Below are 110,457 nucleotides of genomic sequence, written 5' to 3' on the forward strand. Positions count from 1 at the left end.
TCAACCGGGGGGTATGAGAGGCCGGAACCAATAATAATATTGGCACTGACATTCATCGACACACTATTGAGTTCTCAAAGAACACACGCACAAGCTTCTACCCACAACATTTTGCAGGGGCTTCAGCGAGGCAGGGTTCAAACTTAGCCCACGCAAGTGCCCGGACGCAAATCCGGGCTAAGTGAGCTGTCTTACTTGTTGTTGTCGGCGCTCATCGTCCAACCTCGTTTCCCTGGTACTCGGTACCGGGTCGGTGTCCGTGTCGCTCTGACTTGAATAAAGTTACGTGTCGACAATTGCAATGTCAAATTCCCTAGTCAGGGGTTGTTTCGCGTGTTCGCACCGGCGCGACATAGGCGGATCGGGCGAAACACGGGGTGTACGGCGGCGTGTGTCCGTGGCGAATCCGATTGCCGCGCCGTTAGGTCGACGGCCGGTACCGTGGCGCGGACAAGCCGAGGGCACGGGAGGGTCTGCGATGGCGGAGCGGAACGCGAGGCGACGGTGGGTTCGGCGGGTGGTGGGCGTCGGTGCCGTCGTCGCCAGTGGCGTGGCGGTGGTGACGGCCGCGGCGAATATGGCTACCTGGGCGCTGTCGTCGGGGCATCGCAGTGATGTGGCGGGAGCGCCGATCGTTCCCGTGGTGATCGTGCCCGGGGCGAAGGTCGCGGAAGACGGGACGCCGATGGCCTATCTCCGGGGTCGGCTCGATGTGGCCATCGAGTTGGTGGCAGCGGGGAAAGCTGGGGACATCCTGTTGTCGGGTGACGCCGGTGGAGCGTCGGGGGACGAGATCGCCTCGATGACGCGGTATCTGCTCGAGCGCGGGATCGATCCGTCGATCGTGCAGGCCGATGGGGAGGGACTGTCGACGCGGGAGACGTGTGAGCGGGCGCGGTCGATGTTCGGGGTCGAGCGGGCGATCATCGTCAGTCAGTTTCAGCATCTGCCGCGGGCGGTGGCGTTGTGCCGGGCGGCGGGGATCGAGGCCGACGGGGTGGTCGCGTATTGCGATTGCCGGCGGAGTACCGAGGTGCGTAACAACGTCAGGGAGTGGCTGGCCGCGCCCAAGGCTGTCGCGGAGATGGTGCTGCGCTGAGGGTTCTCGATCGGACCCGATAGGTCCCCGGAGTAGCAGCCGAGGTGTTCGGAAGGGCGGCAGACTCCTACCTACCCATGCGGGCATCGTGGCGGAGGCTTCGACGACGCCCCCGGAACCACACCCGCCACCACGTCGGCTTGGTCGGCGTGGGTGTGGCAGCGACCGGCCGAACCCAAGGCTGGCCTGCCGACAGAGTCCGGCACCTCGCGTGAATGTCGTCGAGAAGCAGGTCCTGGTCGATGGTGTCGTCGTCGAGGTGCCAGCGGAATCCATCGAAATCGGCAGCCAGATCAGCCAGCTCAGGACTCCCGACTTCGGGCGTAACCGAGAGGTAGTCGAGGTCGGACGCAATCCGGTTCACGTGCTCGACGAGGATTCCCTCGCCCGCGAGTAGGGCGTTCGCGGCCTTTTCGGCCCGACGCATCCGTACATCGACATCGCGCGCGGACCAGGCCGCCTCGGTGTCCGCGACGAGCCCCAGCTCTGCCAGCGCGGTCCGGAACAGGGCAGGCGCCTCGCCGGTCTCGGACCGGTGGAGGCAGGCGAGTTCCACCAGCGCGGGAGTGTCGTGGCCCTGGGCCAGTGCCTCGGCAGCGGCCATCGGCAGATCCTCGGGGTAGAGCTCGCCCACTGCGAAGCGGTCGGCGGAGCTGTCGAGGTCGTTCATCTGGTCAGCGTGCGGTAGGTGAGGAAGGGGTGGCAATGGAATTTCGGGGGCGACGTTTCCTCGGCGAAAGATCGGTCAACCCTGTCGGTCGGTCCGGGAGGTGTGCGGACCGATTCCGATCATCGCGCTGATCAGCGCTTTTCAGGAGGACATTGTGCGAATCGTCAAGGCGGTAGCGGTCGGGTTGGCTGTTGCGGCCGCCACAGTCGTGGGGGTGGGTTCGGCTGCCGCGGAGCCGGAGCAGAAGGAGAACATCTATATCGATGTGTCGGTGCTGGGGTGTTCGGTGGGTGCCGGGCTGGGTGGGGATGTGCTCGTCGCGCTGGGTGGCGGGAGTGGGTCGAGTGCGCTGGTGAACTCGTCGCTGGCGGCGCGGCTGCGGGCCGCGGGGTGCCTGCCGCGGCTGTAGGACCTGCGCCGATGGTCTCGCCACGCGCGGCGGGACCATCGGGGTGCCGTGCTCGGGGAATCGCGATCGCGTACCGTGATCGGGGTTGTCATGATGGCCGACGGAATGGGGTGCATCGTGGGCGGATCCGAGCACGCCGCGCGGCTCGTACGTTTCTGGCAGACCGTGGAGTTGTTCGGTCCGCAGCGCGTTCCGGAGGTCGGGGCGCTGGCCGAGGACGGACTCGTGGTCGAGCCGGCGGCCGACGATCTCGCGCCGTGGGAAGACCTGGCCGCGCTTCCGCCGCTGCGGGCGGGGCGGGTGTGGCAGTTCGTGGTGTACGGCGGGCTGTTCGGGATCGGGCGTGCGCGAGAAGCGCTGGTCCGGGCGTTCGGGGAGGACCGGCTCGAAGCCGATGCCCGGCGTGCCGGGACCACGGCCGCTTTCGCGGTGACGTTGACCGAGGACGGGGTGGTCGTCGGTGGTTCGGCGAGCCTGTCTGGGTTGGCCTGGGCGGTGAATCGGTTGCGGTCGCCCGGGCCGACGGACAGTGGGTGGGCCGAGGGGTTCGATCATGATTCGGCCGCGTTCACGGCGGCCTTCGATACGTTGACGCGCGAAGCCGCGGCCGCCGATCCCGAAGAGATTCAGCACTCGCCCCGGTGGCGGGCGCTGGATGTGGCGGGGCGGGGTGTCGGCGCTTCGCTGATCGCGGCGGGCGCGGACGGGGTCATCTCCCCCGGGCTCGCCGGGATGTCCGCGCTGGCCTTCGCCGAGCGGCTCCTACCCCAGGACCCGGAGGAGCCGGCCGAAGCGCCGCACCTCAGCGGGCGGGACCTCCAGACGTTCACCGGCGAACTGTGTGGGGCGCTGGGGATTCGGTCGGAATTGCGCGCGGGTGGAGTGCGTGTCGCGTGTGTGCAGGTCGCGGCGCGCGACACGGTCGCCGGCGAGGATCGGCTGAACAGTGGTCTGCGCGCGGACCTCGCCACGCTGGCGGCGGCGATCGAGCGCGGCGATGTCGGCGCGGCGTTGCAGGACTACCTCGCGGCCACCGAGACACTGCCGGTGCACGAGCGCATCGATGTGCGGGAGCGCCAGGACGTGGTCGTCGAAGGGCTGCTCCCCCATCTCGTTCCGGACGGACGCTGGCCGGGCGACCCGCTGGTGTCGGGTCAGCAGTTCGCGGTCGACAGCGCGATGGCCGGATTGCGGGACGGCGCGGGGATTTTCGCGGTGCACGGCGCGCCGGGGACCGGCACGACGACGATGCTGCGCGATCTGCTGGCGGGGATCGTGGTGGAGCGGGCCGCGCAGCTGGCCTCGTTCGACAATCCCCTAGAAGTGTTCACCGGGGTCACCGAGCAGGTGCAGGTCGCGAAGAACTACACGGTGGGCGCGCATCGGCTGGCATCGAATGTCACGGGGTTCGAGGTGGTGCTGACGACGGGGAGCGAGGAGGCCGCGGCCGACGTCGTCACCGAGATCCAGCGACGAGACGCCATCGATCGCGAATTCGACCATTTCACCGAGCTGGCCGACCTCGTCGGCGACGAGCCCGCGTGGGGTTTGGTCGCCGCGGCGCTCGGCGCGGAGCGGCGAACCTTCGGGGAGCGGTTCTGGTTCGGCGACCGATTCGCCACCGAACGGTTCTCCGGCTCGACCGCGGGCGGCATGCTCGACATTCTCAAACAGGCCGAGGCCGATCCGGATTCGATCCCGGACTGGTCGACGGCGGTGCAGGATTTCGCGAGTCGGCGCGCCGAGGTGCGCAGGCTCGCGCAGGAGCGACAGGACGTCGCCGACGCGGTGGCCGAGCTGCCCGGGATGCACGAGCAGCTGCGGTCGATCGCCGCGGATATCGCCAATGCTGATACCGCGCACGCGCATTGGCGGGAACGGCATCAGCTGGCGACCGAGCATCTGCGGGCGGCGCAGGCCACCCAGCATCGGGTCGGCAAGTTGCTCGGGGAGCACGGTGGGCAGAAGCCGGGGTTCGCGGCGTCGGCGTCGACCGGGTTCAGCGCGGGTCGGCGCTGGAGTACCCGGAGCAACGAGTTGCTGCGCGAGCGGCATATCGCCGAGTCGGAGATGCGGCGGCGGCAGACCGAGGTCGAGTACACGCGGGGGCAGTGGGCGGAGGCGGCCGAGCACGGGCGCGCGCTGATCCAAGCGCATCGGGAACTGACCGCGCGGCGCGAGGCGGCGCTGGAGATCATCGAGCGGGCGCGGGAGAACTGGGCCGACACCATCCCGTTCGGTGATGCGTCCGGGGACGACGAGCGGTTCCAGCTGTGCAATCCGTGGGCCGACGAGCAGTATTCGACCGCGCGGCGGGAGCTGTTCCTGTCGGCATTGCGGCTGCACCGGGCGTTCCTGCTCGACGCGGCGCCGCGGGTGCGCGACAACCTGATCGTGGCGATCGCGCTGATCCGAGGTGAGCTGGCCGAGGAGCCGAAGCCGGAAACCGTGGCCGCGGCGTGGCAGACGCTGTTCCTGGCGGTGCCGCTGGTGGTCACGACGTTCACGGCCGCGCCGCGATTGTTCGAGGGGCTCGGGCGGGAGGCGCTGGGCTGGTTGTTCGTCGACGATGCCGGGCAGGCCGCGCCGCAGTCGGTGGCCGGTGGGCTGTGGCGGGCGCGGCGGGCGGTGATCGTGGGTGATCATCGTCAGCTGGGGCCGATGGAGACGTTGCCGACCTCGGCGCAGGAGGCGCTGGTGCGGCAGTTCGGGCTCGACGCGGAGTGGATGCCGGACCTGGCGTCGGCGCGGCGGGCGGCCGATCGCGGCGTGCGGCACGGGACATGGCTGACGCCGGCCGATGCCGCCGAACCGGTGTGGGTCGGTGCGCCGTTGCGGGTGCATCGGCGCAGTGATCTGCCGATTTTCGAGCTGACGCATCGAATCGCCTACGACGACGATCTGCTGATCTTCGGTACGCCGGAGCGGGCGGAGTTCCCCGGTCAGGATCGGTGGATCGATGTGCGATCGGCGCGGGCGGAAGGGAATTGGATTCCCGGTGAGGGTGAGGCGCTGGCCGAGTTGCTGGCTCAGCTGACCGAGGACGGTGTGTCGCCCGGGGATATTCGGGTGGTCAGTCCGTTCCGGGATGTCGCGCGCGGGGCGCGGGAGATCGCGCGGGAGGTGCTCGGGGCGGAGTTCGCGGCGCACCAGGTGGGGACTGTTCATGCGATGCACGGGAATTCGGCCGAGGTCGTGGTGCTGATCCTCGGGACCTCGCCCGCCGCCGGTGGGTCGCGGCGGTGGGCGGCGACGAATCCGAATGTGCTCAATGCCGCGGTGTCGCGGGCGCGGCGGCGGGTGTATGTGATCGGCAACTACCGGTTGTGGAGCAGCCAGCGGTATTTCGAGGAGCTGGCCGCGCAGTGGGCGGTGCAGGACGAGCCGGCACGTCAGACGGTCAGCCGGTAGAAACGCCAGAAACCGAAGTCCTCGATCGGGAGGACGTCGACGGCGGAGAAGCCCGCGTCCACGGCGTACTCGGCCAGTTTCGCGGTGCGCATGACGGTGCCGGTGCCCGCCGAGCCGGGGTGGGCCATGCCGTCGGGCAGGCAGATCAGCAGGCTGAAGCCGTACATCAGGCGGTCGACATCGCTTGCCGGTGCGGTGAATTCGGCGTCGACGGCTTCGTCCATGACGATCACGACGCCGCCGGGGCGCAGTGCCTTGCGCATGGCGGTGAGGATCTCGACGGGGTGGGGCATGTCGTGCAGGCATTCGAAGGCGAACACCGCGTCGAAGGTGGCTTCGGGCAGGTCGGTGGCGGCGTCGCCGTGGTGGAAGCGGACGCGGTCGCCGAGGTCGGCGGCATTGTCACGGGCCATCGCGACCGAGGGTTCGTCGATGTCGTAGCCGTCGACCCGCAGTTCCGGGTAGGCGCGGGCCAGCGCGATGGACGACCAGCCGCCGCCGGAGCCGACATCGGCGGCGCGGGCGTCCTGGCCCGCGAGTTTCGCGTGTATGTCGGGCACGCTGGCCAGGTCGACGGCGAGACGGTGTTCGAACCAGGGGCGATTCATGTCGGACTGTGATTCGCGCATGTCCACGCCGTATTCGGACCAGCCGACGCCGCCGCCGTCGCGATAGGCGCGAACCAGGCCGGGCAGCTGGACCGCGGCGCCCGCCAGCATCCTGGCCAGGGGCGCGAGGTAGTTCAGGCTGGTGGGGTCGGTGAGGACTTCCGCGGGACCGGCCGGGAGGGTGAACCGGCCGTCGTCGACGGTCAGCACACCGGTCGCGGCCTGCTGCTCGAGCCATTCCCTGGCGTAGCGCAGGTCGCCGCCGGCGCGCGCGGTCAGTTCGACGGCGTCGGCGGGGCCGTGCTCGGCCAACGCGCGATACCAGCCGAGCCGGTCGCCGAGGTGCACCGCGAGGATGTCGACGGCGCCGAGTGCCGCGCCGAACAGCCGGTCGGCGAACTGCTCACTGGTCTGCTCTGCTGCGGTCACGTCGATCCTCCCTGGCTCGATCGCGGACCGGTCGGCCCGCTGTAGCGAAGTACGTGGTCGCGCGCCACGCGGTTCATTCGGAGTCGTACCCGGGACGGGTTCGGGTGATCGGGCCGGACGAATACGGGCTCGACAGTGACAACGACGGGATCGGCTGCGAGACCAGCTGACGCGCGGGCGGTCCGGTGCGGTTGCTGCGCGTCAGCCGGGTCGGTTACGGCGAATCGAACAGCAGGGTGCCGGGGGCGACGTCGGTGCCGATGGCGGCGCTGGTGATCGAGTCCTTCGGGGAGTCCATGACGACGATCGGGCAGATCGGGGAGTTGCCGGTGGCGGCGATCTCGGTGGGGTCGAAGGTGACGATCGGGGCGCCTGCCTCGACGTCGTCGCCTTCGGCGGCCAGGAGGCCGAAGCCTTCGCCTTTGAGTTTCACGGTGTCGATGCCCAGGTGGACCAGGACGCCGACGCCGCTGCCCAGGATGACGAAGGCGTGCGGGTGGAGTTTGAGGATCTTGCCCGCGAGGGGGGCGGTGACCGTGAGGGTGCCGCGGGTGCGGTCGGGGTCGATGGCGACGCCCGAGCCGACGATCTGACCGGCGAAGACCGGGTCGGGGACGTCGGCGAGGGGGATGACCTTGCCAGCGAGCGGAGCGAGGATGGGCACGCTCACAGGATGTCCTCGATGTCCTCGGCGAGGGTGTCGGCTTCGGGCCCGACGACGACCTGGACGACCGTGCCCGCCTTGAGGACGCCGTGCGCGCCAGCGGCCTTGAGGGCGGCTTCGTCGACCTTGCTGCCGTCCTTCACCTCGGTGCGCAACCGGGTGATGCAGGCCTCGATCTCGACGATGTTGTCCGCGCCACCCAGACCCTTGACGATCGCTTCCGCTTTGGACATGTGTTCTCCCTTTCCGCGGTGGTTGCCGGTTCCAGTATGGGAGCCTCGAATGTGCGCCACGTCATATTTCGCGGTTGACATCCGGCATCCACCTGGTCAAACTTACAACTGGTTATGACCGGACAGTACCCGTCAGGGTCACCGGTTCACAACAGTTAACCCGGACAGACTCGCAAGTCCGTTCGGCTCGCCGAGACCGCCGGGAACCCGGCACGAAGAAGGTCGACATGTCTGCCGTTACCGACAGTCCCAAGCAAGAATCGAAGGTGTTCGCGGGTTTGCAGCGCCTGGGTCGCAGCCTCATGCTGCCGATCGCGGTGCTCCCCGCGGCGGGCATCCTGTTGCGCCTCGGGCAGGACGATCTGCTCGGCCGGTTCTCCGCGCTGGAGAGCACGGCGGCGGTCATCTCGGCGGCCGGTCAAGCGGTCTTCACGTGGTTGCCGCTGATCTTCGCCGTCGGCATCGCGATCGGCTGGGCGAAGAAGGCCGACGGGTCGACCGCGCTGGCCGCTGTGGTCGGCTACATGGTGATCGACGGCGTGTTCAAGGCGATGTCACCGATCGTGCTGGAAGGCAAGACCGATCCGAAGGGCGCGCAGGCGCTGATCAACTACGGCGTGCTCGGCGGCATCGTGATGGGCCTGCTGTCGGCGATCCTGTGGCAGCGGTTCTATCGCACGAAACTGCCGGACTTCCTCGGCTTCTTCAACGGTCGGCGGCTGGTGCCGATCCTCACCGCGATCACCGGCCTGGTGGTCGGCGTCGGCATGGCGTTCATCTATCCGGCCTTCAACTCCGCGCTCACCTGGGTGGGTGAGACGGTCGCCGACAACACCGTCGTCGGCGGCGGTATCTACGGCGCGGCCAACCGCCTGCTCATCCCGACCGGCCTGCACCACATCCTGAACTCGACCGTGTGGTTCCTCGTCGGCGACTACACCGACGCCTCCGGCCAGCTCGTGCGCGGCGACCTCAACCGGTTCTTCGCCGGCGACCCGACCGCGGGCACCTTCATGACCGGCTTCTTCCCGATCATGATGTTCGCGCTGCCCGCCGCGGCGCTGGCGATCTGGCACAACGCGCGGCCCTCGCAGAAGAAGCTGGTCGGCGGCATCATGCTCTCCACCGGTCTGACCGCGTTCGTCACCGGCATCACCGAGCCGCTGGAGTTCTCGTTCATGTTCGTGGCGTGGCCGCTGTACGTGGTGCACGCGATCCTGACCGGCACCTCGATGGCGCTGGTGAACGCGCTGGGCATCCACGACGGATTCACGTTCTCGGCGGGCGCGATCGACTATCTGCTGAACTTCGGCAAGGCCACCGACGCGTGGCTGCTGATCCCGATCGGCCTGGGCTACGCGGTGATCTACTACGTGCTCTTCAGTTTCGTGATCAAGAAGTGGAACCTGCGCACGCCCGGTCGCGAGGAGGAGACCGATGTCGAGGCCGGCGTGCCCGATGTCGCCGCGGTCGAAGCCGAGGCTGCGCTCGAGGCGACCGGCGATACTCGGACCGACGCGCCGCTGGTCGCCGAAGTCGAATCGAAGCTGGACAAGAAATTGGAAGGTGAGTGAGGACATGACCACCCGCACAGTCGTCGTCGGATCCCAGGTGGGGCTGCATGCCCGGCCCGCAGCGAAATTCACCCAGGCCGTGCAGGCCACCGGCGTGCCGGTCCGGATCTCCATCGGAGACGGCGAACCGGTCGACGCGGCCAGCGTCCTCGCGGTGATGACCCTGGGCGCGGGCCACGGCACCGAGGTGACCCTGCACGCCGACGACGACGCCGTGCTGGACAGCCTGGCCGCGCTGGTGGCCTCGGATCTGGACGCCGCCTGATGGGCGAACAGGTGATCCGCGGCCTCGGCGTGAGTCCCGGTGTGGTCGTCGCGCCGTGGTTGCGGTTCGGTTCGCAGCTGGCGACTTCGGCGCAGGACGCGGTCGGCGGCTCGGTCGAGGACGAGATGGTCCGGGTCAAGGCGGCGCTCGGCGGGGTGGCCGACGAGATGCAGGCCAGGGCCGGTCGGGTGAGCGGCGTCGCGGCGGAGATCCTGTCGATGTCGGCGACGATGGCCCGCGACCCGGGCATCGTCGCCGCCACCGAGAAGCAGCTGGCCGACGGGATGCCGACCGCGCACGCGGTGCACCTGGCGTTCGAGGGATTCTGCGCCAAGCTCGAGGCGCTCGGCGGGTACATGGCCGAGCGCGCGACCGACCTGCGCGATATCGGCGGGCGCACCGTCGCGGTGCTGCTCGGCGAACCGATGCCGGGCATTCCCGAGCCGGGGTATCCGTTCGTCCTGGTCGCCCGTGATCTCGCGCCCGCCGATACCGCGATGCTCGGTGACAGCGATGTGGTCGGGCTGCTGACCACCGAGGGTGGGCCGACCAGTCACACCGCGATTCTCGCGAAGTCGCTGGGGCTGCCCGCGGTGGTGAACTGTCCCGACACCGATCGGCTGGTCGAGGACGCGCCGGTCCTATTGGACGGCAGCACCGGTGATGTCGTGATCGATCCGAGTCCGCTGCGGCAGCAGGCCGCGATCGAGCAGGCCGCCGCCGACGCGGCACGGCTGGCGGCGGCCAGTGGACCGGGGCACACCGCCGACGGGACGCCGGTGCAGATCCTGGTGAACATCGGCACCGTCGACGATGCCGAGAAGGCGGGACCGGTCGACAGCGAAGGTGTCGGGCTGTTCCGCACCGAGTTCATGTATCTCGGCAAGGCGACCGCGCCGAGTCTGGACGAGCAGATCGCTTCGTACACCACGGTTCTCGAACAGTTCGCCGGGCGCAAGGTCGTGGTCCGCACGCTCGATGCCGGTTCGGACAAGCCGCTGCCGTTCCTCGATCTCGGGACCGAGGAGAACCCGGCGCTGGGTGTGCGCGGGCTGCGGATCGGGACGGTGTTCCCTGATACCCTGGCCGCCCAGCTCACCGCGCTGGCCAGGGCGGGCGAGGCCACCGGGGCGGATCTGTGGGTGATGGCGCCGATGGTCGCCACCGCCGACGAGGCCGCCGGATTCGCCGCGCTCGCACGGGAATCGGGGCTGCGCAAGGTCGGGGCGATGATCGAGATCCCGGCGGCGGCATTGCGGGCGGCCGATCTGCTGGCGCATCTGGACTTCGTCAGCATCGGGACCAACGATCTGAGCCAGTACACGTGCGCGGTCGATCGGATGGCGGGTGGGCTCGCGCATCTGCTCGATCCGTGGCAGCCCGCGGTGCTCGATCTGATCGCGATGGTCGGTGCGGCGGGGACGGCGGCCGGGAAGCCGGTCGGGGTGTGTGGTGAGGCGGCGTCGGATCCGACGTTGGCGCCGGTGCTGGTCGGACTCGGGGTGACGAGTCTGTCGATGTCGGTGCCCGCGTTGCCCGGGGTGCGGGCGGCGTTGTCGGCGGTGGATATCGAGACGTGCCGGGACGCTGCCGATGCGGCGTGTGCGGCGAGGAATCCGCAGGTGGCGCGTGAGGCGGTCGCGGCGATCGTCGGGCGGGCATGAGTCGGAGGAGGGTGTGGGCGGTCCGGCGGGTGGTCGGGCCGTTGCACGGTGGGTGCGTGCTGGGTTCGTTCGTGGGTGACACTGCTGCCACCGCGCGGCGTGCGACCGACCCCGGGCAACAGCCGACGCGCGCAACCGGCCTCAGACAAGGGGCGACGTGGTGACCGCACGGGGTGTCGTGCGTGGGCGGCTCGTGGGAACGCCCACCGATGAGATCGCCGATGGGGTGGTCGAATTCACGGACGGGCGCATCTCCTGGGTGGGTGCGGCAGCGGGTTATCCTGCGGCTGAGCAGCTTCCGTCGGCGAGTGACGAGCTGGTGCTGCCGGGGCTGATCGACATGCACTGCCACGGTGGTGGTGGGTTCGGATTCCCCAATGCCGATGGGGCGGGTGCGCGGGTCGCGGCGGCAAATCATCGTGCTCAGGGCACGACCGGGTTGCTCGGGAGTCTCGTGTCCGCGCAGCCGGAGGTGTTGATTCGGCAGGCGGAGCTGCTCGCCGATCTCGTGGATGACGGCGTGCTGCTCGGGGTCCATTTGGAAGGGCCGTTCATCAACGCATGCCGGTGTGGTGCACAGGATCCCGCAGCGATCATCCCCGGTGATCCCGCGCTGTTCGAGCAGATCTACGCGGCGTCGCGGGGCACGGTCCGGTCCATGACCCTGGCGCCGGAGACCGCGCACTTCCCGGAGCTGCTCGCCGCCATGCGCCACCACGGTGTGCTGCCGAGTCTCGGACACACCGATGCCGACGCCGCCACCACGGCGGCGCGGATCGCGGACGCGGCCGGTGGGCCGATCACCGCGACGCACCTGTTCAACGGTATGCCCGCCCTGCACCACCGCTCCCCCGGGCCGGTCGGCGCCTGCCTGGCCGCCGCCGGTCGAGGGGACATGGTGCTCGAATTGATCGCCGACGGTGTACATCTGGCGCCCGAGACCGTGGCGATGGTGTTCGACACCGTGGGGCCCGAGCAGATCGCGCTGGTGTCCGATGCGATGGCGGCGGCCGGTCTCGGTGACGGTGACTATCAACTGGGCGCGCTCGATGTGCGCGTGCGCGATGGGGTCGCCCGGCTCGCCACCGAGGACGGCACGCCGGGGGCGATCGCGGGTGGGACCGCGCGATTGCTCGAGGTGTTGCGCTGGACCGTGCGGAACGCGGGGGTCCCGCTGGTCAACGCCGTCACCGCCGCCACCCGCACGCCCGCACGGGTTCTCGGTCTCGACGACCGCGGCGTTCTCGCCGTCGGCCTGCGGGCCGACCTGCTCGTCACCGACCAGTCATTGCAGCCGCGGCGGGTGTTCCTCGCCGGAACGGAAGGAATCTGATGGAAATCGTGATCCGGGCGGACGAGCACGAGGTGGCCACCACGGTCGCCGATATCGTCGGCGGCTATGTGGAGCGCGGCAACGCGATCCTCGGTCTGGCCACCGGGTCGTCGCCGCTGGGCAGCTACCAGGAGCTGGCGCGGCGGTATCGCGACGGCGCGATCGACTTCTCGACGGCGAGCGCGTTCCTGCTCGACGAGTACGTCGGGCTGCCGAAAGAGCATCCGCAGTCGTACTTCTCGGTGATCCGCTCCGAGTTCGTCGACCACGTGAATCTCGATCCGGCGCGGGTGCTGAGCCCCAACGGTGAAGCGGGTGACATCGCGGGCGAGGGCAGGCGCTACGACGCCGCCATCGCCGCGGCCGGCGGGGTCGACGTGCAGTTGCTCGGCATCGGCACCGACGGGCACATCGGCTTCAACGAGCCCGGCTCGGCGCTCACCTCGCGTACCAGGGTGAAGACGCTCACCGAGCAGACCCGGCAAGACAACGCCCGCTTCTTCGACGGACCGCAGGACGTGCCGCACCACGTGCTCACCCAGGGGCTCGGCACCATCGGCGAGGCCGGTCATCTGGTGATGATCGCCCTCGGCGCGGGCAAGGCCGACGCCATCGCCGCCGCGGCGGAAGGCCCGCTCTCCGCGTTCTGCCCGGCCTCGGTCATGCAGTGGCATCGGCACGTCACCGTGGTGATCGACGAAGCCGCCGCGAGCAAGCTGAAACTGGCCGACTACTACCGGTACGCGCTGGCGAACAAGCCCTCCTGGCAGTCGTTCTGAGATGACCGCGCTCGAGTTCGCGGTACAGGATGTGGCGGGCGCGATCGGCGCCCGCCGGGTCGGCGCGGATCGGGTGGAACTGTGTGCGGCGCTGGGCAGTACGGGTGGGCTGACCCCGAGTATCGGGATGATCGAGGCGGTGGTGTCAACCGGGATGCCGGTACACGCGCTCATTCGTTGTCGCGCGGGCGGTTTCGTGTATGCCGACGCCGACGAGATCGCGGTGATGAACGCCGATGCGAAAGCGGCGGTGTCGGCCGGGGTTGCCGGGCTCGTCGTCGGCGCGCTCACCCCGGACCATCGGGTCGACGTCGACGCGCTGGTGCGGGTACTCGACGGGGTTCCGGTCGACGACATCGAACTCACCTTTCATCGAGCCATCGATCAGATCGCCGACCGGGCGGCGGCGATCGAGACATTGATCGACCAGGGCATGACCAGAGTCCTCACTTCCGGCGGCGCGGCTCGCTGCTCGGACGGCCTCGACGAACTGGCCTCCATGGTCGACCAGGCAGCGGGCCGACTCCAGATCATGGCCGGTGGTGGCGTTACCCCGGCCGACATCCCCGCGCTGCACCACCTCGGCGTCGACGCGATCCACCTCTCCGCTCGCCGCATGGTCGCCGATGACGGCGGGCCGGGCGGCGGCACCGCCCACCACGAGCAACTGGACGATGAACTCGCCGCAGCGGTCGCGGCACAGCTTCGCGCCGCGACGACCAGCTGATCAGCGGCGGGATCGGCCACGATGAAGACGGTGACGGTGGCGGCCACAGCACGGATCTCGCTCGCCGATCCGGTGATAGTGAGCGGCACTCGGGAGTCGACAGCCGATCAACGGTCGAGGCGGCCGTTGGATCAGCCGCCAGCGACGCCGCGACTACGGCGGACCCGGTGGTGACGGGCTTGATCACGAGCGCTGGACGACGCGCTCGCAACCCTCATCTCCGCGAGAGATACGTTCAAGAACGTTCGGCGAGAATGAGTTCCGCTTCGCCGGGGTTGCAGTCGAACGCCGCCTGGACCGCTGAGAGCGCTTGGGCGTGCTCCCCCGCCGCGACCAGGCGATCGATCTCGGCCCACTGATCGGTGGGAGCGGCGACCGACAGGTCGAGTCGGCGTTCGAGGCGTTCCCACATGCGGGCCACTGTCGGGTCGCCCGCGAGCAGGGCACCCAGGTGGGCTTTGAAGGTGGGGTGTTCGGTGCGGTACATGCCCATCCAGCTGCTGTCGGGTGGGCTGGCCTCGGCGTTGGCGGTGCGGTCGGCGAGCTTGAGGATGACGGCGGGCGGGTGGGCGGCGATCTTGGTGTAGGCATCGAGGTTGCGGGCCTTGCGGTTCGGGCCGACGCCGGTGACGGCCCAGACCAGGTCGAGAACCTCACGGCCGAAACGGGATTCGACGTCCTCGGCGGTGACCGGGGTGTCCTCGATGACGTCGTGCAGCCAGGCGGCGGTGCCGACCGCGCCGTCGTAGCCGAAGTCGTCTAGCACGGCCCGGACCGCCGCCAGGTGCTTCACGTAGGGATGGTCGCCGTAGCGTTGGTCGCCGTGGGACTCGAGGGCGAACGCCCGCGCCTCGGATTCCCGCTGATCGAACTCCATACCGCACCCCCGTGCTCGATTCGGATCGTGACGAGATCGACCCTAGCCGAGGCCACCGACAATCAGCGCGGCTTCCGGGCGGTAAGGATGCCGGTCTGGTACTTGCTCTGGGTGAAGTCGAGCTCGGTGAAACCGGTCGCGCGCAGCTGATCGGTGTAGTGGCGGATGTCGGCGTCGGCGAAGGGGTTGCCGCCGCCGAAGAAGGGCGCGAGCAGTCGGCGCGCTCGCGGGGTGAGCGACGCGTCGGCCAGCAGCAACCGGCCGCCGGGGCGCAGGACCCGCCACATCTCGGCGATGGCGGCCGTGCGGTGCTGCTCGGGAATGTGGTGCATGACGAAAGTGCAGGTGACGACGTCGAATTCGCCGTCATCGAAGGGGAGTTCCTGGGCGGGTGCCTGCTCGTAGCGGTGGTGCGCCGCGCGATCACGGCGGCGATTGTCGTCGACGGCGATCGCGGACGGGTCGACCCCGACGGCCGCGCCGGAAGGTCCGGTCGCGACGCCCGAGGCGCGCACGAGTTTGCCCGGCCCGCAGCCGATATCGAGCGTGCGCTGTCCTGGTGCGATCCCGGCGGCCGCGACGAACTCGGCGAGCAGCCGGCGCTGCCTGCCGAGGAAGAACACCGTGGTGAACAGGTTGTAGCGGCGCAGGCCCGCGATGACGATGCCGGTGTCGCTGTCCTCGACGAACATGGGGGTGAGAAGCTGATTCCTTGACATAGGTCCATGGTCGGGCGCGGCCACGGCGGCGACCAGGACCAGAACCGCCGGATCTGTCCGTTTCCGGACACATCCGGCGAAACCGTCCCGTGGAGGAACGATGGCCGAGCACACCGATCGACGGGTCCGCCGGACCAGGGACAACCTGCACCGCGCGCTGATCGAGCTGATGATCGAGCGCGGCTACGACCGGGTGACGGTCAGCGACGTCATCGAGCGCGCCGATGTCGGGCGCTCCACCTTCTACGCGCACTATCGCGACAAGGACGACCTGCTGCTGGTCAGCTGCACCGAGTACCTGCGCCGCGAGATCACCCGCACCACCGTGCCCGGCTCCCCGCTCGCGCCGCTGCGGGTGATGTTCGCGCTCGCCGCGCAATATCCGGAGGTCTACAAGCCGCTGATCGGGCCGAAGGCGACCACGACCGTGCTGCACGCCTATCGGCAGTGCGTGGCCGAGCTGATCGGCGAACTCGTCGCGGAGCTGCCTGGCGACACCGTCGCGTTCCTGTCCTGGGGACTGCTCGGCTTCCTCGGCTCCGTGATCGACCCGGGCGACCCGGTGCCGCCCGCGACCGCGTGGCAGCGCTTCGAAACGCTGGCGCTGTACGGGCTCAGCGGCGACGCAGGTCGGGCCACGGCGGCCGGCGCAGCAGCGCCAGCGCCGCGATCACGCCCGTGAGCAGGCCGACCCATTCGCCGAGCTGAGCGATCCGGTTGGTGTCGACGGCGGGTGTCCAGTGCGCGCGGCCGTCGTGGATGACGAACACGCCGACCGGCCGCGCGGGCCTGCCGAACCCGCCACCGCGCGCGACGGTGATCACGGTCGCGCCGTCGGCGGCGGGCACCGGGTCGCCGAAGATGGTCGGCGGCGTGGTGACCGCCTGCTCGAGCCGTTCCCTGATCGTCATCCGAATCCCCGTCGGTCGTCGCGGCACTGCTGTCGAACATACGCGCCGGGAGGTGGGCTGCCCCGCCGTTCGCGAGCAGATCGCCCGAGACCGTGGGTGGGCTTGGCATGATGGGTGGGCCCAGCCACGACGAGAGGTGTTGCGCCCATGACCACCGCACCTGAGCTCGACATCCTGGCGACACCGTGGTCGCGTTCGCTCGGCCTGCGCGTGCCGGTGGTGAACGCGCCGATGGGCGGGGCGGCGGGCGGGCGGCTCGCGGCGGCGGTGACCGCGGCGGGCGGGCTCGGCATGATCGGGATGGGCAGCGCCGGATCCGTGGCCGCGCTGGAGCGCGAGCTCGCGCTCGCCGGGGACGCGGTGTTCGGGATCGGGCTGGTCGACTGGGTGCGACAGCGCGAGAGCGGACTCCTCGACGCCGCGATCGCCGCCGGGCCGCGGGCCCTGTCGATCAGCTTCGGTTCCGATTTCTCGTGGGTGCCGGTGGTGCAGGACGCGGGAATTCTCGCTATCACGCAGGTCTACGACGTGCCGGGGGCGCATCGCGCGCAGGAGGCCGGGATCGATGTGCTGGTCGCGCGCGGGTGCGAAGGCGGCGGTCACGGGGCCGACCGGCTCGCGCTGCTGCCGCTGCTCGACGCGGTCCTGGATACCGCGACGGTGCCGGTACTCGCGGCGGGCGGGATCGGTTCCGGGCGCACGCTGGCCGCGGTGCTGGCGGCGGGCGCTTCCGGAGCCTGGCTGGGGACATCGCTGGCCGCAGCGGAGGAATCCCTGCTGCCCGAGAACGCGCGCCGGGCGATGCTCGCGGCCGATTCGACGCACACGGTGGTAACGACGGCGTTCGACGAAACCCTCGACCTGCCGTGGCCGCCGATCTATCCCGCGCGCGTGCTGCGCAACGACTTCACCGATCCGTGGTCGGGCCCGGAACCCGACGAAGCGCGGCCCGACGCCGACCTGCTGCGCACGGCCATCGCCGCCGACGACGCGACCATCGCCCCGGTCGACGCGGGACAGGGCGTCGGGCTGATCACCCACATCGAGCCCGCGGCCGCGATCGTCGACAGGCTGTGCCGGGACGCGGCGACGTTATTGCGCCGCTGAGGCGCGGCTCAGCGGACAGGATTGCGTAGGTCGACGGCGCGGGCGGGGTCGGTCAGCAGGCTCTGATCGAGCTGGATCGTCTCCTCGGTGCGCCAGCGGGCGTGCCAGATCGGTACGCCGCCGGGCAGATTCGTTGCGCGGGCGGTGGTGAGCAGCGGGAGTTCCAGGCGGGCCGAGGTCACCGTGACCGCCGCGTTGGCCGGGGTGTGTGACCAGACGTCGTCGACCACGTCGGTGATCCGGATGCCGAGGCGATGGCCGGCGGCCAGGCGAGCGTCCTGCCAGAGCAGGCGGATCGCGGCTTCCGGGCGGACCGGGGCGATGCCGCGGGTGAGCACGGTGGCGCGGCCGTCGGGGGCGATGTCGTAGAGCTCCAGGGCGACGGTCGCTTCCGGCGGTCCGGACAGGTTCACGGTCGCTGTCGCCCGGCCCGCCAGGTGCAGTGCGTCGGTGACGGGTGCCGAGATCGACCAGATCTCGCGGTCGGGGCCGGGGAGCAGGCCGCGATCAGTGAAGGTGCCGGTGCGCAGGTCGACGGTCACGCGCTCGGAATCGACCGGCGGCCAGACGGTCTCGCCGCGCCAGCCGCCGTCGAACTGGCCGACTGTGACCGGCGGGCCGGGTACCTCGACGGCGGCCCCGGCGACGTGCCGGTCCAGGAACGCGGCCAGTTCGTCGGTGAAATGCGGGGTACCGCAGCGGCTGCGGCAGTCGGAGTGTCCCCACTGGCCGAACCAGGCCCGGTGCTCGCCGGGGCCCATCGCCTGCCAGGCGTCCAGGACGCGGTCGGCGCGGGTGTTGGAGTCGAGGAAGCTCTGGCCGAGGAACAGCGGGGTGGTGTTGCCGCGCAGGTCGTCGACGAGGTCGCGGTCGCGCCAGCCCGGGTTGGCGGCGTTGTGGTCGGTGGTGAGGGCGAGGTAGTTGTCCGTGCATTCCTTGGTCAATGCGACGGCGTTGGCCTGGTATTCGGGTGAGTCGTCCCAGCGGCCGGGGGTGTGGGCGATGGCGAGGTGTTCGGGGCCGGCGAGGTCGGCGGGGCGAAGTCCGTCCTCGGTCAGCGGTTTTCCGCCGAACTTCCACGAGATGCCCTGCATGTACAGGTAGGTGTACGGATCGACGACCGGTTCGAACGCCGCGACGGCGGCCAGGCCCTTCGGTTTCGCGGCCAGCGCGAGCATGCCGGTCCAGCCCTCGTAGGAGGTGCCGACGACGCCGACGCGGCCCGTCGACCACGGCTTGCTCGCCGCCCATTCGACGGCGGCGGCCACGTCGGACTGCTCCCCCGGGCCACCGAAATCCGGGCAGCCGTTGGAGCCGCCGTAGCCGCGCAGATCCACGATCACATAGGTGTAGCCGGCCTTCAGCGCCCATTCGACCGGCAGATTGTCGGTCGACGGGCCGCCCTCGGGGCGCGGTTGGGTGAGGTAGGCGAGGTGCGCGCGGTATGGGCTGACCGTCAGCAGCACCGGGGTGCGCACGTCGTCGGCCAGGCCCTGCGGCCGCAGGATATCGGCGTGCAGGCGGGTGCCGTCGGGGGCGGTCAGGTACTCCTGCGTCCACTGGAACGCCACATTCACCGACTCGGCCGACACCGGCGCCGCCATTCCCAGCACCAACGCCACACCGGCGGCGACCCGCGCCACCATCACACCCCATCGCACGGATGGACTATGGCCGGTCGCGTCGTGCGAGTCCAGCCCCGAGATCCGGGGGCCGCGGACTAGGGCTGGGGTTGCGGGCGGACGGTGAGGATCTGCTGGGCCACGCCGACCGGTCCGCGGACGTCGTGCAGCACGGTGCTGGTCAGGCCCTGACCGGTGTGGCCGAAGGTGACGCTGGTGTCGAGGCCGGTCCACTCGCCCTCGGGCTGCCGATACAGGTGGATCGTCAGGTCGACATTGGGGAACATCCACTTGGTCGGCTCCTGGCGGACCGCGATGCCGTTGGCAGTGTCGACCAGCGCGATGAACGACGCCAGAGGCTCGCTCGATTCGCCGGACACCAGTTCCACCGCCGAATGGATCCACGCGGCGGTGCGCCCCGGCTGCGGGAGCCCGACGGGGCGGGTGTCGACGGTGGCGATGTAACCGCCGGGCCAGACCGAGCTCAGCGGCCACGAGGACAGCGTGTCCGGGGCGGGCAGCCGATCGGGTTCGCCACCGGCGACGCTGTCGGTGTCCTGATCGCTCAGCAGCCAGGCGCGGGCGCTCACGACATCGCGACCGGCGATGACGACCGTGGCCTCGACCAGTTCGATCGTGCGGCCGGGCCGGACCGTGCGGACCTCGATGTCGAACTCCTCGAAGCCGATGCGGCCGAGAATGTCGAAGCTGATCCGGCTCAGCGCCAGCGCGGGGCGTTGTTCGCGCGCTCGCGTGCGCAGGATCTCGTGCACGATCAGCCCGCCGACGGGGCTGAAGTGCTGTTCGTCGCGGGCCCAGGCGCCACCCGCGTTGGCGGTGGGCACGAAGCGGTGCGTGCCGACGCGCTGGAAGTAGCTGGGGGCGATCGTCTCCGTCACAAAACTCAACCTACGGGTCGAATTTTCATCTTGCCAGTCGATTTGCCATCCTTGTGGTCGACTTCACAGCGTCACGGGCCCGCCGACGGCGCCCGATATGATCGGCCGATGACTTCGATGGCGGACGAGAGCGTCGCGCCCGCCGGGCGCGCGGCCAGACGCCGCGATCGCCGCAAGGCGGAGATGATCGATGCCGCGTTGCAGATCCTGTCGAGCAGCGGCTATCAGGGGATGCGGTTCGAGGACGTCGCCGAGCGCTCCGATATCGCGAAAGCGACCCTCTACCACTACTTTCCGAGCAAGGACGCGCTGGTCTCCGCCGCACTGGAGAAGCTGACCTCCGATGTCCTGACCCACCTGGGCGCCGCGCTCGACGCGGCGGCGGATCGACCCGCCGCCGATCGACTGCGCGCGCTCGTCGCCGAGCAGCTGCGGGTCCTCACGGCGCTGTATCCCGAAGTGGGGAAACTCTTCTCGTTCCCGGCGCCGTGGCCCGCCGAGCACACCGAGTCGATCAAGACCATGCGCAGGCGGCACGACCGGATCTTCCGCGAGGTCGTCGACGCGGGCATCGCGTCTGGTGAATTCGATTGCCCCGACCCGTCGGTCGCGCTGCACTGCCTGCACGGCATCCTCAACCACGCCTCGATCTGGCTCCGCCCCGAGGCCGACCCGGACGGGCGGACCCGCGATGCCGTGGTCGAGGAGTCGCTGCGCCTGTTCGTCCGGGCCTGAAACCTCGCAGATCGGGCACTGCACGGACCCGCGGGTCAGGTGTCGGAGCGAAGGGGTAGTTTCTCGGGCACGAGCGGGGAATTCTCGCTCGGCACGGGAGGGACCCACTGTGGCTGAGCCGAGAACCCATCACTATCAATTCGCCCATCGGGTCCTGCCCGATCTAGCGCAGCGGCTCGGCGCGCGCATGGTCACCGACGAACCGCCGTTCGGCTACACCGAACAGCTGAAGTACCTGTGGGACACCGTCGGTGAGCAGCTCGCCCCCGACGATCGGCTGCCCTGCGACGACATCAGCGGCCGCCGCCTCGACGGCGAAGGGTTCCGGCTCCTGCTGGTCCAGCTCCCGACACCGGCAGCCCCCGCGGAAGCGCATTTCGTCGCCGTCGTCCTGCCCGACGAGTCCGAGAACGTGCGGATCTTCACCCTCGAACGCGCCGCCCTCCAACCCCCGGACCGCTCCGACGCCACCATGCTCGGCTCCTGGGCCGACCACAGCCATTTCAACCTGGGGCCCGGCCCCCACCCCGACGCGACCGCCTTCGTCGCCGCCATCCACTCGAAGCTCGCCGCGCCCTAGTTCCCAACAGGCGGTGTCGAACGGCTCAGCGCGCTGAGCGTGCGTGAGTCAGGCCGTCCTGGCGTCCAACTCGTCGAGTAGCTCGATGCTGTCGCGGTACAGGGCCGCCTGTAGCTCCTCGTCGTAGGACACCTTCGACGACCGAACCGGCCTGCGACCCACCAGATATTCGCCGGTGTCGCCCGCGCGCTCGGGCGCCGCGACCAACCACGCGAGATCGGCACCGGACCCGCGCGGGGTTCGCACACCGGGTAGCACGAGCAGCGTTCGAGCGATGGTTCGCCAGGCCGCGCGCTGGAAAACGCCTGCGTCTCTGGCCAATCCGGTGCCCGGCATGAGGCCAGGGTCGTAGGCGTTGACAGTGATGCCACGCGGCGCGAGTTCGCGGGCGAGGTAGTAGGCCGTTTGCAGGTTCGCCAGCTTCGATGTCGAATACCGACGCCGGGCATCACGCTGGGGCGATTCGGCGGACTCGGGCGGGTAGGCGAGTTCGCGGGCGGTCGCGTGGAGCGGGTGCGGCATGCCGGTGAACTGATCGGGATCGTGCGTCCCCGACGACACCAGGACGATCCGCGCCGGGGCGACCAAGTAGTCGACCAGTTCGCGAATGAGGCCGACGTGGCCGAGGTGGTTGATGGCGAAGGTCGCTTCCATGCCGTCGGCGGTGAGCACGCGGCTGGTGAATTGCAGGCCGGCATTGCAGACGAGGCCGCGCAGCGGCGGCAGGTCGGCCGCCACGAGGTCGGTCGCGAACGCGAGAACCGATGCACGCGAGGATAAATCGAGCGGCCGCCCGTGCGCGTTGATGGCCGCTGCCGATGCGCGCGTGCGGGCGCCGTCGCGGCCGGTGATCACGACGTGATTGCGCGGGTCCAGCGCGAGCGTGCGGGCGCATTCGTAGCCGAGGCCGCTGGTGCCACCGGTCACCACGATCGTTCTGTCACCTGATGCCATATGGCACAGTCTGCCACATGGCACTGTCGTGCGACACTGTTCCGATGTCGCTGCGGGATCTCAAACGGGAACGGACCAGGCAATCCATCGTCGACACGGCGTTCACGCTCTTCGCCGAACGGGGATTCGACGATGTCACCGTCGCCGAGATCGCGGCCGCCGCCGAAGTCGGTACCAGGACCCTGCATCGCTACTTCACCAGCAAGGAAGAGCTGGTCTTTCCCGAGGACGAGGAACTGCGCGCCGACCTGACCCGGCTGCTCGCCGAACGCCCCGCGGGCGAACGCCCCGAGACCACGCTCGCCGTTGTCATCGCCCCCCTGGTCGGCCGATTCGGCAGCGAAAATCTTGTCAAGGCCCGTACCCGCGACGCGCTGATCGCGAGCTCTCCGGCCCTACGGGCCCGCGATCTCGCCAAACAGGCCGCCGTCGAGCACCTCGTCGAACACCACCTGGCCCGCCAGCTCGGCGTCGCGGTCGGCACCGATGTCCGCCCATCGCTGTGGGCGAAGATCGGCATGGCCTGTTTCTTCTCCGCCTATCGGGTGTGGCTCAGCAAGGGCGGCGACCTCGCCGATCACGTCGCCGCCGCCCGCGCGGCCCTGTCCGAGACGCTGCCGTCGCTCGGCACCTAGTGAACGCGAATCGCCCGCCCACGGAATCCGTGGACGGGCGATTCAGGCACTGCTACCGACGAATCGGCTGGTACGACTTACACGTCGTAGTACAGCTCGAACTCGTACGGGTGCGGGCGCAGGTTGACCGGCGCGATTTCGCTCTCGCGCTTGATCTGGATCCAGGTCTCGATCAGGTCCTCGGTGAAGACGTTGCCCTCGGTGAGGTAGTCGTGATCCTGCTCGAGGCGGTCGATGACCGTGGCCAGGCTGGTGGGGGCCTGCGGGATGTTCTTGGCCTCCTCGGGCGGCAGCTCGTAGAGGTCCTTGTCGACCGGAGCCAGCGGCTCGATCTTGTTCTTGATGCCGTCCAGGCCGGCCATCATCATGGCGGCGAAGGCCAGGTACGGGTTGCCCGAGGAGTCCGGCGCGCGGAACTCGATGCGCTTGGCCTTCGGGTTGTTGCCCGTCACCGGGATACGCACGGCAGCCGAGCGGTTGCGCTGCGAGTACACCAGGTTGATGGGGGCCTCGTAGCCCGGCACCAGACGGTGGTAGGAGTTGACGGTCGGGTTGGTGAACGCCAGCAGCGACGGGGCGTGGTGCAGGATGCCGCCGATGTAGTGACGCGCCAGATCCGAGAGGCCACCGTAGCCGGCCTCGTCGTGGAACAGCGGCTTGCCGTCCTTCCACAGCGACTGGTGCACGTGCATGCCCGAGCCGTTGTCACCGAAGAGGGGCTTCGGCATGAAGGTGACAGACTTGCCTTCCTGCCACGCGGTGTTCTTCACGATGTACTTGAACAGCTGCAGGTCGTCCGCGGCGGAGAGCAGCGTGCCGAACTTGTAGTTGATCTCGGCCTGACCGGCGGTGCCGACCTCGTGGTGGCCGCGCTCCAGCTCGAAGCCCGCGTTCTGCAGGTTGGTCGAGATCTTGTCGCGCAGGTCGACGTAGTGGTCGTACGGGGCGACGGGGAAGTAGCCACCCTTGTTGCGGACCTTGTAGCCCAGGTTGCGGCTGCCGTCCGGGTTGAACTCGTTGCCGGTGTTCCACGAGCCCGAGACCGACTCGATCTCGTAGAACGAGCCGTTCATGCCCGAGCCGTAGCGGATGCCGTCGAAGATGTAGAACTCGGCCTCGGCACCGAAGTAGGCGGTGTCGGCGATGCCGGTCGAACGCAGGTACTCCTCCGCCTTGCGCGCGATGTTGCGCGGGTCGCGGGAGTAGGCCTCACGGGTGAACGGGTCGTGCACGAAGAAGTTCAGGTTCAGGGTCTTCGCGGCACGGAAGGGGTCGATCCGCGCGGTGCTGAAGTCGGGGAGCAGGAGCATGTCCGACTCGTCGATCGACTGGAAGCCACGCACCGAGGAGCCGTCGAACGCCAGACCCTCTTCGGCCAGGTCGGCGGTGAACGCCTTGGCCGGGATCGAGAAGTGCTGCTGGACGCCGGGAAGGTCGGAGAAGCGGATATCGACGTATTCGATGTCCTCTTCCTTGATGTACTGGATGACCTCTTCGGCCGTGCTGAACGTCACTTGTTCTCCTTACGGATCGGTTCCCAGCCAGTCGCGATGCATGGGTTCGTCGCCAGCTGACGCTATGGACGCGGTGTTTCCCTACAGTCAAGGCTGTGTTTCGCCAGTGTTACGCGTGCCGGATATCTGGTGATGTCTGCCATCCGGGCGCGACCTGCATCGTAATCCTGCCATCCGCTCCGCCGCGCGGTGACGTGACCTCCACTAATGCGGTCGTGAGCGGGCGATAGCCGGCCACTATCCTGGGACCCATGGCGCGTATCACCGGCACATGGCTTTCCGGCAATCCGGCGGAACCGGGCGACCCGGAAACATCCGGCTACCCCGGCGAGCTGTACGGGCTGCCACGCGCGGGCGCCGGCTCGCTCGCCCCGACCTGGCGCCGGGTCGTCGCGCTGTTCGTCGACTGGTTCATCGCGGTCGGCATCGCCGCCGTGATCACCCGCAGCTTCGCCTCCTCCTCGATGCCGCTGCTGGTGTGGTTCGTGATCGGCGTCGCCGCGGTGACGCTGTTCGGGTTCACCCCCGGCCAGTACTTCCTGAAGCTGCGCGTGCTGCGGATCGACGCCCCGGTGGCGGTCGGGTTCGTGCGGGCGCTGGCACGGCAGGTGCTGCTGGTGTTCGTCATCCCGGCGCTGTTCACCGACGCCGACGGGCGCGGCATGCACGATCGCGCCACGGGCACGGCCCTGGTCAACGCGCGCTGACCCGTCGCGGCGGGCCGGGGGCGGCCTTTACGCTGTGGCCGTGTCACTGAATCCGGCCCTGCTGGCCGTGCGTTTCCTGCTCGAGCTCGTCGCCATCACCTCGTTCGGGGTGTTCGGCTGGCGGGCCTTCGACTCGCCCTGGCGATATCTGCTCGTCGTCGTGCTGCCGATCGCGGCCGCGCTGCTGTGGGGCACGTTCGCCGTCGCCGATGATCCGAGCCGCAGTGGCGGCGCGCCGGTGCCCGTCTCGGGCCCGGTCCGGTTGCTGGTCGAGGTCGCCGTGCTCTTCGGTGGCGCCGCGGCGCTGTGGGGCGCTGGACTGCCCCGGCTCGCGCTGATCTCGACGGCGGTGCTGGTCGGCTACCACCTGCTGGCCTACGACCGGATCCTGTGGCTGCTCACCGGACGGGCGCCGAACTCCTGACATGACACGAGCCCGGCACCTGCGATCAGGTGCCGGGCTCGTGGTGGTAGGCGGGCTCAGCGACGACGGATCGCGCGCTGCATGCCCTTCATCTTGGCGCCGGGGGGCATCGGGCCCTTCGGCATCGCCGGGCCGCTGCGCGAACTCAGCGCGGTCAGCCTGCCCTCGATCTGGTCGATCCGCTTGACGTCGATATTGCGCGGCAGCTTGGTGAGGAACTTCTGCAGATCCTTGAGCGGGGTCTGGCCCTCGTCGTTGCCGACGATCACTTCGTAGATGGGGGTGTCACCGATGAGGCGGGCGGTGCGCTTCTTCTCCTGCGCGATGAGCGACTTCACCCGCTGCGGGGAGCCCTCGGCGACGAAGACCACGCCCGGCAGACCGATGACGCGGTGCACCGCGTCGAGCTGGGTGGTGGCCGCGACGCCGTTGGCGACCCGCCACTTGCCCTGCAGGTTCTCCAGCACCCACGCCGCCGCGCCCGCCTGGCCCTCGGCCTTGCGGTAGACGTTCTTCTGCACGCGACGTCCGAAGATGATGAACGCGAACAGCACACCGAGCAGCAGACCCAGCGGCAGCAGGAACCACTGCATGTCGAAGATCAGACCGACGAGGAAGAAGACCACCGCGGTGCCGACGAGTGCGCCGATCATCAGCGGCAGCAGCGCCTTGTCTTCCTTGCGCTGCATGTTGAACGCCTGCCACAACTGCTGACGCCGTTCGCGTGATGCCTGCTTACGGGCCGCTTTAGCCGCGGCCTTGGCTTCCTTCGACGGCTTGCCGCCCTTGCCTCCTGCCATGGTCTCAGCTTAGATGGCCCCCCGCGGGGCCGTCGGACCGCATGACGCAGCGACCTCGAACACGGCGATTCGGACGTCTTTCACGGCGAATCCGCCGGGCACGGGCAACAATGGCGAGGGTGCGCCCGATGATCGAGAAACCGACCGGATCCCCCGTCACCACCGGGGTCGACGACGCGGTCGCCGAGCGGCTGGCCGCGGCGCTGCGGTGCGCGACGGTGTCGACCGAGGACCCCACTCAGACCGCCGACGCGGAGTTCGCCCGGCTCGCCGAACACCTCGAGACGTCGTTCCCGCGCGTGCACGCCGAGCTGACCGTGACCACCTTCGGCCGCAGCAGGCTCTACCGCTGGGACGGCGCCGAGCCGGGACCGGTCGCCGCGATCCTGCTGGCCCACCAGGACGTCGTCCCGGTCGACGATCCGCGGCGCTGGACCCATCCCCCGTTCGCCGGCGTCGTCGACGCGGAGTTCATCTGGGGCCGGGGCGCGATCGACGACAAGAGCCGGGTGCTGGCCGTGCTCGAGGCCGTCGAGCAGTCACTGACGGCCGGTGTGCGTCCCCGGCACACCGTCTACCTCGCCTTCGGCCACGACGAAGAGGTCTTCGGCGACGGCGGCGCGGTCCGGATGGCCGAGCACCTGCGGGACGAGAAGGTCAGGGCCGAGCTGTTGCTCGACGAGGGCGGGGTGATCACCGAGGGCGTCGCCGACGGGGTCGAGCGGCCGGTCGCGAGCATCATGCTGGGTGAGAAGGGGTACGCGACGGTGCGGCTGTCGGTCAGCGAGACCGGCGGGCACTCGTCCATGCCCGGCAAGCAGACCGCGGTCGGTCGCCTGGCCCGCGCCGTCGCCCGGGTGCAGGACCATCCGATGCCGCTGCGGTTGACGCCGGTGATCACCGACATGCTCGCCCGGATGCGGGTGGCGCTGCCGGAACCGCGCCGCAAGCTGCTCGAGCTCGCCGATACCCGCGGGCTGGCCACGCTGGCGGGGCCGCTGGTCACCCGGATCCTGGCGGCGGGCCCCACCACCGAGGCGCTGGTCCGCACGACCACGGCGCCGACGGTGATCCATGGTGGGGTGAAGGCCAATGTGCTGCCGCAGAGCGCCGAGGCGCTGGTGAATTTCCGTATCCTGCCCGGTGATTCGGTGTCGACCGTGCTCGCGCACTGTCGCCGGGTGATCCGCGACATCGGGGTGGCGATCGAGCTGGTCGGGCCCGCGTCGGAGCCCTCGCGCGTCACCGGGCCCGGCCCGTCCTACGCGCTGATCGCCGAGCTCGCCGCCGAGATCGTCCCCGGCATCGTGACCACCACCGGACTGGTGCCCGGCGCCACCGATTCCCGGCACTACGACGGGCTCGCCGCCACCCGCTGCAACTTCGCGCCGATCGTGCTGACCGCGGCGGACCTGGAACGGATCCACGGAACCGACGAGCGGATCTCCCGGCTCAACTACGCTCGACTGATCGAGTTCAATCGGCGCCTGATCGAGCGGCTCGCGGTGGCGCCCGGCGACGAAGGAGCAGCGCAGCGATGACGACGGACACGGGCGAATTCGCCGGCAACGGCGGCCGGATCGCCTGGCGCGCTTGGCAACCCACCTCCGACCCGCGTGCGGTGGTGGTGCTGGTGCACGGTGTCGCCGAGCATTCGGGACGCTACGAGTACGTGGGCGACGCGCTGGCCGCGCAGGGCTTCGCGGTGTACGCGCTCGATCACATCGGGCACGGGTTGTCGGAGGGCGCGGCGGCCAATATCGGCTCGATGCACGCCGCCGCCGACAATGTGGCCGCACTGCTCGACCTGGCGGGCAAGGCCCATCCCGGCGTCCCCCGCTTCCTGCTCGGGCATTCGATGGGCAGCCTGGTGGTGCTGCACCTGGCGACCCGCGGCCCGGTCGACGTGGCCGGGGTCGTGGTGTCGGCGCCGCCGCTGGACATCCCGCTGGGCAATCCGGTGCAGCGCCTGGCCGCTCCCCTGCTCACCCGGATCGCGCCGAATCTCGGTGTGCTGACCCTGGATTCGTCGACGATCAGCCGCGATCCCGCGGTGGTGCGCGCCTACGACGACGACCCGCTGGTGTTCCGCGGCAAGCTGCCCGCCCGCACCGCGGTGGAGATCCTGCAGCACACCGCGCTGGTGAAGCAGCGCCTCGACGCGCTCACCCCGCCGCTGCTGGTGGTGCACGGCACCGCCGACACCATCGCCGCGCCGTCGAGCGCCGACCTGCTCGAACGCGACGCCGGATCGTCCGACGTGACGGTGCTGCGCTACCCGGGGCTGTTCCACGAGGTGTTCAACGAACCCGAGCGCGACCAGGTGATCGCGGACGTCGTCGACTGGCTCTCGCGACATATTACCGACGAGTAACTTAGAACCTAGTAGACTCCGCGCATGGGAACCACGTCTACCGGCGCCGTCGCCTTCATCCGCGCCAGCTGGCACAGCTCCATCGTCACCAAGGCCCACGAGGGCTTCGTCGCCGAATACGCCGGCCTGGGCTTCGACCCGGCCGCCGTCGAGGTGTTCGACGTCCCCGGCGCCTTCGAGATCCCGCTGCACGCGCAGCGCCTGGCCCGCACCGGCCGCTACGAGGCGATCGTCGCCGCCGCGCTGGTCGTCGACGGCGGCATCTACCGCCACGACTTCGTCGCCACCGCGGTGATCGACGGCCTGATGCGCGTGCAACTCGACAACGACGTCCCGGTGTTCTCGGTGGTGCTCACGCCGCACCACTTCCACGAGCACAGCGAGCACGTCGACTACTACACCAACCATTTCGTGACGAAGGGAGCCGAGGCCGCCCGCGCGGTGGCGAACACCCTCAGCTCCCTGCGATCACTGCCTGCGGCCCGCTGACTACTTGAACTGGGTCAGGCAGGCCTGTTCGCCGTCGAGGACGCCGGTGCGGAACGCCTCGAGGCGCTGATAGCCGCTCGGCACCACCTTGCCGTTGACGTCGGCGGCCGCGAGGCCGTCGGCGAGCAGGCCCGACACCGCCTCGTCGAGGTCGCCGGCCGACAGGCGCGGATCACTGCCCGGCTCACTGAGTTTCGTGGTCAGCGCCCCGGACAGGCACGCGGTGCGCAGGCCCGCCGACTCGGCGCCGGTGAGTGACAGCTTGCGATCCTGCTGCACCGCCAGGGCGTAGCGGGACACGAAGACCACCGCGGCGTTGTAGTCGCCGGTGACCATCGCCGAGAGCGGTTCCTCCTTGCCGGTGGTTCCCTCCCCCGCGCGCTTGGCCATGGCGGGCAGGTCGGTGCCGATGGTGTTGCTGCCCGGGCAGTACGACACCGGCTCGGTAGTGGTGGTCGAGGCGCAGTTGCGGGTGACACCCGCGTAGTCGAACTTCGGCGCGTTCTTCACCGGCATCGACTTGCCCAGCTGGGTGGCCAGCGAGCTCAGGTTCTCCTTGTTCACCGGCAGCTGCTTCTCGCGCTCGCCGTCCTCGAAGGTGACCGGCAGGCCCGCGCGGCGCTTCTCGATCTCGTCCTTGTTGATCCCCTTGCAGGACCCGGCGCCCTCGGTGTAGCCCATCTGCACCGCGGTGACCCGCTCGAAGGCCGAACCGTGCACGGCGTCGGGATCATTGGGGTCGCGGTCGCGCACGGCGACGGTCGCGCCGAGCACACCGTTGAGGCCGTCGGTGGTGTTGAGGGTGAAGTGCTTGGACCTGCCCTCGGCGACGTGGCGCAGGAAGACCCCGGCCAGGCAGTCGGCCTGCTGCTCCTTCACCAGCGCGTCGGTGAGGAAGCCGCGCAGCAGGTCGGCCTGGGACTGGATGGCGTGGCCGTACTCGTGGGCCAGCACCATCACCACCGACATCTCCTTGTACTTGTCGACCAGCAGCGGCAGCAGGACCGAGCGGTCCCAGCCGATGGTGTGGTCGAGCGGGCAGTACGCGGCGTTGACCAGCTTGTAGGTGCTGCTCTTGCAGAACTGCACCGATTCCGCTTCCGGCGCCTTCGCCGACCACGAGATGTACTTCGAAGCGGGCTTGAAGTTGCCCCGGAACGTCTTGGAATACTCGGTCTGCCAATACTCTTCGATATCGGCGATGGCGTTGAGCGCGAGCTTGTCGATCTTGCCGTTGTCGCCGTTCTCCGCCTTCTTGTCGGTGTCGGGCACCCCCGGACGGGTGCCGCTGGGCCCGGTGTTCGACGTCGCGCCCGCCACCTCCCACGGGTTGTCCATCGCAGGCATCGCCTGGTCACTGGCGACGGTCGTCGCCGAGCAACCGGTGGCGAGCAGGCCGACGCTCACCAGTGCCGCCACAGCCATGGCGAACCGATGTTTGATCATCCGCTGTTTCCTCCCCGGGGAATGACACGGACGCCGAGCGGTCCGATGTCGAGCGCTCACATGGTAATCGACGCCGTCAATCCCGCATCCGGACCGTGGCGAGCAGTGCGCGGTGATCGGACCCCGGAATGGTCAGCGTGTGGACCTCTTCGGCCACGCCACCTGCGACGAGGATGTGATCGATGCCGATCACCGGCCCCCACCGGCGATCGGCGGGATAGGTCAGCAGGACGCCGTCGCCGGTCTGGTCCGCGGCGGCCGCGAACGGACCGTCCAGCAGCGCGCGGTAGGCCGAATGGTTCTGCGTCGCATTGAAATCCGCGCCGACGATCGCGGGCGTCGGGGCCGTCGCGAGGATCTCGTCGACGCGGCGCAGCTCGGCCGTCCACGCGGCGAAGTCGATATTGGGCGGGATCGGGTGGAAGGCGAACACCGAGATCGGGCCGCGCTGTGGATGATCCATCGTCGCGGAGATATTGCTCATGATGAAGCCGTCGTACTTCGTGTTCTTGCGCAACGGGTATCGGCTGTAGATGCCGGTACCGCCACCGCCGGACTGCGCGGGTTCCAGGTAGAAGTAGGGCAGCCGCTCTTCCAGTCCGGCCGCGCGCAGCCGGGTGATCGAGTCGGTGGTCAGTTCGTCGGCGGTGAGCACGTCGACGTCGTTGTCGCGCACCGCCGCGACCACGGCGGCCGGATCCGCCTGTCCGAAGAGCAGATTCGATTGCAGCACCCGCAGCTGCGGTCCGTCGGCCGCACCGGCCGCCGGAATGTAGCCCGGCACGATCAGCCAGGCCGCGCCCGCCAGCACCACGCCCCCGGCGATCGCGCTGCGCCAGCCGCGCGCGAGGAGAACGAGGACCAGCCCGAGCACCGCGCCCAGCATCAGCCACATCGCCCCCGACGCCAGCAGCACCAGCGACTGCTGCCGCCAGCTGCCCAGATGCAACACGATCCCGGCCACCGCCGCGATCAGCGCGCCCCACCCCAGGACCAGCAACGCCCGGTCCAACCATTTCCGCATCATGAGGCCCGAGCCTAGGCTGGCGTCCTTGTCGCGCCCTTATGGCGGCGCTAAAGGTTCTCTGAGGTGCCGGTGGCGGCCTACACTGGCGCCGCAGAAGGAGGTGGCCGGTTGTACATCGAGGACTTCCCCGCCGCGGGCCCGCTCACCGAGGACGCCGTCGACGCGCTGATGACCGTCGCGGGCCGCTACACCTCGGCGCTGACCCTCACCGTGGCCGATCGCACCGTCCAGCTCCCGGTCCTGCCGGTCTGCTGGACCGAGCTCCCCATCCGCGCGGGCACCCCGATCACCGTCGAAGCGGCCCGTGGCTACCGCCCCGCCGACACCGAGGACCGCACCGCCCTGCGCGACTTCGTCGCGACCTTCCAGCGCGCCACCGGAGCGTCCCGTTGAGGCGCGCCCGCCCGGCGGGTCTTCGCCCATGACCGTGCGCGCCAAGATCTGCGGAATCCGCTCGGAAGCCGACCTGCGGATCGCGCTCGCGGCCGGCGCGGACGCGGTCGGCTTCATCAGCGGCATCACCCATGTCAGCGAGGACGCGCTCGACGCCGCGACGGCGCGACGACTGGCCGCGCTGGTCCCGCCGTTCGTCAACCGGGTGCTGGTGACCCATCTCGAGGCGGAGGACGAGATCATCGAGCTGGCGGATCAGCTCGGTGTGGACACGATCCAGGTGCACGGGCTCGTCTCGGCGGAGACACTGCGGCAGGTCAAGGCCGCCGCCCGGGGCCGGATGATCCTGCGCGCCGTCCATGTCGCCGGCGCGGACGCCATCCTGGACGCGAAGGCCGCTGCCGCCGATTGTGACGGCGTGCTGCTGGATTCCCGCACCGCCGATCGGCTGGGCGGCACCGGCCGCACCCACGACTGGACGGTCAGCGCGCGCATCGTCACGGAACTGGCCGCGCTCGGCTGCCCGGTCGTGCTCGCGGGCGGACTGACCGCGGCCAATGTCGGCGCGGCGATCAGCGCGGTGAAGCCGTTCGGGGTCGACGTCAACAGCGGTGTCGAGGACGCCTCGGGCGACAAGTCGCAGCAGGCGTGCGACAGCTTCGTCGCCGCCGCGCACGGTGCGCGGCACGGCTGAGCCGCGCCCCGTCGGTCAGAGCGGCAGGCCCGCCTCGATCCAGTTGTAGGCCTGGATCTTCCGGGACGCCGGGTCGTTGACGACCTGGTTGATGAGGTCGTTGATCTGGTCGGTGGACAGCGGGTAGCCGTAGTGTTCGGCGGCGCCCGCCGACGCCCACAGCGAGGCGAACAGGCCGGGGCCGCCGAGCAGGTGGGACAGGGCGGTGGCGACGTCCTCGACCACCTCGAGGACACCGTGCACCATGGCGATGGCGATGTCCTCGTCGCCGGGGGTGGCGCCGGGGGCAAGGGCACCGGAGGCGACGGCGCGGCGGGCCAGCCAGTCGCGTGGGACCAGCGGATTCGGGCCGATCGCGTCGCCCAGGTAGTACCGCCACTCCCCAGGATTGCCCTGGTCGAAGGCGTGGATGTAGAAGGTGCGGGTCAGCGCCCACAGGGCGATGTAGCGCAGCGCGACCTGTTCGGGTTCGAGGGCCGCGTCGGGGCCGTCGGCGCGGTCGCGCTCGAGCTGGTTCCAGGCGAAGCGGAACCAGACCTGCTCGGAGTTGCCGACCCAGGTCGCGGGCAGGCGATCGGCCAGCGTCGCCACGTCGGCGGCGGGGCCGTAGAGGCCGGTGTCGCCGGACACCTCGACGCGCAGGTTGTCGACATAACCGCGCAGCGCGTCGACGGAGGTGAACACGGCGTAGCCGAGCTGGGCCAGCCGGGTGAGGTCGGCGCTGGCCGGCGCGAGCACCAGCACCACCGGCATGCCGACGCCGGGTTGCAGGCCCTCGGGCCAGAACGCCTCGGCGACAGCGAGTTCGCGGCCGGTCACCGGATCGGAGACCTCGCTGTCGAGCAGCGGGAAGCCGAAACCGTCGGCGACGAGGTCGTCCACCAGCGCGTTGACCAGGTCGACCGCCGGGTCACCGAGGCTCACCCCGGCCACACCGACGGACAGCAGCGTCGGCCGGTGCAGCGTGCCGGTGCGCAGCTGCTCGAGGAACGCGTCGGCCGCCGCGGACAGCAGTTTGCGGCGCGCGCGCAGGAATTCGCGGTAGTTCTCGACCCGCCACAGCGCCGGGTCGGTCGGAATCCACTGCGAGGCGAGCACACCCGGGTGCCGCCGCTCCACCTCGGCGAGGTAGTCGGCCGGTTCGCGTTCGCCCAGTTCGGCTTCCGAGCCGGGGCTGAGGAAGCAGAAGTTGGCGATGGCGTTGATCTCGTTGCGCTCGTAGCCCGCGTCACGCAGCGTGGTCTTCGGGAACAGGTAGTGCACCTGCACCGGGGTGCGCTCGCCGAACTGCTCGATGCCGAGTTCGTCGCCGGTGCCCAGGTCGCGCGAACCGTCGACGCGGGTCAGCAGGTAGAGCAGCGGATAGAACCGCGAGCCCCGGGTCGCGCCGCCGAAGTCGTCGGCGCACAGGTCGAGGGAGCCGCCGCGCAGCCGCTCCAGCGAGCCGATGAGGCCGTTGATGCCGCCGCGTTCGAGCGTCTCGTAGTCCTGCTGCAGGAAGGTCTCGGTGGACCCGCTGAACCGGCCCCACAGCGCCGAGTGGATGTACCAGTACAGCACCCGGTCGCGGTGCAGGTCGTCGTCGAAGCGGCCGCCGTTGAGGAACAGCAGCCGGGTGACCACCGGAATCGCGTAGCGCCCCATCAGAACTCGGTCGTGATCGAGGCCCAGGCGGCCCGCCACGGTGTCGAGGAAGGTGTCGACCTGGGTCGAGGTGTCGCTGAGCGCCTGCTCGAACTCCGCGGGCGAGAGATCACCCAGCGCGTCGAAGTGCGCGCGCCCGTTGCCGACGGCGATCACATTGCGCAGCAACCAGTCCAGGGTGAAGGTGTAGCCGTCCTTGTCCCAGCGGATCAGGTGATCGCGCAGGTTGCCGCGGGCCTGCGGCCACTGCGCGCACAGCGTCGCCAGCGCCAGGTCGCCCTTGGACAGTTTGGTGCCACCGGAGTTGACGCGGTTGAAGATGTCGACGACCTCGTCGACGGTGCGGTCCGAGCCGGTGATGGTCTCGACGTTGAACTCGCGATGGGTGATCTCGCGCAGCTTGTTGAGCCGGTCGAGGTAGACCGCCAGCGTCTCCGGCGGCACCTCGGTGAACCGGGGCAGGTAGTGCACCGGTCCCAGGGCGAACAGTTCGGTGACATCGATCCAGGTCGGGGCGGTCTCACGACCGGGCACCTGGAACTCGAAAACCTCACGGTCGACATCGAAGTGGAGCCCGGTGAACGCGACGGCGTCGCCCTCGAAGAACGACGGCGCGGTGCCGCGCAGGATGCCGTAGAGCGTGGTGATGCGCTGCTGGCCGTCGAGCAGCAGCTGGCGCAGCCCCGAGCCGCCGCCCTGGCCGCGCACGGCGATGTCCTCGGATCCGGTCTCCCACACCAGGAGCCCGCCGACCGGATAACCGAGGTACAGCGACCGCATCAGTCCGCGCACCTGATCCCGGTTCCAGACGTAACCGCGCTGGAATTCGGGCAGCAGCACCGCTCCGGAGTCGATCTGGTCGAGCAGGGAGGACAGACGTGTCACGGCAGCCTTTCATCGCGATCCGGTAGCGCAAGCGCTCCATCGTTGCACGGATCGTACCGACAAACACCGACGCGCCAGCGGCCGAACAGAACTCGCGGTCCGCGGGCTCGCGGGTCCTAGGTTCCGGCCACCGCCGCGCGGAACGCCTCGGAGGCGTAGAACGGCGCCAGCCTGCGCCGGACCACGGTGTCGAGATAGCCGCGCTCGTCCAGTTCGGCGAGCACCGAGGGGCCGAACCGCAGCGCCTCCTCGATCATGTCCGCGCGCCCGATGCCCAGCTCGGTGAGCAATTCGGCCAGCGGGGTGTCGCCGTATTTGTCGAAGACGTGATCGATGCCCTCGTCGAGCAGCGCGTGGAAGTAGTCGGTGTCGCGGAAGGTGCGCCAGAACTCGAAGGTGAGCACGACCGCGTCTTCCACGTCGTTGGCCGAGACCAGTTCCCGGAACGAGCCGATCGAATCGCCGGTGTGCTTGCGCCAGGTCTCGCGGGCGGCGTCGAGCAGCACGTCGTCGGCGTCGTCGCGGTTGCCGCGCAGGACGAATCGCGCGCCGGTGCGGGTGATCCGGCCGACGCCGTTCTCGATCACCGGCAGCGCCGGCTCGGCCAGCCGGGCCAGCGCGCCGCGCAGCGACCGCGCCAGGCCGCCGCCGTCGGCGTGCTTGCCCTCGTCGACGGCGGTGACGACCGCGCGCTGCACCGCTTCGACACAGGCGTCGACGGTGACCGGGCTGTTGAGCACCAGCCGCACCAGCCGGTGCGCGACCTCCATATCGGCCACGGCCGAGACCAGTTCGTCGAAGCGGCGGTTGTCGACCACCGCGCCGACCGGGATCTCGTCCTGGGCGCGGTGGTTGTACAGCCGGGCGGCAATCTCGCCGACGAGTTCGGGAATGGCGCCCTCGACCGGGATCTGCACCGCGTACTTGTGCGCGACGCCCTTGATCTGCTCGCGGGTGACGGCCTCGGCCAGGGTCAGCACGGCACATTCGGCGAGCAGGCCGTCGACCTCCTCGGTGACCAGTTCGAGGAACCCGGTGGGCGTGCGCAGCTGCTCCTTGGTGAAGGCCACGTGCGCGTCGAGCACCCGCAGTGCCAGGTCGACGTGTCCGGAGTGCGCATCGTTGGTCTCACCCATGTCGCCCAGATTGGCACATCGCGCCCGCCGGTGTGACCTCGGCGCACCCGGGGATGATCTTCGGCGCCGACACGCCGAGCGCGGCACGCAGACTCCGCCCAGATCGCGGTGCGGCAGGCCCGTACGCGCAGTTTGTCGGCGAGTATGGCATACTTGGCTGCTGAGACTGGGCTGATCACAGAGATCGCCATGGCTCACCGACTGAAAAGACTTGTAAAACACATGACTCAAGGCACTGTTAAGTGGTTCAACGGCGAGAAGGGCTTCGGCTTCATCGCCCAAGACGGAGGCGGCCCCGACGTCTTCGTGCATTACTCGGCCATCAGCGGCTCCGGCTTCAAGTCCCTCGAAGAGGGCCAGCGGGTCGAGTTCGAGGTCGGCCAGGGCCAGAAGGGCCCCCAGGCTCAGGACGTCCGCGCCATCTGATTCCGGCGTGAACGAGAAAGGCCCCGCACCCTCGGTGCGGGGCCTTTCTCGTCTCCGCTACCCCCCGAACACCCGCTCCACGACTGCCTTGGCGCGGCGGGTGATGCGCATGTAGTTGTCGAGGAACTCGCTGCCGTCGTCGGTGGGCCAGCCCGCCACCCGCGCGACCGCCGATAGTAGGCGGCCCGGGCCGGGCAGCTGATCGGTCGGCTTGCCCTTGACCAGCACGAGCGCGTTGCGGGCCGCCGTCGCGGTGATCCACGATTCCCGCAGCAGCGCGACGTCGTCGGGTTCCAGGATGCCCTCGGCCTCGATGACGTCGAGCGATTCCAGCGTCGAGGTGTTGTGCAGCGCGGGCACCTCGTGGGCGTGCCGCAGTTGCAGCAGCTGGACGGTCCATTCGATGTCGGCCAGCCCGCCGCGCCCCAGCTTGGTGTGGGTCGCGGGGTTGGCCCCGCGCGGCAGGCGCTCGGCGTCGACGCGGGCCTTGATCCGGCGGATCTCGCGCACCGACTCGGCGGACACGCCGCCCGCCGGGTAGCGGATCGGGTCGATGACGTGCAGGAACCGCACGCCCAGCTGCTGATCGCCCGCCACCTGGTGCGCGCGCAGCAGTGCCTGCACCTCCCACGGCTGGGCCCACTGGTCGTAGTAGGCCTGATAGGCGGCCAGGGTGCGCACCAGCGCGCCGTTGCGGCCCTCCGGGCGCAAGCCCGCGTCGACCTGCAGCGGCGGATCGGTGCTCGGGGCGCCGAGCAGGCGCTGGACCTTCTCCGCGACGCCGATCGCCCACTTCACCGCGGTGGTCTCGTCCTCGCCGGGGCGCGGATCGCAGACGAACAGCACGTCGGCGTCGGAACCGTAGCCCAGTTCCATCCCGCCGAGCCTGCCCATGCCGATCACCGCGAAGTCGGCGGGCGCAGGCGCGCCCCGCTCGGCCTCGGAGGCCCGGATGACCGCGGCGAGCGCGGCCTCGAGCACCGCGACCCAGACCGAGGACAGCGCCGCGCACACCTGCGGGACGTCGAGCATGCCCAGCAGATCGGCCGAGGCCACCCGGGCGAGCTCGTGCCTGCGCAGCGACCGGGCCGCGGCGACGGCACGCGCTGGGTCGTCGTAGCGGGCCGCGGCGGTCTGGATGCCGCGCGCGACGTCCTCGGGCTGCGGGCCGAGCAGCTGCGGGCCCGCCGGTCCGTCGGCGTACATGCGGATGGTCTCGGGGGCGTTGATCAGCAGATCGGGCAGGTACTCCGAGGAGCCGAGCACGATCATCAGCCGCTGGGCGATGGCACCCTCGTCGCGCAGTTCGCGCAGGAACCAGATCTGATCGTCGAGACCTTCCGAGACCCGGCGATACGCGAGCAGGCCCGCATCGGGATTCGGTGTGTCACCGAGCCATTCGAGCAGGGTCGGCAGCAGCAGCGCCTGGATGCGGCCCTTGCGCGAGACGCCGCCGGTGAGCGCCTTGAGGTGGCCGAGCGCGTTGGCGGGCGCGCCGTAACCGAGCGCGGCGAGCTGACGGACAGCGGCGTCGGGGCTCAGCCGCAGCGCGTCGGAGTCGAGCCGGGCGACCGACTCGAGCAGCGGCCGGTAGAACAGCTTGGCGTGCAGCCTGCGCACCCGCATGGAGTTGCGCCGGATGTCGGTCTCGAGCACCCCGACCGCGTCCTGACGGCCGTCGGGCCGGATGTGGGCCGCGCGGGCGAGCCAGCGCATGCCCTCCTCGTCGTCGGCGGCGGGCAGGGTGTGGGTGCGCTTGAGCCGCTGCAGTTGCAGCCGGTGCTCGAGCAGGCGCAGGAACTCGTAGGAGGCGGTGAGGTTGGCCGCGTCGTCACGGCCGACGTACCCGCCCGCGGCCAGCGCGGTGAGCGCCTCGACGGTGTTGGTGACGTGTAGGGCGTCGTCGACCCGGCCGTGCACCAATTGCAGCAGCTGCACGGCGAATTCGACATCGCGCAGGCTGCCCGCGCCGAGCTTGAGCTCACGTTCGCGCAGGTCGGCGGGGACCAGGTCCTCCACCCGGCGGCGCATGGCCTGCACGTCGGCGACGAAGTCGGGGCGTTCGGAGGCGGCCCACACCATCGGCATGAGCGCGTCGCGGTACTGCTGTCCGAGTTCGAGATCACCGGTCATCGGCCGGTTCTTCAGCAGCGCCTGGAACTCCCAGGTGCGGGCCCAGCGCTTGTAGTAGGCGAGGTGGGAGTCGAGCGTGCGCACCAGCGCGCCCGCCTTGCCCTCGGGCCGCAGCGCCGCGTCGACCTCGAAGAACGCCGAACTGGCGACGCTCATCATCTCCGCGGCCAGCCTGGTCGCGGTGGCGTCAGCCGGTTCGGCGACGAACACCACGTCGACATCGCTGACGTAGTTCAGTTCGCGCGCACCGCATTTGCCCATCGCGATGACCGCCAGCCGCACCGGCACCGGGCCGTTCTTGCACACCCGCGCGACGGCCACCGACAGCGCGGCGGTGAGCGCGGCGTCGGCCAGATCCGAGAGGTGCCTGCCGACCACGAGATACGGCGGCACCGGCTCGTTCTCGACGGTGGAGGCCAGGTCGAACGCGGCCAGCAGCATCAGCTGATCGCGATACCGGCTGCGCAGCAACGCGATCGCCTCCGGACCGGCGATCTCGGCCCGGAACAGCATCGGCCCCGCGTTGGGTCCGTCCTCGGGTTTCGCCTGGACCGCGTCGAGCAGGTCGGCGAGCAGTTCCTCGCGCTCGGGAAGCCGGTTCGCGCGCAGCAGCTTCCACGCGGCGGGCGCGGCCACCAGATGATCACCGAAGGCGGTGGACGAACCGAGCAGCCCGAACAACCTGCCGCGCAACGTGCTATCGGTGCGCAGTGCCGAATCCAGTTCGGCCCAATCGGTTCCGAGCGACTCGTGCAACCGGATCAGCGTGGACAACGCCAGATCGGCGTCGGGCGCGCGCGACAACGCCCAGAGCACGGGCACCCCGTCGACGTTGTCCCAGCCGAGCTGGTGCAGGGAATCCGCTGCGGTGGGCTCGAGCAAGCCGAGCCGGCCGACGCCGGGGACAGCGGAGCGGGCAGTCGGTGGCCGGACCATGCCCTCAAAGTACATGGTCCGCGCATCGACCGTGTCACGCCCGGTATGCCGGGCGCGGTGTCACAGGCTGAGGTATTCCTCGAGCTCCCACGGGGTCACCTGGCTGCGGTAGGCGGCCCACTCCCGGCGCTTGTTGCGCAGGAAGAAGTCGAACACGTGCTCGCCGAGGGTCTCGGCGACGAGCTCGGAGCGCTCCATCACCTGCAGGGCCTCGTCGAGGGTGCCGGGCAGCGAGCGGAAGCCCATGGCCCGACGCTCGGCGTCGGTCAGCGACCACACGTCGTCCTCGGCCTCCGGCGGCAGCGTGTAGCCCTTCTCGATGCCGCGCAGACCGGCCGCGAGCAGCACCGCGAAGGTCAGGTACGGGTTGCAGGCCGAATCTGGGCTGCGGATCTCGACGCGCCGCGAGGACGACTTGTTCGGCGTGTACATCGGCACGCGGACCAGCGCGGAGCGGTTGGACCGGCCCCACGACGCCGCCGTCGGCGCCTCGCCGCCGTGGATCAGGCGCTTGTAGGAGTTCACCCACTGATTGGTGATCGCGCTGATCTCGGGGGCGTGCTCGAGGATGCCCGCGATGAACGAGCGCGCCGTCGCGGACAGGTTCTCCGGATCGTCGGGGTCGGCGAAGGCGTTGGACTCGCCCTCGAACAGGCTCATGTGGGTGTGCATGGCCGAGCCCGGGTACTGGGCGAACGGCTTGGGCATGAACGTCGCACGCACGCCCTCGTCGATCGCGACCTCCTTGATGAGGTAGCGGAAGGTCATCACGTTGTCGGCCATCGAGAGCGCGTCGGCGTAGCGCAGGTCGATCTCCTGCTGGCCGGGGGCGCCCTCGTGGTGGCTGAACTCCACCGAGATGCCCATCGACTCGAGCGCGTCGATGGCGTGGCGGCGGAAGTTCGGGGCCGAGTCGTGCACGGCCTGGTCGAAGAAGCCGCCGTTGTCGGCGGGCACCGGCGCGCCGTTCTTCAGGCCGTTCTCCAGCAGGAAGAACTCGATCTCGGGGTGCACGTAGCAGCTGAAGCCCACGTCGGCGGCCTTGTTGAGCTGACGCCGCAGCACGTGGCGCGGGTCGGCCCAGGACGGCGAGCCGTCGGGCATGGTGATGTCGCAGAACATGCGGGCGGAGTGCTGGTGGCCCTTGGAGGTGGCCCAGGGCAGCACCTGGAAGGTCGACGGATCGGGCCGCGCGACCATGTCCGCCTCGGACACGCGCGCGAAGCCCTCGATGGCCGAGCCGTCGAACCCGATGCCCTCCTCGAAGGCGCCCTCGAGCTCGGCGGGTGCGATGGCGACGGACTTCAGGTAACCCAGCACGTCGGTGAACCAGAGACGCACGAAGCGGATGTCCCGCTCTTCGAGCGTCCGCAGCACGAATTCCTTCTGGCGATCCATACCGGCGAGCGTAAGCACCCGGCGTTAAATCCGTGTTACATACGCGCTCGCGTTTGCTATCTCGTCACCTCGTCCGCACATCTCACCCGCCGTGACGGGGCGCGGTGCGCGCCGATCCGGTTCAGCAGGTGAGACCGGCGCCGGGCGCGGCGAGGTCGACCAGGTAGTCGATGACGGCCTCGTCGAGGCAGCGGTCGCCCGCCACCAGGGCGGCGGTGTGCCGGTTGCCGCGGAAGGTGATCAGGTCGGCGCCCAGCTGCGCGGCCAGGTCGACCCCGGCCTGGTACGGCGTCGCCGGGTCGTCGGTGGTCGAGACCACGACGGTCTTCGGCACGCCGGGCGCGGATACCCGGTGCGGGGTGCTGGTGTTGGGCACCGGCCAGGAGGCGCACAGTTCCAGCGGGGCGGCGCCGGTGCCCTTGCCGTCGTCGAGGAAGGGCGCGGCCTTGCGGTACTCGCTGTCCTGGCGGCCGGTGATCGCCGGATCGGTGACGCGCGGATCGTCGACGCAGCGGATGGCGTTGAACGCGTCCTGGGTGTTGGCGTAGGTGCCGTCCTCGCGGCGGCCGTCGTACATGTCGGCCAGTTGCAGCAGGGTGTCGCCCCGGCCGTCGCGCAGTTCGGTCAGGCCCTGGGTGAGCACGTTCCACAGGTCGTCGGTGTAGAGCGCCTGCTGGACGCCGGTGATGGCGTCGCCGTAGCTGAGCCCGCGCGGGTCGGCGGTGGCGGCGGGCTTGCTCTCCAGCGGGCCGACCAGCGCGCGGAACCGGGCCACGGACTGGGCCGGATCGGTGCCGAGCGGGCAGTCGGCGTTCTTCGCGCAGTCGGCGGCGTAGGCGTTGAACACGCCCTGGAAGCCCGCGGCCTGGCGCAGCGACTCCTGGACGGGGTCCTGGGAGGAGTCCACCGCGCCGTCGAGGACGAGGGCGCGCACGTTCTGCGGGTACTTCTCGGCGTAGGCCGACCCGAGCCGGGTGCCGTAGGAGTAGCCGAGGTAGCTCAGCTGCGCGTCGCCGAGCACCGCGCGCAGGACGTCCATGTCCTGGATCACCTCGCGGGTGCCGACGTGGGCGAGCAGGTCGGTGCCGGTGCGCTGGGCGCAGCGGTCGGCGTACTCGCGGTTGTCGGCCTCGGCGTCGGCGATGCCGGCCGGAGTGTTGTCGGTGGGCGGCTCGGCGCGCTCGGCGTCGGCCTGCTGCGGGGTCAGGCACACGATCGCGGGCAGCGAGGAGCCGACGCCGCGCGGATCGAAACCGACCCGGTCGAACTTCTCGGCCAGCTCGGTGCGGTTGCCGACGGTGACCATCGACAGCCCGGAGACGCCGGGCCCGCCGGGGTTCATCAGCAGCGAGCCGATCTTGTCGCCGGAGGCCGGGATCCGCGACAGCGCGATCTGGGCGGTCGGGCCGTCCGGGCGCGCGTAGTCGACGGGCACGGTGACGCGCGCGCATTCGGTCTTGGGCGGCAGCCGGTCCTCGGGGCTGCCGAAGCCCTCGCACGAACCCCAGTCGAGCTGCTGGTCGTAGAACTTCTCCAGCCCGGGCGGCGGTGGCGGCAGCTGCGCGCGCGGGGTGCTGGTCTCGGCGCTGGTGCAGCCGGACACGATCAGCGCCGCGAGAGCGCCCCAGAGCACGACGAGCCTGCCACGCTGCACAGTGGGCCCACCTTTCCGCGCCGCACGGCGCACAACACGATGCGCCCGATCCGCGCGAAGGGGCTCGCCCTCACGGTAGCCGAACCACCGCTGTGACCGATCACACCGGCACCGGCCCTTAAACCGGCTCGGCCCGAGGTGGCACACTGGATCCGTCAGAAAAACCCGGGGACCCGGTACGGGCCTCGAGGAACCAGACGAAAGGGACGATGATGTCCGTATCCGATGAGCAGACCCCTGCCTACGGTGCCGCTCCCGAAGCCGTTGCCAAGCCCCGCCGCAAGACCCGCGTCCAGCATCTGCAGCAGATGAAGGCCGAGGGCGAGCGCTGGTCGATGCTGACGGCCTACGACTACTCCTCCGCGCGCCTCTTCGAGGAAGCGGGCATTCCGGTCCTGCTGGTCGGCGATTCCGCCGCCAACGTGGTGTACGGCTACGACACCACCGTGCCGATCACCGTCGACGAGCTGATCCCGCTGGTGCGCGGCGTCGTCCGGGGCGCCCCGCACGCGCTGGTCGTCGCCGACCTGCCGTTCGGCACCTACGAGTCCTCGCCGCAGCAGGCGCTGGCCACCGCCACCCGGTTCATGAAGGAGGGCGGCGCGCACGCGGTCAAGCTCGAGGGCGGCGAACGCGTCGCCGAGCAGATCGCGCTGATCACCGCCGCCGGCATCCCGGTGATGGCCCACATCGGCTTCACCCCGCAGAGCGTGAACACCCTCGGCGGATTCCGGGTGCAGGGTCGCGGCGACGGCGCCGAGCAGCTCATCGCCGACGCCATCGCCGTGCAGGAGGCGGGCGCGTTCTCCGTCGTCATGGAGATGGTCCCGGCCGAGCTGGCAGGCCAGGTCACCCACAAGCTGACCATCCCGACCATCGGCATCGGCGCGGGCGCCGACTGCGACGCCCAGGTGCTGGTCTGGCAGGACATGGCCGGCTACACCAGCGGCAAGACCGCGAAGTTCGTCAAGCGCTTCGGCAATGTCGGCGACGAACTGCGCTCCGCCGCAGCCGCCTACGCCGACGAGGTCCGCCGGGGCACCTTCCCCGGCCCCGAGCACAGCTTCTGAGCCACCGCCGACCCGGCCCGTCGCCACGAGCGGCGGGCCGTTCTCAGGGTTCGGCCGGATGTGCGGGGTCGCGCCGGGTGGCAGACTCGATACCGACATAGTCGACACGAGTAGAGGTATCGATGCCGCACCGCCGTTGGAAGACCCGTCCCGTGCTGCTGCTCGCGGGCGCGCTCGCCGTCGCGAGCCTGAGCGCTTGCGGCAGTGTGGAAACCACACCGACCGGCAGCTCCGGCACCACGACCTCGACGACCAGCGCGGCCAAGCCGACCACCACCGCCCCGGCGGGCAGCCCGACGATCACCGACGCCGCGGCCGCGCAGCTGTGCGACATGATCCGGCCCGAGCTGTCCAATTTCCGGGTGCAGGGGCCGACGCTGGGGCGCTTCGCGCTCAACGCGATGGTGCACGAGTGGGCACTGCGCAACGGCGGGATCAACGCCCAGGTGCTGGCCGACAAGGCGATCGTCGACCGCGTCACCACCGGGGCCTGCGCGGACGTGCGCACCGAGGCGATGACCGCCCTGGATCTGCCCAATCTCGCGGCGGGACTGGCGTTCTGATGCGCGCCCTGTACCCGGAGATCGAGCCGTTCGAGCACGGCCTGCTCGACGTCGGCGACGGCCAGTCGGTGTACTGGGAGGTCAGCGGCAATCCCGACGGCAAGCCGGTAGTGTTCGTGCACGGCGGGCCCGGCGGCGGCACCGGACCGCTGCAACGGCGCTTCTTCGATCCCGCCGTGTACCGCATCGTGCTGTTCGATCAGCGCGGATGCGGACGGTCGGTACCGCACATCGCCGACGGCGCCGACCTCGACGTCAACACCACCGCGCACCTGATCGCCGACATGGAGCTGCTGCGCGCGCACCTCGGCGTCGACCGGTGGCAGGTGTTCGGCGGTTCGTGGGGCTCCACGCTGGGCCTAGCCTACGCCCAGGCCCATCCCGAGCGGGTCACCGAGCTGGTGCTGCGCGGGATCTTCCTGCTGCGGCGCAAGGAAATCGACTGGTACTACAACGGCGCGGCGGGCAACGTCTACCCGGCCGAGTGGGCGAAGTTCCTGGCCCCGGTGCCCGTCGCGGAGCGCGGCGAGGACCTGGTCGAGGTGTACCACCGGCTGCTGCACTCCCCCGACCCGCAGGTGGCGCTCGATGCCGCCGTGGCCTGGTCGACGTGGGAGGGCGCGACGAGTTCGCTGCTGCCGCAACCGGATCGGATCGCCGAGACCGGCGAGGCGCGCTTCGCGCTGGCCTTCGCCCGGATCGAAAACCACTATTTCCGGCACGGCGGATTCCTCGACGAGGGACAGTTGCTGCGTGACATGGACCGGATCGCCGACATCCCCGGAGTGATCGTGCAGGGCCGCCACGACATCGTGTGCCCCGCGGTGAGCGCCTGGGACCTGCACACCGCCTGGCCGGGCTCGACCCTGCACATCGTCGAGGACGCCGGGCACACCGCCCACGAGCCCGGCATCACCCACCACCTGGTCGAGGCGACCGACCTGTTCGGGAAGCGAGGCTGAATCATGGCGCCCAAGGCCGGAAAAGCCGTCGTCGCGGCACTGCGGGACGACATCGACCGGCTGCTGGCCGCCGAACCCGACGTGCGCGCCGACGCCTACGACTCGGTCCACCAGATGCGGGTGGCCACCCGCCGCCTGCGCAGCGTGCTGCGGTCCTACCGCAGGCTCTTCGACGCGGACGCGGCGGCGGCCACCGAGGCCGAGCTCAAGTGGCTGGCCGATCTGCTCGGCGTGGCCCGCGACGCCGAGGTCCGCGCCGAGCGCTTCACCGATCTGCTCGCCGCGCACGAGCAGGTCCCGGACGAGGTGACCCGGGCGCTGGTCGGCGCCTCCCGCGACGCCTACACCAGCGCGCACGCCGAGGTGCTGACCGCGCTCGACGGCAAGCGCTACCGGCGCCTGACGAAGACCCTGACCGCCTGGCGCACCGATCCCCCACTGGATCGCGACCTGGCCCGCACGCCCGCGACCGCGGCCTTCGACGACGTCCTGCGCCGCGACCGCAAGCGCCTGCGCAAACTCGTCTTCGCCGAACCCATCGCCGCCCCCGCCGATCGCGTCGAGCTCCTGCACGACATCCGCAAGGGCGCCAAGCGCTTACGCTATTCCTGCGAGGCGGCGGGCGAGGTCCTCGGCACCGACGCCACCGACCTCGGCACCCGCGCCAAACGCCTGCAAACCGTCCTCGGCGACCACCGCGACGCCGTGGAATCCCGCGAGGCCATTCTCGCGGCCGCCGCCACCGCCCCCGGCTCTACCGCCACCCTCTACGAACTCCTCGCCGACACCGAAGAGGTCGCCGCGGGGCAAGCCATCGCCCGCTACCCGGCCGCCGCCGCGTTCGTCTCCGCCGCCGATTAGTTCTCGGCCGTTACCCGCGTCCGCCGGGTTCGTCACGGACACCTGTCCGCTCACCGCGGTCCCGGAGCGCCTGGTCGAACAGCTGCCAGCCGTCGAGTTCCGTGGTGCGGCCGACATCCGCGCCGCCGGTCAGCGCGAGGTCGATCAGAGTCCGAACCACGCCCGGCCGATGCAGGTTGAGGTAGGCGTTGTCGTCGAGTCGGAGTACGCCGCCGCTGTGCAGATACGTTCCGGCGACCAGGCGGTTCGGACCGTCGGCGAAGACGATGCGGAGTTGCGTGCGACTGCCCTCCGACCGGACGGTGAGGATTTCGCGGCAGTCGCGGTACGACGCCTCTCCGGTCACCTCGTGCCGATGCGAGAGGGTCCACCGGTAGGTCTTGTCGCCGGCCAGGAGCAGGCGGCTCCGACGGCTGCGCACGACCCGAGTATGCCCGCCGGCCTCGGATCAGTGTGCGGCGTAGTCGAATCCGATGGTGCGGGTCGCCACGTCGGCGGTCACCAGCCGCACCGAGACGTGCTTTCCTTCCGGGGGCTTGCCCTCGCAGCGGCCCAGGATCGGGGGCTCGGTGACGAAGATTTCGGCGTCGCGGGTGCCGTTGGCCTCGCGCAGGACCAGGGCCGCGAACTCGGTGCCGATCCGGGGCGCCAGGACGGTCGCCTCGGTCAGGTCGACGCAGGCGCGGTCGACCTTGCTCGCCACCGAGTCGGTGCGGCGCAGGGTGTCCGCGGCGGGGCCGAGACCGTCGACCACCCAGGCGGGGACCTCGGTGCCCGCGCAGTGGGCCAGGCAGATCTCGGTGGTGAAGCGGTCGGCCAGGCGGCGCAGCGGGGCGGTGACGTGGGCGTAGGGTGCCCCGATCGCGCTGTGCGTGAGCTGGTCGTCGGTGGGCTGGTCGAGGTCGCCGAGCATCGTGTAGCCGGCGCCGCGCAGCAGGCTCGTCGCCTCCGACATCAGGACCAGCGCGGCCGGGGTGTTCGCGTCGAGCCCGGCCAGTAGCTTGCCGACGGGCATGTCGGCGGGCCAGGCGACGCCGAGGGCGGCCGCGGTGCGCCGCATCGAGGCGATGGCGCTGTCGGGCGGCGGCGGCATGGTGCGCAGCAGGCCGATGGGAGTTCCCTTGTGTTCCAGCATCATCCGCGCCGCGCACATGCCGGTGAGCAGCGAGACCTGCTCGTTCCAGTCGTCGGCTGCGGTGCGGGGTTCCAGCTCGAGACGCCAGTTGTCGCCGTCGCGCACCACGTCCTGGGCGGGCAGCCGCAGCGAGATCGCGCCCTGGTCGAGCCCGGCCTCGATCCGCAGCCTGCCGAACTCGGGCAGCGCGGCCAGCGAGGGGTGCAGCGTGCCGGCGTCGGCGGCGGCCTGGACCTGCGCGTAGTCGAAGCGCTCCCGGGAGCGCACCAGGGCGCGCGTCACCGAGAAGTCGCGCGGGACAGCGTGCTCGTCGAGTTCGATGGTCCACAGGGCCGCGGGCCGGTCGACGCCGGGCAGCAGGCTGGCGGTGCCCTCCGACAGCACCGTCGGGTGCAGCGGGACATTGCCGTCGGGCAGGTAGAAGGTCTGGCCGCGGGATTCCGATTCCCGGGCGAGCGCACCGCCCGGCACGATCACGGCGCCGAGATCGGCGATCGCGTAATGCAGGGTGAAGCCGGTGGGGGTGCGTTCGATGTGCAGCGCCTGGTCCAGATCCATGGCGCTGGGCGGGTCGATGGTGACGAACTCGATGTCGGTCCGGTCGACCCGGGTACCCGCGAACGCGTCGACCGCGTCGCGGGCCTCCGAGACGGCCTCGGCAGGATAGTCCGAGGCCAGCCCGAATTCGGAACGGATGGCGCCGAAGTCGACCGGCGCCGAGACGATCCGCTGATGGAGTTCCATCCTGGCAGGTTAGCGACTGCCTACTGCAGTGCCAGCATGGTGCCGTTGAGCTGGTCGAACGGGCCGTACACGGTGAAGGTGACCCGACCGTTGGGGACCGCCGAGGAGACGGTCGCCGCGGCGTCGAGCGCCTGGCCGAACGAGGCCGCCGAGGGGTGCGGCAGACCGGCGACGGTCAGACCGAACCGGGTCTGGTGCACCCAGGCGGTATCGGCCGGGCTGAGGTCGACCTGGACCCCGCCCGCCAGCGGGGTCACCGCGACCGCGCTCGCCGATCCGGCACCCAGCGAGGTGAAAACCGCAGCGGCTCCGGCGATCAGTGCACCGGCGACAATGGAACGAACTACCCGCATGTAAATGTGACCTGCTTCCGCGATCGAATTGTGTTGGGCTCACCACCCGGGCAGCGAGCCCTGCCGACGGCGAACACTCTATGACCTCGCTCACGTTTCCGGCGACTTCCTGCGCATTTTCACGCAGGCGACACACTTTTCCCGCCACCGTCGCGCCAGTTGTTACTGTGGCGTCGGCACACCCGGCAAACGCCGGGCAGTGCGCCACCCACGTCGATAAATGGGAGTTCCGAGCGTATGTCGTCGCTGATTTTCGATTACCTGTTGCCGATCCTCGGCCCGGACCAGGCGTCCTACTGGGCCCAGCTGCTGGTGATCAACCCCGCCTAGCTCACCGATCGGATCGAGCAACTGTCGCCTCCCGTTAACCTCACGGGAGGCGGCTTGTTTTCTGGGGCGCTAGCATCCCGCGCGTGAGTAGAACTACCGCCGCTCTCGCGGCCAGCGCCACCGTCTTCGCCCTGCTTCTGGCCGGCTGCGGCGACGACTCCTCTTCCGCCGCCGCCGGCGGCTCCTCGGCCGCCACCACGCCCGAATACAAGGTCGATCCGAGCAAGGCGGGCATGTTCGTGGTGAGCTACCGCAACGCCTTCCCGAAGCTGTCCGCGGGGCGTGACGACGCCGCCGTCGCGACCGTGCTGAACCAGTCCTGTGGCGACATCAAGGGCGGGAAGTCCGAGGCCGACACCATCGCCGGGATCATCAAGGCCACCAAGAACGGTGCCGACGCCGCGACCGAAGACGAGGCCAGGGCGATCTACCAGATGTCCACCCTGATGTGCTGAGCCGGCTACCGGCCCGACCGGGCGGCGGCTCCCCCACGGGGGGCCGCCGCCTCGTCGTTCGAAGGCGGACGAGCCGGCCTGTAAGCCGGATCCTGTCCCCGGTTCGCACCGGGGGACGACCATCCATCTGGACACACCGTCGCCGGGTGCCTCGAGCGGTCCACCCGCAGGCTCGGGCGAGCAGCCCTCGAACACCTGCGCAGCCGCACCGCGAGGTGCGACCTTCGACCTTGCTCCGGGCGGGGTTTACCGAGCCGCCCCGGTCACCCGGGGCGCTGGTGCGCTCTTACCGCACCGTTTCACCCTTACCGCGCAAATGCGCGGCGGTTTGTTTTCTGTGGCACTGTCCCGCGGGTCGCCCCGGGTTGCCGTTAGCAACCGCCCTGCTCTGTGGAGTCCGGACTTTCCTCGGTACCGAGCGGCGGCGCTCGCGCGCCCGTTCTCGTCACCGCGGTCGCCCGGCCGACTCGTCCGCTCGTACAGAGTACTCGGTACGGTTACGAGCCATGGAACGTGTCGACGTCAGTTTCCCCTCGGGTGACCAGCAGTGCGCTGCCTGGCTCTACCTGCCCGACGGTGCGCCCCGGCCGCGCCCGCTGGTGATCATGGGACACGGGCTGGGGGCAAACCGCGAAATGGGGTTGGATCGATATGCGCGGCGGTTCGTCGCGGCGGGGATGGGGGTGCTGGCGTTCGACTACCGGCATTTCGGCGCCAGCGAGGGTGATCCCCGCCAGGTGCTCAACATCGCCAGGCAGCGGCAGGACTGGAAGGCCGCAATCGCCTACGCGCGCAGCATCCGGGGGTTCGACGCGACCCGGATCGCGTTGTGGGGCACCTCGTTCGGTGGCGGGCACGTGTTATCCGTGGCGCCCGACGACGACTATCTCGCCGCTGTCGTCGCGCAGGTGCCGTTCACCAGCGGGTGGGCCTCGGCGATGGCGAAGGGACCGATCAGCGTCACCAAGGTCGCCACCATCGCCGCCACCGACCTGCTGATCGGCCCGATCCGGCGCAAGCCGGTGCGGATCCGGCTGGCCGGCCGCAAGCGGGCCGCGGCGCTGATGAGCGCGCCGGACGTGCCGGAGGGCTTCGGCAGGCTCGCCGAGGAGAGCGAGACCTACCGGCCGAAAGTCGGTGCGCGGGTGGCCCTGTCGACCCTGTTCGACGCGCCCGGCCGCCGCGCGAAGGCGCTGAAGGTGCCGGTGTTCTACGCGATCGCCGAGAACGATTCGGTCGCCCCGGCCGGCCCGACCCGCAAGGCGGCCGAGCGCACCAAGCACGCGGTGGTCAAGCAGTACCCGGTCGGCCACTTCGACGTGTACTTCGACGACGTCTTCGAGCAGGTCGTGCGCGATCAGACCGATTTCCTGGTGTCGGTGCTGCGTCCGTGACCATCACCGCCTGATCCGCCCGGCTGGGCGGTGCCGGTGGGGCACGATGGGGAGATGGAACAGCTCAGCTCGCGCACGATCTACACCAATCCGTGGATGCGGCTGCGGGAGGACACCATTCGCCGCTCCGACGGGTCCGTCGGGATCTACGCCGTGGTCGACAAGGTCGACTGGGCGATGGTGATCCCGTTCGACGGCGAGGGATTCCATCTCGTCGAGCAGTACCGGTACCCGCTGGGCGCGCGGTGCTGGGAGTTCCCCGCGGGCACCCCGCCGCCCGGCACGGCGCCGTCGCCGGTCGAGCTGGCGCACAACGAGTTGCGGGAGGAGACCGGCCTGCGCGCCGACCGGATGACGCGGCTCGGCACGCTGGCCACCGCGCCCGCGTCGAGCAACCAGCGCGGCCACTGCTTCCTGGCCACCGGCCTCACCCCCGGTGAGCCCCAGCGCGAGCCCGAGGAACAGGACATGCGCACCGCCTGGTTCTCCCGCGCCCGCTTCGAGGCGATGATCCTGCGCGGCGAGATCACCGCATCCCACGCGGTCGCCGCCTACGGCCTGCTGCTCATGCACGAACGCGGCCTCAGCACACCGTGACCGGCTCCGCGAGCGCGGCGGCGCGCAGCTCGAGTGCGGCGTAGGTCGCGACCAGGGCGGCACCGGCCAGCAGGAAGCCGATGCCGAGGCCGGTGAGGGGCAGCAGACCGGAGCAGGCCAGCGCGGTCATACCGAGCGCCGAGGCGGCGTTGACGGCGACGACGGGGCGGGCGTAGCGGTGCGGACCGCGCCGCGCGATGGCCAGCAGTGCGGCACCACCGGCGACCATCACGACACCGAAGAGCAGCGACAGCGGGGTCGGCAGGCCGAGCGGCGCGCGCAACAGTGGCGCGGACACGGTCAGGGCGACTCCGAACAGCGCTGTGCTCCAACCGTCTACGCGCAGGACGGTGGCGAGTGGGCTGGGGCGGGTGTCGGTCATCGTCGGCTCCTGTTCTCGGGGTGGTGAGCCCACTGTGCGGCGGCGCGGGTCATCGCCGCAATGACCTCCGAGGTCATGGCGGGACGTCTGTGCAGGTGGATACGCTGGGCCGATGACGGACGCCCGGATCGGGCCGCTGCTGCGGGAATGGCGGCAGCGGCGCAAGCTCAGCCAGCTCGAGCTCGCCCTGGCCGCCGACACCTCCTCGCGGCACCTGTCCTATCTCGAGACCGGGCGATCCAAGCCGAGCCGGGCGATGGTGCTCCGGCTGTGCGAAACCCTCGATGTGCCCCTGCGGGAACGCAATACGCTGCTGCTGGCCGCCGATTTCGCGCCCGCGTTCCGGGAGTCGGCGCTCGACGACGTCGCACTGTCGCCCGCGCGGGCCGCGATCGAGACGATGCTCGCCGCGCACGAGCCGTATCCGGCGGTGGTGGTCGATCGCTGGTGGGACGTGGTGGCGGGCAATGCCGCGATGCCCGTGCTGATGACCGGGGTGCCCGAGCACCTGCGCACGCCGCGCCCGAATGTCTTCCGGCTGGTCCTGCACCCCGACGGACTCGCACGGCGGCTGGAGAACCTGCACCAGGTGCGCGAACTGTTCCTGGACCGGCTGCTGCGCCAGCTCGGCGCGACCGGCGACGCGCGGCTGGGCGCCCTCTACGACGAGGTACGAAGCTATCCGGCCCCGGCGGATTCGCCCGGCGAACCCGAGCCGGTCGGCCCGTTCCAGGTACCGATCCGGATCAGCTCACCGCTCGGCCCCCTCACGATGTTCTCCACCATGGCCACCTTCGGCGCACCGGCCGACGTCACCCTCTCCGAACTCGCCATCGAGTTCTTCTACCCCCTCGACGACACCACCGCCGCCGCCCTGCGCGCCATGGCCGCAGCGGCGCACTGAAGGGTCAGAGCGGGCGGCGCATCTCGAACTCGAGGCGCGGGTCACCCGGTTCCACCGGCCCGCGTCGGCCGGTCGGCACGAAACCGTGGCGCCGGTACAGGTTCTCGGCGGCGGCGTTGCCCTCGGTCACCTCCAGGCACACCACGGTGCAGCCGTGCTCGGCTGCCCAGCCCAGCGCGGCCGTGATCAGCTGATCGGAGATTCCGCGGCCGCGAACACGGGGCTCCACCCACATCGAGATCAGGTGCGCGGCAGGCGAATCCGTGGTCACGCCGACCGTCCCCACCGTCACCCCAGATATCGTCGCCACGAACTGGGCACGGGTCCGCAACACCCCGCGCCAGTCCTCGGAGGTGCGCGCCAGGGCATGCTCGACGGTCTGGCCGAACGCGCTCGGGGCGTCGCGCAGCGCGCGCAGCCGCACCTCGCGGAACACCGCCCACTGCGCGGGCTCCAGCCGCCGGATCGCGACAGTGCCGCCGCGCGTCTCCCCCATGCCGGTGATTGCAGCATGCCTGCGGCGGTGGGGCAACGGGTTTCGGGTGGAGACGGCGACAGGGGCGCATCGCCGGATCGGTGATGCGCCCCTGTCGGGTCGAGCCGAGGATCAGATGGGCTGGAAGCCCGCGCCGACGCCGCCCGCTCGGTTCAGCACGTCCAGGATGACCTGGATCGGCTGGAAGTAGGCGGGCGAGTGGATCGGGTTGGCGCCGCCGGTGCACGGGACGTCGAAGTCGACGGGGCCCAGGCCGGTGAGCCTGCCCTGGTTCATGCCGACCAGCCGGTCGCCGACGACGACCGGGCCGCCGGAATCACCGGGCTGGGAGCAGTACTGGTTGATCGAGGTGCCTTCGAGCTCACCCCACACCACGCCGCAGCTGCGACCGCTGGTGCGACCGTCCGAGCACACGGTGGTGCCGGGGCCGGGCGCGGAGCCGATGCCCGCGACGGTGGTCTGGCCGATGGTGCGAACGGGCAGCACCTTCGACGCGTCCAGCTGCAGGACCGCGAAGTCCAGGTAGTCGCCGTCGTCGGAGAACGCGACGGTGCCGATGACGCCCGCGTTCAGCGCCTGCTCGGCGCCGACCCGTGCCCCCGTCGGCGCGCAGTGCCCGGCGGTCAGACCCACCAGGCGACCGGCGTTGTCGTGGCCGATGGCGGTCAGCGAGCAACCGGAGTTGTTGTCGAAGACGATGCCCGAGGCCGCGCCGAGCACCACGCTCGGATCGGCCGACACGCTGCCCGCACCAGCGGACGCGGTGAGCGCCCCCGCGATGGCCGCCGCGAACGCCGCCATCCGTAGAAACCTCATCAAGTACCTTTCTCGACGGCCGCGGTATCTCCGCACGCCCGAGATGCTTCTCGGGCGCCGGGGCATAGTCGTTACGCCGACCGCGAACCGGGGCCGACCGTACCGTGCCCGGGTGACAGGCGGCCAGCGCTAAAGATACGAGATGTCGTTGACCAGCCGGACCGAAGTGCCACCGTCGGGATAGAACTCCGCGATGCACAGCGAGGCCAGGTCCAGGTGCAGGCGATACAGCAGCGACGGCCCGACCCCGAGCGCCAGTTGCAGCAGCGTCTTGATCGGCGTGACGTGGCTGACCACGACGACGTTCTCGCCCGGGTACAGCGCCACCAGATCGCGCCGGACCGATTCGATCCGCTCGCGCACCTGATCGAAGCTCTCGCCGCCGGGCGCGGGCACCGACGGGTCGCCCAGCCAGTCCGCGTGCAGCTGCGGATCGCGCTGCGCGGCCTCGGCGAAGGTGAGGCCCTCCCAGTCGCCGAAGTCGGTCTCGATGAGGCCGTCGAGCACCCGCAGCGGCACGTCGAGCGCGGCGGCGGCCGCCTCGGCGGTGGAGCGGGCCCGCTGCAGCGGCGAGGTCACCACCGCGGCGATATCGCCCTTGGCGGCCAGCATCTTCGCGGCCCGTTCGGCCTGTTCGCGGCCCAGGTCGGTCAGCGGCGGATTGCCGCGACCGGAGTAGCGGCGCTCGATCGACAGTTCGGTCTGCCCGTGCCGCAGCAGCAACAGCCGCGTCGGCCTGCCGATCGCGCCGGTCCAGCCGGGCGTGACCGGAATGCGCTGGGCGGCAACGGATTCGCGAGCCTCGGTGGCGGGCACCGCGACCTGGTCGCCCGCCGCGTGCCCGGCCGCCACGGCGTCGCGGACGGTGCCGACGACCGCGCCGTCGTCCATCGCCTCGTTCGCCAGCCGGTCGGCGTGGGAGTTCTCCGCGCGCGGAATCCAGGTGAAGCTGACCCGGTCGAACCCGGCGACCAGCCCGCGCGCCTGCTCGGCGAGCGGAATCATCGACGGGTGCTTAACCTTCCAGCGTCCCGACATCTGCTCGACGACGAGCTTGGAGTCCATCCGCACCGCGACCACCCGCGCGCCCAGCTCGGCCGCGGCGGCCAAACCGGCGATCAGACCGCGATATTCGGCCACGTTGTTGGTCGTGACGCCGACGTATTCCTTGCGCTCGGCCAGCACCCGCACATGGTCGGCGGCGAACACCACCGCGCCGTAGCCGGCCGGGCCGGGGTTGCCGCGCGACCCGCCGTCGGCCTCGACGATCACCTCGTTCATCCGGCTACAGCCCGGATTCCTTGGTGCGCACCATGATCGCGCTGCACTCGGGGCAGCGCAGGACGGCGTCGGGGGCGGCCTTGGCGATGCGCTGCATCTCGCCGCGATCGATCTCGATCCGGCAGGCGCCGCAGCGCCGGGCCTGCAGCAGTGCGGCGCCGACCCCGTGGGCCGCGCGCTGCTTGTCGTAGACGGCGAGCAGGTCGGCGGGGAACAGCCCGACCAGTCCGTCCCGGTCGGTCTCGCACCGCTGCTGAGCCACCGCGAGATCGGCCATCGCCTCGTCGCGCAGCCGTTCGGCGTCGGCGAGATCCTGGTCGGCCTTGCTCAGCCGGGCGCCGGCGTGGTCGTGATCGGCGGCCATCGCCTCGCGCTGTTCCATCACGGTCAGCAGCTCGTCCTCGAGCACCGAGCGGCGCCGCTCCAGGCTGCCCAGTTCGTGCTGGATCTCGGAGAGCTGCTTGGCGGCGACGGTGCCCGCGGTGAGCATGCCGCGGTCGCGGTCCTCCCGCTTGCGCACGGCGTCGACCTCACCCTCGAGCTTGCGGATGTCGCGGTCCAGATCGTCGATGCCGATCTCGACCGCGACGGCGGCGTCCTTGTAGCCGTTGCGCTCGGTCGACAGGCGCGCCACCTCCTGCTGTTCGGGCAGCGCGTTCCTGCGGTGCGCGATCCGCGTCAACTCGGCATCGACAGCGGCGAGCTGGAGCAGCTTGGACTGGACCGACGGTTCGACATTCAACGCGCACGAACTCCTGAACACGGTGGACGGATGGGTTCGTCAACCGTACCGCGCCACGGGGCACGCGCACGCCATGACCCGAGGACCGGGCGACCGCTGTCGGGCGCGCGTGTCCCGGTACGCGCCCGCCCCCGTCGACGGGGGGAGGCTGGTCGTCGCGTTCAGCCGGTGACCGTCCACGGGTCGGTGCGCAGGGTGGAGACGCGGGTCTCGATCCTGGGGAGGGCCGTGCGGACGAGTTGTTCCGCTTGACCGCACCAGGGGAATTCGGTGGCCCAGTGGGCGGCGTCGATGAGGGCGGGGCCGCCGCGGCGGAGGTGTTCGTCGACGGGATGGTGGCGCAGGTCGGAGGTGAGGTAGGCGTCGACGCCCGCGCGGATGGCCGCGTTCAGGTAGGAGTCGCCCGCGCCGCCGCAAACGGCGACCCGCCGGATGACGCGGTCCGGGTCGCCCGCGGCGCGCACTCCCCAGACGGTGCGCGGCAGGCCGACGCCGACCCGGGCGGTGAAATCGCGCAGGGTCTCGGGCTCGGGGAGTTCGCCGATGCGGCCGATGCCGAGCGAGGACGGCAGCGGCGCGCGCTCGGTGACGTGGTAGGCGGGTTCCTCGTACGGGTGGGCCGCGCGCAGCGCCGCCAGGACGGCCAGGCGGGAGGTCGGCGCCGCGACCACCTCGACGGCGTCCTCGGTGACGGTCTCGACCGTGCCGATCGCCCCGATCGCCGGGTTCGCGCCGGGCAGCGGCCGGAACTGGCCGGTGCCGGAGGTGTACCAGGCGGCCTCGCGGTAGTCGCCGATCGCGCCGGCGCCCGCGGTGAACAGCGCCGACATGAGCGAGGCGGTGTGCGTCTGCGGGACCTGGATCACCCATTTGTCCACGGAGGCCGAGGGTTTCGGGTCCAGCGGACCGGTGACGGTCAGGCCGACGGCGGCGGCGAGCGCGTCCGAGACGCCGGGGTCGGCGGAGTCGGCGTTGGTGTGCGCGGAGAACAGGGCGCAGCCCGACCGGATCAGCCGGTGCAGCAGCGCACCCTTGGGGGTGTCGGCGGCGACGGTGTCGACACCGCGCAGCAGCAGCGGGTGGTGCACGACCAGTGCCTGGGCGCCCCACTCGATCGCCTCGTCCACCACGGCGGCGGTGACGTCGACGGCGAACACCACCTTGGTCACCTCCTGACCCGGGTCACCGCAGACGAGCCCGACCGAATCCCACGATTCGGCCAGTCGCGGCGGATACGCCGCGTCGAGCACCCCGATCAGTTCGGCCAGGTCGGTCACCGCCGCCTCCTTCGTTCCGCTGCTGCCTAACCCGTCACCATCGAAGCGACGGGATCACCTTGCACCACAATGCTTTCCACGCCCGTCTCGCGCCGCGCAATGGCCGTTGCTGCAGGCCGGCCCTGTCACAGCACCGTCCGCCCCGGTCACCACGGCACCGCTGCCCAGTCGCCACGGCGCCGCTGCCCGGTCACCACGGCGCCGCCCGCTCCAGTCACCACAGCGCCGCTCGCTCCGGTCACCACAGCGCCTCTCGCAGACCCTCGATCAACCGATCGACCTCGGCCGCCCCGCGCACCGCGACCCGCAGGTGATCGGGCCCCAGCCCGGGGAAGGTGTCGGCCCGGCGCACCGCGATGCCGCGATCGGCCAGGCGCTTGCGCAGCAGTTCGCCGTCGGGAACGCGCAGCAGCAGGAAGGGACCGGTGGCCGGGGTGTGCACCTCGACGCCCAGGTCCGTGAGGCGGTCGATCATTGCCGCGCGCTCGGCGGCGATCTCGTCGGCGTGCCGCCGGGACGCGGCGACGGCCGCCGGCTCGGCGGTGGCGCTGATCGCCTCCAGCTGGAGGGTGCCCAGCGGCCAGTGCGGACGGCCGTGGGTCAGCCGGGCCAGCACGTCCGGCGCGCCGAGGACATAGCCGCACCGCAGCCCGGCCAGCGCCCAAGTCTTGGTGAGGCTGCGCAGGACGAGCACGTCCGGGGCGGACAGCCCGGCCAGCGACTCCGGTTCCCCGACGGTGTGCGACGTCGCCGAACCCGACCCCGGACGGGAGGTCGACCGCACCGGCGCTCCCGGAACCACGTCGACGGCCGGTGCCGTCCGGATGGACGACGCGTCCGGTGCGCTCGGGGTCGACGACAGGCCCGGTGTCCTGCCCGCGGACGACGACGCGGACCGCACACCACCGGGACCGGCCGCCGCGCATCGCATCGCGACACCGGACGCAACGCTCCGGGCAGCGCCGGGCACGTTGTCGCCAGATCCGCCGTCTACTGCCGCACCGCCGGCGGTGCTCTCCGCCACCGCGTCGGCGAACGCCTCGTCGACCACGACGAGACGCCCCGGCCGACGCAACGCCTCGATGACGGCCGCCGGGTGCAGTACCGAGGTCGGATTGGTGGGGTTGCCGAGGACGACCAGATCGGCCTCCTCGGGAACGAGTGCCGGGTCGAGGGTGTACGGCGGTTCCAGGATCACCCGCGTCACCGGCACGCCCGCCTCCCGCAGCGCCAGTTCGGGCTCGGTGAAGGACGGGTGGATCACCGCGGCCAGGCGCGGGGCCAGGCGGGGCAGCAGCGCGAAGCCTTCGGCCGCGCCCGCGAGCAGCAGGACCTCGTCGGGACGGCGGCCGTGCCGGGCGGCGACGGCGGCGCGGGCGGCGGCCTCGTCCTCGGCGCTCGGGTAGCGGCCCAGGTCGTCCAGGCGGGCGGCGAGGCGATCGCGCAGCCAGGCGGGCGGCGCGGTGCCGCGCACGTTCACGGCGAAATCGAGCATTCCAGGGCGCGCGTCCACGTCGCCGTGGTGGCGCAGCATCGCGGGGTCGACCGAGTCCTGGAACACAACTGAACACCCTACGTGGCGGCGATTCGGCGGCTCGGGCGACAATGGCAGGCGTGGGTCAGCTGCACGTGTCATTCATCTGCACAGGGAACATCTGCCGGTCGCCGATGGCGGCGAAGATGTTCGAAGCGCATCTGTACCGTGCCGGTCTCGCGAACCGGGTACGGGTGACCAGCGCGGGCACCGGATCGTGGCACGTCGGCGATCCGGCCGATCCGCGTACCGAGGCGACCCTGCGCCGGGCGGGCTACCCCACCGAGCACACCGCGGCCACCTTCGGTCCCGAGCATCGCGACGCCGACCTGATCATCGCCCTGGACACCGGGCACGACCGGGAACTGGCCCAGCGCGGCGTCGGCACCGACCAGCGCCGCCTGCTGCGCAGCTTCGATCCCGCCGCCGACGGCCGCGACGTGCCCGATCCGTACTACGGTGACCAGTCCGACTTCGACCTGGTCCGCGACCAGATCGAGGCCGCCGTCCCCGGCCTGCTCGACTGGGTGCGCGCCGAACTCGACGCCCGTACCACCGCCGACGCGCACCGCTGATGCGCAAACTCACCTTCCTGCTGCGCCCGAGCTGGCTCATCCTCGCGGTGATCGTCGTCGCGTTCGCGTACCTGTGCTTCACCGTGCTCGCACCGTGGCAGCTGGGCAAGAACACCAGCACCGAGCACCGCAACCAGCTGATCGCCGACTCCGTGCAGGCCGATCCGGTGACCGTGAACAGCGTCCTCGACGGCGACCCGAGCGCGCACACCGAATGGCGCAAGGTCACCGCGAGTGGTACGTACGTCCCGGATTCGACCGTGCTGGTCCGGCTGCGTCACCTCGACGGTGCCCCCGGCTACGCCGTGCTCGACGCGTTCCGCCTCGACGACGGCCGCACCCTGCTGGTCGATCGCGGCCTGGTCGCCGCCGTCGACGGCACCCGGCCGCCGGTGATCGCCGCACCCCCGGCCGGGCCGCAGCGGCTCGAAGCCCGCGTGCGCGCCTCGGAAGGGGTGGTCGCGGACAAGCCGCCGAGCACCCAGGACGGGTATCGCCAGGTCTACACCGTGGACACCGGCCAGGAAGCCACCGTCCTCGGCCTGCCCCTGGCTCCCATCCCCACCGGCACCGACAAGGGCGGCTACCTCCAGCTGGCCGAGGGCCAGCCCGGCGCCTTCACGCCGAGCCCGCTCCCCCAGCTCGACGCGGGCCCGTACCTGTCCTACGGCCTGCAATGGCTGGCCTTCGGCATCATGGCCCCGCTCGGCCTCGGCTACTTCGTCGTGGCCGAACTGCGCGCGCGCCGCCGCGACCGCGCGGCAACGCCGACGGCGGCCGAGACCGCGACCGCCGCGCCGAGCGCTCAGGCCGCGCCGACCACCGAAGCCCGCCTGGCCGACCGCTACGGCCGCAACCGCTGATCACCCGTCCCCGTCACTCGGCGGCGTAGCGCAGCAGCACCGCCGTCTCGAAATGCCGGGTCTCGACCAGCCGGAGCCCGATGCGCTTGTCCAGCGCCGGGAACATCGGGGTGCCGCCGCCGAGGACTACCGGCGAGATGAACATCTGGTACTCGTCGATGAGCCCGTGCGGCATCAGTGTGGCCGCCAGGCTCGCGCCGCCGACCTCCATGACGCCGTCGCCCTCGGCCTTGATCCTGCGCACCTCCTCGACCGCGTTCTCCGCGACCAGCGTGCTGTTCCACTGGACCTCGGTGAGCGTCCGGGAGAAGACGACCTTGGGCATGTCGGTCCAGAGCCTGCCGAAATCCTGCTGGATGGGCGGCGCGTCCGCGGGCACGTGCGGCCAGTACTCGGCCATCAGCTCGTACAGCCGACGGCCGTTCAGGATGATCTCGAGATCGCGGAACCGGTCGTTGTGGAACTGGTGCAGCTCGTCGTCCGGCTCGGTCCAGTCGATCTCGCCGTCGCGGTCGTTGACGTACCCGTCCACGGACAGGCCGAACCCATAGATCAGTTTCCTCATACCGTGTAGACCTCCTCCGCCCTCGAAACTCATCGGTCCGCGAAGAGATAGCAGGCTAACGGCGGCGCGCCCGCCCCAACACTCCGGCGGCCGCCACCGCGATCACCAGCGACCCCACCTGCACCGCCTCCGACATGCGTACCGCGCGCCGCAGATCGGCGGTGGTCGGCGCGGGCCCGTCTCCGAGGGTCGGCCGCAGTTCCGCGCCGTGCCGGTACTGGGTGCGCCCGCCGAGCCGGACACCGAGCGCCCCGGCCATGGACGCCTCCACCACGCCCGCGTTCGGGCTCGGGTGCTTGCTCGCGTCACACCGCCACGCCCGCCACGCGGCGGCGGGCCTGCCGCCGACCAGCGGGGCCAGCGCGGCCGTCAGCAGCCCGGTCGCCCGGGCGGGCACCACGTTCGCCAGGTCGTCGGTGCGCGCGGCGGCCCAGCCGAACCGGAGGTAGCGCCCGTTGCGGTAGCCGATCATCGCGTCGAGGGTGTTGACGGCCCGGTACCCGAGCAGCCCCGGTACCCCCGCGACCGCACCCCACAGCAGCGGCGCGACGGTCGCGTCGGCGGTGTTCTCGGCGACCGATTCCAGCGCGGCCCTGGCCAGCCCGTCCGCGTCCAGGACCGACGGATCGCGTCCGCACAGCGACGGCAGCAGTTCCCTGGCTCCGTCGATGTCGCCGGCGTCGAGCCGCTCGGCCATCGCGTGACCGGCCCTGGCCAGGCTGCGTCCACCGAGCGCGGTCCAGGTGGCCAGCGCGGTCGCGACCACGCCGCCGCGTGCGGCGAGCACCCCGAAACCCACCACCGAACCGACCGCGACCACCTCGTGAACCACCCCGGCCCGCCGATCGTCGGCGTAGGTCGCCTGCTCCAAAGCCGCTGCCGCCGAACCGAATCCGGCCACCGGATGCCACCGGCGCGGATCGGCGAACACCCGATCGAGCGCGAATCCCAGCACCAGCCCGACCGCGGTCGATGTCCCCTTCTGCACCCGGCCGAGGGTAGCCGACACCGGGAATGTCACACCCCGCCCCGCTGGTTCGTCATCAGTGCGACGACCCCATACACTCGCCCGGTCCCCGGGCCAGACGACCGAACGGCGAACCACGATGAGCGACCTACCGCAGCAGATCGACCAGGCCGAACTGGCCCGCCGTTTCGAGGAACACCGCCCCTACCTGCGCCGACTCGCCTACAGCACGCTCGGCAGCCTCACCGACGCCGAGGACGTCGTGCAGGACGCGTGGCTGCGCCTGCAGCGGCACCACGCGGCGGGCAAGGCGGGCGAGATCGACAATCTGCGCGCTTGGCTGACCACGGTCACCGGCCGGCTGGCCCTCGATCAGCTCGGGTCGGCGCGCGCACGCCGCGAGCAGTATGTCGGCGACTGGCTCCCCGAGCCGGAGGTCACCACCTGGGACGACCCGGCCGACCGGATCTCCCAGGACGAGCGGGTCACCACCGCGCTGCTGGTGGTGCTGGAATCGCTGTCGCCCGCCGAACGCACGGCCTTCGTGCTGCAGGACGTGTTCGGCATGACCGGTCCCGAGGTCGCCGAGGTCGTCGGCCGTACCCCGGCCGCGGTCCGCCAGCTGGCCTCCCGCGCCCGCAAGCACGTCGAATCCGGGACTCCGCGTTTCCCCGCGTCACCCGCCGAACAGGAGAAGGTCGTCTCGGCGTTCGCGCTGGCCTGGCGCTCGGGTGATCTGAGCTCGCTGCTCGGCGTGCTCGACGAGAACGTGGTGCTCACCGCCGACGGCGGCGGCAAGGTGCCCGCGATCCGCAAGCCGCTGCACGGCGCCGAGCTCATCGCCAAGGCCCTGCTCGGCTGGTACCACGCGCCGTCGGCGTCGGGGGCCTGGGGCCGCGCGGTGCTGGTCAACGGCGCGCCGGGGCTGGTCGTCTTCGACGGCGCCAACACCGGCGTCTTCTCGTTCGTCGTCGACGCGGGCCGCATCGTGGCGATCAATATCGTCCGCAATCCCGACAAGCTGCACGACCTCCCCACCGAGGGCGCCCCCGACTGGTACCTGGGCGCGGGGCAGTAGCACGGGGTCACCGCGCTCCGGTGGCAATCCCGCACCGGAGCACGGTGATCGGCTCACACGGTCAGCGAATACCCGTGGGCCGCAGCGACTTCGGCGGAGAGCAGCTTGCCGTCGACGGCAGTGAGACCCGCCGCGAGGCCGGGGTCGGCGGCGCAGGCGCCGCGCCAGCCCTTGTCGGCGATGGCGATCGCGAAGGGCAGGGTGGCGTTGGTGAGCGCGACCGTGGAGCTGTGCGGCACCGCGCCGGGCATGTTCGCGACACAGTAGAACAGCGAATCCGCCACGGGGAAGGTCGGATCGGCGTGCGTCGTCGGACGGGTGGAGGCGAAGCAACCACCCTGGTCGACGGCGATGTCGACGAGCACCGAGCCCGGGCGCATCCCGGCGACGAGCTCGTCGGACACCAGCTTCGGCGCCTTCGCGCCGGGCACCAGCACCGACCCGATCACCAGATCCGCGGCGAGCACGGCCTTCTCGATCTCCAGCGCGTGCGAGGCGAGGGTGCCGACCCGGCCGCCGAAGCGGGCGTCGAGCTCGCGCAGCCGCCGCAGATTGGTGTCGAGCACGCTCACCCTGGCGCCCATCCCCACCGCGACGCTCGCCGCGTTGGTGCCCGCCACGCCGCCGCCGAGCACCACCACATCGGCGGGGCGGACACCGGGGACGCCGCCGAGCAGCACGCCCTCGCCACCCATCGGCGCCATCAGGTGATACGCGCCGACCTGCGTGCCGAGCTTGCCCGCGACCTCGCTCATCGGCGCGAGCAGCGGCAGCGAACCGTCGGCGGCGCGCACGGTCTCGTACGCGATGGCGGTGATCCCGGAGTCCAGGATCGCGTCGGTGCACTCCTTCGACGCGGCCAGGTGCAGATAGGTGAACAGCACCTGGTCGCGTCGCATCCGCGAATACTCCTGCGCGATGGGCTCTTTCACCTTGAGAATCAGTCCGGCCGTTGCCCAGACCGTGTCGGCGTCGGGCACGATCACCGCACCGGCGGCGAGATAGTCCTCGTCGCCGAAGCCCGATCCGGTTCCGGCCCCGGCCTGCACGAGCACCCGGTGTCCGTGCGCGGTCAGTTCGGTGGCGCCCGCCGGGGTGAGCGCCACCCGGAACTCCTGCGGTTTGACCTCCGCCGGCACACCGACCGTTCCGCCTGTTCCCGTCATTGCGCCAGCTTAGGACGCCCACCGACGGGAGTCAGCCCGTTGGAACGTCGCGTGTCGGGTTCACGGTGACGGCGTCACCGAGGCCGCCGCGGGAGCGGCGGCGGTGGTGGTCGTGGCGGACGGCGGGGCTGAGCCCGCCGCAGGCGTGGTCGTCACCGGCTGCGTCGTGGCCGGCGGTGCGACGGTGGTCGTCGGCGGTGTCTCACCGCACTGGCCGGGGCCACAGTTGTCGGTACCGCACTCCGGACCCGGCATGCAGTTGTGGCCCGGCGGTAGTCCGCATTCATTGTGTCCACAGCTGTCCGTGCCGCACTCCGGCCCGGGCACACAGTTGTATCCCGGCGGTGGCGTCGGCGACTGGTGCCACGACGACTCCGGCGCCGGTGTGGGCGACTGATACCACGACGATTCCGGCGCCGCCTGGCCGCCGTTGCCCGGCACGGACGCACCGTCACCGGGTGCGCCACCCGGATTCGCGGACGGTGTCACCGAACTCGTCGCCGTCGGGGTGGCCGAGGTCTTGGACACCGTGCTCGATCCCGGCTGATCCGAGCCGGACCCGTTCGACGAACACGCCGACAACGCGAGCACCAGCGCGACCAGGGCCAGCAGTAACCGCACCATCGTGCGCGACCGGCGGCCCATCCGTTTGTTCGGCAACTCTTCTCCTGCCATCGTGGGAAACCCGCGCCCGATGATTCGGGCGCGGGTGCTGGGAAAATCTGTGGTCGAGGCGGTCTCAGACCGCGAACACCTCACCCCGCACCGGAATCCGGAGCTGCGCGGCGCGCTCGGCGTAGGCGAAGGTGCGCTCGAGGTAGTCCAGCGACTCGCTGAAGTGACCCCACCCCTCCGCGTGCACCGCGACGACGACCGCGTCACCGAGGACGGTGGCCGCCTCGACGGCGGTCCTGGCATTGAGGGTGACGTCGCTGTCGCCGAACCGGCCGACATTGGCCGCGCCGATATTGAGCACCGCGACGTCGATCCGCCCGATCCGCTCGACGATCCGCTCGACCAGTTCCACCGACGCGTTGTCGCCGGAGACATACACCGTCGGCTCACCCGCCGCGCGCAGCACGAACCCGGTCACCACACCGCTGAGCGGCTCGCAGCCCTCGGGACCGTGCAGCGCGGGCACCGCGGTGACCTCCACCGCGCCGACGGTCACGACCTCCCACGGCGCCAGCCCGCGCACGCCCGCGATCCGTTCGGCGGCATCGGGAGTCGAGAGCACGGTCTCGACCTCGGCCAGCAGGGCGCGGCCCGCGGTGTCGAGATTGTCGGCGTGCTGGTCGTGCGAGAGCAGGACGACGTCGATCGCGCCGATCGCCTCGACCGGCACCGCCGGGCCGCTGAGCTTGTGCAGGGTGATCGGGCCGGGGTAGTCGCCCGGCTCGTCGAAGGTCGGGTCGGTGAGCCAGGTCAGGCCCCCGTACCGGAAGCGCAGGGTCGGACCACCGATGTGCAGGACGTCGAGCAGGGTGGGGCGGGTGATCGTCTCGGTCATGCGCTCAACTGTCGCCGAGCGCGGCGCCCCACGACAGTGGCCTCCAGGCCGACCATCGTTAAGATCGGGCCATGCGTTCGGTGGCGGTCGTGGCGTTCGACGGGATCAGTCCCTTCCACCTGTCGGTGCCGACCCTGGTCTTCGGCCGCTCCGGCACCGGTGTCTTCGACGACTCACCCTACGACGTCCGGGTCTGCGCCGAACACCCCGGAACCCTGTCCACCGCAGCCGGTTTCGACATCACCGTGCACCACGGCCTGGACGCCGTCGCCACCGCCGACATGGTGGTCTTCCCCGGCTGGCTCCGCGACCTGGACCTCTCCCCGGCACTCGACGAGGCCGTGCACACCGCGCACGCCGACGGCGCCCGGCTGGTCGGCCTGTGCCTGGGTTCGTGGGCGATCGCGGCGACCGGGCTGGCCGACGGCCGGGAGCTCACCACGCACTGGGCCGCCGCCGAGGCCATGGCCCGCGCCTATCCCCGGGTGCGGGTGCGCGCGGACACCCTGTGGACCGACCTCGGCGACGTGATCACCTCCGCGGGCGTCGCCGCCGCGCTGGACTGCTGCCTGCACATCGTGCGCGGCGATCTCGGCGCCCGCGCCGCCACCGATCTCGCTCGCGCGCTGGTCACCGCGCCGCACCGCAACGGCTCGCAGGCGCAGTTCATCCCGGTCGCGGTCCCCGACGACAACAGCGACGACCCGATCGAGCACGCCATGGTGTGGGCGCGCACCCACCTCGACGCGGGCATCGACCTCGACCACTGGTCGCGCGAGGCGCTCATGTCGCGGCGCACCTTCACCCGCCGGTTCCGCGAACGCACCGGCACCAGCCCGCAGCAGTGGCTGTTGCAGCAGCGCACCGACCACGCCCGGCTGCTGCTGGAATCCACCGACGAGACCGTCGACCGGATCGCGCGCGACACCGGTTTCGGCAGCGCGGTGAGCCTGCGCCACCACTTCCACCGCATGCTCGGCACCAGTCCGGCGGCCCACCGCGCCCAGTTCCGCGGGGCGGCGCAATAATCACCGCATGATCATCAAGGTGTCCGGGTTCGCGCCGGAAATCGACGACACTGCCTGGATCGCGCCGAACGCGACCGTCATCGGCCGGGTGCGACTGGGCGCCGAGGTCGGCATCTGGTACTCGGCCGTGCTGCGTGGCGATCTCGAACAGCTCACCATCGGCGCGCGCACCAACATCCAGGACGGCTGCGTGCTGCACGCCGACCCCGGCTTCCCGCTCACCGTGGGCAGCGGAGTCTCGGTGGGCCACAACGCGATCCTGCACGGCTGCACCGTCGGCGACGACGTGCTGGTCGGCATGGGCGCGACCGTCCTCAACGGCGCCGTGATCGGCGCCGGCAGCCTGATCGCGGCCAATGCCCTGATCCCCGAGGGCGCGCAGATTCCGCCCGGATCGCTGGTCGCCGGCGTGCCCGGCAAGGTGCGCCGCGAGCTCACCGAGGCACAGCTGGACGGGATCAAGCTCAATGCCGCCGTATACCTGCACAATCTGGCGACACATCGGGATGCCGAGATCGTGTGAGAAGTCACACTGAGCAAGTGACCAGTAGGGATCCCTGATAGCATTTGCCCTGCGTATTGCGTCCGGCCAATGAGTGTGGCGGCCGGCACCGGATACGCGAGGCAGGAGGTATCACGGTGGCATACGTGCAGTCCGGTGTGCACCGAGCGGGGGGACGGCTCAGCGTGGCCGACATCGCCGCCCAACCCGGCGGAATCGAGGCACTCCAGTGCCGGGTTCACGAACTACGTTCCCGCGGAGTCCATTTCGCCGCCAACGCGATCGAACAAGAGATGGCCGCCCTGGATCTGTCGCCGTAGGGATAATGGGGTCATGCCCACTGTCTCGTCCATCCTCGCGCGGATACTGGAAAAGCCCGTCACCGACGGGGAGAAGCTGCTCGACAGCGCACTGTCGGCGTTTCTCGATTTCGGGATCAAACGCACGAGTATGGGCGAGATCGCCCGGCGGGCGGGGATCAGCCCGGCCACCCTGTACCGGCGCTTCGAATCGAAGAACGACCTGGTCGAAGCGGTCGGCGTGCGGGAGGCGCAGCGCTATGTGGGCGAGATCGATGAGCGGGTGCGGGCGGTCACCGAGCCGGGCGAACAGCTCGTGGAGATCTTCGTCGCGTTCGTGACGACCCTCGCGGGCAACGAACTGCTACGCAGGCTGCTCAGCACCGAGCCGGAGATCATCCTGCCCAAACTCACCACCGAAGCGGGCCCGATCCTCGCCGTCGGCCGCGAGTATCTCGCCGACAAGCTGCGCGAGCTCCAGGCGACCTCGACGGTGCCCGATTTCGAACCCGATCTGGTCGCCGAGATCATGGCGCGGCTCGCGCTGTCGCTCGCGCTGACCCCCGACGGCCTCATCCCCCTCGACGACCCCGCGGCGGGTCGCGACTTCGCCCGCCGCACCCTGCTGCCGATGGTCGGCCTCCGCGTCACTCACTGAGCGGGCACCCCGAACGCGGCGGCGACGGCCTCGTCGATGCCGGCCGCCGCCACGGGCACGCCGTCCTCGAGCACGCCGCGCACCCGCCCGACGACGGTGGCCGCGGCCGGGCAGGCCGGATCGGGCAGCGGTAGCCGGGCCACATACTGGGTGATCCAGCGGCGTCGTCCCGAATACAGCCGGTTGCCGCACACCGCGTCGTAGAACCGCAGTCCCAGCGCCGAATTCGCCACGCCCATCAGCAGATACGCGAGTTCGGTCGCCTGCTCGCCGCTCCCGAGATCGGTGAGCGAGATCCAGTAGCAGTCGCCGTTGACCACCGCGCCGGAGCGATCCAGCGCGAACCGCGGCCGCTCGCTGATATCCGGGAACACCAGTTTCGGCGCACCCCACAGGTGCGGACGCTGCGGCACCCAGATCTCGAACCACTTCCGGCCGCCGTCGAGCACATACCGCCGCCCTGACAGCACCTGCTCGTGCGAGCGCAGATACTCGGCCGCGCCGGGGAATTCGGCGAGGTCGATGGGCGTGCGGCGCGGCTGCCCGAGGTCGTAGGGGTAGAGCACCCTGGTGCCGCGATCCCGCCCGATCCGCCACGGTTGCAGGTCGTGATGGGTGATCAACTGCCGCAACAGTTCCGGCTCCGGGGTGGGGTCCATCTGGTCCCAGCGATCGGAGATGAACACCCGGTCCGCGGTGGTCTTGATGCCGACGCGGATGCGAGCGGTGTCGCCGAAGGTGCGCCAGGTGCGCTCGGCGATCCGGCCGAGCCAGTGGTCGACGGCGGGGCGCGACATGCGCCAGGCGGCGTCGCCGGGGGGAATGGCGCCAGACCGGCCGGGGCGGCTTCGCTTCGGATCGACGCTTCGTCCCGCAGGACGTCCGCCGGACCCGTTCGGCGGATTGTCGGGGTCCGGCGCACCCGCCGTCGAACGCCCGCCGACCGCCCCGGTCGACAGCACCCCCACCTCGACGGCGAATACCCGGCCGCCCGTCCCGACCAGGCAGTCTGTGTCCCCGGCCAGCGCGTCGAACAGGTCGGTGGCACAGTCGGGTTCGGCGCCGAGCTCCTCGTACACCGAGACGTAGCGGCAGTCGCGCGCCCTGGGTGCCCGCGTCGCGACGGTGACGGCGGGCAGCACCGCGGCGGCGAAGAGCTTGGTGTCGCCGAGGTCGTAGAGCTCGGCGGGATGCAGCTCGCCGGTGAGGATCCGGCGCAGATTCGCCCCCGCCCTGGTGGTGAGGAACCGGTTGGCGCACAGCAATCCGAGGACGCCGTCGGCGCTGAGCAGCCGGGGAGTGATCGCCACGAACGGATGGGTGAGGTCGATCCGCCCGCGCAGCCCGAACTGCTTGCTCAGCAGCTGCGCGGTCGACCCGCCGAGCTGCTGGGTCCGCACGTACGGCGGATTGCTGATCACCAGGTCGAAGGAACCGTCGGCGATCCGGGCCGACGCGGCGAGGAAATCCCCTGCCCGGCACTCGATCTCGACCCCCTCGGCGGCGGCCCGCGCGGCCGTGTCGGCGACCGCGTTGCGGTCCAGGTCGTAACCGGTCAGCCGGACCGTGACATCGGCCGCGGCCAGTTCCCGGTGCACCGCCAGCAGGAGCTCGCCGTCGCCGCAGGCCGGATCGAGTACCCGCAGCTCACCGGCGCGCGGCGCGTGGAGTAGTGCCCGCCGCGCCAGGAACCGCGCCAGCGCCGGCGGGGTGTAGTGCCTGCCGTGCCGTTTGCGCTCGTGCGCGTCGCGGGCCTGCGAAGCCATGCGCTCGATTCTGCCCCGGGAGGCCGTCGTCGTGCCGCAGGCACGAGGCCGCGGACCGGTTTCCGGGCGAAAAACCGATTGTTACCTGCTGAAACATCATTTCGTCCGGCAAACGGTGGTTTGTGCCACCGATTTTGGGGTTACTCCCGGCCCTGACCAGTCTGTATCGTCTGTCCGGTTTCATTCCGAGTGATGAAGTTCGAGGACGATGTCGAGATTCCGGACGCTGGCCGCGGCACTGACCGCCACAGCGCTCACCCTGCTCCCCGCCGCCCTTCCCGCGACGGCCGACGCCGACCCGGGGCAGTACGCGCCGACCATGCTCATCCTGGACGCGTCCGGGTCGATGCAGCGTCCCGACCAGGGCGCCACCATGATGGACTCCGCCAAGAAGGCCGTGCGCACCTTCGTCGAGTCGGCCCCGGCCGAAGCGAAGGTCGGCCTCACCACCTACGGCACCGGGACCGGCAACACCGAGGCCGAGAAGGCGGCGGGCTGCCGCGACGTCCGGATCCTGCAGCCGCCGACGACCATCGACAAGCCCGCGCTGACCAGTGCCGTGGACGGCATCGAGGCGCGCGGCTGGACCCCCATGGGCACCGCGCTGCGCCAGGCCGCCGAAGCGTTGCCGTCGTCGGGACCGCGCTCGATCGTGCTCGTCTCCGACGGTGACGACACGTGCGCGCCGCCGGACCCGTGCGAGGTCGCCAGGGAACTGAAGCAGCAGGGTGTCGACCTGGTCGTGCACTCGATCGGCTTCGCCGTCGACGACACCGCGCGTGCCCAGCTCACCTGCATGGCCCAGGCCACCGGCGGCACCTACAGCGACGCCGCCGACGGCGCGGCACTGGAACGCATTCTGCCCCGGGTGAGTTCGGCGGCGCTGCGCAACTACCAGGCCACCGGCACCCCGATCACCGGCACCGCCACCTACGGCACCGCCCCGGTCGCGAAGGCGGGCCAGTACCTCGACACCATCGGCCAGCACGAGAAGCGGTGGTACGCCGTCGACGTGCCCGCCGGCGCGACGGCCTACTTCACCGGCATCGTCGCCTTCCCGCGCGCGGCCGCGGGCGCGGCCACCGGCGGCATCGCCGTGCTGGAATTGCGCGTGTACGGCCGCGACGGCACGTACTGCAGCATCCGGGAACGCGAGCTCGAATCGCGCACCGGCGACGGCGTCGCCTTCACGATCAGCAACACCCTGACACGGGCCGACGAGGAGTCGAGCGATGGCCGACCCGACCCCTGCAAGGGCGGCGGCCGGTACTACTACGAACTCAACTGGGACGAGGCGCCCGGCGGCCTGCCCGCGCGGCTGCCGGTGGAGCTGATCATCGGCATCGAACCGGGCGTCACCGATCCCGGCCCGAGTGCGGTCACCGCGAAGACGGCGTTCGCCGAGCCCGCCGGGGCGCGCAAGCCGGTCAGCGGCGGCGGCTCGTTCACCGTCGCCACCGGCCTGGACGGGAGCGGCAAGTACACCGACACGATCCAGAACGGCGAGTACGTCTTCTACAAGGTGCGCCTGAACTGGGGCCAGGGCCTGGCCTATCGCGTGCGCTTCACCGAGACCGGCGGCGCGGGCTACACCACCGCCACCAATGTCACCACGACCCTGTACTCACCGCTGGGCGGCGAGATCGACGACGACACGAACGCCTACACCGGGCGGCAGGCCACGACGCTCGAAGGCGCGACGGTGCCGATCCGCTACGCCAACCGGGAAGGCGGTGGCGCGGAGGCCCAGCGTCAGTCGGTGGCCGGGTGGTACTACCTCGCGGTCAAGGTCGGCATGCCGTCCGGTGTCACGTCCCTGCCGCCGACGCCGATCGAACTCGACCTCGTCGTCGCGGGCGAGGCCGAAGCGGGTCCGACCTACGTGACCGCCAGCCCCGACGTGGTCGGCGAGCAGTCGCAGCCCGGCACCGAGAAGTCGGTGGCCGTGGGTGGTTCGGAGTCGTCGACGCCGTGGCTCGCGATCGTCGGCATCGGGGTCGGCGTGGTCGCGCTGATCGGCATCGGCGTCGCGATCCGGTTGGTCGCCCGGCGTCGCGCCTGATCCACCGCAGGCGCCCGCCCGCACCAGAATTCGTGGTGCGGGCGGGTTCCGCGTTTCCGGCCCGACTGCTACCGTGGTCTCAAAATGAGACTAGTTCTCCTGATCGACCGAGGGAGCCGCGCCATGGCGCCGACCGACCACGACAGCAGTGATTTCGCCGCCCTCCAGCGCCTGGCCGACGCCCGCTGGACCTGCAGGCAGTTCCTTCCCGACGAGGTCGACCGGGCGACGATCGACCAGCTGCTGAGCCTGGGCGCACGGACCCCGTCGTGGTGCAACACCCAGCCGTGGCAGGTCGTCGTCACCGCGGGCGAGGGCACCGAGAGCTTCCGCAAGGCGCTGCTCACCCACATCCAGACCAGCGGCGCCGCACCGGATTTCGAGTTCCCCGCGCAGTACGCGGGCGTCTACCGCGAGCGCAGGCGTGAATGCGGGTTCCAGCTCTACAACAGCGTCGGCATCGCCAAGGGCGACCACGAGAACACCATGCGCCAGATGGTGCGCAACTTCGAACTCTTCGACGCGCCGCACGTCGCCATCGTCACCTCCGAAGCCGACCTCGGCACCTACGGCGCCGTCGACTGCGGCCTCTGGCTGCAGAGCTTCCTGCTCGGCGCCCAAGCCCTCGGCCTCGGCGCCGCCCCCCAGGCCGCCCTCGCCTCCTACTCCCCCTTCATCCGCGACTACTTCGACCTCCCCGACCACCGCAAGGTCGTCTTCGGCGTCTCCTTCGGCCACCCCGACCCCACCCACCCCATCAACACCTTCCGCACCGCCCGAGCCCCCCTCCCCGACCAGATCACCTGGCACACCAGCTGATCCGCTATTCGGGCGCCGCGGACCCGATTCGCGCGTGAGCACCCTCGATCTCCGCCGCCAGCTGCCGGTGCAGATCGGCCGCGTGGATGTCGACGACGGTCCAGACGATGCCGTCGTCCACGAGCCAGTAGCTGTGCGCGATCCGGTTTCGCATCCCCTTGATCAAGCGCCACGGAATCTCCGGGTGCTCGGCCAACCACTCCTCGCCCATTCGCTCCAGATCGGCGGCCAACCGGATCACGCTGTATTGACAGGCACGAGCCACCGCGATGTCGCCGTCGTAGGCCGCGCGTCCCCTGGCGGCCAGCTCGGCGATCTCACTCAGCGTGGCGTCGATGTACAGCAGCCGCTGGTCGGTTCGCTCGGTCACGCGGCGAATTCCAGCGGCAGCCGGTCGCGGTCGACGCCACGGCGCAACAGATCGTTCGACTCGGCTTCGCTGGTCGTCACGACGTCGACGGGACATCCGAGGACGGCGGTGAGGTCGTCGTCGAGACCGAGGATATCGATCACCGACGCGCCGGGCGCGAGCTCGACCAGCAGGTCCAGATCGGAGTCGGGTCTGTCGTCGCCACGCGCGACCGACCCGAACAGCCACACGTTCGCGATCGGGTACCGGCCGAGGACCGCGTGGAATTCGGCACGGAACCGGTCGAGCAACTCACTGGGCCGCACCGCATTGGCCAGGGCGGTGTCGAGCCGGAAACCAGCGGCGCCGAGCAACTGCTCGAGCATGGCCACCGACGGCTGCCTACGGCCGGATTCGATAGTGGCTACGGTGGATTGGGCGACCTCCGCCAGCCGAGCGAGTTCGCGTTGCGACAATCCTCGACGGCGTCGCGCGTCGAGGACGAGTTTCGCGGCGGTCGTGCGCGGTGCGGGGCGCGAGGCGGCCATGCTTCGATGATAGCGGATTCGCTATCATCGGCCCAGCGTGCGCGACGGAGCGTGGTGCTGCGATCAGGCGGGGCGGGCGGTGGTGGTGATGCCGGGGCCCGGTTCGGGGGCGATGTCGCGGGCGGTGACTTCGGCGGCGCAGTCGTCGCAGGTGAGGTGGACGTGGGCCTCGCCGGTGCAGTCCTTGTGGCGGTATTCGACCGGGGGGCCGTCGGGGGCCATGTAGGTGTCGCCCCAGTCGCGGATCGCCATCAGGATCGGGTAGATGGCGTGGCCCTTTTCGGTGAGGCGGTATTCCTCGTAGGCGCCGTCTTTCGCGGGCTGCTTGACCAGGATCTCGTGCTCGATCAGCCGGTCGAGGCGGTCCTGGAGCCGGCTGCGGGAGATCCCGAGCGCGCTCTGGAAGGCGTTGAAGCGCCGGATACCGGTGAAACAGTACTTGAGCACCAGCAGTGTCCAGCGGTCGCCGAAGATCACCAGCGGCCGCGTGATCGAGCACGGGACGTCGGCGAGTTCTTCGTAGCGCACCCTGCCATTATGCGCGTCGCCGCCACGCGACGGCGGCAGGTGTCAGCACCGGCCGGGGGCGCTCATCCCGTTTCACCGCGCTCATCGGCGATCGGGCCCTGAGCCCGCAGCGCCCGCACGACATGCGAGACCAGCTGGTCGACGATGTCGGCATCGACCGGCTGCCGACTGAGCGTGGTGCGGAAATGCAGTGGCCCGATGAGCAGTTCGAGGGCGAATCGCGGATCGGTGTCCGGCGGGATCTCCCCACGTTCGACAGCACGCTCGAACAGCGGCCGCACGGCGCGGAATCGACCGTCCCAGAACGCGGCACGCACCTCGGCCATCTCCTCGGTATCGGTGACGTAGGCGAGCGCGCGGGACAGACCGCCGCCCAGCGGCGTCGCGAGATAGGCCGCGAGTTCGGTCGCGAATCCGGCGAGGTCGCTGCGGAATGTCCCGGTGTCGGGCAGCGGCAGCGCCTGTCTGCTGTATTCGAGGAGCACGTCGAGGAGCAGATTCTCCCGGCTCCCCCACCGCCGGTAGATGGAACTGTCCCGCACCCCGGCCCGGCGGCTGATGTCGGGAATCCCGACCCGATCGACGCCGTGCTCGATGATCGCCTCCAGCACCGCCTGATGCACGGCCTCGCGCACGCGCGCCGACCGGCCGCCCGGCCGCCGCTGCGGAGCGTCTTCCTCTGTCGTCGCCACCCCCCGATCTTAAAGCAGAATTCCTTGCTTTTGATCGCCGGGGCGCTTTACGCTCACTGAAGCAGAAAGTTCTGCTTTTTCTGAGCTGGAGAGGTTCACCGATGACATCGTTGTCAGCATGGGCGAAGAAGGCGCTGGTCAGCATCTGCGCACTGACCGGCACCACCGAATACGCGACCCGCCGGGTCGGCCCCGCTCCGTTCCTGCCCGCCTTGTTCGTCGACCGCTTCACCCATCTGGGCGGGATCGCCGACGCGGAGTTCCGCACCCAGCTCGACGCCTGCCGATCCTTCGACGACGCGCGATGGACCACGCACTGGCAGACCATCGCCGCGCGGCACCTGGCCCGCGCGAACGAGGCCCTCGCCCAGCTCGGCATGCCGGACACCGACACGCTCCTCACGACTAGCGAGCCACGCGCCGAGCTGGGCACGCGATTGGCACCGGCGGCCGCGCTGCTCGCCGACCGCGGCCCGGTCGCCGACCCCGACGCGGTGGCGAAGTTCTGCGCCGAACACCCCGATTCCGCGCCAGCGGCCCTCGCCCTGGACGGCCTGATCAAGGCGATGGTCTACGAATTCGTCGCCGCGTGGCCGGGCTGGACGCCGCGCAGGCTGGCGGCCTACGAGCGATCGCACCGCCTGGCCGAACTCGTCCTCACCTGCCTGGCGCCGGCGATGGGCGTGTCCATCGAGCCGGTGCGCGTTCCGGTCCCTGGTGACGACGTGGTCCGCGGCTACCTGATGTTCCCGCTCGATCAGGAGGCTGCCGAGGTGCCGATCGTGGTGTGCAGCAATGGCATCGAGGGCACCCTCGCGGAGCTGATCCTGCCGATGCTGACCCATCGCCGTGCCGGGATGGCGCTGTTCGTCATGGAGATGCCCGGCACCTACTCCTACCGGCAGCCCTTGGCGCCCGAGGTGGAGCGGGTGTACTCGGCGGTCATCGAGCACCTCGCCGCGGATCCGCGGGTGGACAGCGATCGTATCGGCATGCTCGGCGTCAGCTTCGGGGCCTACTGGGCGACCCGGATGGCGGCGGTCGAACCGCGGCTCTCGGTCGCGGTCGCCAACGGCGCGCCCGCGCACCGCAGCTTCACTGCGGCGGCGGCACTCGGCCTGCCGGAGATCATGGTGTCGACGCTGCGCGATGCGACGGGATCGGCGAGCCTGCGCGAGATGGCGGGCAAGCTGCGCGCGCTCTCGATCGCCCACCTGTACCGGCACATCGACATTCCGCTCCTGGTCATCAACGGCGCCGACGACACCCTGCTGAGCACCCGGGACTCCGTCGACATCGCCATCGGAGCGCCGCGCGCCCAGCTGGTCCTCTACGCCGACGACGACCACTGCGCCATGGGACACAGCGAGGAATGGAGCGCGCTGTCGGTGCGATTCCTGCGCGAGCACCTGGTCGTCCGGCAGAACGTGGGGTGCTGATCCGATGTCGCTGCCCCGGATCCACCGAACACTCGACCTCGACGCCCGCCGCATCACCCTGCACGCCGACACCGGCGCCGGGTGGACGGCCACCGACGACCCGCCGTCGTTCGCCGTCCCGGCGGCCTTCACCGAGGAGTACGAGATCGCCCGCTACGAACTGCTCGGTGTCCCCGACTGTGCCCGGGTGCTGCCCGTCTGCCCGGTGTCGTTCCGCGATTTCATGGTCTACGAGAAGCACGCCGTCGATGCCGCGCGCGGGATGGCGCGGCGCTTCGTGCCCGCCGGCTACCGCCTCGGTCGTCTGTTCGAGACCCTGACCCGGCGCACTTTCCCGCCCTACCGGCCACATCGGCTCTGGAATCAGCAGCCCCTGTACTACATGTCCAACGCGTCGACGATGCTCCCGTCTGGGATTCCGGTCGCCTGTCCCGACTACAGCGCGGCGCTCGACTTCGAGCTGGAACTGGGCGTCGTGCTGGGTGCGCCGCTGCGCGATGCGACCCCGGCCGAAGCTCTCGCCGCGATCGGCGCCGTCGTCGTGATCAACGACTTCTCCGCCCGCGATGTCCAACTGGCCGAGATGCGTTCGGGATTCGGCCCGCAGAAATCCAAGCACTTCGCCACCTCGATGTCGGCGACCGCGGTCGCCGGCGCGGCGGTCGCCGATCGGCTCGACGCGCTCACCGCGTCGGTGCGGATCAACGGACACACCGTCGCCCGGACCGGCACCCACGGCATGCGGCACAGTCTCGGCGCGGCGATCGCTCATGCGTCCCGGAGCGAACAGCTGTTCCCCGGTGAGCTGATCTCGACCGGGACGCTGCCCGGTGGCAGTGGGATGGAGCTGGGCCGATGGCTCGCACCCGGCGATGTCCTGCGGCTGGAGATCGACGAGATCGGTGTCATCGAGCACCGGATCGAGGGGTGAGTGCGGCGTGACCATCGATCAGGTTTCCGACTCCGTGTATGTCGTCGCCGGAACGAATGTCAACTGGGCGCTGATCAGCGACGGCACCGGCGTGACCCTCGTCGACGCCGGGTACCCCGCCGACACCCCGCTCGTGCTCGACTCGGTTCGCCAGATCGGCCACGAGCTCGCCGACATCACCGCCGTCCTGCTGACCCACGCGCATCTGGACCATATCGGCGCTGTCCCCCGGCTCGTCGACCTGCTGAACGTCCCGGTCCACACCGGTGCCGAGGAGGTCCGGCACGCCAAACGTGAGTACCTGCAACAGATCACGCCGGGCCGGCTGGTGCGGACGCTGGTCGCGCCCGGCGGGGCGCGCTGGGTCGCGCAGACACTGCGCGCGGTCCGCGGCGGTATGGGTACCAGCGTGCCGACCGCGACAGCGGCATCGATGCTTCCCGGCGGACTCGTCGCCCTGCCGACACCCGGTCACACCGACGGGCACACCGCGTATCTCCTTCCCGCCGAAGGGGTCCTGTTCTCCGGCGACGCGCTGGTGACCGGTCACCCGCTGTCCCGCCGGACCGGACCGCAGCTGCTGCCGCCGGTGTTCCATCACGACCTGGCCCGCACCCTCGACAGCGCTCGCGCGCTCACCCGGCAGCCCGCGCACACCCTCGTCCCCGGCCACGGGCAGCCGACCCGGCTCGTCCTCGCCGACTTCACCGACACCGTCCGATGACCCCGCGACCACGACACCGAACAGCAGCGCGCTCGATCATGGTGGGCGCCACCGTGCTGGCGATGGGCAGTTGTTCACCGCTGCCGGACGCGCCGACCGAGATCACTGCGGATTTCGAGAACATCGCGGGCATGTACGAGGGCAACGACGTCATGGTCCTGGGCCTGGCGGTCGGCAAGGTCGACAAGATCATCCCCAAGGGCACCTACGTCGAGGTCCACATGACCATCGACGGCGGGGTGAAGATCCCCAAGGAAGCGATCGCCGCGATCATCTCCCCCTCGATCGTGACCGACCGCCACATCGAGATCACCCCGCCCTTCACCGGCGGTGAGTCGATGAAGTCCGGTGAGCACCTGCCCAAGGCGCGCACCCGGACCCCGGTCGAGCTGGACACGATGATCAAGACCATCGACCAGTTCTCCGCCTCACTCGAGCCCGAGCCCGGTCAGGAAGGACTCGGCCCGCTCTCGGGTCGCGTGCTCTACCCGGTGCTCAACGGCAACAGCCAGAAGATCCGCGAGACCCTCGACGCCCTGTCGAGCGCGTTGAAGATCGGTGTCGACAACAAGGACGCCATCTCCAACATCATCCTCGAGCTCAACGAGCTGACGACGATGCTGGCCGACAACGACCAGTCGGTGCGCGACTTCAGCAACCGGGTCACCGCCATGTCGGGCCTGCTGGCCGAACAGGCCCCCGGCCTGCAAGCCACCCTGGATCAGCTGAATGCGTTCCTGGCCAACACTTCCACGACGTTCGGTGACCATGAGGACGACCTGACCGAGGCGCTCCTCGGTCTCACCGAGGCCACCGCTCAGCTACGTGCCAACTCGGATGCGATGGTCGAGATCGTCGACATCGTGCCGCTGTTGATGCAGAACATCGACGGCGCGATCGACCACGAGCGACGGTTCGTGCGAATCCACGCTCTGGTCGGTACCGCCCTCTCCGGCGAGATCGTCAGCGTGTTCTGTGAGCGGGTCCAGATGAAGTCCGATGGCTGCCGCTCCGGGAACATGCAGGACTTCGGCCCCGATTACGGACTCACCGCCGCACTGCTCGGGCTGACGAAATGATCTCTCGGAGGCCATCTTCCGTACATGCCGCAGAATGAAGCGGTGTCGACGGACTCGGTGCTGACGAAGGCGCGTCTGCTGTGGGAAGACCTCGCGGCGGCGCCGGGGGCCTTCGGAGCGGACGGCGAGGTGAGCGTGGTGGTCTCGCCCCACGCATCCACCTGCCCGCCCGGCTGGATCGGCATCGTCGTCCTGGGCGGGCAAGCCGTCGTCACGGTGCCTGATTCCCGTACAGCGGAGGAGGTTCGCACCGCGCTCGCGCGAGTGTCGATCGACCACCTCACCGATCCGGCTCAGCTCGGCACAGTCCTGCCCATAGCCGAGACCATCGGTCCCGCCGCACTCGCCTACGTCGACCAGCTCAGCTTCCAGCCGCTACCTGTTGCCCAACCGATCGAGCACCTTCCCGCCGACCACCGCGACCTGCGCGCACTCGAGTCCGAAGCGGGCCACGAGGACGCGGCCGAGGCAGGTCTGGACGCGCTCACCTCGCCCGCGTTCGTCCTCCGGTCCGGCGAAAAGGTCGTCGCCGCAGCGGGATACGAAGCGTGGCCGATGCGCACTGCTCACCTGAGCATCCTCACCGCGCCCGCACACCGGGGGCGGGGACTCGCCCGGGCAATCGCGTCGGCCGCGGTGGCGCACGCCTTGGCGGCCGGCCTGTTCCCGCAATGGCGCGCGCGAGTCCCCCAGTCCCGAGCTGTCGCCCGGGCACTGGGTTTTCGCGAGCTGGGCGCTCAGTTGTGCGTCCGGCTCGACCATCCTGCGCTCCATCGCGCACAGCGTGCTGGATCAGCTCGAATCCTGCACGCCCCCGATGGTTTCCGTGCCGAGGGTTGACCGGCCGTCACCCTGTGCGCTCATCGGGTGCGCGGGGTGCCCGTCCGGCGCACAGCAGGGCGACGATTCCCCCGATGCGCGGAGGAACCCGATGAGCTGCGCACGGAGATCGTCATTGGGTTCGACGTCGGCGGCCACCGCCACCCGACCGGCGATCTCGGTCGGCAGCTCGTGGTCGTACCAGGAGGTCAGGACACCGATCGCCGCGCGACGCAGCCGCACGGGATAGCCACGTAACGCGGCCAGCACCAACGGTTCCCCGGTACCCGGCGTGGCGCGACCCAGCATCGACAGCACGGATTCGAGAATGCTGTCGCTGATGCCTTCTTCACCCCATCGGATCACCCCGGCCCCTGGACCGCACGCGATCTCGTCGAGCGGGAGCAGCGCTCGGGCGAGTTCGGCGATGCGGGCCACGTCGTCGTCCGGGGTTCGCTGCGCGACCCACGCCCACACGTACCCGTTGCGGGCATCGTCGCCGAGGTGCGCCACGGCCTGTGCGTACGCATCGATTCCGACGGCATTCGACAACCGCAGCGCCCTGTTGAACCCGAAGGGACCGTGCGGGTCGGCAAGCCGCGCGGTCACGTACTCGGCCCAGTCGGGACGCGCGAGCAATGCCGCGCAGACCTCGGCCAATCGGGTCGTTTCAGCCGATGGCCAGTCCACCTCGGCGGGCGGTTCCCGCAGCAGGTTTCGGATCGACTGGACGGCCGAGATGCGGCTCAGTGTGGGTTCCGCGGCGCCCAGCAGCTCGGCGAACCGCGCCAGAACCGGCAGCGCGTCCGGGTACTGCCGGATGTCCGCGGCCGGGCCTCCGATGCCCGAGAGCGCGTCGAGAATCTCGGCCGCGCCGTCGAGAAGTGCGTCGTCGACGACGGATTCGGCGAGCGCGGCCCGCAGATCACCGGTGGTCGCGGCGAGATGCGCGAGGTATTCGTTCATCACCCCATTGCGGAAACCGTCCCGCAGCAGCCACGCCTTGACCTCCGGATCACCGGTGCGGGCCAGGCGCTCCACGGCGTGGATCCGTCCCCAGCCGTCGACCCGGCGGGCCAGCTCGAACACCGCGCGATCGCGATCCGGCTGCGAATTGGATAGCGCCACCGCCGCGTACAGGGTCAGATCACCCAGTGCGCCCAGGGTCAGCAGGACCTCCCGGTCCCGGCTGTCACCGACCACCCCGAGCATCACGATGCCGAGCGCCACCGCGTTGCGGCGTGTCCCCAGATCGGTCAACTGCCGGGCCACCGACCGCACCCGCTCGGCGGGCAGTGCGGCGGAACGCAATTCGCGACACAGGTCGTCGGCCACGGCGAGCGCGCGCTGTTCGGCGAGCGCGTCGTGCAATGCCACCATCGCGGCGTCATCGGGCTCCTCGACGAGCACCCGCACCGCCGCCACGATCTCGGCCGCGGGCGCGGTCTCGTTCGCGAAGTGATGCGTCTGGATACCGTCGAGAACAGTAGAACTCAGAATCTGCCGCTCATCGGGCACCTCATCCGGATACGGATGTCCCTCCCGCGGCCACGGTCCCGGACCGTGCACGGCGGCGAGTGCGAGCGCATGAGCGAGATACGTGGTCTGGTCGTCATCGGGGACCAGCCACGCGCCGGGCTTCACCGGCAGGGGCGCAGGGCGCCCTTTCCACGAGAATTATTCACGGCCACACCGTAACCGACCCCACCCGCGAACACCAGTGCTCACACATCTGCCTGGCTCGCCACCGCGTTCAGCCGCGACCGCCGTCGCAGCCTGGCCGCCACCACAACGCTCAGAGGCGCGTCCGGCCATTTCCGCCAGTAGCCTTTCCCCGGCCGGACCGACCACAGTTCGGCCTCACACTGTTCGGCCGCAACCAGATCCACCGGCCCGGTCGCCCTGGCAACGACGCCTTCGCGGCGCCGGTCGACCCGATTCCGTCTGCGCTTGGCGCGCGGAATGTTCTTCCGCGAACTCTTGTCGTTCTCGCCGTACCAGTTCCGCCGATCCTTCGCGTAACTGAGCGCCTTCTTCTCCTGCGGACTCCGCCGAACCACCGCTCCCCCATCCCTCCGTATCGAGGTCAGGCTACGGATCGGTCCGCCACACCGCACCCGAGTTTCCGCCCGCCGAACCCGTACCCACGAATAATCGCTCGGCAACGGCCCACCCGCGTGGTGGGATCTCGCGGTGATCAAGATCCGCCAATATTCCTATTTCGCGCTGTACAGCGCGACGATGACGGCGGTCGACATGACCGCGTACCTGGGCATGGCGCCCGACGAGATCCGGGTGCTTGGCAGCAAGTCCGCGGAGCATCGCATTCCCCGGTCCCACAGCTGGCAGGTCACCCGGCACAGCACCGAGAGTATCGACGAACAGATCGAATACCTCATCGACCGGCTGACACCGATCCGCCCCCAACTGCTCTCGCTGCTCGACCGTCCCGACGTCGAGGCGCGCATGCAGGTCGTGCGCCACTACGACGACCCCGACGGCGTTCACGGTGCGCCCGGAGGTACGAGTTGGGCCGATGTTCACAAGTGGCCACGTCCACTGGGTTGGCACCTCACGACAGCTGTACTCGAGTTCCTGGTAGCGACCGGAGCGGAGCTCGATGTCGACGAGTACAACTGAGGCGCACGCGAAACGGCCGCCGCCACTTCCCTTTCCGGGAAACGACGACGGCCGGTACGACTACCGCGCTGCGGTCAGAGCGGGATGTTCTTGTGGTGGCTCTTGCGGGCCGGGGCCGAGGCCAGGGCCGCGGCGATAATGCTGCGGGTCTTGGCGGGGTCGATGACCTCGTCGACGACGCCGATGGCGACGGCGCGTTCGACGCCGCCCGCGATCTGCTCGTGCTCGGCGGTCAGACGCTCGTGGAGGGCTTCGCGCTCCTCCTCGGGGGCGGCCGCGAGTGCCTTCTTGTGCAGGATGCCGACCGCGGCCTTGGCGCCCATGACGGCGACTTCGGAACCGGGCCAGGCGTAGACGGCGGTGGCGCCGAGGGAGCGGGCGTTCATCGCGATGTAGGCGCCGCCGTAGATCTTGCGGGTCACCAGGGTGACGCGGGGGACGCGGGCCTCGGCGAAGGCGTGCAGCAGCTTCGCACCGCGGCGGACGACACCCTCGAGTTCCTGACCGACGCCGGGCAGGTAGCCGGGCACGTCGGTGACCACGATCAGCGGGATGCCGAACGCGTCGCACAGGCGCACGAACCGCGATGCCTTCTCGGCGCTCTCGGAGTTCAGGCAGCCGCCAAGGCGCAGCGGGTTGTTGGCGAGCACGCCGACGGTGCGGCCACCGAGGCGACCCAGGCCGACGACCATGCTGCGGGCGTAGCCACCCTGCAGTTCCTCGAACGAGGATTCGCCGTCGACGTTGTCGAGCAGCTCGTGGATGATCGGCTTCACGTCGTAGGCGCGCTTGGCCGAGGCGGGCAGCATCGCCTTCAGGTCGACGTCACCGTGCTCGGCGACGGCCTGGTCGAATTCGCCCTGCTCGGCGAACATCGAGACCAGCCGACGAGCGCGATGCATGGCATCGGCCTCGTCGTCGGCGGCGATGTGGCACACGCCCGACTTCTTGAAGTGTGTGGTGGGACCACCGAGGGTCTCCATGTCGACGTTCTCGCCGGTCACCGAACGCACCACGTCGGGACCGGTGACGAAGACGCGGCCCTCGGGCGCCATGATGACGATGTCGGTGAGCGCGGGACCGTACGCGGCGCCTCCGGCGGCGAAGCCGAGGACCACGGAAATCTGGGGAACCAGGCCGGACGCGCGGACCATGGCCTCGAAGACCAGGCCTACCGCGTGCAGGGCCTCGACGCCCTCGGCCAGGCGGGCGCCACCGGAGTGCCACAGGCCGACGACCGGGAGGCCGGAATCGATGGCGGTGTCGATCGCGTCGACGATGTGCTTGCATCCCTCGACGCCCATCGCCCCGCCCATGACGGTGGCGTCCGAGCAGTAGGCCACGGTGCGCACACCGTCGACCTCGCCGATCGCGGCCAGCACACCGGACTTGTCCCGCGGGTGCAGGGGCAGCACCGTGCCGGGATCGAAGAACCGCTGCAGTCGGCCGAGCGGGTCGCGCGGATCGGTCGTCGTGTCGTGAAACGCGGGAGCAATGATGGTCATCGCGTTCGTCTCCTGCCTTCGAAGAAGAGTTGCCGCTACGGCGGCTGCGTATGGCGAACCGCCGGTGGGGTCGAACCATTCAGTTGGCGCGACCCCACCGGGGATCGTGAATGCAGTCGATCGGTGCGGCTAAGCCCGACCGAAGGCGAGCGCGACGTTGTGCCCACCGAAACCGAAGGAGTTGTTGATCGCGTACTCGATTTCCTGGTGCCGGGCCTGCCCGTGCACCACGTCGAGGTCGATCTCCGGATCCTGGTTGTCCAGGTTCAGCGTCGGCGGAACGACGCCGTCCCTGATGGCGAGCACGGTGAGCACGGACTCGAGGGCACCGACGGCGCCGATCGAGTGGCCCAGTGCCGACTTCGGCGCGTACACCGAAGCGTGGTTACCCACGGCCAGGTTGATCGCGTTGGCCTCGGCGGTGTCGCCGATGGGGGTCGCGGTCGCGTGGGCGTTGATGTGGGTGATGTCCTGCTTGGTCAGACCGGCGGTCTGGATCGCGCGGGTCATCGCCCTGGCCGCACCGGTGCCCGCGGGATCGGGAGCGACCAGGTGGAAGCCGTCGGACGTGATGCCTGCACCCAGCAGTCGAGCGTGGATGGTGGCACCGCGAGCCTTCGCGTGCTCCTCGGTCTCGATGACCATGAGCGCGCCCGCTTCGCCGAAGACGAAGCCGTCACGATCCTTGTCGAACGGACGCGAGGCGCCCTTCGGATCGTCGTTGCGAGTACTCATCGCCCGCATCATGGAGAACGCGGCGATCGGCACCGAGTCGATGAAGCCCTCGACGCCACCGGTGACGACGATGTCGGCGTCACCCATCACGATCATCCGCCACGCGTTGGCGATGGCCTCCGAACCCGACGAGCACGCCGAGACCGGAGTGACCACTCCCGCCCTGGCCTTCAGCTCGAGACCGACGACGGCCGACGGACCGTTCGGCATGACCATCTGAACAGCCAGCGGCGAGATCTTGCGGTAGCCGCCGTTCTTCAGCTTGTCGACCGAGTCGATCAGCGCGTCGCCACCACCGAGACCGGTGCCGATCGCGACGCCCAGGCGGTCGGGGTCGACCTCCGGGCTGCCCGCGTTCTTCCACACCTCGCGACCGAGGACGGTCGCCAGGCGCTCGACATACGCCATACGGCGGATCTCGACCCGGCTCAGGAGGGTGTCGGGGCTGACTTTCAGGTGACCGCCGATACGCACCGGCAGGTCGTATTCCTCGATGAAGGAATCCTCGAGAACGTCGATTCCGCTCTCACCGTTGAGGAGTCCCTTCCACGTCGCATCGACATCACCCGCGATCGACGTGGTCGCCGCCATGCTGGTGACGACGACGTTGGGGAAATTCCCGTTCAAGGTGGAAGGAGTGGTCACTGGTTCAGCCCTACTCGGCGTCGAACTTGGCCTTGAGCTCCGCGGCGGCGTCGGAGTTCTCCGCCTCGAGCTTCTGGATGTAGGAGACAGCGTCACCCACGGTCTTCAGGCTGGCCAGATCCTCGTCGGGGATCTTGACGCCGTACTTGTCCTCGGTCTGCACAGCGATCTCGACCATGGACAGCGAGTCGATGTCCAGGTCGTCGACGAAGGACTTCTCGATGGTCACCTCGGAGGGTTCGATACCCGTAACCTCTTCGATGATCTTGCCGAGTTCTTCGACGATCTGTTCCTGGGTCAGAGCGGCCACTTTGGTGGCTCCCTTCTTGTTCTCATTTGTAGGGGTCTGTACGGCCGGCACCTCGTCGTGCGCGACCGCCGGGGGGAAAGCTAGCCGGAGATGGTCAGTTCGACCAACGCGGGGAGGTCTTCCGGAGTCTTCAGGGCCAGGTTGGGCGTGCCCTTGAGCTCCCGCTTGGCGATACCGACGAGGGTGCCCGCCGGCGGCAGCTCGGCCACAGCGGAGACGCCCGCCTCGCGGACGGTCTCGGTGCACAGGTCCCAGCGCACGGGGCGAGTGACCTGGGCGGCGAGCTTATCGATCGCGTCGGCGCCCGAGGTGACCGGCTTGCCGTCGAAGTTCGACAGCAGCGTCCGGATCGGGTCGCTCGGCGAGATCTGAGCGATGGCATCGGCGACAGCAGCCTGGGCCGGGGCCATGAAAACGGTGTGGAACGCACCGGCGACGGGCAATGCGCGGACCCGTGCCTTCTCCGGCGGGTTCGCGGCGAGCTCCGCCAGAGCTTCCAGGCGACCCGCCGCCACGATCTGGCCGACCGCGTTGCGGTTGGCCGGGACGAGGTCGAGCTCGGCGAGCCGTGCGAGCACGGTGGCTTCGTCACCACCGAGCACAGCGGACATACCGGTCGGCTCCAGCGCACACGCCTTGGCCATCTCCCGGCCGCGGATGGCGGCCAGGGTGACCGCCTCGTCGGCGGTGATGACGCCGGCGACAGCGGCCGCGGCGAATTCGCCGACCGAGTGTCCGGCGACGATGGTATCCGCCGGGATCGCCTCGGGGGCGATTTCGGCGAACGCGAGCAGTGCGGACGCGACGACGAGCGGCTGGGTCACCGCCGTGTCGACGATCTCCTCGGCCGTCGCGGTGGTACCGAGACGGACCAGGTCGAGGCCTGCGGCCTTCGACCACAGCTCGAGGCGGTCGGTCGCACCGGGGAGGGCGAGCCAGGGCGCGAGCATGCCGGGTGTCTGGGACCCCTGTCCAGGGGTGAACAACGCGATCACTCCCTAAGAAAACACTGTGACCCCCGCCGCACGAGATGTCGGCGCGAATGAAGCTTTCGAACGGGTTTTGTAGGGGTCCCACAAAATCCGAGGTGGGGTGTCCCGATCGACCGATTCGCCGATCTCGTTACAGGGGCTCGTAGCCCACTGAGGTAGGCGGGGTTTCTGTGACGGGGGGTGATGATTCGTTATGCGTTCGTGTCAAACGGCCCACTGTCGCCGCGATTCGGAGCACATAAGCGTCTCGGGGATTCATGGGATCACGTCCGGTGATCTCGCCGATTCGTTTGAGACGGTACCGAACGGTATTTGGATGGACGTACAGCTGACGCGCGCACGTTTCTACTGCTCCACCACAATCCAGATAGGCGTCGAGTGTGTCGGACAACGAAGATCCGGCAGCAGCCAACGGGAGCACAAGATACTCGTTCAGCGCCTCTATCGCAGCTCTATCGCCCAGCAGGGCGCGTTCGGGCAGCAATTCCGAGGCGTGAACGGGCCTTGGCGCGCCACGCCAGCCCACCACGGCCTCCATCCCGGCCAGCGCCTCGATCGCGCTGGCGTGCGCCGCGCCAAGGGTGCGCATGGTCGGGCCGATCACCACCGGGCCGTCGGAGAAGACGTCGGCCAGCAGATCGGCCAGGAACGGCGAGGCGATCCCGGCGTCGCCGAGATGCCCGCTGACGACCATCACCAGCCGCGCGCCCTGCACGACCGCCAGCGCGGCCCTGCCGTGCCTGGTTGCGATGGTGTGCACCGCGCCGACCGTCGAGACACCCTGATCCGCCGGTGGGGTGCCGACGAGCACGGTGGCGGGCGCGGTGGCGTCCCAGTTCAACGTGGCCGCGCGGGAGAGCATGTCGGGACCGGTGTCGCCGCGGACCACCGCGTCGACCACCAGCGCCTCCAGGCGGGTGTCCCACGCGCCGCGCGACTCCGCGGCGCTGGCGTACACCGAGGCGGCCGCGAAACCGAGCTCACGCCCGTATCGCAGCACCGCCTCGGTGAGCGCGACCAGCTGCCGGTCGTTGCGCGCCAGGGCAGGCAGCCACTGCTCGAAGAAGTCCATGGCCACCCGCACCATGTCCACGGTCTGGCGCAGCGTCAGCCGCCGCGCCAGATCCTGCGGAATCACCTGGAACGCGTCCAGGCTGAAGCGGATGTCGGAATCGGGATCCTGCAACCACTCCAGGAAGTTCACGACCGCCGTCTGCACCAGCATCTGGACGCCCGCACGCTGCGCGGCGTCCAGATCGGCGAAGAACGGCAGCCGATCCTGCATCGACCCCACCGCCTCGGTGGACAGCCGGCCCGAGAACTGCTTGACCCGCTTGAGCAGCGTGTCGGGCAGCGGATCACGGGTCTGCCGATTCGGGGACAGTGCCCCGGTCGGCAGATAGACCTCGTGTTCGCTGGTGCCCTCGGTGATCCGACGGGGCCGCGGCGGTTTGCGCTCCACAGTCCAATAGTCCGCTACGCGAGTTCCTCGCCCGCGTCCGCACTGGGCTTGGGCGCGGCGGAGACGTCGTCGATGCGGTATTTCGCCGCCGCTTCCACCGCCTTCGCCTTGTCGAGCGTGCCGTCCTTGACCAGGCCCTCGAGCACCGCGACCACGATCGACTGCGCGTCGACGTTGAACACCCGGCGCGCGGCCGGGCGGGTGTCGGAGAAACCGAACCCGTCGGTGCCCAGGGTGATGTAGTCGCCCGGCACCCACTGCCGGATCTGATCGGAGACCGCGCGCATCCAGTCCGTGGCGGCCACGACCGGGCCCTGCGTCTGCGCGAGCGCCTGGGTGACGTAGGGCACGCCCGGATCGGTGTCGGGGTGCTTGAGCGCCTGGATCTCCTTGTCCAGCGCCTCCCTGCGCAGTTCGCCGAACGAGGTCACCGACCACACGTCGGCGGCAACGCCCCACTCCTGCGCCAGGATCTCCTGGGCGCGCAGACCGTCGGGGACGGTCACGCCCGAGACCAGGATCTGGGCGCGGATGCTGCCCTCACCACCGCGCTGGTACAGGTAGAGACCCTTGAGCAGACCGGCCACGTCGAGGTCGTCCGGCTCGGCGGGCTGCTGGTAGGGCTCGTTGTACAGGGTGATGTAGTAGAAGATGTTCTCCCCGGCGAAGGCGCCGGTCTCCGGCGGATTCGTGCCCGGCAGCGGGCTGGTCTCCGGCGTCGCGCCGCCGTACATCCGGCGCAGGCCGTCGCGCATGATGTGCGCGATCTCGAAGGAGAACGCCGGGTCGTAGGTCACCACGGCCGGGTTGGTCGAGGCGAGCAGCAGCGACTGGCCGTCGTTGTGCTGCAGACCCTCGCCGGTGAGCGTGGTGCGGCCCGCGGTGGCGCCGAGGACGAAACCGCGCGCCAGCTGATCGGCGGCGGCCCAGAAGCTGTCGCCGGTGCGCTGGAAGCCGAACATCGAATAGAAGATGTAGAGCGGGATCATCGGCTCGCCGTGGGTGGCGTAGGAGGTGCCCGCCGCGGTGAAGGTCGCGGTGGAACCGGCCTCGTTGATGCCCTCGTGCATGATCTGGCCGACGGTGCTCTCCTTGTAGGCGAGCATCAGCTCCGCGTCGACCGAGGTGTAGAGCTGGCCGTTGCGGTTGTAGATCTTCAGCGTCGGGAACCACGAGTCCATACCGAAGGTGCGGGCCTCGTCGGGGATGATCGGCACGATCCGCTTGCCGATCTCCTTGTCCCGCAGCAGCTCCTTGACCAGGCGCACCAGCGCCATGGTGGTCGCGACCTTCTGCTTGCCCGAGCCCTTGCGGACCGAGCGGTAGGCCTCGTCGCCGGGCAGGGTCAGCGGCTTGGGCGCCGTGCGCCGCTCCGGCACGAACCCACCGAGCGACTGACGCCTGCTCAGCATGTACTGGATGGCCGGGTTGTCCATGCCGGGGTGGTAGTACGGCGGCAGGTACGGATCCTTCTCCAGCTCGGCGTCCGTGATCGGGATGCGCTGCAGATCACGGAAGTCCTTGAGGTCCTGCAGCGCCAGCTTCTTCATCTGGTGGGTGGCATTGCGGCCCTCGAAGTGCTTGCCGAGGGTGTAACCCTTGATCGTCTTGGCCAGGATCACCGTCGGCTGGCCCTTGTGCGCCATCGCCGCCGCGTAGGCCGCGTAGACCTTGCGGTAGTCGTGGCCGCCGCGCTTGAGGTTCCAGATGTCGCTGTCGGACATGTTCTGGACCAGCGCCTTGGTGCGCGGGTCGCGGCCGAAGAAGTGGTCGCGCACGTACGCGCCGTCGTTGGCCTTGTAGGTCTGGAAGTCGCCGTCGGGGGTGGTGTTCATCAGGTTCACCAGCGCGCCGTCGCGGTCGGCGCCCAGCAGCGCGTCCCACTCGCGGCCCCAGACCACCTTGATGACGTTCCAGCCCGCGCCGCGGAAGAACGACTCCAGCTCCTGGATGATCTTGCCGTTGCCGCGCACCGGACCGTCGAGCCGCTGCAGGTTGCAGTTGATCACGAAGGTCAGGTTGTCGAGCGCCTCGTTGGCGGCCACCTGGATCAGGCCGCGCGACTCCGGTTCGTCCATCTCGCCGTCGCCGAGGAACGCCCAGACGTGCTGGTCGGAGGTGTCCTTGATGCCGCGGTCGTGCAGGTAGTGGTTGAACCGCGCCTGGTAGATGGCGTTCATCGGGCCAAGGCCCATCGACACCGTCGGGAACTCCCAGAAGTCCGGCATCAACCGCGGGTGCGGGTAGGACGGCAGGCCGTGGCCCGGTCCGCCGTGGCTGTACTCCTGCCGGAAGCCGTCGAGCCGGTCGGTGCTCAGGCGGCCCTCCATGAAGGCGCGCGCGTAGATGCCGGGCGAGGCGTGGCCCTGGATGTAGATGTGGTCGCCGCCGCCGGGATGGTCCTTGCCGCGGAAGAAGTGGTTGAAGCCCACCTCGTAGAGCGCCGCCGAGGACGCGTAGGTCGAGATGTGGCCGCCGACGCCGATGCCGGGGCGCTGCGCGCGGTGCACCATGATCGCGGCGTTCCACCGGATCCAGGCGCGGTAGCGGCGCTCGACCTCCTCGTCACCGGGGAACCAGGGCTCGTTCTCGGTGGGGATGGTGTTGACGTAGTCGGTGGAGGTGAGCGCGGGGATCGAGACGCGACGCTCGCCTGCGCGCTCGAGCAGTCGCAGCATCAGGTACCGGGCACGGCCCGGACCTTCGCGGTCGAGCATGTCGTCGAAGGATTCCAGCCATTCGCTGGTCTCCTCGGGGTCGATATCCGGAAGATACGACGCCACTCCCTCGCGGATCACCCGAACCCGCTCACCGGTAGGTCTGGTGGCGGACTCGGCGCCTGCGGCGGGTGCCGCCGCGGCGGGGTCGTTCGCGGAATTCGCTGATACAGAGTGGATCAGGTCGGTCAAATCTGCTCCTCGTACTGGGGGCTGAACTGCTTGTTGGCGTCGCTATCCCCGGGCCTGCCCGCTTGGTGTGCGGGCCACCCGTCACGAAAGTTTCGGGCGCACCTTTCATCCTTACCGAAAAGGCTGCCCGGGGCATCCCTCCCGAGCAGGTACTGCCCGGTATTTCGCTGGACCACGGCCTGCCGCTCCCCCAGCGGCCCCTGCTGCCTCATTCATATCACTTCCCTATGGATTCCGAACCGAACGGAAGTCCCGGAGCAGCGCCGATCCACGCGTCCGCGGATTCGACTAAGTTCTGCAGGGGAAGCAACCGAGCGAGAGGGATCGGGGAACGATGAGGCTGCTGGACGTGCGCCGGCTCGGGCTGGTCTGTGCCACTGTCGCCGTGACCGCGGGCATGGTCGTGGCCGGCTGCGCCGAGCAGGTGCCCGGCACCGCGACCACCGACCCCGCCGAGGTCGCCGCCTACCAGACCTCCGCCGCCGCGTCCGCCTCGGCCGCCGCCGCGTCCAAGGCCGCCGCCGCGCAGACCAAGGCGATCAGCGACAACTGCACCCAGTTCCCCACCACCACCGGCGCGGGCGTCACCGCCTTCAACGAGTTCGTCACCGCGCACGACCGCAACGCCCCCGACTACGCCGACAAGCGCGAGGCCGCGGCTACCACCCTCGACAACGCCGCGACCAAGGTCGAGACCGGCGTCACCGCGGCGGCGGGGGCGCTGCCCGCCGATCTCGCCGAGAAGTTCACCGCCTATGTCGTGGCCGCGCGCGAGCTGTCCGCCGAGACCAGGAAGATGACCTACAGCTCCCAGGTGACCCGGCTCAACGACGCCAGCCGCAAGATCAACCAGGCCCGCACCGCGGTCCACGACGCCTGCCCGAGCCGCTGAATTCGCCCCGCCGACACGCGGCATACGGTCCCAATTCATCCGATCGGCTTGCGCTGCGGCCGATAACCATGTTCGCTTGCACGTATCTACTGTCGGCAGTTTAGGGAGGACACCACCGTGGTCGCCGCGGCGGACGCGCAGAACTACGCTCAGAAGCTTGGCATTTCTCACGGCTTGGTCGTTCAGGAATTGGGCTGGGACGAGGACACCGACGACGATTTGCGCGCCGAGATCGAGGAGGTCAGCGGCGGCGAGATGGTCGACGAGGACTCCGACGAGGTCGTGGACGCCGTCCTGTTGTGGTGGCGAGAAGGTGATGGCGATCTGGCCGACGAGCTGATGGACGCCATCGGCCCGCTGGCCGACGAAGGCTTCATCTGGGTCCTCACCCCCAAGACCGGTCAATCGGGCCATGTCGATCCGAGCGAGATCGCCGAAGCCGCGCCCACGGCCGGCCTGACCCAGACCTCGACCATCAGTCTCGGCAGCTGGACGGGCTCGCGCCTGGTCCAGCCGAAGGCACCGTCCAAACAGCGCTGAATCCGCCGTTCGCTAAGGTCTCAGCCGGACGAGAACGCTCGGCTGAGACCCGACACGACGGAGGATTCGCTGTATGCCGCTAGAGGTTGGCACTCTCGCGCCGGACTTCACGCTCAAGGACCAGAACAACCAGCCGGTCTCGCTGTCGGATTACCGCGGCAAGAAGAACGTCCTGCTGGTGTTCTATCCGCTCGCCTTCACCGGCATCTGCCAGGGTGAGCTGTGCAAGGTGCGTGACGAACTGCCCAAGTTCCAGAACGACGACGCCGAGATCCTCGCGATCTCCGTCGGCCCCCCGCCCACCCACAAGATCTGGGCCGCCGAACAGGGCTACCTGTTCCCCCTGCTGTCCGATTTCTGGCCGCACGGCGCGGTCACCCAGGCCTACGACGTCTTCAACGAGAAGTCCGGTTACCCCAACCGCGGCACCTTCGTCGTCGACAAGTCCGGCTACATCACTTTCGCCGAGATGAACGGGCCCGGAGAGGCCCGTGACCAGGCGGCTTGGGAGAAAGCGCTCGCCGCGCTAGATTCATAAACCGTCACCGCCGGTTCCCGCCGGCGGTGCCAGGGCGTATAGCTCAGCGGTAGAGCACTGGTTTTACACACCAGCGGTCGGGGGTTCGATCCCCTCTGCGCCCACCTGAGAAGATGCAGGTCACGTCAGAAGAGGCCACCTGGCGCGCAGCGGACTCAGCAGGCCGGATGCTGCTGGAGCACTGCGGGATTCACTCTCCATGGATACGCTGACACCCATGGGGGACCGGCCGTTCGAACGCATCGATCTGGGTGCGGTACTTCCCGGCCTTTCGGCTGAAGAGGCCGCCCGGATCGGTCGCGCCGCATCTCGCATCGACGAAATCCAGTCACCGTTGAGGCGATCTGGATGGGACTGGTTTCCGGACAACGTGCGGGCCGATCCGCCCCCGGATCGCGTTCAGCTGGTCATTTTCGGCACCGGGATCGTGAACGACGCTCCGGGGGACTGGCTCGAATACGAGTTGAGTGTGGTTCGCGAAGAACAGCCACGTATGAGTGTGGAGGTTCTGATCGGGGTTGCCTGCTGGTGCGAGCGCGAACACGGCACACACTACGTTCGCTCGCAGGCGTGGCTGGTCGGTACCGCCGCGTCGTTCACCGAGGCGTTCGAATCAGCGGCGGGCGTCCTCCTGTCCTGGATGGACGGTAACCGCAGTCCGTCCGAAGCGCGTGCTGCCGCCGGCCTGCCGAACGGTCCTGGCCTCCCCTGATCGACCGGTGAGCTCGGCGTACGACCATCCAGGTAGCTCGCAGGTCGGAGGGGTGCCCGGCCGGCTGTGTACCGGTCAGCCGGGGGTGTTCAGTACGGCGCCGACAGCTTCGACCATCAGGTCGGTGGTGCGCTGGAGGACATCGGTCAGGGGTTCGGTGAATTCGGTTGCCGCCCAGTGGTCGACGGCGGCGAGGTACCCCCAGGCAGCCTGGGCGGCGGCGTAGCGGATGGTCAGGTCGATGTCGTCGCGTCCGAGCCGCTGGGTCAGCAGGTGCTGGATCTGGTGCTCCAGGCGGTGGATCTGTTGCAGCTCGCCGGTGCGGACTTCGGGTTCGGACGTCATCAGTCGGACTCGGCGCCGGATACGTTGCTCTTCACCCGAATGCGCAAGGGCCGCAATGACCATCGGCGCGACGGCGGTGACCGCGGCCAGTAGCTCGGCCGTCGTGACGACGTCGGTGCCTGCGGTCAGCAGGGTGAGGGCCTGGGTGTCGACGTGGTCCCAGACAACCAGTTGTTCCTTGGTGCCGAAGTAGCGGTAGATCGTGCTCGCCGAGACCCCAGCCGCTGCGGCGACCTGCTCCACCGACACCTTGCGGTAGCCGTCGGACTCAAACAATCCCAGGGCGACGTCCTGGATTTCCAGCATCGCCTGAATCTTGCGGCGCTCGAGCAGGCCGGGCGGTTGCGATTGACGGACGGGATCGGGCACCCCGAAACGATACGCGAGCCCATTGCCGACGACTGACAGTGACTTGCACAACTTCCTAAAGCGGCGCTAGTCTCTGAAAGTCACTTTCAGGCAGCAAGTGGCATTCAGCACGGTGGGACGAACTCCGGACTACCGACAGTGCGAGGCGGGAGCCAGGGTGGGCAGAAACTCCACAGTCAGCGTCGAATCCGTGAGCCGACCGGAGCCGATACGGCACGATGTCGTCGTCGACGGGCGCCGAGTCGCTTACGTGCAGGCCGGTGCCGGTGAACGCGTGTGTGTCCTCATCCATGGACTGGGCGGGTGCCGGCGGCACTGGGCCGCGACGATCCCGGCGCTGGCGCGCACGCACCGCGTCCTCGCGGTCGACCTGCCGGGATTCGGCGATTCGGAGAAGCCGCAGGTGTCGAGCATGGGTAACGCCGTGGCGGTGGTCGACGCACTGCGGGAACGGTGCGGGGTCGAGCGGATCGATGTGGTCGGGCATTCGATGGGCACTCTGGTGGCGTGCGAGGTCGCGGCCAGACTTCCCCACACGGTGGACCGAATCGTGTTGGCCGGTGGCCCGATCACCTCGGTGCTGGCACTGTTCGACGCGCCGATCACCACCCTGCGCCGCGACCCCGGGCTGGTGAACTTCCTGGTCGAAGCGGCGACCGCGGGGCTACCGCTGCCGTCCTCGATCCAGGAACTGATCGTCCGAACCCCGTGGGCGCGAAAACTGGCGCTGGCGCCGTATGTTCCGCGTCCGGACGACATCTCCCAGGAGACGTTCGGCCACTTCCTCGCCGGTGTGGGCGGTCCAGGCACCCTGTCGACGTTGCGACAGGGATTCGGTTACGACTTCACCTCCTCGCTGACACTCACCCGTCCGACACTGCTGATCGGCGGCGAGCTCGACCGGATCGCCCCCGCGGCCGACCTGCGAGGCTTCGCCGCCGACAACCCGGCGGTGCAGCAGGTGGAAATCCTCTCCGGTGCCGGACACCTGCCGATGCTCGAAAAGCCCGACGAATTCAATCTGCTCGTCACCGAATTCCTCTCTACCGACACAGAATCCAGGTGAACTCATGACCACGATCCCCACCCGCATCGCCGCCGATCTGCACCGACTCGTCGAATCGGAAGATCTCGGCTCGTCCTTCTTCGCCGCGGCCGCCGATCATGCCTCGTCCGCCCGCCGCCGCGCCGGCTGGCAAGCCCTGCACGAGTTGGAGATCCGGACCCAGGCCGGCGTCAGCGCCTTCCTCGAGCGCGCCGATCTGGCTATTCCATCGACCAATGCCATGGCCGACACCCTCGGCCGCATCGGTGGCAGCGGTTTGCACCTGATGCCCTACGGGCTGCAACTGCGCGCGGTCCGCGAAACGACCACCCGCTACCTGCCCGCCTTTCATCGCCTTGCCCGCCACTACGAAAACACCGCCGAGGCAGCGTTTTTCGACTACGTCGTCCGTCACGAACTGGCCATCATCGAGTTCACCAGCCACGCCCTCGCCGACGCTCCCACCTGCATCGACCCCGTCCTGCGCCTGCTCGACCACCCGGTCCCTCTCAACTGAACCGGCATGAGAACGACGAACGGCGCCGGAACCATGAGATTCCGGCGCCCTTCGCGGTTCGAACGATGTGACTCGGCCGGATAGTGGCCGTGACCTCAGTCGTTGGAGTAGAAAGGAAACCGGGCGAAGAGCCTGCGCGGTCTTACACACCAGCGGTCGGGGGTTCGCTGCGCCTATCCACAGCGTTATCTGGTCCGTGCCGATCGGCTCCCACGAGAAGGATGCACCGTGCGCACTGTCTACGTCGTCACGCATCCGGAAGCGACGCATCACGTCGACCGTCTGGTGGGCGGCTGGTACGACTCCGCACTCACCCCCGCCGGGTTGCGGGACGCGGAAGCGATCGCCGCCGCCGTCCGCGCGCGGATTCCCGAGGACACCGAGGTCGAGCTGTACTCCTCGGATCTTCGGCGGACCGTCCAGACCGCCGATGCCATCGCCGCGCGACTGGGAGTCGTTGCGACACTGGACGACCGGCTGCGCGAGAAGTCCTACGGCGACGCCGGTGGCCGCCCCCAGCGCTGGCTCGACGACCGCTTCCGCCCACCCCCACCCGTCGGCGACCGCATGACCCACGACGAGGGCATCCCCGGCGCCGAAACCAAAGCCGCGCTCGCCCACCGCATCTACCCCGCCCTCGACGACATCCTCCGCAGCGACTGCCGCCACCAGATCATCGTCACCCACGGCGGCGCACTGACTTTCGTCATCGCCGCCTGGATCCGCATGCCCCTCGACGCCGCCGACTACGCCCACTTCCACGCCACCTCCGGCGGCATCACCGAACTCCGCGAAGACGACTACTTCCACAACCGCCAACTCCACACCCTCAACGACACCAGCCACCTCGGCTCTCGCTGAACAGGTCGTCGTAGCTGCCTGCCAGCAGGGTGCCCCACGGTGATTTCGTGGGGCACGCTGCGTCAGCCGTGAACTACACGCGGTCGGCGACGGTCAGGGTGCAGACGCCGTCTTCGCAGGTGCGCTGGAGTTTTCCTCGGGAGAGGGTTTGCATCAGGCCGATGGCCCAGCAGGTCGGGCAGCCGCGCAGAGCGAACAGGCCGACGGGCAGGAGCAGGAGGCTGAGCAGGCCGGTGAGGGGGATGAGGGCGACGGAGCCGGTCAGGGCGAGGAAGCCCAGGGCGCCGCGCAGTAGGTGGATGGGGAGGGATGAGCTCGCGTAGTCGGGGGCGTCAGGTGTCATCGTGTTCTCCTGGAACCGGGTCGGTGTGCAGGGTGTCGCGCACGGCAGCGCGGGCACGGTGCAGGCGGGATTTCATCGCGGCGGTGCTGAGGCCGAGGGTGTCGGCGACCATGCGGCCGCTGTAGCCCTGGATGTCGCGCATGATCAGCACGCGGCGCTGGTCGACGGGCAGGGCGGCGACCGCGGCCGCGACCCTGCCCGCTTCGAGGCGCTGCAAGACCTCGTCCTCGGCCGACGCGGCCGCCGCGATCGGCGGCACCGGCGGGCGATCCCGCAGGCCGAGCCGCGCGCGCCGCAGGCACTCGTTGCGCACGATGCGGAACATCCACGACGCGAGCGCCCCGGAGGCCCGCAGCATCCCGATCTTGCGATACAGGATGATCAGCGCCTCCTGCGCCGCGTCCTCCGCGTCTTCCGGTGTGGCGCACAGCGATCGGGCGAAGCGCTGGATGGTGGGGTGCGAGCCCGACACCAGCGCGGCGATCGAATCGACATCACCACCCTGCGCGGCGACGATCAGCTGATGATCGGGCCAGCTCGCCTCAGCCACGTCCGGCTCGTTTGCGCCGCACGACGACCATGCACGTGCACAGCGCCATCAGCCCGACGACGATTCCGATTCCGATGAGCACAGCAACCTCCGTTTCCGTTCCCGACATTGTCGTCGGGACATGGATAAGAGGCACCGGCCGCGGAAAAGGGTTCAGACACCCGATCGCGGGGGTCGGCGAGCGGTGACGATCCACGCGCGCGAGTCGAAGTACACGCCGTCACCGGTGTGATGCGCGTCGAGCAGTGCCCGCAGCCGCGCCCGCGCCGCCTCGGCGCCCGCGGGCCCCAGACCGGCGATGATGTCGCGGAACTCCACCAGCCGCAGCACATTGTCGAAGGCGGCGGCGCTGTCCCTGCCGTAGTAGACCGGTTCGTCGACCTCGGTGAAGGCGATATCGGTGAATCCGGCGGCCGCCAGGATGCCTTCGGTGACGGCCGGATCGGCGAGCGCGAATGCCCCGGGACCGTCCCCGGCGATCGCCGCCTCCGTCGTGAGGGTCTCACGGATCACCGAGGTCCACTCGTTGCGCTCGCGGCCCTGCCACACCAGCAGCACCAGCCGCCCCGAGGGGCGCAGCGCGCGACCGATATTGGTGAACGCGGCCACCGGGTCGGCGAAGAACATCGAGCCGAATCTGCTGATGCCCACGTCGAAGTACCCCGGCGGGAACGGATGCGTCTGAGCGTCCGCCAGCTGAAAACTCACATTGGCCAGGCCCTCGTCGGCGCTGAGCCGCCGGGCGTGCGCGAGCATCCGCTCCGACACGTCGACGCCGACCACGGTGCCCTCCGCGGCGGCACGCGCAGCTTCCCGCGTGGTCTGCCCGGCGCCGCACCCGATATCGAGCACCCGGTCGTGGACGCGTACCCGCGCCGCGGCCCGGAAATGGGCATTGTGCAGGCGCAGCTCGGCGTCGTAGTCGAACACCTCGGCAGGCTTGTCCTCTGGTTCTGTCACCGGATCCCCTCAACGCTCGACCGGACATCGCACAGGACGCCGTGCGCCCGATCCGCCGTCACCGGCGCGACCGCCACCGAGTCCCCCCGCTCCAGCGTAGAGCGTCGGATCGGCAGCGCGAACAGGCTCGTGTTCGGCGCGCCACAGGTCGAGGAAGAGATTCCGTCGTTGTCGACGACGCGGTGGCCGGATCGCCCGACCACCGCATCTATTCACTAAGGCGTCGAGTAGCCGATGAGGGCGCCGATGCCCGCACCGATCGGAATGGTGATCAGCGCGCCGACACCACCGAGGAAGAACCCGAGGACCGCGCCGATACCGGCGCCGACCAGGGCCCCGATGCCCGCGTTGTGCTGCTTGCGGGCGAGGGTGTCGCTCGCTTCGTCGACGAAGGTCGCCAGGTTGTCGGTGACGAAGGCGGGCGCGGCGACCGGCCGTAAGGTGACCGACTGCCCGTCGGCGGCGATCCCCGCGGCCAGCTCGACATCGCCCGCGCCGGTGACGATGCGGGTCGGCACGGCCGCCACCACCCGCCCGGACCGGTCGGAGAGGGTGACGACGCCCCCGGCGAGCCGGAACGTGCCGTCGGCTACGGCGGCGGTGAGTCCGGAGCCGTCGGCGAGCGGACTCGCCGTGAACGCCACTCCCCCTTCGACGCCCTGGACGGTCGGAACTGTTGCTGCTGGTCCGGCGTGCGCGGTGGTGGCCGCGAGGCCGAGAGCCCCTGCCGCGAGAACGGCGACGGTGCCGAATCGTCGTGCGCTGGAACTCGTTCGAGACGAGAAAAACATCTTGCCCCTCCAGTCTGCCCGCCGAGATCGGCGGAACATCCTCTGCTGGACCGGATCTCGATCCGCGCACATTTTCGCATCGTTAACGATCAAGGGAAACCCCACCAGCGGTGATACCGGAAAAACATCACCGGATCCGCGCGAATTCAGGTGAGGTTGTGTTCGTAGGCGAAGGCGGCCGCCGCCGTCCGCGAGCCGACCTCGAGCTTGGTGAAGATATTCGACAGATGCCTGGCGACGGTCTTCTCGCTGACCACCAGCTCCCCCGCGATCTGCGGATTGCTGCGCCCCGCCGCCACCAGCCGCAGCACCTCGACCTCGCGCGCGGTCAGCCCGCCGGGCAGGGCGGGCGTGAGCAATCCCGCCACCTCGTCGGCGGCCGGAGTGGCGCCGAGCCGCGCGAAGATCCGCTGCGCGGCGGCGAATTCCATCCGGGCCGAGTCCTCGTCGGCGAGCGCCCGCAGCGCGCGCCCGAGATCGGCGCGGCAGCGGGCGGTCTCGTACGGCGCGTCGAGCGCCGACCACAGCCGGACCGCGCGGCGCAGTTCGCCGACCGCGCCGACCGGGTCACCGTTCACCGCCGCCACGCAGCCGGCCGCGTGCGCGGCCGCCGCCCGCAACGCGGTGCAGCCGAATCCCTCGGCCAGCGCCGACAATTCGGTACTCAGCGCGCTCGCCTCGGCCAACTCCCCTGAGGTGAGCAGAATGTCGACCGCGGCGGGCAGCACCCGGGAGCGATGCACGGGATCGGGTGTCTCGGCCACCAGCCGCCGCACAGTGGCCACGGCGGCGGCGGTGCGACCACGGGCCGCCCAGAGCAGCGCCAGTCCTGGCTGGGGATCATGGCCGTATCCGACGGCCTCGGCGTAGGCGTCACCGGCTTCGGGGAACGCGCCCCGCAGGCGCAGCACGTCACCGCGCTCCGCCAGCGCGAGACCGGCGGGCGCGACGGTCCCGGCCGCGAGATAGCGCCCGAGCGCCGACTCGTATTCCTCCAGCGCGGCGTCGTAGGCGCCGTGCACTCGCATCAGCTGTCCGCGATGCACCGCGCACTGCCCGGTGAACAGCACCAGACCCGGTTGATCGGCACACCAGGTGGTCAGGGCCAGCGTCCACTGCTCCATTCTCGCGAAATCGGAGATCTCCTGACACGCCTCGACCAGCGAGCAGTAGATCTCGCCCGCGAACAGCGTCGACACCTCCCCCGCCGCGACCGCCGCCATCGCCTCGTCGAGCAGGGCGAGTCCTTCGCGCACCCGGCCCGCGTAGAGGGCGACCCGGCCCTGGACCGACAGGCCCATCGCGATCAGCTCCGGGACCTCGAAGCGGCGCCCGTAGTCGGTGACGCGGTCCGCGCAGGCCTCCAGCTCACCGAATTCGCCCGCGGCCAGATGCCGGTGCAGCACGGCCACCCACACGTAGCCGTGCTCGACGACCTCGCCGGGGACCTCCGCCAGCAGCCGCTGCGCCCGGGCCACCCAGCCGCTGCCGACCGCGGCTTCCCCGCTGTTCAGCAGGGTCATCGCCAGCCAGAACGCGCAGCGCGCCGCCGCGGTGACCGCGCCCGCGTCCAGGTGCAGCTGGTACGCGCGCTGCATGGCCTGGATGCTGTCGTTGGTCCGCCCGGTGAGGTGGGCCGCGGTGGCGAGGCGGGCGAAGTCCTCGGCCCGGAGCAGGTCGGCGTCGGTCCCGGACAGCGCCTCGAAGGCGGCCACCCATTCCCGGCGCTCGTAGGCCTCCCGAGCTCGCAGCAAGCTGTCGACCACGCTCATCGCACATCACCCTGTCTAGGAGGATACGCGCAGGTCACAGCGATTGTCGGTGGTCAGGCCGCGGCTACGTCCGGTGCGATGTCACGCGAGCGGGCCACGATCCGGCGGGCGAGGTACTCGGCATCGCGGCCGACGCCGGGGAAGACCATCGAGGAGAACGCGTACTGGAAGCTCAATCCGCAGAAGAACAGCCCTGGCGCGTCGTCGACGACCCCGCGATATTCTCGCGGCCAGCCGTTCTCGTCGAAGACCGGCAGGTCGATCCAGTCGAACACCTGCCGGAATCCCGTGGCCCACACGATGTTCCGGACGTCGAGCAGCGTGCCGTCGTCGAGCTCGGGCCGCCCGTCGCGCACCCCGCGCACCCGCTGGGTGATCCGCTCGACGCCGCGCTCGGCGAGATCGGCCCGCTTGACCCGCAGCATGGGTCCACCGTGGAAACGCACCTCGCGCAGCTGTTTCCGGCCGATCGGCGTGCGCCGGGTGACGATGTGCCGCCAGGCGAACACCAGGATCGGCAGCGCGACCCGGATCGCCCGCGAGTCCCAGCGCAGCGGAATCTGCCCGCAGTCGCGACCGCACAGGATCGTCGGGTGGGTGCGGGCGAGTTCGTAGGCGATATCGGTGCCCGAATGCGAGGCACCGACCACCAGCACCGGCCCGTCGCCGAGCTGGGCGGGACCGCGATACCGGCTCGAATGCAGTTGGGTGATCGACGGATCCAGCTCCGCCGCGAAGTCCGGCACGTGCGGCGTGCGGCCGAAGGTGCCCGTCGCGACGACGACATTGTCACAGCGGATGACGTCGTCGCCGAGGTGGGCCAGGTAGCCGCCGCCCGGCCGCGCGGTGAGCCGGTCGACCCCGGTCCGCATCCGCACCGGCAGATCCCAGTGCAGGGCGTATTGCTCGAGATAGGCGGCCACCTCGTCCTTGCCGGGATAGCTCCAGCGGTCGGCCGCCGGGAACGGCAGGCCGGGCAGGCCGTCGTACTTGGCCGGGGTGTAGAGGCGCAGCGAGTCGTAGTGCCGTCGCCAGTTGTCGCCGATGCGCTCGCCGCGATCGACGATCAGGAACGGTTGTCCCGCCCTTCGCAGCGCACTACCGGTCGACAAACCGGCTTGACCTGCGCCGATGATCAGTGTGTCGATGTATTGGATGGTCATGACGGCCTCCTGGCTCCTGGGTTCACGTCCTGGATTCCGACGCTAGGGAGCGAGCCGTCACCGCCGCATCGGACGGATCACCCATTCGCCGCCGTCGCGGTCTGGGTCGATTCGCGTAGTCGGCTCAGGCCAGAGTTTTCGAGTCGACGCTGACGAGGTCGTATCGACGGCTGGAGTGGTCGGCGGGCGGGTTGTCGACCGGGCTGACCCGGACGGTCAGCTCGTAGGCGTAGCCGGGCTCGTAGGTGAACCCGGTGATGCCCTCGTAGAACAGCTGCCAGCGCTCGTCGGGCGCGTACCGGATCTGCAGGCAGCGCATGGGCGCGACGCCGACGCAGTCGACCTGCTCGGGCGCGACGAGCATCCGGACCGTCTCGTCGTGCGGCGCGGGCTGGTCATCGGCCGGACTCGCACAGCCGAGGACAACGACGGCGAGCGCCGCGCCGAGCGGGAGGAGTCGTCGCATCATGCTGTCCTTCGGCCGTCGAGAGGAACCGATCGCTTACCCCGCCAGAGTAGCTGACCGGTAGCCATCACCCCGGTAGCCATCCTCGACCTGCGGTCACGGAGTCGAAAATTGCTACGTGCCGCCGACGAATTCCGTTGGCAGAATGGGGACCTCATCGAGTAGTACCGGAGGGAAATACATGACCATCCTGGTAACCGGGGCCACCGCGAACATCGGCCGCAAGGTCGTCGACCACCTGCTCGCCGCGGGACACACCGAGGTCCGCGCGCTCACCACCGATCCGCGCAAGGCCGCGCTGCCCGCCGGCGTGGAGGTGTTCGAGGGCTATCTGCGCCGCCCGGCGACGCTGCCCGCGGCGTTCGACGGCGTGGAGCGGGTGTACCTGGCGCCCACCCCCGACACGGTGGCCGAGGTGCTCGCGCTGGCCCGCGCGGCGGGGGTGAAGCACGTCGTCGATCTGTCGGGGGAACCGGAGAGCTGGTGGGGCACGGTGAGCACGGCCGTCGAGGACAGCGGGCTGGCCTGGACCCACCTGTGGCCCGCCGACTTCATGGAGAACACGCTCACCTGGTCGCAGCAGATCCGCGACACCGCCACCATCCGCGAGCCGTACCCCGACACCGCGACCGCGCCCATCGCCATGGACGACATCGCCGCCGTCGCCGCCACCGCCCTGCTCTCCGACACCCATCAGGGCCGCGCCTACCCGCTGGCGGGCCCCGAAATCCTCAGCCGCACCGCCCTCGTCGCCCACCTCGCCACCGCCCTCGGGCGCGAGCTGGCCTTCCGGCAGTCCTCCCGCGAGGAAACCATCGCCGCCCTCACGCCCACCATGGGCGACAACGCCGTCTGGTACGTCGACAACGTCCTCACCGACTACGCCCCTGACCCCGGCACCCTCCCCATCACCAGCGTCCAGGACATCACCGGCCGCCCCGCCACCACTTTCGCCGAGTGGGCCGCCACCAACGCCTCCCGCTTCCTCGCTCCCTGACGTCGCCGCGCCGGCGGGCCGCCCGGCCTTCACTGTGGTCGCTTGCCACGGCCGTCCGCGATCGGCGGATCGAATTCGCATTGCGCGCGTGCGGATCGGTGGACGACCATCGGGGTGTGGACACCGAACATCCCCCAGCACTGCCGCCAGGGATCGTGCCGCCCGATCGAGTGCTGGTCGGGGACCTGGTGATCCGGCGGTGGCAGGCCGAGGATCTGGCAGCCAAGTTCGCCGCGATCAACGCGTCGTTCGAGCAGCTGCACCACTGGATGGAGTGGGCGGCCGAGCCGCCGGACTTCGACGATGTAGCCGCGAACCACGCGACGCTCTCGGCATGGCCCACACCGGACGGCGGATACAACTACGGCGTCTTCGATCGCGCGAACACCCTCCTCGGAGTCGTCGGCCTGCACGATCGCGTCGGCCCGGCCACCCTCGAAATCGGCTACTGGTGCCACACCGAACACGTCGGCCGCGGCGTGATCACCCGCGCCGCCGGCGCCCTGACCACCATCGCCCTGACCCTCCCCGGCATCCACCGCATCGCAATCCATTGCGACGCGGCCAACCTCCGCAGCGCCGCGGTAGCCCGCCGCCTCGGCTACCGCCTCGCGAGCACCGGCCCCCGAGCCATCTCCACCCCCGGCGAATCGGGCCGCGGCATGCTCTGGGTCATGGACCGCCCCGCGCAACGCGGCCCTACAGTGGCCGGGTGAGCGATGCGACGCGTTCCGGCGCGGTGACCGGGCGGCCGAACAGCGGCCTGGGGTGGGCCGTGGCCACCGCCGCGGCGTCAGCGGTGGTGACCGTGCTGGTGGTCGCGGCGATCGGCGGCGCGGTGAGCACCGGAATCGCGGTCGCGGTCCACGCGCCCGACCGGTTGACGGTCCTCGCCACCGCGGGCGTCTATCTCTGGATGGTGGTCGTGCCGGCGGCGATCGGAGCCGGCGTCACGGTCGGAATCGGCCTTTCCGCAGCGGCATTGGCCGATTCCGCCATCGCGGGCCGGAGTCCACGCGCGTTCCTCGGCCGGTGCGGCGCCGCCGGAATCGCGGGCGCCGCCGTGCTGTGGCCCTTCGCCGCGCTGTCCGGTGTCGTCGCGGCGACCTGGACTGCCCGGCTCGCGGACGGCGCCACCGTCGACAGCGCTTCACGGATCATCATGCGAGTCCTGCGCTCGGTCGACGACTGGTCGTTCGGCTACACCCTGCTGACGGCCGTCCTCGGTGTGCTCGCCCCGATCCTCCTCCGTCGGCGAACCGGCGCGAACAACGGTCGAATCCTCGCCGCCACCACCGCCGTTCTGGCGGTGTGCGCGCTGGTGTTCACCGCCCACGCGACCTACCTCAACCGTCCGGTCGCCCCGGCATCCACCGAATCCCTTCCCGCCGTTCGGAACTGACGGGGCTCGCGAGTCGGTCAGGCGCGGCCGAGCCACTCCTTCACCAGTTTGGTGCCGTCGGTCTTGCACATCGCCTGCACGATCTTGTAGTTGCTCGGGTTGACGAGCGTCTTGTATCCGAGCTGGTCGGCCAGGGCGGGCAGGGTCGATTTCTGGGTGGGATCGTCGAGGGCCAGGAACTGGGCGCAGGTCATGGTGGTCAGGTCCCCCGTGGGGACCGGTGCGCCGGATGTGGTCGGCTTGGTCGATGATGGCGCGGTCGATGATGCCGGGGTCGCCGTCCCCGCCGTGTCACCGGAACATCCCGTCAGTGCCAGTACGGCGCCGACGAGCACGATCGACCACCCGAATTTCCCGCCCCCACGTGTCATACCGACGAAGGTAGCAGCGCCACGGCCGGCGCGCGGATCGAGCGGTCAGCCGACGTCGCGGCGCAGCCAGGTGACTTCGGCGCCGACGCAGTCGGTGCCCTGGCGGTAGGCCTCGAGGTCCTCGTCCCACGCGGTCCCCAGGGCACGGTCGATCTCGGCGGACAGGTCGTAGGTGCCGTGGCCGCCGAGTTCCCTGGCGGCCTGGAGTAAGGCGCGTAATCGCATCTCGCCGAGCATCACATCGCCGTTGGCGCCGGTGGAGCCGTGCCACAGGCCCAGGGCCGGGACGAAGCTGTAGCGCTCGCCGTCGACGCCCTCGCTGGGATCCTCGGTGACCTCGAAGCGCAGAACCGGCCAGGCGCGCAATGATTGGGCAATCCGCGATGCCGTGCCGACGGGACCGATCCAATCGCTGCTGGCGCGCAGTTGTCCGTCGGCGGGTTGCGCGGTCCAGCGCAATTTCGCGGGGGCGGAGAGCGCGGTGGACAGTGCCCATTCGACGTGCGGGCACAACGCGGCGGGCGATGAGTGGATGTAGACCACACCCGCCGTCGCATCAGCGAACTGACTCGATGCGCGCACTACACAACACCTCCAGCCTCGACAAGGAGCGTCTTCCCCAACGACCCGTCGGACTGGCGTGGCCCGAGTGTACTGAAGTGTTCGGTGGTACGGGTGTTACTTCACAGCGTGTTGTGTGTCTCTGCGATCACGGAATCGCTGAATTTCGGCCACGCCGCTCGAGCCCAGTCGCCGAAATTCTCGTCGCTCAGCGCGATCGTCGCCACTCCTATTTCCGGGTCGACCCACAGGAACGTGCCGGACTGCCCGAAGTGCCCGTAGGTCCGCCCGGAATTGGCGGATCCGGTCCAGTGCGGGGATTTCCCGCCGCGGATTTCGAATCCCAATCCCCAGTCGTTGGGGCGCTGGGAGCCGAATCCGGGCAGGACTCCGTCGCGGCCGGGGAATTGCACCGAGGTCGCGTCGGCGAGGGTTTGCTCGGATATCAATCGAGGTGTCAGCAACTCGACGGCGAATCGAATCAGGTCGTCGACGGAGGCCTTCGCCGCGTGCCCGGCGGAACCGTCGAGGACCGCGGTGCGCATACCGATCGGTTCGAATACCGCCTCGCGCAGATAGTGCGGGAAGGCGATACCGGTATTCGCGGTGAGGAAATCGGCGAGCAGTTCGAAGCCCGCGCTGGAATAGATGCGCCGGGCGCCGGGCGCGGCGATGACGTCGGGGGTGGCGAAGGCGACGCCGGAGGTGTGGGCGAGCAGATGCCGCACGGTCGATCCGGGCGGACCGGCGGGCTGATCGAGCTCGACCGCGCCCTCCTCGATCGCGACGAGCGTGGCGTAGGCGACGAGGGGCTTGGTGACCGAGGCCAGCCGGAACACCCGCGCGGTGTCGCCGGTGGTCGACACGCCGCCCGCGGTGACGACCGCGGCGGCGGCGTTGGCGACCGGCCAGTGCTGGATCTGCTCGAACGAACGCATATCGGCAGCGTACGAGACGCCGCTACGATCGAGTCACCATGAGTCCCGCACCATCGATCCACGGCGACGTGGCGGCCGGTTTCGGCCCCGTCGCCGACGCCTTCCGCCGCAACTTCACCGAGCACGGGGAGATCGGCGCCGCCGTGGCCGTCTACGCAGGTGGCGAGCCTGTGGTCGACCTGTGGGCAGGCCATCGCGACCGCCGACGCGAGGTGCCGTGGGAGCGCGACACCATCGTCCCGGTGTTCTCCTCCTCGAAGGGGATGTCGGCGTTCACGATCGCCACCGCCGTCTCGCGCGGCCTGCTCGACTACGAGCAGCCGGTGGCGAAGTACTGGCCGGAGTTCGCCGCCAACGGCAAGGACACGATCACCGTCCGGCAGCTGATCGACCATCAGGCCGGGCTGTCCGGGCTGGACCGGATCGTGAAACTGCGCGAGCTCGCCGATCGCGACGCCCTCGGCACGCTGCTGGCCGAGCAGAAGCCGGCGTGGCGGCCGGGCACCCGGCACGGCTATCACGCGCTGACCCTCGGCCTCTATCAGAGCGAGCTGCTGCGCCGCGTCGATCCGGCGGGCCGCAGCCTCGGCCGGTTCTTCGCCGAGGAGATCGCCGCCCCGGTCGAGGCCGATCTGTTCATCGGGCTGCCCGGGTCCGAGCCGATGGAGCGGGTCGCCGAGCTGTCGGCGACGAAGGGCCTCGACATCCTGCGCTACGAACTCGCCGACATCCCGGTGCGGATCGGCGCCGAGGTCTACGCCAAGCGGGGGCTCTCCTACGCGGCGCTGACCAATCCGCGCCCCGGCGCGCCCGCCCGCGCCGCCCGCCGGGAATTCCTGGAGATCGAGTGGCCGGGCATGAACGGCGTCGGCAACGCCCGCGCGCTGGCCCGGGTCTACGGCGCGGCGGCCGGGCGCACCGGCGCGCTGCCGATCAGCGACACCGTGCTCGATCTCTTGGCCGCGGCCGACACCGCCGACGACGTGCCCGCCGATGACCTGGTGCTGCACACCAAGAGCCGCTACCACCTCGGTTTCCGCAAGTCGCGCGGCAGTTTCCGCTTCGGCTCGGACAAACGCGCCTACGGCACCACCGGCCTCGGCGGCTCGTTCGGCTTCGGCGACCCGACGACGGGCCTCGGCTTCGGCTACAGCATGAACCGCCTCGGCATGGCGATCCTCGACGACGTCCGCAGCCGCAATCTGCGCGAGGCCGTCCTGCGCTGCGCCGGCTGACCTCGGCGCGCATCGGTGGTAGGTCCCGCCGATGCGCGCCGTCGGTCGATCAGTGTCCGGCGACGCCGCTGATCTCGTTCGGCGCCGCCGCCAAGGTGACGGTGGCCGTGACCTTTCCGTCCGCCAGGTCGACGCGATGCACCTGCTTGGCCGCCGGGTCGGAGACGTAGGCGATGCCGCCGCGAACGAACAGCGCGGGCCGCGCGTCCTGCCAGTCGAGCGGTTCCTGCCAGCTGCCGAGCACCGGAATGGTCCGGGTGACGGTGCCCGCGACCGGGTCGACGACGTGGATCTTGCCGTCGGTGCCCAGCACCAGCGCTTCGCCCTGCGGGCCGCGACCCAGGGAGCGGAAGGTGTAGCTGGTGCCGATGTCGACCAGGCGCAGGGTGCCGTCGGCGGTGTTCACCAGCGAGATCCGCTGCGGCCGTTCCAGTTCGGCGTCCTTGTCGACCTTGTAGTCGCCGAGCACGATCGGCGAGTCCGCGCTGCCGGACATATTGCCGATCCGGCCGTACGCATCCGGGCTGGCGACCTTGGTGAACTTCCCGTCGCGATAGACCACGGCACCGGTCTGGCAGCCGATCACCACCGCCTCGTCCTTCGCGGTCGCCTCACCGTGCACGCCGGGGCAGTCCTCGTTCCTGGCGAGTTCCTTACGATCCTGATCGAGCGCGACCGCGCCGACCCGCTTGTCCTCGGTGCCCAGGGTCACCACGAGCTGCCGGTTGCTCAGCTCGATCGCGACACCGTGGTGCGGTGCGGCCGCACGGTAGACCTCGGTCTTCGGCGTGCCGTGCGCGAGCTGCGCGGAGTCGAAGACGGTGACCTCGCCCGATCCGTCGGCGAACAGCACGGTCTTGCCCGCGTGCCGCACGACGTGGCCGGGCTTGCGCGCGGGGAACTCGGTGCCGGTGAATTCCCGGTCGTAGGCGTCGAAGACGCGGAACCCGTCCTTGGTCGACACCATGAGGTGGTCGTCGTCACCCGCCGGGTTGAGCCGGTTGTAGCCGTCGAGCTTCACCTCGCCCTGCTGGGCCAGCGTGGCGCCGTCGAGGACGTAGATGCCGCCGTTGTAGGTGAGCGCGATCGGCTCCGCGCCCGGCGTGTGCTCGTGGTCGTGCGCGGCGTCGTCCGTGCCGCAGCCACTGAGCGCGACCACCGAGGCGAAGACCCCGGACAGGGCCACCAGCGTGGTGGTCCGTGACCGACTGTGCATGTGCTGCTCCATTTCTCCTGCGTGAACTACGTTGTCGGCCCGGCCAGCCCGCGGGCGATGGCCTCGGTGTTGGCGCGGGCCATCTCGAGATAGGTGGCCGCGCCGCCGCCGGGCGCGGTGAGCGATTCGGTGTGCAGGCCGATCACCCGCACCGTCAGACCGGTGTGCTCGGCGAGGACGCGCGAGAGCCGGTCGGGCTGGGCGGAATCGGCGAAGATCGCGCTCACGCCCGCGGCCCGGATGGCGGCGGCGAGCCCGTCGAGATCGGCGGCGCTGGGCGAGGCCAGGGTGGTGCCGCTGGGGATCACCGCGCCGATCACCCGGAAGCCGAATCGCTGTGCGAGATAACCGAAGACGTGATGGTCGGTGACCAGCTGCCTGCGGTCGGCGGGGATCGCCGCGAACCGGTCGGTCATCCACCGGTCGAGCTGATCGATCTCGGCGAGGTAGCGCTCGGTATTCGCGCGCACCGCCGCGCCGTCGACGCCGTCCACCCGCGCGAGGACTTCCGCGCTGATCGCTTCGACGGCCGTGCGGACCCGCCGCGGGTCGGTCCAGAAGTGCGGATCGGGCTTGCCCGCCGACTCGTCGGCGGTGTACGCGATCGGGTCGACCCGTTCGGCCACCGCCAGCGTGGGCACGCCCGCCGCGGCCGCCGCCTGCACGTGCCGCGCGACGCCCTCTTCGAGGCCGAGCCCGTTGTGCACGACCAGCGCCGACCGTTCGATCTCAGCCGCCTGCCGGGCCGAGATCGCGAACGAGTGCGGGTCGGCCCCGGCCTGCATGAGCACGGTGACCGGCACGGTGTCACCGACGACCGCCTTGGTC

Annotated in this window: 115 protein-coding genes, 1 tRNA gene and 1 other RNA gene (1 of these 117 only partly in view); 56 read left to right on the forward strand and 61 right to left on the reverse strand. The window is 70.0% G+C overall.

The window, feature by feature from the left end; all coding sequences use genetic code 11:
• The first annotated feature begins 517 nt into the window (after positions 1 to 517).
• Entirely contained in the window at positions 518 to 1,099 is a 582-nt protein-coding gene (locus ACFYWJ_RS28145; RefSeq protein WP_355279248.1) for an ElyC/SanA/YdcF family protein, read from the forward strand.
• A gap of 67 nt (positions 1,100 to 1,166) precedes the next feature.
• Here ACFYWJ_RS28145 and ACFYWJ_RS28150 read toward each other — a convergent pair whose 3' ends face one another.
• Complete coding sequence (locus ACFYWJ_RS28150) at positions 1,167 to 1,769, reverse strand: hypothetical protein (RefSeq protein WP_355279245.1); 603 nt, start codon at positions 1,767 to 1,769, stop codon at positions 1,167 to 1,169.
• A gap of 214 nt (positions 1,770 to 1,983) precedes the next feature.
• Between ACFYWJ_RS28150 and ACFYWJ_RS28155 the strand changes: the two genes are divergently transcribed.
• Both ACFYWJ_RS28155 and ACFYWJ_RS28160 read left to right on the forward strand, forming a co-directional pair.
• The gene (locus ACFYWJ_RS28155) at positions 1,984 to 2,178 is read left to right on the forward strand and encodes a hypothetical protein (RefSeq protein ID WP_355279243.1); all 195 of its coding nucleotides are present in this window, start codon (positions 1,984 to 1,986) and stop codon (positions 2,176 to 2,178) included.
• Positions 2,179 to 2,271: 93 nt separating this feature from the next.
• A complete protein-coding gene (locus tag ACFYWJ_RS28160) occupies positions 2,272 to 5,589 on the forward strand; it encodes a DEAD/DEAH box helicase (RefSeq protein WP_387163100.1) in 3,318 nt (1,105 codons plus the stop codon).
• Here ACFYWJ_RS28160 and ACFYWJ_RS28165 read toward each other — a convergent pair.
• From ACFYWJ_RS28165 to ACFYWJ_RS28175, 3 genes are all read right to left on the reverse strand, one after another.
• On the reverse strand, positions 5,571 to 6,626 hold the full coding sequence (locus ACFYWJ_RS28165; RefSeq protein ID WP_355279239.1) for a class I SAM-dependent methyltransferase: 1,056 nt from the start codon (positions 6,624 to 6,626) through the stop codon (positions 5,571 to 5,573). The two genes, ACFYWJ_RS28160 and ACFYWJ_RS28165, sit on opposite strands and share 19 nt — an antisense overlap.
• 214 nt (positions 6,627 to 6,840) lie before the next feature.
• On the reverse strand, positions 6,841 to 7,296 hold the full coding sequence (locus ACFYWJ_RS28170) for a PTS glucose transporter subunit IIA (protein ID WP_355279237.1): 456 nt from the start codon (positions 7,294 to 7,296) through the stop codon (positions 6,841 to 6,843).
• Positions 7,293 to 7,523, reverse strand: a complete 231-nt coding sequence (locus tag ACFYWJ_RS28175) for a PTS glucose/sucrose transporter subunit IIB (protein WP_355279234.1) — start codon at positions 7,521 to 7,523, stop codon at positions 7,293 to 7,295. The genes ACFYWJ_RS28170 and ACFYWJ_RS28175 overlap by 4 nt, the downstream gene beginning before the upstream one ends.
• 227 nt (positions 7,524 to 7,750) lie before the next feature.
• Between ACFYWJ_RS28175 and ACFYWJ_RS28180 the strand changes: the two genes are divergently transcribed.
• The 6 genes from ACFYWJ_RS28180 to ACFYWJ_RS28205 all read left to right on the forward strand — a co-directional run bounded on the left by ACFYWJ_RS28180 (position 7,751) and on the right by ACFYWJ_RS28205 (position 13,865).
• Positions 7,751 to 9,097, forward strand: a complete 1,347-nt coding sequence (locus tag ACFYWJ_RS28180; RefSeq protein WP_355279233.1) for a PTS transporter subunit EIIC — start codon at positions 7,751 to 7,753, stop codon at positions 9,095 to 9,097.
• A 4-nt stretch (positions 9,098 to 9,101) separates the two neighbouring features.
• Complete coding sequence (locus ACFYWJ_RS28185; RefSeq protein WP_355279231.1) at positions 9,102 to 9,362, forward strand: HPr family phosphocarrier protein; 261 nt, start codon at positions 9,102 to 9,104, stop codon at positions 9,360 to 9,362.
• Entirely contained in the window at positions 9,362 to 11,026 is a 1,665-nt protein-coding gene (gene ptsP / locus ACFYWJ_RS28190; RefSeq protein WP_355279228.1) for a phosphoenolpyruvate--protein phosphotransferase, read from the forward strand. Before ACFYWJ_RS28185 ends, ptsP begins: the two co-directional genes overlap by 1 nt.
• 160 nt (positions 11,027 to 11,186) lie before the next feature.
• A complete protein-coding gene (locus tag ACFYWJ_RS28195; RefSeq protein WP_355279225.1) occupies positions 11,187 to 12,359 on the forward strand; it encodes an amidohydrolase family protein in 1,173 nt (390 codons plus the stop codon).
• Positions 12,359 to 13,138, forward strand: coding sequence for a glucosamine-6-phosphate deaminase (gene nagB / locus ACFYWJ_RS28200; protein WP_355279222.1), 780 nt, complete (start codon positions 12,359 to 12,361; stop codon positions 13,136 to 13,138). Before ACFYWJ_RS28195 ends, nagB begins: the two co-directional genes overlap by 1 nt.
• A gap of 1 nt (position 13,139) precedes the next feature.
• Positions 13,140 to 13,865 carry a copper homeostasis protein CutC gene (locus ACFYWJ_RS28205; protein ID WP_355279219.1) on the forward strand — a complete coding sequence of 242 codons (726 nt, stop codon included), beginning with the start codon at positions 13,140 to 13,142 and terminating at the stop codon, positions 13,863 to 13,865.
• A 235-nt stretch (positions 13,866 to 14,100) separates the two neighbouring features.
• On the opposite strand, the gene ACFYWJ_RS28210 is transcribed toward ACFYWJ_RS28205, so the two are convergent.
• Both ACFYWJ_RS28210 and ACFYWJ_RS28215 read right to left on the reverse strand, forming a co-directional pair.
• Entirely contained in the window at positions 14,101 to 14,742 is a 642-nt protein-coding gene (locus ACFYWJ_RS28210) for an HD domain-containing protein (protein ID WP_355279217.1), read from the reverse strand.
• A gap of 62 nt (positions 14,743 to 14,804) precedes the next feature.
• Positions 14,805 to 15,461 carry a methyltransferase domain-containing protein gene (locus tag ACFYWJ_RS28215; RefSeq protein WP_355279216.1) on the reverse strand — a complete coding sequence of 219 codons (657 nt, stop codon included), beginning with the start codon at positions 15,459 to 15,461 and terminating at the stop codon, positions 14,805 to 14,807.
• A 100-nt stretch (positions 15,462 to 15,561) separates the two neighbouring features.
• On the opposite strand from ACFYWJ_RS28215, the gene ACFYWJ_RS28220 reads away from it, so the two are divergent.
• The gene (locus tag ACFYWJ_RS28220; RefSeq protein WP_355279215.1) at positions 15,562 to 16,143 is read left to right on the forward strand and encodes a helix-turn-helix domain-containing protein; all 582 of its coding nucleotides are present in this window, start codon (positions 15,562 to 15,564) and stop codon (positions 16,141 to 16,143) included.
• Here ACFYWJ_RS28220 and ACFYWJ_RS28225 read toward each other — a convergent pair.
• A complete protein-coding gene (locus ACFYWJ_RS28225; protein ID WP_355279213.1) occupies positions 16,076 to 16,372 on the reverse strand; it encodes a hypothetical protein in 297 nt (98 codons plus the stop codon). The genes ACFYWJ_RS28220 and ACFYWJ_RS28225 overlap by 68 nt on opposite strands.
• A gap of 171 nt (positions 16,373 to 16,543) precedes the next feature.
• Here ACFYWJ_RS28225 and ACFYWJ_RS28230 point away from each other — a divergent pair, with 171 nt between their 5' ends.
• Positions 16,544 to 17,479: a nitronate monooxygenase gene (locus ACFYWJ_RS28230; RefSeq protein WP_355279286.1), complete on the forward strand. Its 936-nt coding sequence runs from the start codon at positions 16,544 to 16,546 to the stop codon at positions 17,477 to 17,479.
• Positions 17,480 to 17,487: 8 nt separating this feature from the next.
• Here ACFYWJ_RS28230 and ACFYWJ_RS28235 read toward each other — a convergent pair whose 3' ends face one another.
• Positions 17,488 to 19,140 carry a CocE/NonD family hydrolase gene (locus ACFYWJ_RS28235; protein ID WP_355279211.1) on the reverse strand — a complete coding sequence of 551 codons (1,653 nt, stop codon included), beginning with the start codon at positions 19,138 to 19,140 and terminating at the stop codon, positions 17,488 to 17,490.
• Between the two features lie 59 nt (positions 19,141 to 19,199).
• On the reverse strand, positions 19,200 to 20,000 hold the full coding sequence (locus tag ACFYWJ_RS28240; protein WP_355279209.1) for a thioesterase family protein: 801 nt from the start codon (positions 19,998 to 20,000) through the stop codon (positions 19,200 to 19,202).
• Positions 20,001 to 20,108: 108 nt separating this feature from the next.
• On the opposite strand from ACFYWJ_RS28240, the gene ACFYWJ_RS28245 reads away from it, so the two are divergent.
• Complete coding sequence (locus ACFYWJ_RS28245; RefSeq protein ID WP_355279208.1) at positions 20,109 to 20,735, forward strand: TetR/AcrR family transcriptional regulator; 627 nt, start codon at positions 20,109 to 20,111, stop codon at positions 20,733 to 20,735.
• 109 nt (positions 20,736 to 20,844) lie between these two features.
• A complete protein-coding gene (locus ACFYWJ_RS28250) occupies positions 20,845 to 21,315 on the forward strand; it encodes a hypothetical protein (RefSeq protein WP_355279206.1) in 471 nt (156 codons plus the stop codon).
• Positions 21,316 to 21,363: 48 nt separating this feature from the next.
• Here ACFYWJ_RS28250 and ACFYWJ_RS28255 read toward each other — a convergent pair whose 3' ends face one another.
• Positions 21,364 to 22,242 (reverse strand): SDR family NAD(P)-dependent oxidoreductase, encoded by an 879-nt coding sequence (locus ACFYWJ_RS28255; RefSeq protein ID WP_355279203.1) that lies wholly within the window; start codon positions 22,240 to 22,242, stop codon positions 21,364 to 21,366.
• Positions 22,243 to 22,313: 71 nt separating this feature from the next.
• On the opposite strand from ACFYWJ_RS28255, the gene ACFYWJ_RS28260 reads away from it, so the two are divergent.
• Entirely contained in the window at positions 22,314 to 22,904 is a 591-nt protein-coding gene (locus tag ACFYWJ_RS28260) for a TetR family transcriptional regulator (protein ID WP_355279200.1), read from the forward strand.
• A gap of 77 nt (positions 22,905 to 22,981) precedes the next feature.
• On the opposite strand, the gene glnA (ACFYWJ_RS28265) is transcribed toward ACFYWJ_RS28260, so the two are convergent.
• The gene (gene glnA, locus ACFYWJ_RS28265; RefSeq protein WP_355279198.1) at positions 22,982 to 24,418 is read right to left on the reverse strand and encodes a type I glutamate--ammonia ligase; all 1,437 of its coding nucleotides are present in this window, start codon (positions 24,416 to 24,418) and stop codon (positions 22,982 to 22,984) included.
• 251 nt (positions 24,419 to 24,669) lie between these two features.
• Between glnA (ACFYWJ_RS28265) and ACFYWJ_RS28270 the strand changes: the two genes are divergently transcribed.
• Positions 24,670 to 25,125: an RDD family protein gene (locus tag ACFYWJ_RS28270; RefSeq protein WP_355279196.1), complete on the forward strand. Its 456-nt coding sequence runs from the start codon at positions 24,670 to 24,672 to the stop codon at positions 25,123 to 25,125.
• A 40-nt stretch (positions 25,126 to 25,165) separates the two neighbouring features.
• Positions 25,166 to 25,549: a YrdB family protein gene (locus tag ACFYWJ_RS28275; RefSeq protein WP_355279193.1), complete on the forward strand. Its 384-nt coding sequence runs from the start codon at positions 25,166 to 25,168 to the stop codon at positions 25,547 to 25,549.
• A gap of 56 nt (positions 25,550 to 25,605) precedes the next feature.
• Here the strand turns inward: ACFYWJ_RS28275 and ACFYWJ_RS28280 are convergent, their stop codons facing one another.
• Positions 25,606 to 26,349, reverse strand: coding sequence for a DUF4191 domain-containing protein (locus ACFYWJ_RS28280; RefSeq protein ID WP_355279190.1), 744 nt, complete (start codon positions 26,347 to 26,349; stop codon positions 25,606 to 25,608).
• A gap of 128 nt (positions 26,350 to 26,477) precedes the next feature.
• On the opposite strand from ACFYWJ_RS28280, the gene ACFYWJ_RS28285 reads away from it, so the two are divergent.
• From ACFYWJ_RS28285 to ACFYWJ_RS28295, 3 genes are read left to right on the forward strand one after another with little or no spacing between them, the layout of a single operon-like run.
• Positions 26,478 to 27,890, forward strand: coding sequence for a M20/M25/M40 family metallo-hydrolase (locus ACFYWJ_RS28285; protein WP_355279188.1), 1,413 nt, complete (start codon positions 26,478 to 26,480; stop codon positions 27,888 to 27,890).
• Positions 27,887 to 28,723: a lysophospholipase gene (locus ACFYWJ_RS28290; protein WP_355279185.1), complete on the forward strand. Its 837-nt coding sequence runs from the start codon at positions 27,887 to 27,889 to the stop codon at positions 28,721 to 28,723. Before ACFYWJ_RS28285 ends, ACFYWJ_RS28290 begins: the two co-directional genes overlap by 4 nt.
• 24 nt (positions 28,724 to 28,747) lie before the next feature.
• On the forward strand, positions 28,748 to 29,212 hold the full coding sequence (locus ACFYWJ_RS28295) for a 6,7-dimethyl-8-ribityllumazine synthase (RefSeq protein WP_355279183.1): 465 nt from the start codon (positions 28,748 to 28,750) through the stop codon (positions 29,210 to 29,212).
• Here the strand turns inward: ACFYWJ_RS28295 and ACFYWJ_RS28300 are convergent, their stop codons facing one another.
• Entirely contained in the window at positions 29,213 to 30,658 is a 1,446-nt protein-coding gene (locus ACFYWJ_RS28300; protein ID WP_355279180.1) for a metallopeptidase, read from the reverse strand. It abuts the gene before it with no gap.
• 76 nt (positions 30,659 to 30,734) lie between these two features.
• Positions 30,735 to 31,685, reverse strand: coding sequence for an endonuclease/exonuclease/phosphatase family protein (locus tag ACFYWJ_RS28305; RefSeq protein ID WP_355279178.1), 951 nt, complete (start codon positions 31,683 to 31,685; stop codon positions 30,735 to 30,737).
• Positions 31,686 to 31,754: 69 nt separating this feature from the next.
• On the opposite strand from ACFYWJ_RS28305, the gene ACFYWJ_RS28310 reads away from it, so the two are divergent.
• Both ACFYWJ_RS28310 and ACFYWJ_RS28315 read left to right on the forward strand, forming a co-directional pair.
• Complete coding sequence (locus ACFYWJ_RS28310) at positions 31,755 to 32,078, forward strand: hypothetical protein (protein WP_355279175.1); 324 nt, start codon at positions 31,755 to 31,757, stop codon at positions 32,076 to 32,078.
• 28 nt (positions 32,079 to 32,106) lie between these two features.
• Positions 32,107 to 32,772, forward strand: coding sequence for a phosphoribosylanthranilate isomerase (locus ACFYWJ_RS28315; protein ID WP_355279174.1), 666 nt, complete (start codon positions 32,107 to 32,109; stop codon positions 32,770 to 32,772).
• Between the two features lie 15 nt (positions 32,773 to 32,787).
• On the opposite strand, the gene ACFYWJ_RS28320 is transcribed toward ACFYWJ_RS28315, so the two are convergent.
• Both ACFYWJ_RS28320 and ACFYWJ_RS28325 read right to left on the reverse strand, forming a co-directional pair.
• Positions 32,788 to 35,301, reverse strand: coding sequence for a DUF262 domain-containing protein (locus ACFYWJ_RS28320; protein WP_355279171.1), 2,514 nt, complete (start codon positions 35,299 to 35,301; stop codon positions 32,788 to 32,790).
• 116 nt (positions 35,302 to 35,417) lie between these two features.
• Positions 35,418 to 36,437: a hypothetical protein gene (locus ACFYWJ_RS28325; RefSeq protein WP_355279168.1), complete on the reverse strand. Its 1,020-nt coding sequence runs from the start codon at positions 36,435 to 36,437 to the stop codon at positions 35,418 to 35,420.
• 222 nt (positions 36,438 to 36,659) lie between these two features.
• On the opposite strand from ACFYWJ_RS28325, the gene ACFYWJ_RS28330 reads away from it, so the two are divergent.
• Positions 36,660 to 36,863: a cold-shock protein gene (locus ACFYWJ_RS28330; protein ID WP_218721900.1), complete on the forward strand. Its 204-nt coding sequence runs from the start codon at positions 36,660 to 36,662 to the stop codon at positions 36,861 to 36,863.
• Positions 36,864 to 36,920: 57 nt separating this feature from the next.
• On the opposite strand, the gene ACFYWJ_RS28335 is transcribed toward ACFYWJ_RS28330, so the two are convergent.
• The 3 genes from ACFYWJ_RS28335 to ACFYWJ_RS28345 form a co-directional block, all read right to left on the reverse strand.
• A complete protein-coding gene (locus ACFYWJ_RS28335; protein ID WP_355279165.1) occupies positions 36,921 to 39,932 on the reverse strand; it encodes a bifunctional [glutamine synthetase] adenylyltransferase/[glutamine synthetase]-adenylyl-L-tyrosine phosphorylase in 3,012 nt (1,003 codons plus the stop codon).
• Between the two features lie 60 nt (positions 39,933 to 39,992).
• Complete coding sequence (gene glnA, locus ACFYWJ_RS28340; RefSeq protein WP_218721857.1) at positions 39,993 to 41,330, reverse strand: type I glutamate--ammonia ligase; 1,338 nt, start codon at positions 41,328 to 41,330, stop codon at positions 39,993 to 39,995.
• 121 nt (positions 41,331 to 41,451) lie between these two features.
• Positions 41,452 to 42,984 carry an alpha/beta hydrolase gene (locus ACFYWJ_RS28345; protein ID WP_387163077.1) on the reverse strand — a complete coding sequence of 511 codons (1,533 nt, stop codon included), beginning with the start codon at positions 42,982 to 42,984 and terminating at the stop codon, positions 41,452 to 41,454.
• Positions 42,985 to 43,196: 212 nt separating this feature from the next.
• Between ACFYWJ_RS28345 and panB the strand changes: the two genes are divergently transcribed.
• The 4 genes from panB (at position 43,197) to ACFYWJ_RS28365 (ending at position 46,440) form a co-directional block, all read left to right on the forward strand.
• Positions 43,197 to 44,054: a 3-methyl-2-oxobutanoate hydroxymethyltransferase gene (gene panB / locus ACFYWJ_RS28350; RefSeq protein ID WP_355279162.1), complete on the forward strand. Its 858-nt coding sequence runs from the start codon at positions 43,197 to 43,199 to the stop codon at positions 44,052 to 44,054.
• Between the two features lie 122 nt (positions 44,055 to 44,176).
• Positions 44,177 to 44,617 carry a hypothetical protein gene (locus tag ACFYWJ_RS28355; RefSeq protein ID WP_355279160.1) on the forward strand — a complete coding sequence of 147 codons (441 nt, stop codon included), beginning with the start codon at positions 44,177 to 44,179 and terminating at the stop codon, positions 44,615 to 44,617.
• Positions 44,617 to 45,579, forward strand: a complete 963-nt coding sequence (gene pip / locus ACFYWJ_RS28360; protein WP_355279158.1) for a prolyl aminopeptidase — start codon at positions 44,617 to 44,619, stop codon at positions 45,577 to 45,579. The genes ACFYWJ_RS28355 and pip overlap by 1 nt, the downstream gene beginning before the upstream one ends.
• Positions 45,580 to 45,582: 3 nt before the next feature.
• Positions 45,583 to 46,440 (forward strand): CHAD domain-containing protein, encoded by an 858-nt coding sequence (locus tag ACFYWJ_RS28365; protein WP_355279156.1) that lies wholly within the window; start codon positions 45,583 to 45,585, stop codon positions 46,438 to 46,440.
• A 10-nt stretch (positions 46,441 to 46,450) separates the two neighbouring features.
• On the opposite strand, the gene ACFYWJ_RS28370 is transcribed toward ACFYWJ_RS28365, so the two are convergent.
• Genes ACFYWJ_RS28370 through ACFYWJ_RS28380 form a run of 3 tightly spaced genes read right to left on the reverse strand, consistent with a single transcriptional unit; the run spans position 46,451 to position 48,672 of the window.
• Positions 46,451 to 46,861 (reverse strand): hypothetical protein, encoded by a 411-nt coding sequence (locus tag ACFYWJ_RS28370; RefSeq protein WP_355279153.1) that lies wholly within the window; start codon positions 46,859 to 46,861, stop codon positions 46,451 to 46,453.
• A 27-nt stretch (positions 46,862 to 46,888) separates the two neighbouring features.
• Complete coding sequence (locus ACFYWJ_RS28375; protein ID WP_355279150.1) at positions 46,889 to 48,319, reverse strand: RNB domain-containing ribonuclease; 1,431 nt, start codon at positions 48,317 to 48,319, stop codon at positions 46,889 to 46,891.
• A gap of 20 nt (positions 48,320 to 48,339) precedes the next feature.
• Positions 48,340 to 48,672 (reverse strand): hypothetical protein, encoded by a 333-nt coding sequence (locus tag ACFYWJ_RS28380; protein WP_019046039.1) that lies wholly within the window; start codon positions 48,670 to 48,672, stop codon positions 48,340 to 48,342.
• Between the two features lie 413 nt (positions 48,673 to 49,085).
• On the opposite strand from ACFYWJ_RS28380, the gene ACFYWJ_RS28385 reads away from it, so the two are divergent.
• Complete coding sequence (locus ACFYWJ_RS28385; protein WP_355279147.1) at positions 49,086 to 49,457, forward strand: hypothetical protein; 372 nt, start codon at positions 49,086 to 49,088, stop codon at positions 49,455 to 49,457.
• Positions 49,458 to 49,522: 65 nt separating this feature from the next.
• Here the strand turns inward: ACFYWJ_RS28385 and rnpB are convergent.
• Positions 49,523 to 49,927, reverse strand: an RNA gene (rnpB, locus tag ACFYWJ_RS28390) — RNase P RNA component class A.
• Positions 49,928 to 49,963: 36 nt separating this feature from the next.
• Between rnpB and ACFYWJ_RS28395 the strand changes: the two genes are divergently transcribed.
• Together ACFYWJ_RS28395 and ACFYWJ_RS28400 are read left to right on the forward strand one after the other, a co-directional pair.
• On the forward strand, positions 49,964 to 50,851 hold the full coding sequence (locus ACFYWJ_RS28395; RefSeq protein ID WP_355279144.1) for an alpha/beta fold hydrolase: 888 nt from the start codon (positions 49,964 to 49,966) through the stop codon (positions 50,849 to 50,851).
• A 54-nt stretch (positions 50,852 to 50,905) separates the two neighbouring features.
• A complete protein-coding gene (locus ACFYWJ_RS28400; protein WP_355279141.1) occupies positions 50,906 to 51,448 on the forward strand; it encodes an NUDIX hydrolase in 543 nt (180 codons plus the stop codon).
• Here the strand turns inward: ACFYWJ_RS28400 and ACFYWJ_RS28405 are convergent.
• A complete protein-coding gene (locus ACFYWJ_RS28405) occupies positions 51,435 to 51,830 on the reverse strand; it encodes a hypothetical protein (RefSeq protein ID WP_355279139.1) in 396 nt (131 codons plus the stop codon). The two genes, ACFYWJ_RS28400 and ACFYWJ_RS28405, sit on opposite strands and share 14 nt — an antisense overlap.
• Positions 51,831 to 51,942: 112 nt before the next feature.
• On the opposite strand from ACFYWJ_RS28405, the gene ACFYWJ_RS28410 reads away from it, so the two are divergent.
• Entirely contained in the window at positions 51,943 to 52,734 is a 792-nt protein-coding gene (locus ACFYWJ_RS28410; RefSeq protein WP_355279136.1) for a helix-turn-helix transcriptional regulator, read from the forward strand.
• Positions 52,735 to 52,738: 4 nt separating this feature from the next.
• On the opposite strand, the gene ACFYWJ_RS28415 is transcribed toward ACFYWJ_RS28410, so the two are convergent.
• The 6 genes from ACFYWJ_RS28415 to ACFYWJ_RS28440 form a co-directional block, all read right to left on the reverse strand.
• A complete protein-coding gene (locus ACFYWJ_RS28415; protein ID WP_355279133.1) occupies positions 52,739 to 53,230 on the reverse strand; it encodes a GNAT family N-acetyltransferase in 492 nt (163 codons plus the stop codon).
• Between the two features lie 111 nt (positions 53,231 to 53,341).
• The gene (locus tag ACFYWJ_RS28420) at positions 53,342 to 54,031 is read right to left on the reverse strand and encodes a S1 family peptidase (protein ID WP_387163070.1); all 690 of its coding nucleotides are present in this window, start codon (positions 54,029 to 54,031) and stop codon (positions 53,342 to 53,344) included.
• Between the two features lie 144 nt (positions 54,032 to 54,175).
• Positions 54,176 to 55,327: a bifunctional RNase H/acid phosphatase gene (locus ACFYWJ_RS28425; RefSeq protein ID WP_355279126.1), complete on the reverse strand. Its 1,152-nt coding sequence runs from the start codon at positions 55,325 to 55,327 to the stop codon at positions 54,176 to 54,178.
• Between the two features lie 4 nt (positions 55,328 to 55,331).
• Positions 55,332 to 56,069, reverse strand: coding sequence for a C4-type zinc ribbon domain-containing protein (locus tag ACFYWJ_RS28430; RefSeq protein ID WP_355279123.1), 738 nt, complete (start codon positions 56,067 to 56,069; stop codon positions 55,332 to 55,334).
• 161 nt (positions 56,070 to 56,230) lie between these two features.
• Complete coding sequence (locus ACFYWJ_RS28435; RefSeq protein WP_355279120.1) at positions 56,231 to 57,346, reverse strand: Nif3-like dinuclear metal center hexameric protein; 1,116 nt, start codon at positions 57,344 to 57,346, stop codon at positions 56,231 to 56,233.
• A 238-nt stretch (positions 57,347 to 57,584) separates the two neighbouring features.
• Complete coding sequence (locus tag ACFYWJ_RS28440; RefSeq protein WP_387163066.1) at positions 57,585 to 58,907, reverse strand: pyridoxal phosphate-dependent aminotransferase; 1,323 nt, start codon at positions 58,905 to 58,907, stop codon at positions 57,585 to 57,587.
• Between the two features lie 44 nt (positions 58,908 to 58,951).
• On the opposite strand from ACFYWJ_RS28440, the gene ACFYWJ_RS28445 reads away from it, so the two are divergent.
• Both ACFYWJ_RS28445 and ACFYWJ_RS28450 read left to right on the forward strand, forming a co-directional pair.
• Positions 58,952 to 59,455 (forward strand): low molecular weight protein-tyrosine-phosphatase, encoded by a 504-nt coding sequence (locus tag ACFYWJ_RS28445; protein WP_355279119.1) that lies wholly within the window; start codon positions 58,952 to 58,954, stop codon positions 59,453 to 59,455.
• Positions 59,455 to 60,318, forward strand: coding sequence for an SURF1 family cytochrome oxidase biogenesis protein (locus tag ACFYWJ_RS28450; RefSeq protein WP_355279117.1), 864 nt, complete (start codon positions 59,455 to 59,457; stop codon positions 60,316 to 60,318). Before ACFYWJ_RS28445 ends, ACFYWJ_RS28450 begins: the two co-directional genes overlap by 1 nt.
• Positions 60,319 to 60,331: 13 nt before the next feature.
• On the opposite strand, the gene ACFYWJ_RS28455 is transcribed toward ACFYWJ_RS28450, so the two are convergent.
• Together ACFYWJ_RS28455 and ACFYWJ_RS28460 are read right to left on the reverse strand one after the other, a co-directional pair.
• Entirely contained in the window at positions 60,332 to 60,883 is a 552-nt protein-coding gene (locus ACFYWJ_RS28455; RefSeq protein ID WP_355279114.1) for a dihydrofolate reductase family protein, read from the reverse strand.
• 55 nt (positions 60,884 to 60,938) lie between these two features.
• Positions 60,939 to 61,871, reverse strand: a complete 933-nt coding sequence (locus ACFYWJ_RS28460; protein WP_355279112.1) for a cobalamin biosynthesis protein — start codon at positions 61,869 to 61,871, stop codon at positions 60,939 to 60,941.
• A 118-nt stretch (positions 61,872 to 61,989) separates the two neighbouring features.
• Here ACFYWJ_RS28460 and sigJ point away from each other — a divergent pair, with 118 nt between their 5' ends.
• Positions 61,990 to 62,928, forward strand: a complete 939-nt coding sequence (sigJ, locus tag ACFYWJ_RS28465; protein WP_355279109.1) for an RNA polymerase sigma factor SigJ — start codon at positions 61,990 to 61,992, stop codon at positions 62,926 to 62,928.
• 53 nt (positions 62,929 to 62,981) lie between these two features.
• Here the strand turns inward: sigJ and ald are convergent, their stop codons facing one another.
• From ald to ACFYWJ_RS28480, 3 genes are all read right to left on the reverse strand, one after another.
• Positions 62,982 to 64,094, reverse strand: coding sequence for an alanine dehydrogenase (gene ald / locus ACFYWJ_RS28470; protein ID WP_355279108.1), 1,113 nt, complete (start codon positions 64,092 to 64,094; stop codon positions 62,982 to 62,984).
• A 60-nt stretch (positions 64,095 to 64,154) separates the two neighbouring features.
• Complete coding sequence (locus ACFYWJ_RS28475) at positions 64,155 to 64,754, reverse strand: hypothetical protein (RefSeq protein ID WP_355279107.1); 600 nt, start codon at positions 64,752 to 64,754, stop codon at positions 64,155 to 64,157.
• Positions 64,755 to 64,833: 79 nt separating this feature from the next.
• Positions 64,834 to 65,604, reverse strand: coding sequence for an MBL fold metallo-hydrolase (locus ACFYWJ_RS28480; RefSeq protein WP_355279104.1), 771 nt, complete (start codon positions 65,602 to 65,604; stop codon positions 64,834 to 64,836).
• Positions 65,605 to 65,675: 71 nt separating this feature from the next.
• Here ACFYWJ_RS28480 and ACFYWJ_RS28485 point away from each other — a divergent pair, with 71 nt between their 5' ends.
• The 3 genes from ACFYWJ_RS28485 to ACFYWJ_RS28495 all read left to right on the forward strand — a co-directional run bounded on the left by ACFYWJ_RS28485 (position 65,676) and on the right by ACFYWJ_RS28495 (position 68,091).
• Positions 65,676 to 66,632, forward strand: coding sequence for a helix-turn-helix domain-containing protein (locus ACFYWJ_RS28485; protein WP_355279102.1), 957 nt, complete (start codon positions 65,676 to 65,678; stop codon positions 66,630 to 66,632).
• 7 nt (positions 66,633 to 66,639) lie between these two features.
• Entirely contained in the window at positions 66,640 to 67,155 is a 516-nt protein-coding gene (locus ACFYWJ_RS28490; protein WP_355279100.1) for a gamma carbonic anhydrase family protein, read from the forward strand.
• A 312-nt stretch (positions 67,156 to 67,467) separates the two neighbouring features.
• Positions 67,468 to 68,091 carry a TetR/AcrR family transcriptional regulator gene (locus ACFYWJ_RS28495; RefSeq protein WP_355279095.1) on the forward strand — a complete coding sequence of 208 codons (624 nt, stop codon included), beginning with the start codon at positions 67,468 to 67,470 and terminating at the stop codon, positions 68,089 to 68,091.
• On the opposite strand, the gene ACFYWJ_RS28500 is transcribed toward ACFYWJ_RS28495, so the two are convergent.
• Entirely contained in the window at positions 68,085 to 69,857 is a 1,773-nt protein-coding gene (locus ACFYWJ_RS28500; protein WP_355279093.1) for an Eco57I restriction-modification methylase domain-containing protein, read from the reverse strand. The two genes, ACFYWJ_RS28495 and ACFYWJ_RS28500, sit on opposite strands and share 7 nt — an antisense overlap.
• A gap of 208 nt (positions 69,858 to 70,065) precedes the next feature.
• Between ACFYWJ_RS28500 and ACFYWJ_RS28505 the strand changes: the two genes are divergently transcribed.
• Positions 70,066 to 71,919 carry a VWA domain-containing protein gene (locus ACFYWJ_RS28505; RefSeq protein WP_355279092.1) on the forward strand — a complete coding sequence of 618 codons (1,854 nt, stop codon included), beginning with the start codon at positions 70,066 to 70,068 and terminating at the stop codon, positions 71,917 to 71,919.
• A gap of 123 nt (positions 71,920 to 72,042) precedes the next feature.
• Positions 72,043 to 72,738 (forward strand): nitroreductase, encoded by a 696-nt coding sequence (locus ACFYWJ_RS28510; protein WP_355279278.1) that lies wholly within the window; start codon positions 72,043 to 72,045, stop codon positions 72,736 to 72,738.
• A 4-nt stretch (positions 72,739 to 72,742) separates the two neighbouring features.
• On the opposite strand, the gene ACFYWJ_RS28515 is transcribed toward ACFYWJ_RS28510, so the two are convergent.
• The 4 genes from ACFYWJ_RS28515 to ACFYWJ_RS28530 all read right to left on the reverse strand — a co-directional run bounded on the left by ACFYWJ_RS28515 (position 72,743) and on the right by ACFYWJ_RS28530 (position 74,855).
• Positions 72,743 to 73,108 carry a HepT-like ribonuclease domain-containing protein gene (locus ACFYWJ_RS28515; protein WP_355279090.1) on the reverse strand — a complete coding sequence of 122 codons (366 nt, stop codon included), beginning with the start codon at positions 73,106 to 73,108 and terminating at the stop codon, positions 72,743 to 72,745.
• Positions 73,105 to 73,635 (reverse strand): nucleotidyltransferase domain-containing protein, encoded by a 531-nt coding sequence (locus tag ACFYWJ_RS28520; RefSeq protein WP_355279088.1) that lies wholly within the window; start codon positions 73,633 to 73,635, stop codon positions 73,105 to 73,107. The genes ACFYWJ_RS28515 and ACFYWJ_RS28520 overlap by 4 nt, the downstream gene beginning before the upstream one ends.
• Positions 73,636 to 73,698: 63 nt before the next feature.
• Positions 73,699 to 74,163 (reverse strand): helix-turn-helix domain-containing protein, encoded by a 465-nt coding sequence (locus tag ACFYWJ_RS28525; RefSeq protein ID WP_355279085.1) that lies wholly within the window; start codon positions 74,161 to 74,163, stop codon positions 73,699 to 73,701.
• Between the two features lie 62 nt (positions 74,164 to 74,225).
• Entirely contained in the window at positions 74,226 to 74,855 is a 630-nt protein-coding gene (locus ACFYWJ_RS28530; RefSeq protein WP_355279082.1) for a TetR/AcrR family transcriptional regulator, read from the reverse strand.
• Between the two features lie 101 nt (positions 74,856 to 74,956).
• Between ACFYWJ_RS28530 and ACFYWJ_RS28535 the strand changes: the two genes are divergently transcribed.
• Genes ACFYWJ_RS28535 through ACFYWJ_RS28555 form a run of 5 tightly spaced genes read left to right on the forward strand, consistent with a single transcriptional unit; the run spans position 74,957 to position 79,868 of the window.
• Positions 74,957 to 76,294, forward strand: coding sequence for an alpha/beta hydrolase (locus tag ACFYWJ_RS28535; RefSeq protein ID WP_355279079.1), 1,338 nt, complete (start codon positions 74,957 to 74,959; stop codon positions 76,292 to 76,294).
• Positions 76,295 to 76,298: 4 nt separating this feature from the next.
• Positions 76,299 to 77,225 carry a fumarylacetoacetate hydrolase family protein gene (locus ACFYWJ_RS28540; protein ID WP_355279076.1) on the forward strand — a complete coding sequence of 309 codons (927 nt, stop codon included), beginning with the start codon at positions 76,299 to 76,301 and terminating at the stop codon, positions 77,223 to 77,225.
• Between the two features lie 7 nt (positions 77,226 to 77,232).
• Positions 77,233 to 77,949: an MBL fold metallo-hydrolase gene (locus ACFYWJ_RS28545; RefSeq protein ID WP_355279075.1), complete on the forward strand. Its 717-nt coding sequence runs from the start codon at positions 77,233 to 77,235 to the stop codon at positions 77,947 to 77,949.
• Positions 77,950 to 77,987: 38 nt separating this feature from the next.
• Positions 77,988 to 79,028, forward strand: coding sequence for an MlaD family protein (locus tag ACFYWJ_RS28550; RefSeq protein ID WP_355279072.1), 1,041 nt, complete (start codon positions 77,988 to 77,990; stop codon positions 79,026 to 79,028).
• Positions 79,029 to 79,052: 24 nt separating this feature from the next.
• Positions 79,053 to 79,868: a GNAT family N-acetyltransferase gene (locus ACFYWJ_RS28555; protein WP_355279071.1), complete on the forward strand. Its 816-nt coding sequence runs from the start codon at positions 79,053 to 79,055 to the stop codon at positions 79,866 to 79,868.
• On the opposite strand, the gene ACFYWJ_RS28560 is transcribed toward ACFYWJ_RS28555, so the two are convergent.
• Both ACFYWJ_RS28560 and ACFYWJ_RS28565 read right to left on the reverse strand, forming a co-directional pair.
• A complete protein-coding gene (locus tag ACFYWJ_RS28560) occupies positions 79,821 to 81,365 on the reverse strand; it encodes a hypothetical protein (RefSeq protein WP_355279069.1) in 1,545 nt (514 codons plus the stop codon). The genes ACFYWJ_RS28555 and ACFYWJ_RS28560 overlap by 48 nt on opposite strands.
• 206 nt (positions 81,366 to 81,571) lie before the next feature.
• A complete protein-coding gene (locus ACFYWJ_RS28565) occupies positions 81,572 to 81,907 on the reverse strand; it encodes a hypothetical protein (RefSeq protein WP_355279067.1) in 336 nt (111 codons plus the stop codon).
• 133 nt (positions 81,908 to 82,040) lie between these two features.
• Here ACFYWJ_RS28565 and ACFYWJ_RS28570 point away from each other — a divergent pair, with 133 nt between their 5' ends.
• On the forward strand, positions 82,041 to 82,487 hold the full coding sequence (locus ACFYWJ_RS28570) for a DUF4279 domain-containing protein (protein WP_355279064.1): 447 nt from the start codon (positions 82,041 to 82,043) through the stop codon (positions 82,485 to 82,487).
• Between the two features lie 74 nt (positions 82,488 to 82,561).
• Here the strand turns inward: ACFYWJ_RS28570 and ACFYWJ_RS28575 are convergent, their stop codons facing one another.
• From ACFYWJ_RS28575 to aceE, 6 genes are all read right to left on the reverse strand, one after another.
• Positions 82,562 to 83,992, reverse strand: coding sequence for a carboxyl transferase domain-containing protein (locus tag ACFYWJ_RS28575; RefSeq protein WP_355279063.1), 1,431 nt, complete (start codon positions 83,990 to 83,992; stop codon positions 82,562 to 82,564).
• A gap of 129 nt (positions 83,993 to 84,121) precedes the next feature.
• A complete protein-coding gene (locus ACFYWJ_RS28580; protein ID WP_218718888.1) occupies positions 84,122 to 85,372 on the reverse strand; it encodes a KasA/KasB family beta-ketoacyl-ACP synthase in 1,251 nt (416 codons plus the stop codon).
• 10 nt (positions 85,373 to 85,382) lie between these two features.
• Positions 85,383 to 85,682 (reverse strand): meromycolate extension acyl carrier protein AcpM, encoded by a 300-nt coding sequence (gene acpM, locus ACFYWJ_RS28585; protein WP_019046010.1) that lies wholly within the window; start codon positions 85,680 to 85,682, stop codon positions 85,383 to 85,385.
• An 80-nt stretch (positions 85,683 to 85,762) separates the two neighbouring features.
• Positions 85,763 to 86,677, reverse strand: coding sequence for an ACP S-malonyltransferase (locus ACFYWJ_RS28590; protein WP_355279059.1), 915 nt, complete (start codon positions 86,675 to 86,677; stop codon positions 85,763 to 85,765).
• Between the two features lie 127 nt (positions 86,678 to 86,804).
• Positions 86,805 to 88,136, reverse strand: coding sequence for a PucR family transcriptional regulator (locus ACFYWJ_RS28595; RefSeq protein ID WP_387163053.1), 1,332 nt, complete (start codon positions 88,134 to 88,136; stop codon positions 86,805 to 86,807).
• A gap of 14 nt (positions 88,137 to 88,150) precedes the next feature.
• Positions 88,151 to 90,934, reverse strand: coding sequence for a pyruvate dehydrogenase (acetyl-transferring), homodimeric type (aceE, locus tag ACFYWJ_RS28600; protein ID WP_387163122.1), 2,784 nt, complete (start codon positions 90,932 to 90,934; stop codon positions 88,151 to 88,153).
• 445 nt (positions 90,935 to 91,379) lie between these two features.
• Here aceE and ACFYWJ_RS28605 point away from each other — a divergent pair, with 445 nt between their 5' ends.
• From ACFYWJ_RS28605 to ACFYWJ_RS28625, 5 genes are all read left to right on the forward strand, one after another.
• Positions 91,380 to 91,937 carry a hypothetical protein gene (locus ACFYWJ_RS28605; RefSeq protein WP_355279054.1) on the forward strand — a complete coding sequence of 186 codons (558 nt, stop codon included), beginning with the start codon at positions 91,380 to 91,382 and terminating at the stop codon, positions 91,935 to 91,937.
• A gap of 117 nt (positions 91,938 to 92,054) precedes the next feature.
• On the forward strand, positions 92,055 to 92,477 hold the full coding sequence (locus ACFYWJ_RS28610) for a DUF3052 domain-containing protein (RefSeq protein WP_189033190.1): 423 nt from the start codon (positions 92,055 to 92,057) through the stop codon (positions 92,475 to 92,477).
• Positions 92,478 to 92,550: 73 nt separating this feature from the next.
• The gene (locus ACFYWJ_RS28615) at positions 92,551 to 93,015 is read left to right on the forward strand and encodes a peroxiredoxin (protein WP_218718893.1); all 465 of its coding nucleotides are present in this window, start codon (positions 92,551 to 92,553) and stop codon (positions 93,013 to 93,015) included.
• Positions 93,016 to 93,047: 32 nt separating this feature from the next.
• Positions 93,048 to 93,119: transfer RNA gene (locus tag ACFYWJ_RS28620), tRNA-Val, on the forward strand.
• A 95-nt stretch (positions 93,120 to 93,214) separates the two neighbouring features.
• Complete coding sequence (locus ACFYWJ_RS28625; protein ID WP_355279051.1) at positions 93,215 to 93,727, forward strand: hypothetical protein; 513 nt, start codon at positions 93,215 to 93,217, stop codon at positions 93,725 to 93,727.
• A gap of 75 nt (positions 93,728 to 93,802) precedes the next feature.
• Here ACFYWJ_RS28625 and ACFYWJ_RS28630 read toward each other — a convergent pair whose 3' ends face one another.
• Positions 93,803 to 94,441, reverse strand: coding sequence for a TetR family transcriptional regulator (locus tag ACFYWJ_RS28630; protein ID WP_355279050.1), 639 nt, complete (start codon positions 94,439 to 94,441; stop codon positions 93,803 to 93,805).
• A 190-nt stretch (positions 94,442 to 94,631) separates the two neighbouring features.
• Between ACFYWJ_RS28630 and ACFYWJ_RS28635 the strand changes: the two genes are divergently transcribed.
• From ACFYWJ_RS28635 to ACFYWJ_RS28645, 3 genes are all read left to right on the forward strand, one after another.
• Positions 94,632 to 95,507: an alpha/beta hydrolase gene (locus ACFYWJ_RS28635; protein ID WP_355279048.1), complete on the forward strand. Its 876-nt coding sequence runs from the start codon at positions 94,632 to 94,634 to the stop codon at positions 95,505 to 95,507.
• 4 nt (positions 95,508 to 95,511) lie between these two features.
• On the forward strand, positions 95,512 to 96,003 hold the full coding sequence (locus ACFYWJ_RS28640; protein ID WP_355279045.1) for a hypothetical protein: 492 nt from the start codon (positions 95,512 to 95,514) through the stop codon (positions 96,001 to 96,003).
• A 228-nt stretch (positions 96,004 to 96,231) separates the two neighbouring features.
• Positions 96,232 to 96,864: a histidine phosphatase family protein gene (locus ACFYWJ_RS28645; RefSeq protein WP_355279042.1), complete on the forward strand. Its 633-nt coding sequence runs from the start codon at positions 96,232 to 96,234 to the stop codon at positions 96,862 to 96,864.
• A gap of 73 nt (positions 96,865 to 96,937) precedes the next feature.
• Here ACFYWJ_RS28645 and ACFYWJ_RS28650 read toward each other — a convergent pair whose 3' ends face one another.
• From ACFYWJ_RS28650 to ACFYWJ_RS28680, 7 genes are all read right to left on the reverse strand, one after another.
• Positions 96,938 to 97,207 carry a hypothetical protein gene (locus tag ACFYWJ_RS28650; RefSeq protein WP_355279040.1) on the reverse strand — a complete coding sequence of 90 codons (270 nt, stop codon included), beginning with the start codon at positions 97,205 to 97,207 and terminating at the stop codon, positions 96,938 to 96,940.
• A complete protein-coding gene (locus ACFYWJ_RS28655) occupies positions 97,197 to 97,757 on the reverse strand; it encodes an RNA polymerase sigma factor (protein ID WP_355279037.1) in 561 nt (186 codons plus the stop codon). The genes ACFYWJ_RS28650 and ACFYWJ_RS28655 overlap by 11 nt, the downstream gene beginning before the upstream one ends.
• 153 nt (positions 97,758 to 97,910) lie before the next feature.
• Positions 97,911 to 98,717, reverse strand: a complete 807-nt coding sequence (locus ACFYWJ_RS28660; protein WP_355279035.1) for a methyltransferase domain-containing protein — start codon at positions 98,715 to 98,717, stop codon at positions 97,911 to 97,913.
• 215 nt (positions 98,718 to 98,932) lie between these two features.
• Entirely contained in the window at positions 98,933 to 99,508 is a 576-nt protein-coding gene (locus ACFYWJ_RS28665) for a hypothetical protein (protein WP_355279032.1), read from the reverse strand.
• Between the two features lie 146 nt (positions 99,509 to 99,654).
• Positions 99,655 to 101,280, reverse strand: a complete 1,626-nt coding sequence (locus ACFYWJ_RS28670) for a response regulator transcription factor (RefSeq protein WP_355279029.1) — start codon at positions 101,278 to 101,280, stop codon at positions 99,655 to 99,657.
• A gap of 53 nt (positions 101,281 to 101,333) precedes the next feature.
• Positions 101,334 to 102,443, reverse strand: a complete 1,110-nt coding sequence (locus ACFYWJ_RS28675) for an NAD(P)/FAD-dependent oxidoreductase (protein WP_355279027.1) — start codon at positions 102,441 to 102,443, stop codon at positions 101,334 to 101,336.
• Between the two features lie 124 nt (positions 102,444 to 102,567).
• Positions 102,568 to 102,909, reverse strand: coding sequence for a DUF4377 domain-containing protein (locus tag ACFYWJ_RS28680; RefSeq protein ID WP_355279024.1), 342 nt, complete (start codon positions 102,907 to 102,909; stop codon positions 102,568 to 102,570).
• A gap of 181 nt (positions 102,910 to 103,090) precedes the next feature.
• Here ACFYWJ_RS28680 and ACFYWJ_RS28685 point away from each other — a divergent pair, with 181 nt between their 5' ends.
• The 3 genes from ACFYWJ_RS28685 (at position 103,091) to ACFYWJ_RS28695 (ending at position 105,308) form a co-directional block, all read left to right on the forward strand.
• Positions 103,091 to 103,906 carry an NAD(P)H-binding protein gene (locus tag ACFYWJ_RS28685; protein ID WP_355279021.1) on the forward strand — a complete coding sequence of 272 codons (816 nt, stop codon included), beginning with the start codon at positions 103,091 to 103,093 and terminating at the stop codon, positions 103,904 to 103,906.
• 116 nt (positions 103,907 to 104,022) lie between these two features.
• The gene (locus ACFYWJ_RS28690; protein WP_355279019.1) at positions 104,023 to 104,622 is read left to right on the forward strand and encodes a GNAT family N-acetyltransferase; all 600 of its coding nucleotides are present in this window, start codon (positions 104,023 to 104,025) and stop codon (positions 104,620 to 104,622) included.
• On the forward strand, positions 104,619 to 105,308 hold the full coding sequence (locus ACFYWJ_RS28695; protein ID WP_355279017.1) for a hypothetical protein: 690 nt from the start codon (positions 104,619 to 104,621) through the stop codon (positions 105,306 to 105,308). Before ACFYWJ_RS28690 ends, ACFYWJ_RS28695 begins: the two co-directional genes overlap by 4 nt.
• Positions 105,309 to 105,325: 17 nt before the next feature.
• On the opposite strand, the gene ACFYWJ_RS28700 is transcribed toward ACFYWJ_RS28695, so the two are convergent.
• The 3 genes from ACFYWJ_RS28700 to ACFYWJ_RS28710 all read right to left on the reverse strand — a co-directional run bounded on the left by ACFYWJ_RS28700 (position 105,326) and on the right by ACFYWJ_RS28710 (position 107,178).
• Positions 105,326 to 105,679 (reverse strand): hypothetical protein, encoded by a 354-nt coding sequence (locus ACFYWJ_RS28700; protein ID WP_355279014.1) that lies wholly within the window; start codon positions 105,677 to 105,679, stop codon positions 105,326 to 105,328.
• A gap of 45 nt (positions 105,680 to 105,724) precedes the next feature.
• Entirely contained in the window at positions 105,725 to 106,261 is a 537-nt protein-coding gene (locus tag ACFYWJ_RS28705) for a DUF3145 domain-containing protein (protein ID WP_355279011.1), read from the reverse strand.
• A 101-nt stretch (positions 106,262 to 106,362) separates the two neighbouring features.
• Positions 106,363 to 107,178, reverse strand: a complete 816-nt coding sequence (locus ACFYWJ_RS28710; RefSeq protein WP_355279008.1) for a serine hydrolase domain-containing protein — start codon at positions 107,176 to 107,178, stop codon at positions 106,363 to 106,365.
• Between the two features lie 38 nt (positions 107,179 to 107,216).
• Between ACFYWJ_RS28710 and ACFYWJ_RS28715 the strand changes: the two genes are divergently transcribed.
• Positions 107,217 to 108,413 (forward strand): serine hydrolase domain-containing protein, encoded by a 1,197-nt coding sequence (locus tag ACFYWJ_RS28715; RefSeq protein ID WP_355279005.1) that lies wholly within the window; start codon positions 107,217 to 107,219, stop codon positions 108,411 to 108,413.
• A 49-nt stretch (positions 108,414 to 108,462) separates the two neighbouring features.
• Here the strand turns inward: ACFYWJ_RS28715 and aztD are convergent, their stop codons facing one another.
• Positions 108,463 to 109,629: a zinc metallochaperone AztD gene (gene aztD / locus ACFYWJ_RS28720; RefSeq protein WP_355279002.1), complete on the reverse strand. Its 1,167-nt coding sequence runs from the start codon at positions 109,627 to 109,629 to the stop codon at positions 108,463 to 108,465.
• A 26-nt stretch (positions 109,630 to 109,655) separates the two neighbouring features.
• Positions 109,656 to 110,457 carry the 3' portion of a zinc ABC transporter substrate-binding protein AztC gene (aztC, locus tag ACFYWJ_RS28725; RefSeq protein ID WP_355278999.1) on the reverse strand. 107 nt of this gene lie beyond the right edge of the window, so 802 of the gene's 909 nt are visible here — the last part of the coding sequence; the start codon falls outside the window, past its right edge — the gene reads right to left on this strand; its stop codon occupies positions 109,656 to 109,658.

This window comes from Nocardia sp. NPDC003269 (assembly GCF_042888005.1).
Classification (GTDB): domain Bacteria; phylum Actinomycetota; class Actinomycetes; order Mycobacteriales; family Mycobacteriaceae; genus Nocardia.

Excerpts from the sequence above, each read along its gene's own strand:
- ACFYWJ_RS28185 (WP_355279231.1), top strand. The coding sequence starts at position 9,102 with ATGACCACCCGCACAGTCGTCGTCGGATCCCAGGTGGGGCTGCATGCC.
- ACFYWJ_RS28700 (WP_355279014.1), bottom strand. The coding sequence starts at position 105,679 with ATGACACGTGGGGGCGGGAAATTCGGGTGGTCGATCGTGCTCGTCGGC.
- ACFYWJ_RS28450 (WP_355279117.1), top strand. The coding sequence starts at position 59,455 with ATGCGCAAACTCACCTTCCTGCTGCGCCCGAGCTGGCTCATCCTCGCG.
- ACFYWJ_RS28555 (WP_355279071.1), top strand. The coding sequence starts at position 79,053 with ATGCCGCAGAATGAAGCGGTGTCGACGGACTCGGTGCTGACGAAGGCG.
- ACFYWJ_RS28335 (WP_355279165.1), bottom strand. The coding sequence starts at position 39,932 with ATGGTCCGGCCACCGACTGCCCGCTCCGCTGTCCCCGGCGTCGGCCGG.
- ACFYWJ_RS28315 (WP_355279174.1), top strand. The coding sequence starts at position 32,107 with ATGACCGTGCGCGCCAAGATCTGCGGAATCCGCTCGGAAGCCGACCTG.
- ACFYWJ_RS28540 (WP_355279076.1), top strand. The coding sequence starts at position 76,299 with ATGTCGCTGCCCCGGATCCACCGAACACTCGACCTCGACGCCCGCCGC.
- ACFYWJ_RS28305 (WP_355279178.1), bottom strand. The coding sequence starts at position 31,685 with ATGATGCGGAAATGGTTGGACCGGGCGTTGCTGGTCCTGGGGTGGGGC.
- ACFYWJ_RS28395 (WP_355279144.1), top strand. The coding sequence starts at position 49,964 with ATGGAACGTGTCGACGTCAGTTTCCCCTCGGGTGACCAGCAGTGCGCT.
- ACFYWJ_RS28520 (WP_355279088.1), bottom strand. The coding sequence starts at position 73,635 with ATGGCCGCCTCGCGCCCCGCACCGCGCACGACCGCCGCGAAACTCGTC.
- ACFYWJ_RS28575 (WP_355279063.1), bottom strand. The coding sequence starts at position 83,992 with ATGACCATCATTGCTCCCGCGTTTCACGACACGACGACCGATCCGCGC.
- ACFYWJ_RS28210 (WP_355279217.1), bottom strand. The coding sequence starts at position 14,742 with ATGGAGTTCGATCAGCGGGAATCCGAGGCGCGGGCGTTCGCCCTCGAG.
- ACFYWJ_RS28405 (WP_355279139.1), bottom strand. The coding sequence starts at position 51,830 with ATGACCGACACCCGCCCCAGCCCACTCGCCACCGTCCTGCGCGTAGAC.
- pip (WP_355279158.1), top strand. The coding sequence starts at position 44,617 with ATGCGCGCCCTGTACCCGGAGATCGAGCCGTTCGAGCACGGCCTGCTC.
- ACFYWJ_RS28160 (WP_387163100.1), top strand. The coding sequence starts at position 2,272 with ATGGCCGACGGAATGGGGTGCATCGTGGGCGGATCCGAGCACGCCGCG.
- ACFYWJ_RS28500 (WP_355279093.1), bottom strand. The coding sequence starts at position 69,857 with ATGGCTTCGCAGGCCCGCGACGCGCACGAGCGCAAACGGCACGGCAGG.
- sigJ (WP_355279109.1), top strand. The coding sequence starts at position 61,990 with ATGAGCGACCTACCGCAGCAGATCGACCAGGCCGAACTGGCCCGCCGT.
- ACFYWJ_RS28260 (WP_355279200.1), top strand. The coding sequence starts at position 22,314 with ATGTCGCTGCGGGATCTCAAACGGGAACGGACCAGGCAATCCATCGTC.
- ACFYWJ_RS28285 (WP_355279188.1), top strand. The coding sequence starts at position 26,478 with ATGATCGAGAAACCGACCGGATCCCCCGTCACCACCGGGGTCGACGAC.
- ACFYWJ_RS28375 (WP_355279150.1), bottom strand. The coding sequence starts at position 48,319 with ATGGAACTCCATCAGCGGATCGTCTCGGCGCCGGTCGACTTCGGCGCC.
- ACFYWJ_RS28535 (WP_355279079.1), top strand. The coding sequence starts at position 74,957 with ATGACATCGTTGTCAGCATGGGCGAAGAAGGCGCTGGTCAGCATCTGC.
- panB (WP_355279162.1), top strand. The coding sequence starts at position 43,197 with ATGTCCGTATCCGATGAGCAGACCCCTGCCTACGGTGCCGCTCCCGAA.
- ACFYWJ_RS28650 (WP_355279040.1), bottom strand. The coding sequence starts at position 97,207 with ATGACACCTGACGCCCCCGACTACGCGAGCTCATCCCTCCCCATCCAC.
- ACFYWJ_RS28380 (WP_019046039.1), bottom strand. The coding sequence starts at position 48,672 with ATGCGGGTAGTTCGTTCCATTGTCGCCGGTGCACTGATCGCCGGAGCC.
- ACFYWJ_RS28225 (WP_355279213.1), bottom strand. The coding sequence starts at position 16,372 with ATGACGATCAGGGAACGGCTCGAGCAGGCGGTCACCACGCCGCCGACC.
- ACFYWJ_RS28245 (WP_355279208.1), top strand. The coding sequence starts at position 20,109 with ATGACTTCGATGGCGGACGAGAGCGTCGCGCCCGCCGGGCGCGCGGCC.
- ACFYWJ_RS28550 (WP_355279072.1), top strand. The coding sequence starts at position 77,988 with ATGGTGGGCGCCACCGTGCTGGCGATGGGCAGTTGTTCACCGCTGCCG.
- ACFYWJ_RS28175 (WP_355279234.1), bottom strand. The coding sequence starts at position 7,523 with ATGTCCAAAGCGGAAGCGATCGTCAAGGGTCTGGGTGGCGCGGACAAC.
- ald (WP_355279108.1), bottom strand. The coding sequence starts at position 64,094 with ATGACGGGAACAGGCGGAACGGTCGGTGTGCCGGCGGAGGTCAAACCG.
- ACFYWJ_RS28670 (WP_355279029.1), bottom strand. The coding sequence starts at position 101,280 with ATGAGCGTGGTCGACAGCTTGCTGCGAGCTCGGGAGGCCTACGAGCGC.
- ACFYWJ_RS28300 (WP_355279180.1), bottom strand. The coding sequence starts at position 30,658 with ATGATCAAACATCGGTTCGCCATGGCTGTGGCGGCACTGGTGAGCGTC.
- ACFYWJ_RS28270 (WP_355279196.1), top strand. The coding sequence starts at position 24,670 with ATGGCGCGTATCACCGGCACATGGCTTTCCGGCAATCCGGCGGAACCG.
- ptsP (WP_355279228.1), top strand. The coding sequence starts at position 9,362 with ATGGGCGAACAGGTGATCCGCGGCCTCGGCGTGAGTCCCGGTGTGGTC.
- ACFYWJ_RS28685 (WP_355279021.1), top strand. The coding sequence starts at position 103,091 with ATGACCATCCTGGTAACCGGGGCCACCGCGAACATCGGCCGCAAGGTC.
- ACFYWJ_RS28490 (WP_355279100.1), top strand. The coding sequence starts at position 66,640 with ATGATCATCAAGGTGTCCGGGTTCGCGCCGGAAATCGACGACACTGCC.
- ACFYWJ_RS28640 (WP_355279045.1), top strand. The coding sequence starts at position 95,512 with ATGACCACGATCCCCACCCGCATCGCCGCCGATCTGCACCGACTCGTC.
- ACFYWJ_RS28710 (WP_355279008.1), bottom strand. The coding sequence starts at position 107,178 with ATGCGTTCGTTCGAGCAGATCCAGCACTGGCCGGTCGCCAACGCCGCC.
- ACFYWJ_RS28495 (WP_355279095.1), top strand. The coding sequence starts at position 67,468 with ATGCCCACTGTCTCGTCCATCCTCGCGCGGATACTGGAAAAGCCCGTC.
- ACFYWJ_RS28215 (WP_355279216.1), bottom strand. The coding sequence starts at position 15,461 with ATGTCAAGGAATCAGCTTCTCACCCCCATGTTCGTCGAGGACAGCGAC.
- ACFYWJ_RS28295 (WP_355279183.1), top strand. The coding sequence starts at position 28,748 with ATGGGAACCACGTCTACCGGCGCCGTCGCCTTCATCCGCGCCAGCTGG.
- ACFYWJ_RS28205 (WP_355279219.1), top strand. The coding sequence starts at position 13,140 with ATGACCGCGCTCGAGTTCGCGGTACAGGATGTGGCGGGCGCGATCGGC.
- ACFYWJ_RS28290 (WP_355279185.1), top strand. The coding sequence starts at position 27,887 with ATGACGACGGACACGGGCGAATTCGCCGGCAACGGCGGCCGGATCGCC.
- ACFYWJ_RS28420 (WP_387163070.1), bottom strand. The coding sequence starts at position 54,031 with ATGGCGGCGTTCGCGGCGGCCATCGCGGGGGCGCTCACCGCGTCCGCT.
- ACFYWJ_RS28625 (WP_355279051.1), top strand. The coding sequence starts at position 93,215 with ATGGATACGCTGACACCCATGGGGGACCGGCCGTTCGAACGCATCGAT.
- aztD (WP_355279002.1), bottom strand. The coding sequence starts at position 109,629 with ATGCACAGTCGGTCACGGACCACCACGCTGGTGGCCCTGTCCGGGGTC.
- ACFYWJ_RS28680 (WP_355279024.1), bottom strand. The coding sequence starts at position 102,909 with ATGCGACGACTCCTCCCGCTCGGCGCGGCGCTCGCCGTCGTTGTCCTC.
- ACFYWJ_RS28715 (WP_355279005.1), top strand. The coding sequence starts at position 107,217 with ATGAGTCCCGCACCATCGATCCACGGCGACGTGGCGGCCGGTTTCGGC.
- nagB (WP_355279222.1), top strand. The coding sequence starts at position 12,359 with ATGGAAATCGTGATCCGGGCGGACGAGCACGAGGTGGCCACCACGGTC.
- ACFYWJ_RS28365 (WP_355279156.1), top strand. The coding sequence starts at position 45,583 with ATGGCGCCCAAGGCCGGAAAAGCCGTCGTCGCGGCACTGCGGGACGAC.
- ACFYWJ_RS28605 (WP_355279054.1), top strand. The coding sequence starts at position 91,380 with ATGAGGCTGCTGGACGTGCGCCGGCTCGGGCTGGTCTGTGCCACTGTC.
- ACFYWJ_RS28415 (WP_355279133.1), bottom strand. The coding sequence starts at position 53,230 with ATGGGGGAGACGCGCGGCGGCACTGTCGCGATCCGGCGGCTGGAGCCC.
- ACFYWJ_RS28400 (WP_355279141.1), top strand. The coding sequence starts at position 50,906 with ATGGAACAGCTCAGCTCGCGCACGATCTACACCAATCCGTGGATGCGG.
- glnA (WP_218721857.1), bottom strand. The coding sequence starts at position 41,330 with ATGGATCGCCAGAAGGAATTCGTGCTGCGGACGCTCGAAGAGCGGGAC.
- ACFYWJ_RS28220 (WP_355279215.1), top strand. The coding sequence starts at position 15,562 with ATGGCCGAGCACACCGATCGACGGGTCCGCCGGACCAGGGACAACCTG.
- ACFYWJ_RS28180 (WP_355279233.1), top strand. The coding sequence starts at position 7,751 with ATGTCTGCCGTTACCGACAGTCCCAAGCAAGAATCGAAGGTGTTCGCG.
- ACFYWJ_RS28505 (WP_355279092.1), top strand. The coding sequence starts at position 70,066 with ATGTCGAGATTCCGGACGCTGGCCGCGGCACTGACCGCCACAGCGCTC.
- ACFYWJ_RS28665 (WP_355279032.1), bottom strand. The coding sequence starts at position 99,508 with ATGTTTTTCTCGTCTCGAACGAGTTCCAGCGCACGACGATTCGGCACC.
- ACFYWJ_RS28455 (WP_355279114.1), bottom strand. The coding sequence starts at position 60,883 with ATGAGGAAACTGATCTATGGGTTCGGCCTGTCCGTGGACGGGTACGTC.
- ACFYWJ_RS28675 (WP_355279027.1), bottom strand. The coding sequence starts at position 102,443 with ATGACCATCCAATACATCGACACACTGATCATCGGCGCAGGTCAAGCC.
- ACFYWJ_RS28280 (WP_355279190.1), bottom strand. The coding sequence starts at position 26,349 with ATGGCAGGAGGCAAGGGCGGCAAGCCGTCGAAGGAAGCCAAGGCCGCG.
- ACFYWJ_RS28615 (WP_218718893.1), top strand. The coding sequence starts at position 92,551 with ATGCCGCTAGAGGTTGGCACTCTCGCGCCGGACTTCACGCTCAAGGAC.
- ACFYWJ_RS28485 (WP_355279102.1), top strand. The coding sequence starts at position 65,676 with ATGCGTTCGGTGGCGGTCGTGGCGTTCGACGGGATCAGTCCCTTCCAC.
- ACFYWJ_RS28410 (WP_355279136.1), top strand. The coding sequence starts at position 51,943 with ATGACGGACGCCCGGATCGGGCCGCTGCTGCGGGAATGGCGGCAGCGG.
- ACFYWJ_RS28330 (WP_218721900.1), top strand. The coding sequence starts at position 36,660 with ATGACTCAAGGCACTGTTAAGTGGTTCAACGGCGAGAAGGGCTTCGGC.
- ACFYWJ_RS28510 (WP_355279278.1), top strand. The coding sequence starts at position 72,043 with ATGGCGCCGACCGACCACGACAGCAGTGATTTCGCCGCCCTCCAGCGC.
- ACFYWJ_RS28480 (WP_355279104.1), bottom strand. The coding sequence starts at position 65,604 with ATGACCGAGACGATCACCCGCCCCACCCTGCTCGACGTCCTGCACATC.
- ACFYWJ_RS28150 (WP_355279245.1), bottom strand. The coding sequence starts at position 1,769 with ATGAACGACCTCGACAGCTCCGCCGACCGCTTCGCAGTGGGCGAGCTC.
- ACFYWJ_RS28325 (WP_355279168.1), bottom strand. The coding sequence starts at position 36,437 with ATGGGTGAGACCAACGATGCGCACTCCGGACACGTCGACCTGGCACTG.
- ACFYWJ_RS28355 (WP_355279160.1), top strand. The coding sequence starts at position 44,177 with ATGCCGCACCGCCGTTGGAAGACCCGTCCCGTGCTGCTGCTCGCGGGC.
- ACFYWJ_RS28425 (WP_355279126.1), bottom strand. The coding sequence starts at position 55,327 with ATGAACGAGGTGATCGTCGAGGCCGACGGCGGGTCGCGCGGCAACCCC.
- ACFYWJ_RS28445 (WP_355279119.1), top strand. The coding sequence starts at position 58,952 with ATGGCAGGCGTGGGTCAGCTGCACGTGTCATTCATCTGCACAGGGAAC.